Source organism: Tahibacter harae, assembly GCF_024437735.1.
Taxonomy (GTDB): Bacteria; Pseudomonadota; Gammaproteobacteria; order Xanthomonadales; family Rhodanobacteraceae; genus Tahibacter; species Tahibacter harae.
This window is the reverse complement of sequence record NZ_JANFQO010000006.1, coordinates 57,672-167,383: the sequence shown is the minus strand read 5'-3', so window position 1 is coordinate 167,383 and position 109,712 is coordinate 57,672. Positions and strand designations below refer to the sequence as shown.

116 protein-coding genes, 1 tRNA gene and 2 pseudogenes (2 of these 119 cut by a window edge) are annotated in these 109,712 nt (G+C 67.3%); 33 read left to right on the top strand and 86 right to left on the bottom strand.

Annotated features, from left to right (window positions below):
* The 11 genes from NM961_RS08580 to NM961_RS08530 all read right to left on the bottom strand — a co-directional run.
* Nucleotides 1–234, bottom strand: the start of a protein-coding gene (locus NM961_RS08580; RefSeq protein ID WP_255913679.1) for a vWA domain-containing protein. It extends 765 nt beyond the left edge of the window; 234 of the gene's 999 nt are visible here — the first part of the coding sequence; it begins with the start codon at nt 232–234; its stop codon lies beyond the left edge, outside the window.
* The gene (locus NM961_RS08575; RefSeq protein ID WP_255913678.1) at nt 227–718 is read right to left on the bottom strand and encodes a DUF4381 domain-containing protein; all 492 of its coding nucleotides are present in this window, start codon (nt 716–718) and stop codon (nt 227–229) included. Before NM961_RS08575 ends, NM961_RS08580 begins: the two co-directional genes overlap by 8 nt.
* Entirely contained in the window at nt 718–1,692 is a 975-nt protein-coding gene (locus NM961_RS08570; RefSeq protein ID WP_255913676.1) for a DUF58 domain-containing protein, read from the bottom strand. Before NM961_RS08570 ends, NM961_RS08575 begins: the two co-directional genes overlap by 1 nt.
* A gap of 5 nt (nt 1,693–1,697) precedes the next feature.
* Entirely contained in the window at nt 1,698–2,693 is a 996-nt protein-coding gene (locus tag NM961_RS08565; protein ID WP_255913675.1) for an AAA family ATPase, read from the bottom strand.
* 245 nt (nt 2,694–2,938) lie between these two features.
* Nucleotides 2,939–4,123 (bottom strand): EAL domain-containing protein, encoded by a 1,185-nt coding sequence (locus NM961_RS08560; RefSeq protein ID WP_255913674.1) that lies wholly within the window; start codon nt 4,121–4,123, stop codon nt 2,939–2,941.
* A 401-nt stretch (nt 4,124–4,524) separates the two neighbouring features.
* Nucleotides 4,525–7,146, bottom strand: coding sequence for a hypothetical protein (locus tag NM961_RS08555; protein WP_255913673.1), 2,622 nt, complete (start codon nt 7,144–7,146; stop codon nt 4,525–4,527).
* A gap of 84 nt (nt 7,147–7,230) precedes the next feature.
* Nucleotides 7,231–9,477 carry a type IV pilus secretin PilQ gene (locus NM961_RS08550; protein ID WP_439334204.1) on the bottom strand — a complete coding sequence of 749 codons (2,247 nt, stop codon included), beginning with the start codon at nt 9,475–9,477 and terminating at the stop codon, nt 7,231–7,233.
* 23 nt (nt 9,478–9,500) lie between these two features.
* Entirely contained in the window at nt 9,501–10,040 is a 540-nt protein-coding gene (locus tag NM961_RS08545) for a pilus assembly protein PilP (RefSeq protein WP_255913670.1), read from the bottom strand.
* A 2-nt stretch (nt 10,041–10,042) separates the two neighbouring features.
* Nucleotides 10,043–10,741, bottom strand: coding sequence for a type IV pilus inner membrane component PilO (locus NM961_RS08540; protein ID WP_255913669.1), 699 nt, complete (start codon nt 10,739–10,741; stop codon nt 10,043–10,045).
* Nucleotides 10,738–11,421, bottom strand: a complete 684-nt coding sequence (locus tag NM961_RS08535) for a PilN domain-containing protein (RefSeq protein ID WP_255913668.1) — start codon at nt 11,419–11,421, stop codon at nt 10,738–10,740. Before NM961_RS08535 ends, NM961_RS08540 begins: the two co-directional genes overlap by 4 nt.
* Nucleotides 11,421–12,479: a pilus assembly protein PilM gene (locus NM961_RS08530; protein WP_243746088.1), complete on the bottom strand. Its 1,059-nt coding sequence runs from the start codon at nt 12,477–12,479 to the stop codon at nt 11,421–11,423. Before NM961_RS08530 ends, NM961_RS08535 begins: the two co-directional genes overlap by 1 nt.
* Nucleotides 12,480–12,716: 237 nt before the next feature.
* Between NM961_RS08530 and NM961_RS08525 the strand changes: the two genes are divergently transcribed.
* Nucleotides 12,717–15,260: a penicillin-binding protein 1A gene (locus NM961_RS08525; RefSeq protein WP_255913667.1), complete on the top strand. Its 2,544-nt coding sequence runs from the start codon at nt 12,717–12,719 to the stop codon at nt 15,258–15,260.
* A complete protein-coding gene (locus NM961_RS08520; protein WP_255913666.1) occupies nt 15,260–15,901 on the top strand; it encodes a hypothetical protein in 642 nt (213 codons plus the stop codon). Before NM961_RS08525 ends, NM961_RS08520 begins: the two co-directional genes overlap by 1 nt.
* Before the next feature lie 67 nt (nt 15,902–15,968).
* On the opposite strand, the gene NM961_RS08515 is transcribed toward NM961_RS08520, so the two are convergent.
* Together NM961_RS08515 and NM961_RS08510 are read right to left on the bottom strand one after the other, a co-directional pair.
* On the bottom strand, nt 15,969–17,261 hold the full coding sequence (locus tag NM961_RS08515) for a citrate synthase (RefSeq protein ID WP_255913665.1): 1,293 nt from the start codon (nt 17,259–17,261) through the stop codon (nt 15,969–15,971).
* A gap of 338 nt (nt 17,262–17,599) precedes the next feature.
* Nucleotides 17,600–17,848, bottom strand: a complete 249-nt coding sequence (locus NM961_RS08510; protein ID WP_255913664.1) for a type B 50S ribosomal protein L31 — start codon at nt 17,846–17,848, stop codon at nt 17,600–17,602.
* 222 nt (nt 17,849–18,070) lie between these two features.
* On the opposite strand from NM961_RS08510, the gene NM961_RS08505 reads away from it, so the two are divergent.
* Nucleotides 18,071–22,201 carry a mechanosensitive ion channel domain-containing protein gene (locus NM961_RS08505; RefSeq protein ID WP_255913663.1) on the top strand — a complete coding sequence of 1,377 codons (4,131 nt, stop codon included), beginning with the start codon at nt 18,071–18,073 and terminating at the stop codon, nt 22,199–22,201.
* A gap of 99 nt (nt 22,202–22,300) precedes the next feature.
* On the opposite strand, the gene NM961_RS08500 is transcribed toward NM961_RS08505, so the two are convergent.
* From NM961_RS08500 to rpoZ, 7 genes are all read right to left on the bottom strand, one after another.
* Nucleotides 22,301–23,224, bottom strand: coding sequence for a nucleoside hydrolase (locus NM961_RS08500; RefSeq protein WP_255913662.1), 924 nt, complete (start codon nt 23,222–23,224; stop codon nt 22,301–22,303).
* Between the two features lie 396 nt (nt 23,225–23,620).
* Entirely contained in the window at nt 23,621–24,223 is a 603-nt protein-coding gene (locus NM961_RS08495; RefSeq protein WP_255913661.1) for a hypothetical protein, read from the bottom strand.
* A 322-nt stretch (nt 24,224–24,545) separates the two neighbouring features.
* Nucleotides 24,546–26,627: an ATP-dependent DNA helicase RecG gene (gene recG, locus NM961_RS08490; protein WP_255913660.1), complete on the bottom strand. Its 2,082-nt coding sequence runs from the start codon at nt 26,625–26,627 to the stop codon at nt 24,546–24,548.
* A gap of 10 nt (nt 26,628–26,637) precedes the next feature.
* The gene (locus NM961_RS08485; RefSeq protein ID WP_255913659.1) at nt 26,638–27,021 is read right to left on the bottom strand and encodes a RidA family protein; all 384 of its coding nucleotides are present in this window, start codon (nt 27,019–27,021) and stop codon (nt 26,638–26,640) included.
* An 88-nt stretch (nt 27,022–27,109) separates the two neighbouring features.
* Entirely contained in the window at nt 27,110–27,835 is a 726-nt protein-coding gene (locus NM961_RS08480; RefSeq protein ID WP_255913658.1) for a hypothetical protein, read from the bottom strand.
* A gap of 250 nt (nt 27,836–28,085) precedes the next feature.
* The gene (locus NM961_RS08475) at nt 28,086–30,236 is read right to left on the bottom strand and encodes a RelA/SpoT family protein (RefSeq protein ID WP_255913863.1); all 2,151 of its coding nucleotides are present in this window, start codon (nt 30,234–30,236) and stop codon (nt 28,086–28,088) included.
* A 79-nt stretch (nt 30,237–30,315) separates the two neighbouring features.
* Nucleotides 30,316–30,609, bottom strand: a complete 294-nt coding sequence (gene rpoZ, locus NM961_RS08470) for a DNA-directed RNA polymerase subunit omega (RefSeq protein ID WP_255913656.1) — start codon at nt 30,607–30,609, stop codon at nt 30,316–30,318.
* A gap of 206 nt (nt 30,610–30,815) precedes the next feature.
* Here rpoZ and NM961_RS08465 point away from each other — a divergent pair, with 206 nt between their 5' ends.
* Nucleotides 30,816–31,646, top strand: a complete 831-nt coding sequence (locus tag NM961_RS08465; RefSeq protein ID WP_255913654.1) for an MlaA family lipoprotein — start codon at nt 30,816–30,818, stop codon at nt 31,644–31,646.
* 67 nt (nt 31,647–31,713) lie between these two features.
* On the opposite strand, the gene NM961_RS08460 is transcribed toward NM961_RS08465, so the two are convergent.
* Nucleotides 31,714–32,301, bottom strand: a complete 588-nt coding sequence (locus NM961_RS08460; RefSeq protein WP_255913652.1) for a hypothetical protein — start codon at nt 32,299–32,301, stop codon at nt 31,714–31,716.
* Nucleotides 32,302–32,380: 79 nt separating this feature from the next.
* On the opposite strand from NM961_RS08460, the gene NM961_RS08455 reads away from it, so the two are divergent.
* Entirely contained in the window at nt 32,381–32,851 is a 471-nt protein-coding gene (locus tag NM961_RS08455) for a hypothetical protein (RefSeq protein WP_255913651.1), read from the top strand.
* 5 nt (nt 32,852–32,856) lie between these two features.
* Here the strand turns inward: NM961_RS08455 and NM961_RS08450 are convergent, their stop codons facing one another.
* The 7 genes from NM961_RS08450 to gmk form a co-directional block, all read right to left on the bottom strand.
* Nucleotides 32,857–35,112, bottom strand: a complete 2,256-nt coding sequence (locus NM961_RS08450) for a tetratricopeptide repeat protein (RefSeq protein ID WP_255913647.1) — start codon at nt 35,110–35,112, stop codon at nt 32,857–32,859.
* Complete coding sequence (locus NM961_RS08445) at nt 35,112–35,417, bottom strand: STAS domain-containing protein (RefSeq protein ID WP_255913645.1); 306 nt, start codon at nt 35,415–35,417, stop codon at nt 35,112–35,114. The genes NM961_RS08450 and NM961_RS08445 overlap by 1 nt, the downstream gene beginning before the upstream one ends.
* Entirely contained in the window at nt 35,414–36,061 is a 648-nt protein-coding gene (locus tag NM961_RS08440) for an MlaC/ttg2D family ABC transporter substrate-binding protein (protein WP_439334203.1), read from the bottom strand. Before NM961_RS08440 ends, NM961_RS08445 begins: the two co-directional genes overlap by 4 nt.
* Nucleotides 36,058–36,573 carry an outer membrane lipid asymmetry maintenance protein MlaD gene (gene mlaD / locus NM961_RS08435; protein WP_255913644.1) on the bottom strand — a complete coding sequence of 172 codons (516 nt, stop codon included), beginning with the start codon at nt 36,571–36,573 and terminating at the stop codon, nt 36,058–36,060. The genes NM961_RS08440 and mlaD overlap by 4 nt, the downstream gene beginning before the upstream one ends.
* A 19-nt stretch (nt 36,574–36,592) precedes the next feature.
* A complete protein-coding gene (gene mlaE, locus NM961_RS08430; protein ID WP_255913643.1) occupies nt 36,593–37,360 on the bottom strand; it encodes a lipid asymmetry maintenance ABC transporter permease subunit MlaE in 768 nt (255 codons plus the stop codon).
* Nucleotides 37,357–38,187 (bottom strand): ABC transporter ATP-binding protein, encoded by an 831-nt coding sequence (locus NM961_RS08425; RefSeq protein WP_255913642.1) that lies wholly within the window; start codon nt 38,185–38,187, stop codon nt 37,357–37,359. The genes mlaE and NM961_RS08425 overlap by 4 nt, the downstream gene beginning before the upstream one ends.
* Before the next feature lie 80 nt (nt 38,188–38,267).
* Nucleotides 38,268–38,882, bottom strand: coding sequence for a guanylate kinase (gene gmk / locus NM961_RS08420; RefSeq protein WP_255913641.1), 615 nt, complete (start codon nt 38,880–38,882; stop codon nt 38,268–38,270).
* Between the two features lie 476 nt (nt 38,883–39,358).
* Between gmk and NM961_RS08415 the strand changes: the two genes are divergently transcribed.
* A complete protein-coding gene (locus tag NM961_RS08415; protein ID WP_255913639.1) occupies nt 39,359–39,949 on the top strand; it encodes a dihydrofolate reductase family protein in 591 nt (196 codons plus the stop codon).
* A 30-nt stretch (nt 39,950–39,979) separates the two neighbouring features.
* Here the strand turns inward: NM961_RS08415 and NM961_RS08410 are convergent, their stop codons facing one another.
* Nucleotides 39,980–40,843, bottom strand: a complete 864-nt coding sequence (locus tag NM961_RS08410; RefSeq protein WP_255913638.1) for a YicC/YloC family endoribonuclease — start codon at nt 40,841–40,843, stop codon at nt 39,980–39,982.
* 69 nt (nt 40,844–40,912) lie between these two features.
* On the opposite strand from NM961_RS08410, the gene rph reads away from it, so the two are divergent.
* The 7 genes from rph (at nt 40,913) to NM961_RS08375 (ending at nt 47,595) form a co-directional block, all read left to right on the top strand.
* Nucleotides 40,913–41,644, top strand: coding sequence for a ribonuclease PH (rph, locus tag NM961_RS08405; RefSeq protein ID WP_255913637.1), 732 nt, complete (start codon nt 40,913–40,915; stop codon nt 41,642–41,644).
* Entirely contained in the window at nt 41,641–42,258 is a 618-nt protein-coding gene (gene rdgB, locus NM961_RS08400; protein ID WP_255913636.1) for an RdgB/HAM1 family non-canonical purine NTP pyrophosphatase, read from the top strand. The genes rph and rdgB overlap by 4 nt, the downstream gene beginning before the upstream one ends.
* Nucleotides 42,255–43,403 (top strand): radical SAM family heme chaperone HemW, encoded by a 1,149-nt coding sequence (gene hemW / locus NM961_RS08395; RefSeq protein WP_255913635.1) that lies wholly within the window; start codon nt 42,255–42,257, stop codon nt 43,401–43,403. The genes rdgB and hemW overlap by 4 nt, the downstream gene beginning before the upstream one ends.
* A gap of 8 nt (nt 43,404–43,411) precedes the next feature.
* Nucleotides 43,412–43,600, top strand: coding sequence for a CPXCG motif-containing cysteine-rich protein (locus tag NM961_RS08390; RefSeq protein WP_255913633.1), 189 nt, complete (start codon nt 43,412–43,414; stop codon nt 43,598–43,600).
* A 185-nt stretch (nt 43,601–43,785) separates the two neighbouring features.
* Entirely contained in the window at nt 43,786–46,110 is a 2,325-nt protein-coding gene (locus NM961_RS08385) for a DUF1631 domain-containing protein (protein WP_255913632.1), read from the top strand.
* An 11-nt stretch (nt 46,111–46,121) separates the two neighbouring features.
* Nucleotides 46,122–46,469, top strand: coding sequence for a PilZ domain-containing protein (locus NM961_RS08380; RefSeq protein WP_255913630.1), 348 nt, complete (start codon nt 46,122–46,124; stop codon nt 46,467–46,469).
* A gap of 4 nt (nt 46,470–46,473) precedes the next feature.
* A complete protein-coding gene (locus NM961_RS08375; protein ID WP_255913629.1) occupies nt 46,474–47,595 on the top strand; it encodes an FAD:protein FMN transferase in 1,122 nt (373 codons plus the stop codon).
* A gap of 105 nt (nt 47,596–47,700) precedes the next feature.
* On the opposite strand, the gene NM961_RS08370 is transcribed toward NM961_RS08375, so the two are convergent.
* The 5 genes from NM961_RS08370 to NM961_RS08350 all read right to left on the bottom strand — a co-directional run bounded on the left by NM961_RS08370 (nt 47,701) and on the right by NM961_RS08350 (nt 52,400).
* The gene (locus NM961_RS08370; RefSeq protein WP_255913628.1) at nt 47,701–48,531 is read right to left on the bottom strand and encodes a putative outer membrane beta-barrel protein; all 831 of its coding nucleotides are present in this window, start codon (nt 48,529–48,531) and stop codon (nt 47,701–47,703) included.
* Nucleotides 48,532–48,628: 97 nt separating this feature from the next.
* The gene (locus NM961_RS08365; RefSeq protein WP_255913627.1) at nt 48,629–49,366 is read right to left on the bottom strand and encodes a helix-turn-helix domain-containing protein; all 738 of its coding nucleotides are present in this window, start codon (nt 49,364–49,366) and stop codon (nt 48,629–48,631) included.
* Between the two features lie 869 nt (nt 49,367–50,235).
* Nucleotides 50,236–51,039, bottom strand: coding sequence for a S1 family peptidase (locus NM961_RS08360; protein WP_255913621.1), 804 nt, complete (start codon nt 51,037–51,039; stop codon nt 50,236–50,238).
* A gap of 160 nt (nt 51,040–51,199) precedes the next feature.
* Nucleotides 51,200–51,664, bottom strand: a complete 465-nt coding sequence (locus tag NM961_RS08355; RefSeq protein ID WP_255913617.1) for an NUDIX domain-containing protein — start codon at nt 51,662–51,664, stop codon at nt 51,200–51,202.
* Nucleotides 51,665–51,725: 61 nt separating this feature from the next.
* Entirely contained in the window at nt 51,726–52,400 is a 675-nt protein-coding gene (locus NM961_RS08350) for a hypothetical protein (protein ID WP_255913616.1), read from the bottom strand.
* A 105-nt stretch (nt 52,401–52,505) separates the two neighbouring features.
* On the opposite strand from NM961_RS08350, the gene NM961_RS08345 reads away from it, so the two are divergent.
* On the top strand, nt 52,506–53,090 hold the full coding sequence (locus NM961_RS08345) for a TetR/AcrR family transcriptional regulator (RefSeq protein ID WP_255913614.1): 585 nt from the start codon (nt 52,506–52,508) through the stop codon (nt 53,088–53,090).
* Nucleotides 53,091–53,239: 149 nt separating this feature from the next.
* Here the strand turns inward: NM961_RS08345 and NM961_RS08340 are convergent, their stop codons facing one another.
* The 5 genes and pseudogenes from NM961_RS08340 to NM961_RS08320 form a co-directional block, all read right to left on the bottom strand.
* Nucleotides 53,240–53,773: a hemerythrin domain-containing protein gene (locus tag NM961_RS08340; protein WP_255913612.1), complete on the bottom strand. Its 534-nt coding sequence runs from the start codon at nt 53,771–53,773 to the stop codon at nt 53,240–53,242.
* Nucleotides 53,774–53,983: 210 nt separating this feature from the next.
* A complete protein-coding gene (locus NM961_RS08335) occupies nt 53,984–54,271 on the bottom strand; it encodes an EF-hand domain-containing protein (protein WP_255913611.1) in 288 nt (95 codons plus the stop codon).
* 118 nt (nt 54,272–54,389) lie between these two features.
* Nucleotides 54,390–54,659 (bottom strand): annotated as a pseudogene (locus tag NM961_RS08330) (KGG domain-containing protein); the annotation flags it as partial.
* Between the two features lie 381 nt (nt 54,660–55,040).
* A complete protein-coding gene (locus NM961_RS08325; protein WP_255913610.1) occupies nt 55,041–56,081 on the bottom strand; it encodes an ADP-ribosylglycohydrolase family protein in 1,041 nt (346 codons plus the stop codon).
* 127 nt (nt 56,082–56,208) lie between these two features.
* Nucleotides 56,209–56,502, bottom strand: coding sequence for a hypothetical protein (locus tag NM961_RS08320; RefSeq protein ID WP_255913609.1), 294 nt, complete (start codon nt 56,500–56,502; stop codon nt 56,209–56,211).
* A gap of 242 nt (nt 56,503–56,744) precedes the next feature.
* Here NM961_RS08320 and NM961_RS08315 point away from each other — a divergent pair, with 242 nt between their 5' ends.
* Nucleotides 56,745–57,107, top strand: coding sequence for a carboxypeptidase-like regulatory domain-containing protein (locus NM961_RS08315; RefSeq protein ID WP_255913608.1), 363 nt, complete (start codon nt 56,745–56,747; stop codon nt 57,105–57,107).
* A 151-nt stretch (nt 57,108–57,258) separates the two neighbouring features.
* Here the strand turns inward: NM961_RS08315 and NM961_RS08310 are convergent, their stop codons facing one another.
* The 4 genes from NM961_RS08310 to NM961_RS08295 form a co-directional block, all read right to left on the bottom strand.
* Nucleotides 57,259–57,618, bottom strand: a complete 360-nt coding sequence (locus tag NM961_RS08310; RefSeq protein WP_255913607.1) for a hypothetical protein — start codon at nt 57,616–57,618, stop codon at nt 57,259–57,261.
* A gap of 8 nt (nt 57,619–57,626) precedes the next feature.
* Nucleotides 57,627–58,022: a hypothetical protein gene (locus tag NM961_RS08305; RefSeq protein ID WP_255913606.1), complete on the bottom strand. Its 396-nt coding sequence runs from the start codon at nt 58,020–58,022 to the stop codon at nt 57,627–57,629.
* Between the two features lie 266 nt (nt 58,023–58,288).
* Entirely contained in the window at nt 58,289–58,597 is a 309-nt protein-coding gene (locus tag NM961_RS08300; RefSeq protein WP_255913605.1) for a hypothetical protein, read from the bottom strand.
* Nucleotides 58,598–58,731: 134 nt separating this feature from the next.
* The gene (locus NM961_RS08295) at nt 58,732–58,929 is read right to left on the bottom strand and encodes a hypothetical protein (protein WP_255913603.1); all 198 of its coding nucleotides are present in this window, start codon (nt 58,927–58,929) and stop codon (nt 58,732–58,734) included.
* 834 nt (nt 58,930–59,763) lie between these two features.
* On the opposite strand from NM961_RS08295, the gene NM961_RS08290 reads away from it, so the two are divergent.
* The gene (locus NM961_RS08290) at nt 59,764–60,324 is read left to right on the top strand and encodes a hypothetical protein (protein ID WP_255913602.1); all 561 of its coding nucleotides are present in this window, start codon (nt 59,764–59,766) and stop codon (nt 60,322–60,324) included.
* A gap of 668 nt (nt 60,325–60,992) precedes the next feature.
* Here the strand turns inward: NM961_RS08290 and NM961_RS08285 are convergent.
* The 25 genes from NM961_RS08285 to NM961_RS08165 form a co-directional block, all read right to left on the bottom strand.
* Nucleotides 60,993–61,259 (bottom strand): type II toxin-antitoxin system HicB family antitoxin, encoded by a 267-nt coding sequence (locus NM961_RS08285; protein ID WP_255913601.1) that lies wholly within the window; start codon nt 61,257–61,259, stop codon nt 60,993–60,995.
* Between the two features lie 135 nt (nt 61,260–61,394).
* On the bottom strand, nt 61,395–61,775 hold the full coding sequence (locus NM961_RS08280; protein ID WP_255913600.1) for a hypothetical protein: 381 nt from the start codon (nt 61,773–61,775) through the stop codon (nt 61,395–61,397).
* An 89-nt stretch (nt 61,776–61,864) separates the two neighbouring features.
* Nucleotides 61,865–65,368: a tape measure protein gene (locus tag NM961_RS08275; RefSeq protein WP_255913599.1), complete on the bottom strand. Its 3,504-nt coding sequence runs from the start codon at nt 65,366–65,368 to the stop codon at nt 61,865–61,867.
* Nucleotides 65,369–65,370: 2 nt separating this feature from the next.
* Nucleotides 65,371–65,937, bottom strand: coding sequence for a hypothetical protein (locus NM961_RS08270; RefSeq protein ID WP_255913598.1), 567 nt, complete (start codon nt 65,935–65,937; stop codon nt 65,371–65,373).
* Nucleotides 65,938–66,301: 364 nt separating this feature from the next.
* Nucleotides 66,302–66,685, bottom strand: a complete 384-nt coding sequence (locus NM961_RS08265) for a hypothetical protein (protein WP_255913597.1) — start codon at nt 66,683–66,685, stop codon at nt 66,302–66,304.
* 11 nt (nt 66,686–66,696) lie between these two features.
* The gene (locus tag NM961_RS08260) at nt 66,697–67,404 is read right to left on the bottom strand and encodes a hypothetical protein (protein ID WP_255913593.1); all 708 of its coding nucleotides are present in this window, start codon (nt 67,402–67,404) and stop codon (nt 66,697–66,699) included.
* The gene (locus NM961_RS08255; RefSeq protein ID WP_255913590.1) at nt 67,401–68,210 is read right to left on the bottom strand and encodes a hypothetical protein; all 810 of its coding nucleotides are present in this window, start codon (nt 68,208–68,210) and stop codon (nt 67,401–67,403) included. Before NM961_RS08255 ends, NM961_RS08260 begins: the two co-directional genes overlap by 4 nt.
* Entirely contained in the window at nt 68,210–68,410 is a 201-nt protein-coding gene (locus NM961_RS08250) for a ribbon-helix-helix protein, CopG family (RefSeq protein WP_255913589.1), read from the bottom strand. Before NM961_RS08250 ends, NM961_RS08255 begins: the two co-directional genes overlap by 1 nt.
* A gap of 110 nt (nt 68,411–68,520) precedes the next feature.
* On the bottom strand, nt 68,521–68,742 hold the full coding sequence (locus NM961_RS08245; RefSeq protein ID WP_255913588.1) for a helix-turn-helix transcriptional regulator: 222 nt from the start codon (nt 68,740–68,742) through the stop codon (nt 68,521–68,523).
* Between the two features lie 293 nt (nt 68,743–69,035).
* Nucleotides 69,036–69,323, bottom strand: coding sequence for a hypothetical protein (locus NM961_RS08240; RefSeq protein WP_255913587.1), 288 nt, complete (start codon nt 69,321–69,323; stop codon nt 69,036–69,038).
* 226 nt (nt 69,324–69,549) lie between these two features.
* Nucleotides 69,550–71,130 (bottom strand): DNA primase family protein, encoded by a 1,581-nt coding sequence (locus NM961_RS08235; protein ID WP_255913586.1) that lies wholly within the window; start codon nt 71,128–71,130, stop codon nt 69,550–69,552.
* Complete coding sequence (locus tag NM961_RS08230) at nt 71,120–71,674, bottom strand: CHC2 zinc finger domain-containing protein (protein ID WP_255913585.1); 555 nt, start codon at nt 71,672–71,674, stop codon at nt 71,120–71,122. Before NM961_RS08230 ends, NM961_RS08235 begins: the two co-directional genes overlap by 11 nt.
* 8 nt (nt 71,675–71,682) lie before the next feature.
* The gene (locus tag NM961_RS08225) at nt 71,683–71,901 is read right to left on the bottom strand and encodes a hypothetical protein (protein ID WP_255913584.1); all 219 of its coding nucleotides are present in this window, start codon (nt 71,899–71,901) and stop codon (nt 71,683–71,685) included.
* A gap of 115 nt (nt 71,902–72,016) precedes the next feature.
* On the bottom strand, nt 72,017–72,832 hold the full coding sequence (locus NM961_RS08220; protein WP_255913583.1) for a hypothetical protein: 816 nt from the start codon (nt 72,830–72,832) through the stop codon (nt 72,017–72,019).
* 34 nt (nt 72,833–72,866) lie between these two features.
* Complete coding sequence (locus NM961_RS08215; RefSeq protein ID WP_255913582.1) at nt 72,867–73,112, bottom strand: hypothetical protein; 246 nt, start codon at nt 73,110–73,112, stop codon at nt 72,867–72,869.
* Complete coding sequence (locus NM961_RS08210) at nt 73,102–73,398, bottom strand: hypothetical protein (RefSeq protein ID WP_255913581.1); 297 nt, start codon at nt 73,396–73,398, stop codon at nt 73,102–73,104. Before NM961_RS08210 ends, NM961_RS08215 begins: the two co-directional genes overlap by 11 nt.
* Entirely contained in the window at nt 73,395–73,808 is a 414-nt protein-coding gene (locus tag NM961_RS08205; protein ID WP_255913580.1) for a hypothetical protein, read from the bottom strand. Before NM961_RS08205 ends, NM961_RS08210 begins: the two co-directional genes overlap by 4 nt.
* Nucleotides 73,801–74,154 (bottom strand): hypothetical protein, encoded by a 354-nt coding sequence (locus NM961_RS08200; RefSeq protein ID WP_255913573.1) that lies wholly within the window; start codon nt 74,152–74,154, stop codon nt 73,801–73,803. Before NM961_RS08200 ends, NM961_RS08205 begins: the two co-directional genes overlap by 8 nt.
* Nucleotides 74,151–74,513, bottom strand: coding sequence for a hypothetical protein (locus tag NM961_RS08195; RefSeq protein WP_255913572.1), 363 nt, complete (start codon nt 74,511–74,513; stop codon nt 74,151–74,153). Before NM961_RS08195 ends, NM961_RS08200 begins: the two co-directional genes overlap by 4 nt.
* A 131-nt stretch (nt 74,514–74,644) precedes the next feature.
* The gene (locus tag NM961_RS08190) at nt 74,645–74,851 is read right to left on the bottom strand and encodes a hypothetical protein (RefSeq protein WP_255913571.1); all 207 of its coding nucleotides are present in this window, start codon (nt 74,849–74,851) and stop codon (nt 74,645–74,647) included.
* Complete coding sequence (locus NM961_RS08185) at nt 74,848–75,114, bottom strand: hypothetical protein (protein ID WP_255913570.1); 267 nt, start codon at nt 75,112–75,114, stop codon at nt 74,848–74,850. Before NM961_RS08185 ends, NM961_RS08190 begins: the two co-directional genes overlap by 4 nt.
* A complete protein-coding gene (locus tag NM961_RS08180; RefSeq protein ID WP_255913569.1) occupies nt 75,111–75,380 on the bottom strand; it encodes a hypothetical protein in 270 nt (89 codons plus the stop codon). Before NM961_RS08180 ends, NM961_RS08185 begins: the two co-directional genes overlap by 4 nt.
* Nucleotides 75,377–75,571 (bottom strand): hypothetical protein, encoded by a 195-nt coding sequence (locus NM961_RS08175; protein ID WP_255913568.1) that lies wholly within the window; start codon nt 75,569–75,571, stop codon nt 75,377–75,379. Before NM961_RS08175 ends, NM961_RS08180 begins: the two co-directional genes overlap by 4 nt.
* Nucleotides 75,568–76,332: a BRO-N domain-containing protein gene (locus NM961_RS08170; RefSeq protein WP_255913567.1), complete on the bottom strand. Its 765-nt coding sequence runs from the start codon at nt 76,330–76,332 to the stop codon at nt 75,568–75,570. Before NM961_RS08170 ends, NM961_RS08175 begins: the two co-directional genes overlap by 4 nt.
* The gene (locus tag NM961_RS08165) at nt 76,329–76,523 is read right to left on the bottom strand and encodes a helix-turn-helix domain-containing protein (RefSeq protein ID WP_255913566.1); all 195 of its coding nucleotides are present in this window, start codon (nt 76,521–76,523) and stop codon (nt 76,329–76,331) included. Before NM961_RS08165 ends, NM961_RS08170 begins: the two co-directional genes overlap by 4 nt.
* Before the next feature lie 92 nt (nt 76,524–76,615).
* Here NM961_RS08165 and NM961_RS08160 point away from each other — a divergent pair, with 92 nt between their 5' ends.
* Nucleotides 76,616–77,218 carry a hypothetical protein gene (locus NM961_RS08160; RefSeq protein WP_255913565.1) on the top strand — a complete coding sequence of 201 codons (603 nt, stop codon included), beginning with the start codon at nt 76,616–76,618 and terminating at the stop codon, nt 77,216–77,218.
* 61 nt (nt 77,219–77,279) lie between these two features.
* Nucleotides 77,280–77,459: a DUF4224 domain-containing protein gene (locus NM961_RS08155; protein ID WP_255913861.1), complete on the top strand. Its 180-nt coding sequence runs from the start codon at nt 77,280–77,282 to the stop codon at nt 77,457–77,459.
* Nucleotides 77,460–77,524: 65 nt separating this feature from the next.
* Here NM961_RS08155 and NM961_RS08150 read toward each other — a convergent pair whose 3' ends face one another.
* From NM961_RS08150 to xerD, 7 genes and pseudogenes are all read right to left on the bottom strand, one after another.
* Nucleotides 77,525–77,683 carry a hypothetical protein gene (locus tag NM961_RS08150; protein WP_255913564.1) on the bottom strand — a complete coding sequence of 53 codons (159 nt, stop codon included), beginning with the start codon at nt 77,681–77,683 and terminating at the stop codon, nt 77,525–77,527.
* A gap of 166 nt (nt 77,684–77,849) precedes the next feature.
* The gene (locus NM961_RS08145) at nt 77,850–78,482 is read right to left on the bottom strand and encodes an ImmA/IrrE family metallo-endopeptidase (protein WP_255913860.1); all 633 of its coding nucleotides are present in this window, start codon (nt 78,480–78,482) and stop codon (nt 77,850–77,852) included.
* Nucleotides 78,483–78,743: 261 nt separating this feature from the next.
* Nucleotides 78,744–78,917: pseudogene (locus NM961_RS08140) on the bottom strand (helix-turn-helix transcriptional regulator); the annotation flags it as partial.
* On the bottom strand, nt 78,914–79,579 hold the full coding sequence (locus NM961_RS08135) for a hypothetical protein (RefSeq protein ID WP_255913563.1): 666 nt from the start codon (nt 79,577–79,579) through the stop codon (nt 78,914–78,916). The gene NM961_RS08135 and the pseudogene NM961_RS08140, both read right to left, overlap by 4 nt.
* Nucleotides 79,580–79,662: 83 nt before the next feature.
* Complete coding sequence (locus NM961_RS08130) at nt 79,663–80,847, bottom strand: tyrosine-type recombinase/integrase (protein WP_255913562.1); 1,185 nt, start codon at nt 80,845–80,847, stop codon at nt 79,663–79,665.
* Between the two features lie 164 nt (nt 80,848–81,011).
* A tRNA-Thr gene (locus NM961_RS08125) sits at nt 81,012–81,087 on the bottom strand.
* A gap of 149 nt (nt 81,088–81,236) precedes the next feature.
* Nucleotides 81,237–82,160, bottom strand: coding sequence for a site-specific tyrosine recombinase XerD (gene xerD / locus NM961_RS08120; RefSeq protein WP_255913559.1), 924 nt, complete (start codon nt 82,158–82,160; stop codon nt 81,237–81,239).
* A 317-nt stretch (nt 82,161–82,477) separates the two neighbouring features.
* Here xerD and NM961_RS08115 point away from each other — a divergent pair, with 317 nt between their 5' ends.
* Both NM961_RS08115 and NM961_RS08110 read left to right on the top strand, forming a co-directional pair.
* Nucleotides 82,478–82,903, top strand: a complete 426-nt coding sequence (locus NM961_RS08115) for an RDD family protein (RefSeq protein WP_255913557.1) — start codon at nt 82,478–82,480, stop codon at nt 82,901–82,903.
* 36 nt (nt 82,904–82,939) lie between these two features.
* A complete protein-coding gene (locus tag NM961_RS08110) occupies nt 82,940–83,356 on the top strand; it encodes an LIC_13387 family protein (protein ID WP_255913555.1) in 417 nt (138 codons plus the stop codon).
* Nucleotides 83,357–83,369: 13 nt separating this feature from the next.
* Here NM961_RS08110 and lptG read toward each other — a convergent pair whose 3' ends face one another.
* Both lptG and lptF read right to left on the bottom strand, forming a co-directional pair.
* The gene (gene lptG, locus NM961_RS08105) at nt 83,370–84,470 is read right to left on the bottom strand and encodes an LPS export ABC transporter permease LptG (protein ID WP_255913554.1); all 1,101 of its coding nucleotides are present in this window, start codon (nt 84,468–84,470) and stop codon (nt 83,370–83,372) included.
* A complete protein-coding gene (gene lptF, locus NM961_RS08100) occupies nt 84,467–85,591 on the bottom strand; it encodes an LPS export ABC transporter permease LptF (RefSeq protein WP_255913553.1) in 1,125 nt (374 codons plus the stop codon). The genes lptG and lptF overlap by 4 nt, the downstream gene beginning before the upstream one ends.
* Before the next feature lie 132 nt (nt 85,592–85,723).
* On the opposite strand from lptF, the gene NM961_RS08095 reads away from it, so the two are divergent.
* From NM961_RS08095 to NM961_RS08065, 7 genes are all read left to right on the top strand, one after another.
* A complete protein-coding gene (locus NM961_RS08095; RefSeq protein WP_255913551.1) occupies nt 85,724–87,202 on the top strand; it encodes a leucyl aminopeptidase in 1,479 nt (492 codons plus the stop codon).
* Nucleotides 87,203–87,421: 219 nt separating this feature from the next.
* Entirely contained in the window at nt 87,422–87,844 is a 423-nt protein-coding gene (locus NM961_RS08090) for a DNA polymerase III subunit chi (protein ID WP_255913550.1), read from the top strand.
* Between the two features lie 314 nt (nt 87,845–88,158).
* The gene (locus NM961_RS08085; protein WP_255913549.1) at nt 88,159–89,103 is read left to right on the top strand and encodes an NIPSNAP family protein; all 945 of its coding nucleotides are present in this window, start codon (nt 88,159–88,161) and stop codon (nt 89,101–89,103) included.
* A gap of 125 nt (nt 89,104–89,228) precedes the next feature.
* Nucleotides 89,229–89,924: an alpha/beta fold hydrolase gene (locus tag NM961_RS08080; protein ID WP_255913547.1), complete on the top strand. Its 696-nt coding sequence runs from the start codon at nt 89,229–89,231 to the stop codon at nt 89,922–89,924.
* Nucleotides 89,925–90,169: 245 nt separating this feature from the next.
* Entirely contained in the window at nt 90,170–91,546 is a 1,377-nt protein-coding gene (locus NM961_RS08075) for an MATE family efflux transporter (RefSeq protein ID WP_255913546.1), read from the top strand.
* A 107-nt stretch (nt 91,547–91,653) separates the two neighbouring features.
* Nucleotides 91,654–92,145 carry a hypothetical protein gene (locus NM961_RS08070; protein WP_255913545.1) on the top strand — a complete coding sequence of 164 codons (492 nt, stop codon included), beginning with the start codon at nt 91,654–91,656 and terminating at the stop codon, nt 92,143–92,145.
* Between the two features lie 86 nt (nt 92,146–92,231).
* Entirely contained in the window at nt 92,232–93,365 is a 1,134-nt protein-coding gene (locus NM961_RS08065) for an L-dopachrome tautomerase-related protein (RefSeq protein WP_255913544.1), read from the top strand.
* Between the two features lie 184 nt (nt 93,366–93,549).
* On the opposite strand, the gene NM961_RS08060 is transcribed toward NM961_RS08065, so the two are convergent.
* Nucleotides 93,550–95,076, bottom strand: a complete 1,527-nt coding sequence (locus NM961_RS08060) for a hypothetical protein (RefSeq protein WP_255913543.1) — start codon at nt 95,074–95,076, stop codon at nt 93,550–93,552.
* 435 nt (nt 95,077–95,511) lie between these two features.
* Here NM961_RS08060 and NM961_RS08055 point away from each other — a divergent pair, with 435 nt between their 5' ends.
* Nucleotides 95,512–95,913 (top strand): VOC family protein, encoded by a 402-nt coding sequence (locus tag NM961_RS08055; protein WP_255913542.1) that lies wholly within the window; start codon nt 95,512–95,514, stop codon nt 95,911–95,913.
* A gap of 371 nt (nt 95,914–96,284) precedes the next feature.
* Nucleotides 96,285–96,704: a GNAT family N-acetyltransferase gene (locus NM961_RS08050; RefSeq protein ID WP_255913541.1), complete on the top strand. Its 420-nt coding sequence runs from the start codon at nt 96,285–96,287 to the stop codon at nt 96,702–96,704.
* Between the two features lie 98 nt (nt 96,705–96,802).
* Here the strand turns inward: NM961_RS08050 and NM961_RS08045 are convergent, their stop codons facing one another.
* The 6 genes from NM961_RS08045 to NM961_RS08020 all read right to left on the bottom strand — a co-directional run bounded on the left by NM961_RS08045 (nt 96,803) and on the right by NM961_RS08020 (nt 101,081).
* Nucleotides 96,803–97,162, bottom strand: coding sequence for a roadblock/LC7 domain-containing protein (locus NM961_RS08045; protein ID WP_255913540.1), 360 nt, complete (start codon nt 97,160–97,162; stop codon nt 96,803–96,805).
* A 59-nt stretch (nt 97,163–97,221) separates the two neighbouring features.
* Nucleotides 97,222–97,683, bottom strand: coding sequence for a roadblock/LC7 domain-containing protein (locus tag NM961_RS08040; RefSeq protein WP_255913539.1), 462 nt, complete (start codon nt 97,681–97,683; stop codon nt 97,222–97,224).
* Nucleotides 97,680–98,291, bottom strand: a complete 612-nt coding sequence (locus NM961_RS08035) for a GTP-binding protein (protein ID WP_255913538.1) — start codon at nt 98,289–98,291, stop codon at nt 97,680–97,682. Before NM961_RS08035 ends, NM961_RS08040 begins: the two co-directional genes overlap by 4 nt.
* Entirely contained in the window at nt 98,288–99,274 is a 987-nt protein-coding gene (locus NM961_RS08030) for a hypothetical protein (RefSeq protein WP_255913537.1), read from the bottom strand. The genes NM961_RS08035 and NM961_RS08030 overlap by 4 nt, the downstream gene beginning before the upstream one ends.
* A 316-nt stretch (nt 99,275–99,590) precedes the next feature.
* Nucleotides 99,591–99,818 carry a hypothetical protein gene (locus tag NM961_RS08025; RefSeq protein ID WP_255913536.1) on the bottom strand — a complete coding sequence of 76 codons (228 nt, stop codon included), beginning with the start codon at nt 99,816–99,818 and terminating at the stop codon, nt 99,591–99,593.
* Between the two features lie 219 nt (nt 99,819–100,037).
* Nucleotides 100,038–101,081 carry an NAD(P)-dependent alcohol dehydrogenase gene (locus NM961_RS08020; RefSeq protein WP_255913535.1) on the bottom strand — a complete coding sequence of 348 codons (1,044 nt, stop codon included), beginning with the start codon at nt 101,079–101,081 and terminating at the stop codon, nt 100,038–100,040.
* A 324-nt stretch (nt 101,082–101,405) separates the two neighbouring features.
* Here NM961_RS08020 and NM961_RS08015 point away from each other — a divergent pair, with 324 nt between their 5' ends.
* On the top strand, nt 101,406–102,857 hold the full coding sequence (locus NM961_RS08015) for a DUF4832 domain-containing protein (protein WP_255913534.1): 1,452 nt from the start codon (nt 101,406–101,408) through the stop codon (nt 102,855–102,857).
* 459 nt (nt 102,858–103,316) lie between these two features.
* On the opposite strand, the gene NM961_RS08010 is transcribed toward NM961_RS08015, so the two are convergent.
* Nucleotides 103,317–104,522, bottom strand: coding sequence for a class I SAM-dependent rRNA methyltransferase (locus NM961_RS08010; RefSeq protein ID WP_255913533.1), 1,206 nt, complete (start codon nt 104,520–104,522; stop codon nt 103,317–103,319).
* Nucleotides 104,523–104,686: 164 nt separating this feature from the next.
* Complete coding sequence (locus NM961_RS08005; protein WP_255913532.1) at nt 104,687–105,058, bottom strand: diacylglycerol kinase; 372 nt, start codon at nt 105,056–105,058, stop codon at nt 104,687–104,689.
* A gap of 322 nt (nt 105,059–105,380) precedes the next feature.
* On the opposite strand from NM961_RS08005, the gene NM961_RS08000 reads away from it, so the two are divergent.
* The 3 genes from NM961_RS08000 to rapA all read left to right on the top strand — a co-directional run.
* Nucleotides 105,381–107,432, top strand: a complete 2,052-nt coding sequence (locus tag NM961_RS08000) for a carbon starvation CstA family protein (protein ID WP_255913859.1) — start codon at nt 105,381–105,383, stop codon at nt 107,430–107,432.
* Nucleotides 107,429–107,632, top strand: coding sequence for a YbdD/YjiX family protein (locus tag NM961_RS07995; RefSeq protein WP_255913531.1), 204 nt, complete (start codon nt 107,429–107,431; stop codon nt 107,630–107,632). The genes NM961_RS08000 and NM961_RS07995 overlap by 4 nt, the downstream gene beginning before the upstream one ends.
* Nucleotides 107,633–107,740: 108 nt before the next feature.
* Nucleotides 107,741–109,712: the 5' portion of an RNA polymerase-associated protein RapA gene (rapA, locus tag NM961_RS07990; RefSeq protein ID WP_255913530.1), read on the top strand. 872 nt of this gene lie beyond the right edge of the window; only the first 1,972 of its 2,844 coding nucleotides appear in the window; it begins with the start codon at nt 107,741–107,743; the stop codon falls past the right edge of the window.

The window sequence follows — 109,712 nt, the reverse complement described above, 5'->3', positions numbered from 1 at the left end:
GCCCAGCCACTGCGGCCGCGCCACCGCCGTGAGCAGCAGCAGCCACAGCAGCCACGGCCGCCAGGACGTATGCGCGCCGCGCCGCGACAAGGAGCCGGCGGCGACCCCTTCGAGCACGCCGGCATAGGGCAGCTGCAGTGCCGCGCCCTGCTCGGCCGATTCGGGCCACAGCCGCAGCACCAGCCAGGGCAGCGGCAACAGGGCGAACAGCCAGGGCCAGGCCCATTCAAACATCGCGCAGCTCCCGCGCCAGCACGCGCTCGGCATGGGCCTGCACCAGGGCGTGCAGGCGTACCGCGTCGATGTCGCCGCGCGGCCGGTACGGCGCGTCCAGCAGCAGCGGCGCGTAGGCGGCGAAGCCGTCGCCGTGGCGGTCGAGGAAGCGGATCCAGTCTTCGCCGCGCAGCGTGGCCGCATCGGCGCGCACGGCGCGCGAGAGCCGGCGCAGGAAGGCCGACAGCGCCGCCAGCCAGGCCGGCACCGCGGCTTCGTCCAGCGCCTGCGGACGCAGCCGCGCCAGCTCGGCCAGCAGAAGGCGGTGACGGCGGCGCCGGTACAGCTGGCGCCGCAGGCGCAGGCCGGCCCAGACCAGCAGGGCCAGCGCGATCAGCGCCAGCAGCCACCAGCCCGGCGCCGGCGGCCACCAGCCCGGTTCGGCTGGCAGATGGATGTCGCGCAGCTGCGGCGCGGCAGCGGGAGCGGCGGCGGCAGCGGCCATCAGACGTAGCTCCGCCGTGTGGCCAGGGCCAGGCCCAGCGGCGCCAGGCAGCGGGAAAGATCGTCGCGCGTGTCCACGGCGATGTGGGCCACGCCCAGGCGCCGGGCCTGTTGCAGCAGCAGTTCGCGGCGGTGGCGGAAGGCATCGGTCCACTGCGTATCGGCAGCGGCCGCATCGAATTCCAGCCAGCGCCGCACGCCGCCCAGGGCGACGGCGTAGCGGCCGCGCGGCGGCGCGGCCAGTTCCAGCGCATCGGTCATCAGCAGCAGGCGCACATCGCCGTGCCCGGCCAGGCGCGCCAGCGGCGCTTCCGCCGCAGCATCGCTGCTGAAACCGTCGGTGAGCAGCACGACCAGGCTGCCCGGCCGCGCCAGGCGCCGGGCGCGCTCCAGCGCCTGCGACAGCGGCGCCGGGCCGGATTCGCGCTCGACCCGGGCCAGCGTGTCCCAGTCGGCCAGGGCGCGCAGGCAGTGCAGCACACCGCGCGGGCCACCGGCCGGGCGCACTTCGCCGGTCACGCCGCTGCCGAAGCCCAGCGCACCGACGCGGTCGCCGCCGCGGATCGCGCTCCAGGCGATCAGGGCGGCGGCGCGCGCCGCCTGCACCGATTTGAAGCAGACCCGCGTGCCGAAGCGCATGCTGGCGGCATGGTCGATCACGAGCAGCACGCTGCGTTCGCGTTCTTCCTGGAACACCTTGGTATGCGGCCGGCCGCTGCGCGCGGTGACGCGCCAGTCCATGCTGCGGATATCGTCGCCGGGCTGGTAGCCGCGCGATTCCACGTAATCGACGCCGCGGCCACGGAAGCGCGAGGCTTTCACGCCGGCCTGGGCCGCGGAAACCTTGCGCGAAGCCGCCAGCACCAGCGAGCGCGCGGCGATGCGCTGGGCAATGAGGTCGTCCAGGCGCACCTGTACGCACGCCGCGGCGTTGCGCGGACGCGCCGTGTTCGAACCGGGACCGGCAGCCTGCATGGCGGTCAGGGCAAGGCGACGCGGGCCAGCAGCTGGGCGATCACCTGATCGCCGCGCACGCCTTCGGCCTCGGCCTCGTAGCTCAGCAGCACGCGGTGGCGCAGCACGTCGGGGGCGACGGCATGCACGTCCTCGGGCAGCACGTAGTCGCGGCCGGCCAGCCAGGCATGGGCGCGGGCGCAGCGGTCCAGCGCGATGGTGCCGCGCGGGCTGGCGCCGAAGGCGATCCAGCGCGCGAGATCGGCGCCGTGGCGCTGCGCGTTGCGCGTGGCCACGACCAGCTCGACGATGTACTGCTCCAGTGCCGGCGCCAGGTGCAGATCCAGCACGGCTTCGCGCGCGGCGAATATCTGCGCCTGGCTCAGGCGCTGGCGCGGCGCCTCGGCCGCATGCAGCTCGGCGCGGGCGCGCGAACGCGCCAGGCGCAGGATGGCAGCCTCGGATTCGGCATCGGGGTAGCCGATGGAGACGTGCATCAGGAAGCGGTCGAGCTGGGCTTCGGGCAGCGGATAGGTGCCCTCCTGCTCGATCGGGTTCTGCGTGGCCATGACCAGGAACAGGTTCGGCAGCGGATAGGTCGTGCGGCCTATGGTGACCTGGCGCTCGCCCATGGCTTCGAGCAGGGCCGACTGCACCTTGGCCGGTGCGCGGTTGACCTCGTCGGCAAGGATCACGTTGTGGAAGATGGGGCCGCGCTGGAACTCGAAGCGCGCTTCCTGCGGGCGGTAGATCTCGGTGCCGGTGAGATCGGCCGGCAGCAGGTCGGGGGTGAACTGGACACGGTGGAAATCGGCCTCGATGCGGCTGGCCAGCTCCTTGATCGCCGTGGTCTTGGCCAGGCCCGGCGCGCCTTCGACCAGCAGATGGCCGTCGGCCAGCAGGGCGACGAGCAGGCGGTCCACCAGGTGCGCCTGGCCGATGATGCGGCCGGACAGATCTTCGCGCAGCGCGCGGAAGGTATCGATCAGCGTCGACACACGCTGCGGTTCGGGTTGATCCATGGATGTTTTCGCCAACTGGAACGTGGGGCGGCGGGCTTGGACCGCCGCGGAGCCGGAAAGTTTGCCGCAGCGGACCGGATGGGGCCAGCGGACCCGCAACGGATGGCTGCGCAGCGGCAGTATGGGTGAGTTCGTTTACCGGAATTGAAGGCCGCGGAAGATCCTGTGTCCTGTGCCGGATGTCTCAGGGTGGTGCGGTTCTGGCGCGATGGGCTGTCCGCGAATGCCGGATCTCCAGTCCCCGATCACGAATCCCGCCCCAGCAGCGCCACTGCCTCATCCAGCGCCAGCGGCTTGCCGATCAGCCAGCCCTGGGCGTAGGTGCAGCCGAGTTCGCCCAGCGCGCGCAGCTGTTCGGGCGTTTCCACGCCTTCGGCGACGATGTTGCAGCCCAGCGAATCGGCCATGGCGACCACGGCGCGGACGATGGCCAGGCAGCGCGGCTCGTGCATCTGGCGGATGAAGCCCTGGTCCATCTTCAGCGTATCGAATTCCAGTTTGTGCAAATGTCCCAGATTGGAATAGCCGGTGCCGAAATCGTCCAGCGCAACCTTGAGGCCGGCCGCATGGCAGCGCTGGATGATGCGCGAGACCTGGGCGTAGTCCAGCACCAGGCTTTCGGTAATCTCGATCTTGAGCTGGGCCGGGCGTATGCCGTGCGCGTGCAGCACGGCGAGGAAGCGGTCCAGCAGTTGCTCGTCGTCGAGCTGGCGGCCGGAAACGTTGAGCGCGACGAATATGTCCTCGCCCTGCTCCTGCCGGCCCAGCCGCTGCAGCGCGCCGCAGACTGCGTCCAGCACGTAGTCGCCCACGGGCACGATCAGCGAGGTTTCCTCGGCCAGGGCGATGAATTCGGCCGGCGAGATCGGGCCGCGCTCGGGATGGGTCCAGCGCGTCAGCGCCTCGAACCCGGCGATGCGCTTGCTGGCGATGTCGAGTATGGGCTGCAGGCGCACTTCGAGTTCGCCCTTGTCCAGCGCCTCGCGCAGATGGCTCTCCAGACGGATCTTGTCCAGCGCGAGGGCCGAGGCGTCGTCGCGCGGCGCGGCAGGCGCGGCGGCCTGCGGATCACCGTGGCCGTACAGCTGGGCCAGGGCCGAGCGGTAGCGCGAGATCTGGCTCAGCAGCAGCGCGCGCACCACCGGATCGGCGGAATCCAGGCGCTCGGCGAACTGCTTGCGGTCTATGGGCATCAGCACGCAGTCCGACAGCGCGCGCGCGGTCGCGGTGCGCGGCGAATCGTCCAGCACCGCCATTTCCCCGAGCAGGTCGCCGGCACCGAGCACACCGAGCCGGCGTATCGCATCGCCCTGCTCGGTGAAGACCTCGATGCTGCCGCTTTCCAGCAGGAAGGCCGAGGTCGGCGCATCACCCTGGTGGAACAGCACGCTGCCTGCCGGTACATCGACGCGGAACGAATTGGCTGCCATGGGACGCTCCCGCGGAGTTGACCGGATGCTAGCAGGCGGCCGTACCTGCCGGCAGGCGCCGGGTGAACGCCGCGCCGGCCCGGCGGGAAACAAATGCAAGCTGGCGGGCGCGGCGCCTGGGCTATTACGCAAAAGCGTGCTGCTGGCCGTCAGTGCCTGCGGCGGGCGCGAGCCGGCTTGCGCAGTCGGAGTGGATTCCTGCCGCGTTGAGCGCAATGGCGTGCGGCCGTGGGGTGGTCTTCGGCGAGCAGTTGCGCCGGCCACACCGGCTCATGGTCGAGGCTGCCGGCGCCACGCCGGCGCATGGCGACCGCGATACGTTACTGCCGTTTCGGCTGGCGGGCGCGCAAAAAAGAAGGCCGCCTTGCGGCGGCCTTCCTAACAGACAGCGTAATGCTGGCTTACTGGGTCACGGTCACGCTGCAGCTCTGCGCCGTGTTCAGCGTCACGCGGGCCTGATTGCCGCTACCGCCAGTCGGAGCGCAGCCGCCACTGAAGGTGATGGTGCGGGTTGCCGGGCAGGCCGGTGCAGCCGGCGAGGTCACTGCGGTGAGGGTCACCGTCTCGCCCTGATCGAAGTCCGAAGCGCAGTTCTGGCCGGTGGTGCTGAAGGGCGCGCTGCAACTCAGGCCGGCCGGATTGCTGACCACGGTCAGGGTGCAGTTGGCGCTGGGCGTGACCACGACGGTCAGCGTCACCGGATCGGTATTGTCGTCGCCGCAGAGCTGCGGATCCGGCGGCGGGCTGATGCCGTCAGGGTTCTCGCAGAAATCGATGCCGTCAAAGCCGACCTCGGTGGTTTCGCCGGTCGAAGCCGTGAAGGTGCAGGTGCCCTCGCCGGCCGTGTTGTAGCCGTTCAGGCCGGATGCGACGACAGTCGCCGTGGTCTGGCCCTGGGCATTGGTGGCTCCGGCCGGAACCGTCAGGCTGACATCGCCTTCGCAAGACGAATTGATCATCACGCCCGGAACCGGATTACCGGCGCTGTCGCGCAGAGTCAGCGTGATGACGCCGCCGGTGCCGCGGAAGTGGCTCGGTGCGGCCGTCAGCGAACCTTCGCCGCCCGCGGTGATCTCGACTTCGTCGGTGAGTTCATCGACGTAGAAATTGAGTTTGGGCTCGCTGTTGCCGCCGCCCGAGTCGTTCACGCCGACGGTGCGCGCCATGGCCACGGTGCAGCCGTTGGGGCCGGTACGGTCCTCGACGATACCGCTGCCGGGGATGTTGTCGACGAAGCCCTGTGCGCCGGAGGCCAGGCCGCTGAACGCGAAGCCGACAGCCACGCCCTGGATCGGTGCGCCCAGCTCGTCGAGCAGGCAGACCGTGACCGCCGCGGTGGTGTTGCCGGAAATCGACGTCGGATTCGCGAACAGCCTGCCTTCCTTCATACCGGCAAAGACGAAGGCACCGATGTCAGTGACTTTCTTGATCGCGCTGCCCGCATTGATGCCGTCGCCCTGGGCGTAGACATACACACGCTTGCCGAGCTGGTTGACCGGGTAGTTCAGGATGGCGGTAGCCACGCCTTGAGCGTTGGTGATGCCCAGGGCACCGATGCCGGCGAAGTTGCCCCGGTCGACAATGGTCGCCGACTGGGCGCGGCCGATCGCGTAAGGCAGGACCGGACCGTTGTTGACGCTGTTACCGGTGTCGTCGTTGCGGTTGAACGGTACGCTGACATTCAGGCTGGTCGCGGTGTTGACCGTGGTGATCTGGCGTGCGCTTTCGAGGTCGCGGTTGCCCGGCACCAGGTCGGCGAACACGAGCAGGGTGTCGCCCGGTCCCGGACGGTGGCCCGGCGCGGTGAAGCGGCCGGTCGGCGCGGTGAAGAGGGTGCCGCCTTCCTGCGGATCGCCGTCGGTGCCCGCAATGGCGAGGCGGCCCGGGCCTTCCGCCGGGAAGCCGATGAGCGGGGAGTCCACGGCGCCGAAGCGGATCGGCGTGCCCGGCGCGACCGGATTGCCCTGGCGGTCGGTCGCCAGTGCGCTGACGATCAGGCCGTAGGTGCCGTTGGGCTGGTTCGTGGTCGAGGCGGTGACGTTGCCGGTGAACAGCGCATCTTCAGTCGGCGTGGTCAGGGCGAGATCGAACAGCTTGCCGTCGGAAACGACGATCGAGGTCGTGACGGCGACGGGGTTGGCGATGCCGTTGTCCACATTGCCATCGGCGCGATCGGCCGTGGCGCGGATCTGCACCACGCCCTGCTGGGTGGCCGAGCTGAACGAGGCCGCGGCCACACCCTGGATGGTGCGTGCCTTGACGACGGCGGCGGTACTGCCCGTGACGCTCAGGGTGCCGTAGCTTTCGCCGCCGATCACTTCGAGCTGGACGTTGTTGAAGCCGGTATTGCCGGTGCCGGGGTTGGGCACGAGCTGGCCGGTGCCATCGCGCACCACGGCGTTGATGATGGAGCTGCTGGAGCCGCCGGCATCCGCCAGGTAGACGTTGCGCGGGCTGGCGTCGAGCGTGATCGAGGCCGGCAGCGAACTGGTGCCCGGAATGACCGTGACGTTGAACGTCTTGGAGATGGTGGTATTCGAGGACTGGCTGTCGCGCGCGGTGACCGTGATCGTCGCCACGCCGGAAATATTCGACGAATGGACGAAGATCTTGGCATGGCCGGCGGTGACGTCGACCGGGCCGCTGCCCAGGATGTCGAGGAACTCGTTGCCGCGCAGGTAGTTGCCGTTGCCGTCCAGCTGGATCTGGGTTTCCGGATCATCCAGGGTGGAGAAGCCGGCCACGCTGACCGGGCTGATCGCCACGGCCACTTCCTGGCCGCTGACCAGATCGCCGTTGGCACGGCGCCAGGTGATGTCCAGCTCCGCCATGAAAGGCGAACCGAAGAACGGACCAACGCCGTCGCGGTTCATCGGCAGTTCGCTGGTCGTCGCCGTGATGGTCAAGGTACCGCTGGGGGTCGGCTGGAAGGCGCCGTCCCCACCGCTGCCGCCCCCGCCACCGCAGCTGGCCAGCATCAGGCTGGCCGCCAGCAGACCGAGGCATCGCTTAATTGCTCTCATGTCGTCTCTCCAAGCTCGCAAATTCATTGCGTTTCTGGCCGCAACGCCCGGCCTGGCGGCCGGGCGTGTGCGAGCTAAAGCGTGTTATTTCAGGCTTTCGTTCAGGATGCGCGGCGTCACGAAGATCAGCAGCTCGGCCTTGTCGTTGTTGTTGCGCTTGTTGCGGAACAGCGCGCCAACGCCGGGGATGTCGCCGAGGAACGGAACTTTCTTGACGTCGGTGCGCGTCTCCACTTCGTAGACGCCGCCGAGCACCACGGTCTGGCCGTCATCGACCAGCACGGTGGTATTGATCTCGCGCTTGTCGATCTGCGGCACGAAGCCGCCGCCGGGGTTGGCTACCAGCGCGGCGATGTTGTCCTTCTTCACGTTCAGGGCCAGCACCACGCGCTCGTCGTTGGTGATGGTCGGCGTGACCTTGAGTTCCAGCACCGCGTCCTTGAACGAGACGGTGGCTTGGCCGGCGCCGCCGGCCGAACCCTGCTGGTAGGTCACGTAGCCGATTTCCTGACCCTGCTTGATCACGGCTTCCTGCTGGTTGGCGGTGATCACGCGCGGGCTGGAGATCACTTCGCCGCGCTGTTCGGTCTGCGCCGCGGAAAGCTCCAGATCGAGCAGATAGTCCGCGCCGAGGATGGCCAGGCCGAAGCTGCCCGCCGGCGAAGCGGCCGGCATGTTCACGCCCAGGCGGTTGCCCAGGGCTGGGACGGCGATGCCGCCCGGAATCTGGCCCGGCGCGCTGACCGGCGTACCGCGGTCGCCGGCGAAACGGTTGTTCAGCGCGACGTTGGCCATGGTGTCGGCGCCGACCTGGCTGCCGGACAGGGCGATCACGTTGCCGTTGCTGTCCTCGTAGCCGCCGCTGACGCCGAATCGCACGCCCAGCTCCTTGGCGAATTCGTCGGTCGCGATGACGATGCGCGATTCGATCAGCACCTGCTGCACCGGGCGATCCAGAGTCAGCACCAGCTCGCGGATCTCGCGCAGCTTTTCGGGAGTGTCGTTGACCAGCAGGGTGTTGGTGCGCTCGTCGAAGGTGACCGAGCCGCGGCTTGACAGGAAGCCCTTGGAAGCGCCGCCCTCGCCGCCGCCGCCGCCACCGCCGCTGCTCTTGCTGGCCAGCAATGCAGCGATGTCCTTGGCCTTGCCGTAGCTGACCTTGATGTAGGCCGAATCCAGCTCGACGCGCTGTTCCAGCGCGATGCGGGCGTCTTCCAGCGCCTGTTCGCGGTCGGCGATTTCCTTCTGCGGCGCGACCCAGATCACGTTCTCGCGGCGGCGTTTGTCCAGGCCCTTGGCCTGCAGCACCAGATCCAGCGCCTGGTCCCAGGGCACGTTGATCAGGCGCAGGGTCACGTTGCCGGTGACGCTGTCGGCCACGACGATGTTCAGGTCGGACACGTCGGCGATCAGCTGCAGCACCGAGCGGGTCGGGATGTCCTGGAAGTTGAAGGTGACGCGGGCGCCGGTGTATTCCGGCGGAGCGCCCTTCTCGCGCTTGGCCTCGGCCTCGGCCTTCTTGGGCGCGATTTCCAGCACGTATTCATTGCCCGACTGGTAGGCCATCTGCTCGAACGGGCCCTTGGCGGTGATTTCCAGGCGGGCGCCGTTGCTGCGCGAACGGGCTTCGATGAACTGCACCGGGGTGGCGAAGTCCAGCAGGTCCATGCGCTGGGCCAGGTTGGCCGGCAGCTGGGCGTTGTAGAGATCGAGGACGATCTTGTCGCCTTCGCGCTTGACGTCGGTGGTGGCGCCTTCGCCGCTGAAGTTGATCACCACGCGGCCTTCGCCGTTCTTGCCGCGGCGGAAGTCGAGGTTGCTCACTTCCACGCCGCGTGCGGCGACGGCCTTGGTCGGATCGTTGTTGACCATGGCCGTGGCGGTGGCCGAGCCGGTCACGCCGTTGGCCACGGTGAGGATAAGGTTGCGGCCGTCGATCTTGCTTTCGTAGCTGGACGGGCGCACCAGGTCGACCACGACGCGGGTGCGTCCCGCGGCTTCGACCGCGGAGACCGACGTGGTGGAACCGGTGTTGATGTCGACACTGCGCTGCGCCAGCGCGCTGCGCGTGTCGGCCAGATCCAGCGCGATGCGCGGCGGCGTATCGGTGGTGAAGACCTGAGGCTCGTTGGCCGGTCCCGAGAGTTGCAGCGTCACTTCCACCTTGCCGCCGGGCAGGGTGTTGTACGTGATCTTCTCGAGCACGTTCTCGGCGCTGGCCGTTCCGCTACCCAGCACCGTCAGCAACGCCAGTGCGGAAATGCATCGGCGCAAGCGGCGGACGAGGGGACCGGACGAACGTCCAGGGTTGTTGGCAGCTGTCGTAGTCATGAAAGTCACCCCCAATGGGCCTCTTATTGGTCATCGAGCGCGATGGAAGCCTGACGCTCCATCCAGCCGCCGGCACCGTTGGGCACCAGCTCGACGAGTTCGATTCGGTCTTCGGCGATCACCGTGATACGGCCGTAGTTCTGTCCGAGGTAATTGTTCTCGTGCACCCGGTGCACGACGCCGTCGGGATCTTTGACCAGGCCTTCCATTGCGCTGCCCATACCCAGCGTGCCGACCATGTCCAGGCCGTCCAGCGGATAGTTCTCGAGCAGTTCCTTGGGGCGATTGGCGTCCGGACGCGGACCGTTGCCGCCTTCGGCGGCCAGCTCGGCGCGCGCTTCCTCGGCGCTGGCGCCGAAGGGATCGCGCAGTTCCAGGCCGCCGGCGTCCTGAGACTTGTATTCGAAGGTTTCGAAGGTCTTCACCACCGGCAGCGGATCGATCGGGGCTCCCTTCTTCGCCTTTTCCGCCGCGACCCAGTCTTCCAGGTCACGCCGTCCCGAAGTGCAGCCCGCCAGCAGCAGCATGGCCAGGACGGGCACGGCAAATGTTCGCAGGCGCATGCTTACTTACCTCCCGCAGGCTTGGCGGCGGCAGCGGCGCCGGGTTTGGCGCCGGGCGCCGGGGCGGGCGCTTCGTCGTCCTCGACGTAGCGGTACGTCTTCACCGTGCCTTCCAGAGCGAGGATGCCGCCGTCGGTCAGGACCTTGGTCTTGGCGCCCGGCAGACTCGCGGCCGCGCCCTTGGGGCGCAGCGACACATCGTGCATGGTCAGGATCACCACGCGCGGCAGCGAGGCCACGCCGCTGATGAAGGCGCCGAACTGGTGGTAGGAGCCGACCATGCGCAGGGCGATGGGCTTCTCGGCGTAGAACTCCTTGACGGTTTCGGCGCCGGGCTGGAACAGGTCGTTCTCGATGCCCGAGGACAGCGCCGTCTGCGAGATGTCGACCAGCAGTTCCGGCATTTCCGTCTTGCTCGGCAGCTGGCGCAGCATCTGGCGCAGCATGTCCTTCATTTCTTCGAGCTGCTGGCGCAGCGCCTCGAGGTTGACCGCCTTGGCCTGCTTGACCGAGAAGTCCGCGCGCAGGGTGCGCTCGGTGGCTTCCTGGCCGTCCAGCTCTTCCTGCTGCGGCTTGATCCAGAAGTACCAGCCGATCAGGCACAGCACCAGGAACAGCAGCACGCAGAACGTCATCTTGACGCCCTGGGGCCAGTTGCCGGCGTTCTGCCAGTCGAGGTCGCGAAAATCGGAGGCTTTCATTGTTTTGCCCCCTGGGCAGCGTTGGCAGGCTGGGCGGCAGCCGGGGCCGGCGCGGCCGGAGCGGCCGCCGGCGCGGCTGGCGCACCGGGTGCAGCCGGAGCGGCGCCACCTTCCGTGGAACCTTCTTCCTCCGCGGCGGGCTTGCGCAGGCGCACGTCCATGGCGAAGTCATACGGCATGCGCTTCTCGGCGCTGCGCTTGATCTCGGTCTTCTTCAGATCCGGATGGCCCAGCCAGGGCGAGGCCTCGACATTGCGCATGTAGGTGGCGACGCTGGCGTTGGACTGGGCCACGCCTTCCAGCGTCAGCACGTCGCCGACCTGCTTGAGCGAGGTCAGGCGCACGCCGTCGGGAATGGTGCGCACCAGCTCGTCGAACATGTGAACCATCTGCGAACGGTTCGCCTGCAGCTGCTCGATCACCTGCTTGCGCTGCAGCAGCTTGCTGCGCGTCTTGTCCAGTTCCTTGATCTCGGCAAGTTTTTTCTCGACTTCCTTGATCTGTTCCTGCAGGAAAGTGTTGCGGTCGACCTGGTTCTCGATGCGCGCGCTCATCCAGTAATAGACGCCGCCGAACACCGCCACGGCAGCCACCGCGGCCATTCCCAGCATCATCAGGAATTCGCGCTTGCGTACGGCGCGCCGTTCCGCGCGCCAGGGCAATAGATTGATTCTGGCCATCAGTCGAAGCTCCTGAGCGCAAGGCCGCAGGCAATCATCAACGCGGGAGCGTCCTGGGCCAGCGTCTGCGCCTGCACGCGGGACGACAGCGACATGTTCGCCAGCGGATTGGCGACCACGCTGGGGACACCCAGCTGCTCTTCCACCATGTCCGCGACGCCGGCGATGGAGGCGCAGCCGCCGGCCAGCACGACCTGGTCGACCTTGCTGTACTCGCTGCCGGCGAAGAAGAACTGCAGCAGGCGGCTGATCTGCTGGACCATCGCCTCCTTGAAGGGCTCCAGCACCTCGATTTCGTAGGATTCGGGCAGGCCGCCCTGGCGCTTGGCCAGACCGGACTCCTCATAGGAAAGGCCGTAGCGGCGCATGACCTCGTCGGTCAGCTGCTTGCCGCCGAAGACCTGTTCGCGGGAATAGATGGTGCGCTGGTTCTTCAGCACGATCAGCGTGGTCATGGTCGCGCCGACGTCGACCACCGCGACCACCGCGTCCTTGGACACGGCCAGCTGGTCGGCGATGAGCTTGAAGGCGTTCTCCATGGCGAAGGCCTCGACATCGACCACCTTGGCCGAAAGCCCGGCCAGGTCCAGCGCGGCGACGCGCAGATCGACGTTCTCGGTACGGGAGGCGGCCAGCAGCACATTGACCATGTCCGGGTTGTCCTTCACCGGGCCCAGGGTCTCGAAATCGAGGCTGACTTCCTCGATCGGATACGGGATGTACTGGTTGGCCTCGACCTGGATCTGGCCTTCGAGGTCTTCCTCGCTGAGGTCGGCCGGCATCGGGATCACCTTGGTGATCACCGCCGAGCCCGCTACAGCGGCGGAGGCGAACTTGGTCTTGGCGCCGGAGCGCCCCAGGGCCCGCCGTATGGCTTCGCCGACGGCTTCGACCTCGACGATATTCTTCTCGACCACAGCATTGGGCGGCAGCGGCTCGACCGCGTAGTGCTCAACGCGGTAACGGCCACCCGACTGACTGAGCTGCAGGAGCTTAACCGCCGTCGAACTGATGTCCACCCCAATCAGCGGCGGCGCTTTCGGACTGAACAGGCCCACTTTTTTCCCCTTCCCACGCGCTCTTACGAGCGAAAGATGCGCAGTGACATTAAATACGAAACTTAACCAAATGGCAACGACCCGAAGAATATTCTCCAAGACCCTGAAAATCCATGGGTTTTGTCACACAAACTGGGCCGCAGCCTGGATATTTCGGCTACCGGCAAAGGCGGGGCAGGATCTATACTCCGGGCCGAGTCGCGCCGACTTTGACTACCATCACATTCCCGGTTCAACATGCGCGTTTTCCTTCGCTTGGCCCGCTACGCGCTCTATCTCGCGCTCAGCGGAATCCTGCTCGGGTGCCTTGCAATAGGCATCGCTTACTGGCTGATTTCCCCTCGCCTGCCGTCGGTCGAGACCTTGCGTGACGTCCGTCTGCAGGTGCCGCTTCGAGTCTACACCGCCGACGACAAGCTCATTGCCACCTTCGGCGAGACCCGGCGCATCCCGGTTTCCATAGACAAGGTGCCGGAAAAAGTGAAAAACGCCTTCCTTGCCGCCGAGGATGCGCGCTTCTACGAACACCCCGGTTTCGATGTGCAGGGCATTTTCCGCGCCGTGTGGCATCTGGTGCGCACGGCCGGCGACAAGGGGCCGGGCGGCTCGACCATCACCCAGCAGGTCGCGCGCAACTTCTTCCTGAGCCCGGAGCAGACTTACACGCGCAAGATCTCCGAGCTGTTCCTGGCCCTGCGCATCGAGGAGGCGCTGAGCAAGGACGAGATCCTCGCCCTGTACCTCAACAAGATCTTCCTCGGCCACCGCGCCTACGGCGTGGCCGCCGCTGCCGAGTTCTACTACGGCAAGACTCTGGATCAGCTCGAACTGGGCGAATGCGCCATGCTGGCTTCGCTGCCCAAGTTCCCGTCCACCGGCAATCCGCTGTTCAACCGCAAGCGCGCCGAGGAACGCCGCAACTACGTGCTGGCGCGCATGTACGAGAACAAGTTCATTTCAGAAGCGGACATGAAGGCGGCCATGGCCCAGCCCGACATGGCCTATGCGCACGAGCCGCCGATCGAGGCCGAGGCACCCTATCTCGCCGAGATGGTGCGCGTGGAAGCGCTGGAGCGCCTCGGCAACGATGCGCTGACCGACGGCTACAGCATCAAGACCACCATCGACAGCCGCATGCAGGAAGCGGCCAACCAGGCCGTGCGCAACGCCCTGCTGGAGTACGACAAGCGCCACGGCTACCGCGGCGCCGAGGCCCATGTCGAACTCAAGCCCGATGCCACGCCGGAAGACTACGCCCAGGTGCTGTCCGCCTTCCGCCCCGTGGCCGGGCTGATGCCGGCACTGGTGACGGAAGCCGGCAAGGAGCACGCCCAGTTGTACCTGTCCGACGGTCAGGCGGTGGTGCTGAACAAGACTGCGGTGGAATGGGCGCGCCCCTACCAGAGCGAGAACAGCCGCGGCGCCACGCCCAAGACGGTCGAGGCCGTGCTCAAGGCCGGCGACGTGGTGCGGGTAGCCCGCGGCGACGAGGAAAACTGGACGTTGTCGCAACTGCCGTCGGCCCAGGCCGCGCTGGTCTCGCTGGATCCGGAGGACGGTGCGATCCGCGCCCTGGTCGGCGGCTTCAGCTTCGGCCGCAGCAAGTTCAACCGCGCCACGCAGAGCGCGCGCCAGCCGGGCTCCAGCTTCAAGCCGTTCCTGTATGCCGCGGCCTTCGAGCACGGCTTCACGCCCAGCTCCATCCTCAACGACGCGCCGCTGGTATTCCCCGATCCGTCGCGCCCCGACGGCATCTGGGCGCCGTCCAACGACGACGACAAGTTTGAGGGCCCCATGCGCCTGCGCGAGGCGCTGGTCAAGTCGGTCAATCTGATCTCGGTGCGCCTGCTCGATGCGATCGGCGTGCGCTATGCGCGCGAGTTCATCACCCGCTTCGGCCTGCCGCTGGAGGCGATGCCGGAGAACCTGTCCATGTCGCTGGGCACGGCCTCGGTCGCGCCGCTGACCATGGCGCGCGGCTACGCCGTACTGGCCAACGGCGGCATGCTGGTGGATCCGTACCTCATCGCCAGCATCCGCGACCGCGACGGCAAGGAAGTCTTCGTCGCCCAGCCCGGCCGCGCCTGCCGCAATTGCCCCGAACGCCTGCTCGACGATGCGCGTCTTGCACGCGAGGCCGCGCCGGCCGTGAGCAATCCCGCCGTATCCACGACTGCGCCCGCGACGCCCGCCGGCGGCAGCCCGCGCTTCAGTCCCATCCGCAGCGCCAATGCCGCCAGCCTGCCCGAACCGGCCCAGCCCCTCAGCGAACCCGGCAAGCCGCGCCTGGCGCCGCGCACGCTGGACGTGCGCACGGCCCATCTGGTCACCTCGCTGATGCGCGACGTGATCCGCCGCGGCACCGGCCGCGCGGCGATGGATCTCAAGCGCAACGACCTGGCCGGCAAGACCGGCACCACCAACGAACACCGCGACGCCTGGTTCAGCGGCTTCAACGACCAGATGGTCACCAGCGTCTGGGTCGGCTTCGACGATTTCACCTCGCTGGGCCGCGGCGAATTCGGCGCCAAGGCGGCGCTGCCAATCTGGATCGACTACATGCGCGTCGCCCTGGACGGCAAGCCGGAAACGCCGTTCGTGCCGCCGCCGGGCATCAGCACGGCGCGCATAGACCCGCAGACCGGCTACCTGGCCTCCAGCGACGATCCCGGCTCCATCCTCGAGATCTTCAAGAGCGAGGACATAGAACGCCTGAGCGCGCCGCCGCCGGAAGACCAGGCCGACGAATCGCATCAGGGCGAGGCCTACGACATTTTCTGATGCCCGCCAGCCACCGCCATCCGCGCCGCCCCCAGGACGATCGCCGCGACGACCAGCGCCAGCGTATCGCCGCCGAGGCGGCGCGGCTGATCAGCGAGCTGGGCCTGCGCGACTATCACCAGGCCAAGCTGCGCGCGGCGCAGCGCCTGGGCATACAGGACGAGCGCCACCTGCCGCGCAACACCGAGATCGAAGCTGCCCTGCGCGAATACCAGCGTCTGTTCGGCGGCACGGAACGGCTGGAATACCTGCACACGCTGCGCCGCTGCGCGGTCGAGGCGCTGCGCTTCTTCCAGCGCTTCGAGCCGCGCCTGGTCGGCGCGGTGCTGGACGGCACGGCCGACCAGCATTCCGCCGTCTGCCTGCACCTGTTCAGCGACGACCCCGACGCCCTGCCCCTGTTCCTGCACGAGCAAGGCATTCCCTTCGAGCAGATCGAACGCCAGCTGCGCTGGGGCCATGACGAGGCGCAGCGCTTCGACGCCTACCGCTTCAGCGCCGACGACGTTCCCGTCGATCTCACCCTGCTGCCGCTGGACGCGCTGCGCCAGGCGCCGCTGGACCGCATCGACGGCAAACCCATGCGCCGGGCCAACCTGGCCGCGGCGCAGCAGCTGCTGGAACAGGACACGGCGGAATGAAAACGCCGCAATAAAAAAGCCCGGCTTGCGCCGGGCTTTTTCGTATCGCGGCGGAGGAAAGCGCGTCTCAGCGCTTGTCCGCCGGCACGTAGTCGCGGGTCGGCGCGCCGGTGTAGATCTGGCGCGGACGGCCGATCTTGGCATCCGGCGTCTCGTGCTGTTCCAGCCAGTGCGCAACCCAGCCGGCGGTGCGCGCGATGGCAAACATCACGGTGAACATCTCGGTGGGGATGCCCAGCGCCTTGTAGATGATGCCGGAGTAGAAATCCACGTTCGGATACAGCTTGCGCTCGACGAAGTACGGATCCTTCAGCGCGGCCTGCTCCAGCTCCATGGCCACATCCAGCAGCGGATCCTTCACGCCCAGCTCGCCCAGCACCTTGTGGCACATCTCGCGGATGATGGTCGCGCGCGGGTCGAAGTTCTTGTAGACGCGGTGGCCGAAGCCCATCAGGCGGAAACCGGAGTTCTTGTCCTTGGCGCGCTCCACGGCCTTGCCGACATTCTTCGCGTCGCCGATCTCGGCCAGCATCTTCAGCACCGCCTCGTTGGCGCCGCCGTGGGCCGGCCCCCACAGCGCGGCGATGCCGGCGGCGACGCAGGCATACGGGTTGGCGCCGGTGGAACCGACCAGGCGCACGGTCGAGGTGGAAGCGTTCTGTTCGTGGTCGGCGTGCAGAATGAACAGCAGGTCCAGCGCCTTGGCCGCGACCGGATTCATCTGCAGCGGCTCGCTAGGCACCTCGAACATCATGTGCAGGAAGCGCGAGCAGTATTCCAGGTTGTTGCGCGGATAGCGGATCGGCCAGCCGATCGAATAGCGATAGGCGGCGGCGGCGATCGTCGGCATCTTGGCGATCAGGCGGATCGCCGCGAGCTTGCGCTGGGCCGGGTCGTTGATGTCGAGGGAGTCGTGGTAGAACGCGGCCAGGGAGCCGACCGCGGCCATGCACATGGCCATCGGATGGGCGTCGTAGTGGAAGCCCTGGAAGAAGTTCTTCAGCGACTCGCGCATCATGGTGTGATGCGTCACATCGTGTTCGAACTTCTCGAACTCGCCGGCGCCGGGCAGTTCGCCGTTGATGAGCAAATAAGCTACTTCGAGAAAGTTGGAATGTTTCGCCAACTGCTCGATCGGGTAGCCGCGGTACAGCAGCACGCCCTGATCACCGTCGATGAACGTGACCGCGCTCTTGGTGGCCGCGGTGGACATGAAGCCCGGATCGTAGGTGAAGTAGCCGGTGTCCTTGTTCAGCTTGCCGATGTCGAAGGCGGGATCGCCCATCGTGCCGCTGACCACCGGCAGGGCGGTTGAACGGTTGGACGCAGCATCGGTGAGGACAACGGTCTTGTCGGACACGGCAGACTCCTGTTCGCTTGTTGCTTGTACGAGAGCCGGCGGGCCCGCTGGGCCGCCGCCGGCGGAGGCATGCGCCGGCGGGCCGGATCGCATGCGTAAAGGGCAATTATCGCACAGGCGTTTGAATCGGAAACCGTGCCATGGGACTGGCCGCTGCCCGCGGCGTTGCGACTTTGGTCCAGTCGCTGCGCGCGAACAGCGGCAATGCACACCAACCCGCGGGCGGCGGCCTGGAACCCGCCGGATGCGCAAACAAAAACGCCGACCCTTGCGGATCGGCGTTCTGCCGGACCTTGCGGCCCGCTACGGCGGTCAGCGGCGCCCGTTCGGGCGGCTGCTCACTTCTTGGCAGCGTAGCGACGGTTGAACTTGTCGACGCGGCCGCCGGTGTCGATGATCTTGTGCTTGCCGGTGTAGAACGGGTGCGAGGCGCTGGAAATATCGATCTTGATGAGCGGATATTCCTTGCCATCTTCCCACTTGACCGTTTCCTTGCTCGACATGGTGGAGCGGGTCAGGAAGGAGAAATCGGTGGTCACATCCTGGAACACCACCGGGTGGTACTTCGGATGAATGTCGGCTTTCATGGTGGCTCCAGAAAGGATTCTTAGGCGGAAAAGAGCGGTATGGTATCGTTCCCGCGGCGCTCAGCGCAAGCTGGTCCGGCCGCGGCGGCGCACGAACCCTGCCCACCCGGCCGTGCGGGCCGGCCGCAGCGCCGGGATACCCGTACCAACCCGCGATTGTGGCAGAAGCCGCGCCCGCTGCCACGCGGCGCTGCACCCGACTGCCGAAACTGGAGCCCGACGTTGCTGAAAAGTCTTTGGCCGCGCCTCATCGCCCCGCTGCTGGCCCTGTGCAGCCTGAGCGCCGCCGGCGCCGGGGCCGACGACCCGCTGCAGGAATGGCGCAAGGCCCATGCGGAAATCCGCGTCGCGCCGGACCCCGAATTCGCTCCCATCGACAGCCTGGACGGCGGCCAGCAGACCGGCCTGGCGGCCGACTACCTGCGCCTGGTCGCCGACCGCTCCGGCCTGCGCTTCCGCGTAGTGCCGGTGCGCAGCTGGGCCGATGCACTGCAGGCGCTGCGCGAGCGCCGCGTCGACATGCTTTCCAGCGCCTTCGCCTCGCCCGAGCGCGCCGATACCGCCCTGTTCAGCGCGCCCTATCTGCGCCTCCCCTGCGCCGCCTTCGTGCGCCGCGGCAGCGGCATACAGCGGCTGGACCAGATCGACGAACACCGCATCGGCGTGGCCGCCCAGCATGTCTGCCACGAGGCGCTGAACACGGTCGCGCCCAAGGCGCAGATCTCCGCCTTCCCCTCCACCACGCGTACCCTGGCCGCACTGAACCAGGGCGAGATCGAGGTGCTGGTCGGCGACCTGGTCACCGCCCAGCATGCCGCCGCCCGCGCCGGCATGCGCGAGCAGCTGGTCGTGCTCGGCCAGATCGGCAGCGACGAGGCCCTGGGCTTCGCCATCCGCAAGGACTGGCCGGAACTCAAGCTGATCCTCGACGCCGCGCTGGCCGACATCGACGTGAGCGAGGAAAGCCGCCTGCGCCAGCGCTGGCTCAAGAACCTGCTGCCCGAGGCGGACAACGACGGTGCCGACAGCATCGACGCCCTGCCGCCCAGCCTCGCCGCCGGCATCAAGACGGCGCGCCAGGCCCTGGCCGAGGCGAAAAACCTCGATACGCTGCAGACCGAGGCCATCAAGACCCTGCTCGACGCCGCCCAGGCCGACGACGACCGCGCCAACGGCCTGATCGATGAACTGCGCAAGCAGCGCGCCGCCGGCGCCAGCGCCGAGGCCGACGCCCAGGCACTGGAACAATCCCTGCTCAACGACAATACCGCCGCCCTGCTCGCCTGGCGCGCCGGCCTGTCCGAGCGCGCCAGCGTCAGCCAGCTGGAGGCCCAGCGCAGCCAGGAACGGGCCGCGCTGGCCGATGCCCAGGCCGCGGTGGCCCAGCTGCAGACCCGTGTCGCCGGCCAGCACGAGCGGCCGGCGCAGATCCGCGACGAACTCAAGCAGGCCCAGGCCGATGCGGAAAAGGTGCGCGAAGCCGCTCCCGCCGACAAGGACACGGCACCGGCCCTGGCCGAAGCCAGCCGCCTGCGCCGCCAGGCGGCACTGCGTCTGGCCCTGGTGCGCATTGCCCAGCTGGAAGAGGAACTGCGCAGCTACGAGCCGCGCATGCGGCTGGAATCGGCCCGTCTGCGCCAGCGCCAGCGCGAGGTCGGCGAGCGCCAGCACAAGGTCGACGCACTGCAAAGCCTGATCCTGGACCGCACCCGCGCCATGGCCCTGGGCCTCAGCTCGCGCCTGCAGGAAGAAGCCGCCGAGCTGGCCGAAGGCAATGAAGTACTGCGCGATGTGGCACGGCAAAACGCGCTCTACGGCGAAGACCTGGTGCGCGCGGTAGGCCACCTGGCCGAAGTGCGCGAGAACCGCGACAACTACGCCCAGCTGCGCCACGAGACCGCCCAGTCCCTGGCCAACACCACCGAGCGCGTCAAATACAGCGGCGTGAGCGAGGCGGTAGGTCTGATCCTGCTGGCCGAGCGGCAGAAACTGCCGTCGGTGCCGGTGCTCAAGCGCAAGCTCGCCGCGTTGCAGACCGAGCTGGCGCAGACCCGCATCGCCCTGATCCAGCTGCGCGAGACCGCCGACTTGCTGGCCGATCCCTCGGTGCCGGTGTCGGCCGAACTCAAGCGCCTGCCGCAGGACCAGGCCGGCGCCGGCAGCACCCTGCGCCAGACCTTGTACCGCCTGTTCGCCACCCGTGCCGAAGTCGTGCCCCAGCTCAGCTTGGTGCAGAGCCGCCTGGCCGACAGCCTGGCCGACGCCGAGCAGGAGCTGGCCGGCCTGATCAAGGACACCGCCACCCTGCGCGACCTGCTCGACGCGCGCCTGCTGTGGACGCCCAGCCATGCGCCGGTGGACCGCAATCTGCCGCTGGAAGTATTCAGCGGTGCCTCGGACATGGTCCAGCCCGGCCGCTGGTGGGAAGCGCTGCGCCAGACCGGCCGCCTGGCCTGGGCACGGCCGCTTCCCGTCCTGTCCGGCCTGGCCCTGGTAATCAGCCTGTGGCTGTTCCGCCGGCGCGTGCCGGCGCTGCTGGACACGCTGGCCCAGCCCACCCGACGCATCCGCACGGACCGCTACCGCCTCAGCGGCCAGGCCCTGCTGCTCAGCCTGGCCGCGGCCGCACCGCTGCCGCTGCTGTGCTGGGTCGCCGCCGGCCTGATCGGCCGCGCCGGCGAAACCGGCTATCCCTTCGCCGACGCGCTCAGCCTGGCTCTGAGCGGCCTGATCGCGCCGCTGTACGCGCTGGAATTCCTGCGCTGGCTGAATGTGGACAAGGGCCTGGCCGCGGCGCATTTCCGCTGGAGCCAGGGCCGCCGCCAGGCGCTGGACCTGCTCTGGCGCTGGCTTACGGCAGTCTATCTGCCAGCGCAATTCTTGCTTTCTCTATATTTTTACTTCGGCGAGCAGTGGGCGAACGCGAGCCTGGCCCGGCTGCTGTTCGTCAGCGCCAGCCTGCTGCTGGCCTGGCTGTGCTGGCGCGTGCTCGCACCCGGCGCGCTATGGGCTCAGCGCAGCGGTCAGACCGAACCGCTGCGTCTGCGCCAGCTGCTGCGCCTGCTGCTGACGGCGCATTCGCTGGGCCTGGCCGGGCTGGCCATCGCCGGCTATTTCCTCACCGCGATGGCGCTGGCGGCGCATTTCATCGAGTCGGCGATCGCCTTCCTCGCCATCGCCACACTCAACGGCATGGCCCTGCGCTGGCTGTCGCTGGGCGAGCGGCGCCTGGCCCTCAAGCGCATGGAGGACAAGCGCGACGACCAGGCCGCCGCGCGCGACGACAGCGAACTGGAGACCCGCCCCGAATTCGCCGCCGAGGCCGAGCAGATCACCCTGGCCAGCATCAACCAGCAGACCCGCCGCCTGCTGCGCGCGCTGGTCATCGTCGTACTGGCCGGCGTGCTGCTGTGGGTCTGGTCGGATGTGACCCCGGCGCTGGCCTATCTGGGCGATATCAACGCCTGGAAGACCAGCTATACCGCCGACGGCAAGGCCGTCACCGTGCACGTGACCCTGCGCTCGCTGCTGTTCGCCGCGGTCAGCCTGATGCTGACCTGGATTGCCACGCGCAATATCCCCGGCCTGCTGGAAATCGGCGTGCTGCGCCGCCTGGATGTGGACGCGCCCACGCGCTACGCCATCACCGCGGTCGCGCGCTACGCCCTGGCCATCGTAGGCACGGTGCTGGGGCTCTCCCTGCTCGGCCTGCGCTGGGGCCAGCTGCAATGGATGGCGGCGGCGCTGACCGTGGGCCTGGGTTTCGGCCTGCAGGAGATCTTCGCCAATTTCGTTTCCGGCCTGATCGTGCTGTTCGAGCGCCCGATCCGCGTCGGCGACGTCATCACCATCCGCGGCATCGAAGGCACGGTCACGCGCATACGCACGCGCGCGACGACGGTGGTCGACTGGGACAACAAGGAAGTCATCATCCCGAACAAGACCTTCATCACCGACCAGCTGACCAACTGGACGCTGTCGGACGCAGTCACCCGCGTGGTGATAAAGGTCGGCGTGGCCTACCAGAGCAATCCCGAAGAAGTGCGCGGCCTGCTGCTGGAACTGGGCCGCGCCCATCCCAAGGTGCTCAAGGAACCGGGACCGAACTGCTGGTGCGTGGCGCTGGGCGCGAGCACGCTGGATTTCGAGCTGCGCGTGTTCGTGGGCAACATCTTCGAGCGCAGCGCGGTGCGCAACGACCTGCACGGCGCCGTACTGCGCGAATTCCGCGCCCGCGGCATCGACATCTGCTTCCCGCAAATGGACGTGTGGGTGCGCGAGGCGGAAAAGATGCCGGAAAAGCCGCTTGCGAAAGCGGCCGCCGCCGAGGGTGAAATCACGCCGGCGCCCTGATTGCGCCGGCTGACTGTTGCGCAGCCCGGGTCCGGATGAATCAGGCAACTCGAGCCGGACTGTGCGACTGCGCCGGCACGACGCGCCGGCGCGCTGCATTCAATCCGCGCCCAGTGCCTGCCGGATCAGCGCCTCGAAGCGCGCCTGGTCCACTTCCAGCACGATGCGCGCATTCGCCGGGCGGCCGCTGCGGCCGTCCCAGTCGACCACGGTGGCACCGCGGGTCAGGCCGCCGCTGAGTTCCACCGCGACATGGCGGTGCTCGGCGCGCTGCACGCAGTCCGGGTCCAGCACCACGGCCATGGCCAGCGCATCGGCCACGACCATGCCGGGCCGGCCGCGCTCGCGGTGGAAGCCGCGGATCTTGCGCGAAATGGCTTCGTAGAAGCGCGCCCGCGCATCGTCGGCCGTCAGCCAGGCTTCAAAGCGCTGCAGGTCTATGCCGTGGCGCAACGTCGCTTCCCAGTCGACCAGCTCGAACTGCGGCCAGGCCGAGAACACCACGTGCGCGGCCTCGGGGTCGAAGCCGATATTGAATTCCGCCGGCACCGTGGTGTTGCCGCGGCCGGTGACCGCGCCGCCCATGATGACCAGGCGCGGCACGCGCTGCGGCAGGGTCGGATCCAGGCGCAGGGCCAGGGCCAGGTTGGTCAGCGGCCCCAGCGCGACCAGGGTCAGCTGCTGCGGACGCTCGCGCGTGAGGCGGATCAGGGCCAGCGCTGCATGCTCGCTGTCGGCGCGGCGCTGCGGCGGAGCCAGTCCGGCATCGCCGAAACCGTCGGCGCCGTGCACGAAGGCCGCATCCGCCGCCGGCAACACCAGCGGCTCGGCACAGCCGGCATACACCGGCGTATCCGCCCCGGCCAGCTCGACCAGGCGCAGCGCATTGGTCACCGTGTGCTGCAGGCCCACATTGCCCGCGGCGATGCTCAGCCCGGCCACGTTGGCCCGCTCGTAGGCCATCAACAGGGCGAGCGCGTCGTCCACGCCCGGATCGGTGTCGATCAGCAGCACTTGTTCCATGAGGTCTTGCACCTTGGTCACAGTCGGAGCGCGGCCGGGGCTGCGCGGGACTGGGCAGCATAGCGTGGTGGGCCGGGATTCGGGATTGGTATTCGGAACTACGGATCCGGGATCAGGGAATCCGGGATTCGGGGTGAAGGTGGCGAACTGAAATTCGGGTATCCACTGTCGTGCGGCCGGTGCGCAGGATGCATGGGGCGGTATTCGCGGATCGCGACTGCGCCGCCGCAAACAACGCGGGGGTAATCCCCAAGTCGCGGCGCCAGGCAAGAGGCCGGCGTGGAGGCAACGGGTCATGCGTCACGCAACGCTCCGGGAGCCAGAGGGTCACGTGTCACGCCATTCCGCCGTCAGGCTGCGCCCTGGCAAGCCTGCGCGCAGACGATCCGGCTGCGCCTATTCAAACCTGCCGGCAAAGATCACATTGCCCGACCATTCCACATGATCGAAATGGCAGTAGCTGTACCCCGGCGTCGCCGCCGAAGTCTGCCGGTGCGCGAGCAGCACCCAGGCCGAAGCGCTGCCCAGCGGCGCGACTGCGCTGATCTGCACGGTCTCGAAGCCGGCATTGTTGGTCGTCGCGACTGCGCTGCGGGTCAGCAGATTGGTGACGCCGGGCGGCGTGGTGCTGCAGTCGGCGCGGTCGTTGATCTCGATGCGCAGCTCGCAGGAGGCATTCGGCTTGAGCTGGGACGCCACGGCCGCGCGCAGCGTGAAAGGCCCGGGCGCGACCTTGAGGCACTGGCCCCAGAAATCCGCACGCTGGCCGCCGCGGTTGTTGCGCACCCGGCCGCTGCCCGGCGCGGGCGCACCGGCAATGCCGTCCCAGACCAGCTCGCCGCCGGCGCCGTCGTCCAGGAACCAGCGCCAGTTGGTCGGTGCCGGCGAAACGGCCGCGGCGGGGTCGGTGTCGAAATCGGGATTGCGCAGCACCGTGAGCGGCGGCGGCATGGGTTCCATCCAGGCGACGGCCAGCAAAAGACTGGTCAGGGCTTGCATGACGGCATCTCCCACGCTGAGGCGGCGCCACTATAGCGCGCCGGCCGCGGGGCGGAAGCGCACGGCGTCGCAGATGGCCGAGACGGGCCGCGCTTGCAGCGTAACGAATGGTCTCAGCCATCCCGGGCCGGGCAGCAAGGCGAGGGGCGACGCCTTGCAGCACTTGCCGGCGCACAGACTCGGCGCCTGACGCCCCCGGCACACATCGCGGCTGTGAAGCCGGCTGAACCATATCGCCGAGCGGCAGCCCCACCCGCGGCGCCAAGGCGCCGATGGCTGCGGCCTCGTCCTTATGAAGACGCGGCAGCCCCGCCCGTACCGCTCAGGCCCCGGCGTAGCGCGCCGCCGTGCCTATCCAGCGCGCGACAATGCGCTCGGCCAGGGGCGCATGCTGCTGCAGCAAGGTCTCGCCGACCTGCTGTACGGCCGGCAGCAGGGCCGCGTCGCGCTGGATATCGGCGATACGGAACTCCAGCCGGCCGGTCTGGCGCGTGCCCAGCATCTCGCCGGGGCCGCGCAGTTCCAGATCCTTCTCGGCGATGCGGAAGCCGTCGTTGGTCTCGCGCAGCACATTGAGCCGGGCCTTGGCCAGCTGCGACAGCGGCGGCTGGTACAGCAGCACGCAGCTGGAGGCGACGTTGCCGCGGCCGACCCGCCCGCGCAGCTGGTGCAGCTGGGCCAGCCCCAGGCGCTCGGCGTTCTCGATCACCATCAGGCTGGCATTGGGCACGTCCACGCCGACCTCGATCACCGTCGTGGCCACCAGCACGGCGATCTCGCCGGCCTTGAACGCATCCATGATGGCGCTTTTCTCCGCCGGCTTGAGGCGGCCGTGGACCAGGCCGACCTTCAGCTCCGGCAGCGCCGCGCTGAGTTCCACATGGGTCACCTCCGCCGCCTGCGCCTGCAGCAATTCGGTTTCCTCGATCAGGGTGCAGACCCAGTAAGCCTGACGCCCCTGCAGGCAGGCCGCGCGGATGCGCGCGATCATTTCCTCGCGCCGCGTATTGGACACCGCAACCGTCGTCACCGGCGTGCGCCCGGGCGGCAGCTCGTCGATGACGGAAACATCCAGGTCCGCATACGCCGTCATCGCCAGCGTGCGCGGGATCGGCGTGGCCGTCAGCACCAGCTGATGCGGAATGCGCTCGCCTTCGCGGCCCTTGTCGCGCAGAGCCAGGCGCTGGTGCACGCCGAAGCGGTGCTGCTCGTCGATGATGGCCAGGCCCAGCTCGCGGAACACCACGCCTTCCTGCATCAGCGCATGCGTGCCGACCACCACGCCGGCGCCGCCGGCGACCGCCTCCAGGGCGGCCTTGCGCGTCTTGCCCTGTACCTTTCCCGCCAGCCAGACCACCTCCACGCCCAGCGGCTGCAGCCAGCCGCGCAAGGTGCGCAGGTGCTGCTCGGCCAGCAGCTCGGTCGGCGCCATCAGCGCCGCCTGGCGCCCGCTTTCCACCGCCGTCAGCGCGGCCAGGGCCGCGACTACGGTCTTGCCCGAGCCCACGTCGCCCTGGACCAGGCGCAGCATGGGTTCGGCCGTGGCCAGGTCCTGCGCGATCTCCGCACCGACGCGGCGCTGCGCCGCGGTCAGTCCGAACGGCAGGCCGGCAATCAGGCGCCGGCGCAGCGAACCGTCACCGTCCAGCGCCGGCGCGACCTGGCGCCGCACCGCGTTGCGCATCTGCTTGAGGCTCAGGTGATGGCTGAGCAATTCCTCGAAGGCCAGCCGCTGCTGCGCCGGATGCCGCCCCTGCAGCAGCAGCGATACATCCGCGTCCGGCGGCGGCCGGTGCACGAACAGCAGCGCGCGGCGCAGCGAGGCGAGCTTGAGCCCCGCGCGCAGCGGCGCCGGGATCAGTTCCAGCTGCTCGTCCTCGGGCAGGCGCTGCAGGGCGTGCTGGATCAGCGTGCCCAGGCGCTTCTGGCCCAGGCCTTCGGTGGTGGGATAGACCGGGCTCAGCGTCTCCTCGACCGCCGCCGGCCCTTCGCCGCCGAGGTGCTGGTACTGCGGATGCACCATTTCCAGGCTTTGCTGGCCGCGCCGTACTTCGCCGTAGCAGCGCAGACGCGCGCCCAGGCGCAACTGATCGGCCTGGGCGCCGCGGAAGTGGAAAAAGCGCAGAACCAGCGTTTCCTGCGAGCCGTCGCTGATCGCCACACGCAGCTGCGGCCGGCCGCGGAAGCCTTTTTGCACCGCCTCGATCACGCCCTCGACCTGGGCCGTGTCGCCCGGGCGCAGATCGGCAATCGGCACCAGCCGGGTACGGTCCTCGTAGCGCAGCGGCAGGTGGAACCACAGATCCTGCAGCGTTTTCGCGCCCAGCCGCTCCAGACAGTCGCGCAGCGCCGGCCCCACGCCGGGCAGCGTCGTCAGCGGCTGCAGCCCCGCCTCCTGCGCCATCGCCGTCCGCTTAGCCGCGGACCAGTACCAGATCGACCTCGACCTGCGCGCCGCGCGGCAGCGAAGCCACGCCGATGGTGGAGCGCGCCGGATACGGTTCGCGGAAATATTCCGCCATCACGGCATTCACCGCGGCGAAATTGCCCAGATCGGTGAGATAGATGCCCACCCGCGCCACGTCGTCGAACGAGGCACCGGCCGCTTCGATCACCGCACGCAGATTCTCGAACACGCGGCGCGCCTGCGCCGTGATGTCGCCGCCGATCATCTCGCCGGTAGAGGGATCCAGCGGGATCTGGCCGGAGGTGTAAATCGTGTTGCCGACCTGCACAGCCTGCGAATACGGGCCGATGGCCTTGGGAGCGTTGTCGGTGGCGATGATGGTGCGGGACATGGCAATCCTCGAAGTGGCAAGCAAGCCCGGGATTCTAGCCAGCCAGCGGGTTGCCGCCTAATGCCGTCCGCAACCGGCGGCGCCCGCGTCAGGGCTTCCCGAGGTTGCTGTCCATGCGCGTCTCCAGCGCGTCGGCGATTCGCTGCATCCGCTGCAGCTGCCGGGTCTGCTGATCCTGCAATTCCGCCTGCCGCTCGGCCAGCGCCAGCATCCGCCTGTGCCGCAGACGCCGGCCGCGGGAACAGTAGGCGACGGCCAGCACGAACGGCATCGCCAGCAGGAACGGAAGCCATACCACCCGTTCGGACAGGAAGGTGCCGCGCGGCGCCCCGGGGCGGTACAGCGGCCGTGCGTCCACCACGGTCACCTCCTGCGTCACGTAGTCGGCGAGCGGACGCAGCGGCGGGCTGTCCAGCCGGTAGGTGACCGTCTTGCCGGGCGGCACGACGATACCGCGGAAAACGCCGGTGGCGCTGTCGATCAGTTTCCTGCCGGCGTCGAAGTAGCGCGCCTGCAGTACCACGTCATCGGCACAACTGGCAGCCGTGTTTCTCAGCGACACCAGCGTCGCCACGACGCTGCCGTCACCGCGCGCGACTTTCTCCAGCTGCGATTCGAGCACGACCAGACTTCCGCTATCGGCCGCAGGCGCCATGCCTTCCTGCACCTCGCAGGCGGCCGCAGCGCCGGCAAGCAGGTACAGCGCCACGGCAAGCCGGCGCCGGAGTTTTGCGCCACGCCGGAGCCGCACCACGGCGCCAGGCCGGAACTGCGCAACAGCGCCAGGCCGGCAAAACAGAAAATCGGCGGTCATGGCCGTGCACTACCCGGGAAGGCAACAGGGACTGCCACCGTGGCAGATCCGCATCGGGCACACATCGGCAAATCCGTGGATGCGGCGGCTCCGCCGGCACGGCGGCGGTGCGTTGCCAGGCGGAATTGCCCGCCCTTCGGAAAATGCCGGAGTCCGCGCGGTGCCCGGCGAAAGCCAGTGCTGCCTGCAGACCAGTGCCAGCCCGGAAGATCCGGCCCCGACGCGGCGGCCCCACCGCCGGTACGCCGCTTCAGACCGGGTGCCGGTAAACCCCGTGCACCACGCCCAGCCTGCGCACCCGGCGCATCACATCGGCGAGATGCTTGCGGTTCCTCACCTCGATGGTGAATACGATGATCGCCGACATCACGCCGCGATCCTGGTATTCCACATTCTCGATATTGGAATTGCTCTCGGCGATGGCCGCGGCGACCGAGGCCAGCACGCCGGGCTTGTTCTGGATGTCGACGCGCAGCTCGCACTTGTAATCGCCGCTGACATCGCGGTCCCATTCCATCGCGATGCAGCGCTCGGGCGACTTGCGGAACTCGGGCACGTTCGGGCATTCGAGCCGGTGCACCACCACGCCCTTGCCGGCCGACATGAAGCCCATGATCTCGTCGCCGGGCAGCGGATGGCAGCAGTTGGCGAAGGTGAGCACGCCGCGCTCGGCGCCGGTGATGCGGATGCTTTCGGCCGTGCGCGAGACGCGCAGGCGGGTCTTGCCGCCCTTGAGCCGCAGCAGCTGGCCGGCGACGTGTTCGGCAACGCGGTTGCCCAGCGCGATATCGGCCAGCAGCTCTTCCAGGCGGCGGAACTTGTTCTCGGCCAGATAGCGGTCGAGCATTTCCCCGGGCACGCCTTCCAGCGAGATGCCGACCTGGTCCAGCGCGCGGTCGAGCATGCGATGGCCCAGTTCGACGGCGTCCTCATGCTGCAATCGCTTGAGGTGGTGGCGGATCGCGGTGCGCGCCTTGGCCGATACCACCCACTCCAGCCATTGCGGGTGCGGCTGGGCGGAAGGCGCGGTGATGATTTCCACCGTCTGGCCGCTGACCAGGCGGGTGCGCAGCGGCGCCAGCTTCTTTTCCACGCGCGCGGCCACGGCGTGCTGGCCGACTTCGCTGTGCACGGCGTAGGCGAAATCCAGCGCGGTCGCATTGCGCGGCAGCGCGAGGATGCGGCCCTTGGGCGTGAACAGGTAGACCTCGTCCGGGAACAGGTCGACCTTGACGTTCTCGATGAACTCCAGCGACGAGGCCGTGCGCGCCTGGCTGTCGACCAGGCCTTCGACCCATTCGCGCGCGCGCGACTGCGCCGCGTTGCCTTGATCGCCGCCGGTCTTGTAGGCCCAGTGCGCGGCGACGCCGCGCTCGGCGACGGAATCCATTTCCTCGGTGCGGATCTGGATTTCGATAGGCGCGCCGAACGGCCCGAACACGACCGTATGCAGCGACTGATAGCCGTTGGCCTTGGGAATGGCGATGAAATCGCGGAAGCGCGTATCCAGCGGCTTGTACAGGCCGTGCACCGCGCCGAGCGCGTAGTAGCAGCGCATGACCGAATCGGTCACCACGCGGAAGCCATAGACATCCATCACCTGGGTGAAGGATTTGTGCTCGTTCTTCATCTTGTTGTAGATGCTGAACGGCGATTTGATGCGGCTGACCACGCGCGCCACGATGCCTTCGGCGCCCAGCCGCGCGGTCAGCGCGGCCTCGATCTTGGCCATGGCTTCGCGCCGGTTGCCCAGCGTGTTCTTGATGCGCGCCTCGATCACCCGGTGGCGGTCCGGATACATGGCACGGAAGCCGAGTTCCTGCAGCTCGCCCTTGAAGCGGTTCATGCCCAGGCGCTGGGCGATGGGCGCGTAGATTTCCAGCGTCTCGCGCGCGATGCGCCGGCGCGCGGAGGCTTCCATCGCGCCCAGGGTGCGCATGTTGTGCAGGCGGTCGGACAGCTTGATCAGGATGACGCGCAGGTCGCGCGCCATTGCCAGCAGCATCTTGCGGAAACTCTCTGCGGCGGCTTCCTGGCGGCTTTTGAACTGCAGCTTGTCCAGCTTGGTCACGCCGTCGACCAGTTCGGCCACGGATTCGCCGAACTCGGCGGCGAGTTCGGCGCGGGTCAGCTCGGTGTCTTCCAGCGTGTCGTGGAGGATGGCGGCGATGATGGTCTCGTGATCGAGACCGAGGTCGGCCAGGATGGAGGCGACCGCCACCGGATGGGTGATGTAGGGTTCGCCGCTCTTGCGCTTCTGCTCGCGGTGGGCGTGGGCGCCGACTTCGTAGGCGCGCCGCACCAGCACCACCTGCCCCGGCGGCAGATAGCCCAGCAACTTCTCTTCCAGCGCGCGAACGTAGGCGGGAGGATCGCTCAACGCCGGCGCCTGCTGCGACATCAGGGCCGTATCCACGGGTTACTCCGCCGGAGCCGGGCCCGCGCGGGAGGCGGGACCGGAATGATGACTGCGAAGGTGATTACAGGTCGTCGCCGCCGCCCTTGAGGTCGTCGTCGACTTCGGCCGCGGCCCATTCCAGGGCTTCGCGCTCGGCGCGCTCGCGTTCCAGCTTGTCGACCTGTTCGATCAGTGCGTTGTCGACCTTGCCTTCGGCGATTTCGCGCAGGGCCAGCACGGTGGGCTTGTCGTTCTCGGCGGCGACCAGGGAGTCTGCGCCCTTGGCCAGCTGGCGGGCGCGCTTGGTCGCCATCAGCACCAGTTCGAAACGGTTGTCGACCACTTGCAGGCAATCTTCTACGGTAACTCGTGCCATGTGAACCTCTGAAGCCCAAAATCAAAAAAATCAGACGCTTGTATGCCGGCATTGTAGCCGCCCGGCCAGACCCGGCGCAAACCGGCCTAACCCGGCGCCAGCGGCCCGGTGTACACTTCGCCGTTCGTGCCCGGGCCGGGGCTTGAATCCGCCAGGATCAGACCCAGCTGGGCGCGGTGCCCCCGCTGTCGCAGGAAGCCGTACGCATGCGTTCCCCTTTGCGCTGGAAGCCGCTGAAGAATCTCGGATTGATTGCCTTCAGCGTGGTGCTGGCCGGCTGCACCATCGCCAAGCCGCGCACCGACGATCCGTGGGAGCGCTGGAACCGCAAAGCCTACGCCTTCAACGATGCCGCCGACCGGGCCGTGATCCGCCCCGTCGCCGTGGGCTACCGCAAGGTCACCACGCCGAATATGCGCCGCGTGCTGAGCAATTTCTTCAGCAACCTGCGCATGCCCATCACGATGGTGAACAACCTGCTGCAGGGCCGGCCCAAGGATTTCACCCGCAGCACCGGCCGCTTCCTGGTCAATACCACGCTGGGCCTGGGCGGCTTTTTCGACCCGGCCAGCCAGATGGGCCTGAAGCTGCAGGAGCAGGATTTCGGCACCACCCTGGCCAAATGGGGCGTGCCCGACGGCCCTTACCTGGTGCTGCCGCTGCTGGGTTCCACCACGGCCCGCGACATCTTCCGCTTTCCGGTGGACCGCACCTTCGATCCGCTGGCCTGGTATGCCAGCCAGCGCGACCTCAAGTACGGCGCCCAGTACATGCCGACCTGGCTGTTCCTGGTCACCCTGCGATCGCGCGGCATCGACGCCGAGAGCCTGCTCGAAGGCGTCTACGATCCCTACGTGTTCTATCGCGATGCCTACCGCCAGCAGCGCGTCTACCAGATCTACGACGGCAATCCGCCGGTGGAAGTGATCGAGCTGCTGCAGGGCGTGGGCGAGGATTTCGACCCCGACGAGCTGCTGGAAGAGCAGCAGCGGTACGAGAAGGGCAAGACCGGGAAAGAACCGCAAGCCCAGCCCTGACCCGAACCCGGCACGCCCGGCGCCAAAGAGCGCCTGGACCGCCTTCCGGCCCAGGCGCCCGTTGCATTTAGTCGGCTTCCGGCCAGAAGGTGCGCTGCAGCTCCTGTTGTGCGCGTTCGTATTCGTCGATCCGGAACTCGGCACGCAGCGCCTCGCTGCGCTCTACGTACTCGTGCACGACTTCAGGCGACAGCTTGATCGCGGTCTCCGGTACGGTCTTGAACTTCTGCGCGCACATATGGCACGGCTTGATGATCTGGCTGCCCGTCGCCGTGGCCGCGTCCACCGACTGTTGACAGGCGGCCATCGAGACCTTCATTACGTTGCGGTCAGACAGCACCGCGCAGTATCCGTCCAGCGTCAGCCCGCCGCCGCTGGGTACATAAAACGCACTGCTTGAACCAGCCGCCGCCACCAGTCCCAGCGCCAGCAGCACCTTCTTCATCCGCATAAACATCGTGTTCTCCCGTGATTGATTGGCGCGTCCTTGCGAGTGGACGCGGCGACCAACGCTAGGCACGGGATGGCAACGGCGCGAGCGAAATGCGGTGACGACATCAGGATAGCTGCGGATGCGTTCGGGAACGGGAAGCCCGCGACGCGCGCCGGCACTCGCAGTAAAAATTTGCCGGAACAAAGGCTTGCGTGAATACATTCCCGTCGCGGTCCCAATCCGCGCTGGCTTGGGGCAGCGGCACCGCTAGGATCGCGCCACCACACCAGGAAGCCTCACGATGAACCTGACCCGCTTCGCCCTCGCCCTCGCCGCCGGCCTTGTCGTTGCCGGCACCGCCTCCGCCCATAGCGAGCTGTACAGCTCGGAATGGTGCACTGGCGGCATCGTCAGGTTCCGCGGCATGTTCGCTTTTTCACCCGCCGAACTGCAGGCCGAGTTCAATAGCCGCCAGACCCGGCGGATGCAATGCCTGCAGGAAACCGGCACCTTTGACGGCGACGACACCTGCGGCATATTCGATCCGCCCTACGAGATGGCCGTCTCCATGGCGCGCGCCGCCTGCGGCGACTCCACCTCGCGGGTTCCGACGCAGGAAAGCCCTGTCACTGCCTTCATCACCGTGCCCAGCAGCTTCAACGCCACGGACCACCACACAACCTTCGATTTCAGCTCCGGCCTCGAAGGCATGTGCGGATACTGCGAGATGTATGACAGCCCTCCGCCCGTGAATCCGCCGCCCCAAAACTGACTGCGTCAGGCCAGCGAGCGCCGCCTGACCGCGTCCTGCACCTGCTCCAGCCGGCGCTTGAGCGCTTCGCGCTCGGCCGGTTCCAGCGGGCATTCGGTCAGCACGTAATAGACCGTGCGCAATACCTCGCGCCAGCGCGGCCGGCGCGGCAGCTTGGCCAGGCTGAGATAGCGTTCCAGCGCGCGCACGCGCAGGCGGCCCTCGTCGATGGTTATGCGCCAGATGCGGCTGGCCTCGGCAAGATCGATGCGCGTCTTGCCGGTGCTGCGCTCCCAGGCCGCGACCGCGGCCAGCATCAGCTCGACCAGGGCGCGGCGGTAGGCGTCGCGTTCCTCAGCGCTGCTGGCTTCCAGAGTGACCGCGTCGTCGCCGGACACCGCGACATCGGGCGCCGCGGCATTGCGCGTCGCGGAATCGGGCGCTGCACCGTCAGGCGTTACGGCATTGGAAGCCGCAGCATCGTGCCCGACGGCATCGCGGCCCCCGGCACCGCCGGCGCTGTCAGCGGCGAAGCTCAGCACCGCAAGCCCGCCGCCCAGTGGTGCCAGCGCCGCAGCGGCGAGACCGCCCAGCTCCAGCGCCACGCGCGTATCGCGCTCGTCCATGTCGGCCAGGGCCGCGTCGAAGCGCGCGGCGTCCCCGGCCGCCAGCAGCGTGCGCATATCGGTGCCAACGGCGCGCCCGGGCGTCAGGTTCCAGCGCAGCGCCGCCGGCGCATTCAGCGCGACGATGCCGCCGCCGGCGTCCAGGGCGACGACGGCATTGGCCGCGTTGTCGAGCAGCGCCTGCAGCCGCCCGCGATCCGCCGCAAGCGCGGCAGCTTCGCGCCGGTAACGCTCGATCTCGTCGGCGAGCTGCGCCGCGCGCACCGCGCGCTGCACGCGCTCGCGCTGGCGCCAGCGCCAGATCGCCGCGGCGAGCAGCAGGAGGCCGACCAGCACCGCCAGCAGGGTAGCCCGCTGCTGCGCCGCGCGGCGGTCGATTTCCAGCGCGCGCAGGCGGTTTTCCGCATCGAGGGCGGCTATGCGGCGCTCCTTCTCGGCAACGTCGAAACGCACGCGCAACTGTTCCAGACGCCGGTCATGCTCGGCGCCGAGCCGCTCCACATCGGCATCGCGCCAGGCGCGCCAGTCCTTGAGCGCGGCCGCGTAGTCGCCGCCGGCTTCGCTGGCCGCGGCAAGTTCGTACAGCAGATCGATGCGTGCGCCGCGGTCGCCGTGCACGCGGTCCAGCGCTGCCTGGATCAATTGGCGCACCCCGTCGAGACGGCCCGACAGGCGCAGCAGACGCGCGCGCTGCGCGACCAGCGCCGCCGGCTCGGGCAGGCCGAGCTGGCGCGCGAGCGCGGCACCGCGCTCGGCATGCGCCGTTGCGCCGGCGATATCGCCGGCATCCAGCGCCGCACGCAACAGCAGCGCCGTCAGACGCAGCTGATCGCCGCCGGCGCCGGCGCGCTCGTAATCCGCCGCCGCCCGCGCGTAGAAGCGTGCCGCGCCCGCAGCGTCGCCGGTCTGCGCCGCGAGCAGGCCCAGGGCTTCGCGCGTATGCGCCGCGTCGAGCACCCGGCCGCCGGCCTCGAACGCCGCCAGCGCCTCGTCATAGCGCTGGCGCGCCGCGCCGGCATCGCCGAGTTCGCGCTGAATATCGCCGAGATTATTCAACAGTGCGCCCAACGCCGTGTCGCCGGCGGCGCGCTTGCGCTCCAGGCTGGCAAGGAAGGCTTCCAGCGCGCCGCGCAGTTCGCCGCTGCGGCGCAGGGCAATGCCGATATCGTTCCAGCTCTGCCCCTGCGCGCGCAGGTCGGCCTGTGCGGTCGCCAGCGCCAGTGCGGCGCGGAACGAGACCAGGGATTCGGCAATCTGCTCCTGCCGGTAGGCGAGCATGCCGCGCCGGCGCAGCAGCCGGAACTGCGGCTCCCAGGCCGCCGCGCCGGGCAATGCGGCCACGCGGTCCAGCGTGCGCGCCGCCGCCGCGTATTCGCCCAGCGCCAGTTCCGCATCGCTGCGCCGGGCCAGCGCATCTTCGGCCGCCCGCGCATCGCCGCGCACGGCCGCGGCAGCGTAGGCGTTCTCACACAACGCTATCGCCGGGCGCGGCTGCTGCTGGATCAGTTCGCGGCAGCGTTCGTCGTCGTCCGCGGCCTGTACGCTGGCCGCGGCCGCCGCCAGCGCGGCCGCAATCGCAAAACGGATGAAGGAAGGCAATACCGCCGGGGGCGGCACGGACGCCGGCGGCGCGGTTTCGCCGCCGCACGCCGCCATCAGGCGAAACCGAGCAGGCCGTCGACTTCGGCGAGGTGGGCCAGCGCGCGCAGGCTTTCGGGTGCGTTGACGATCTGCAGCGTCGCTCCGCTGCGGCGCGCATCGCCGGCCAGCGCCAGCAGCACGGCGAGGCCGGCGCTGTCGGCCTGGACGACACCGGCCAGATCCAGGCTCGCTGCGCCGCGCGGCATGCGCTGGCGCAGCGCCGCCAGCGCGGCCGCGGCTGTGGCAAAAGTGAATGCGCCGGTCGCCGCAAGGCGGTCCGGCGCCGGCGCTGTCACCGCGAACGCATTCGCAGCGCTCACGACTTGGGATTCTTCTCTAGGCTTTCCAGCGCCTTCTCGCCCTGGGTCTCCAGGCGCGAGATCAGTTCTTCCAGGCCCGACTTGGCCACTTCCGCCGACACCTGGTTGCGGTAATTGGTGACATAGGAAATGCCTTCGATGATGACGTCGTAGGCCTTCCATTCGCCGTCCTTGGTCTTGCGGAAGGCGTAGTCCACCGGTACGCGCTTGCCGTCGTCGAGGATGACTTCGGTGCGCACCAGCGAACGCTTGTCGTTGAGTTCGCCCTTGTACGGCGAAATGTTGATGCGGCCGCGGGTGTAGTTGAGCAGGCCCTCGGCGTAGCGATGGGCGATGGACTTGTAGAACGCCTTGGCAAAGCGCGTGCGCTGCTCCGGCGTGGCCGAACGGGCGTTCTGGCCCAGCACCAGGATGGAGGCGTAGTCGATGTCGAAATGCGGCAGCACGATGCCGTCGATGAGCTTGATCAGCTTGTCGCGGTCGTTGCGCAGTTCTTCCTTGCGGCCTTCCAGCGCCTTGCCGAGATCATCGGCAATGCCTTGGACCACGGCATTGGGATCGGCCGCGGCGGCCTGCGCGGCGGGCACCGCCGCCAGCAGCATCAGCACGGCCATTAGCGACAGCAGTTTGCGCACTATGCTCATGGGGTCTTGCCTTCCTGGGTAGCGGATTCGGATTCGGCGGGCTTCTTGGCCGGGCTGTCGCCGCTGCCGACGAGGTATTTGCCGATCAATTCTTCCAGTTGCATCGAACTCTGCGTGAGGATGATCTCGTCGCCGTTCTTGAACATGTCCGGTGAGCCGCCCGGTTTCAGCGCAACGTACTGATCGCCCAATAAACCACTGGTGAACACGGCGGCGGCGGAATCGTCCGGCAACTGGTTGTAACGGTTGTCGATGGCCAGGGTCACCAGCGCCTCCAGCCGGTCGGGTTCGAGCTGGATGTCGCTGACGCTGCCGATGCGCACGCCGGCGATCTTCACCGGCGCGCGCAGCTTGAGCTGGCCGACGTTGGTGAAGCGCGCCTTGAGGGCGTAGGTCGGCCCCTGCCGGTAGTTGGCCAGGCTGGTGGTCTGGGTGGCGAGGTAGCCCAGCGCGGCAAAGCCGAGCAGGATGAAAAGCCCGGTGCCTATCTGGTGGGAACGTCGTTGGGTCATGGAATGCACTCGCGCCGCATCACATCAGGAAAGCCGTCATCAGGAAATCGATGGCGAGGGTGAGAATCGAGGAATACACCACGGTGCGCGTGGTGGCGTAGGCGACGCCTTCGCTGGTCGGCGCGGTGGAATAGCCCTGGAAGGTGGCGACCAGGGTGACTACGGCGCCGAACACGGCGCTCTTCCACACGCCGTTCATCACATCGGTCCAGACATCGACCGCGCCGGTCATGTTCGACCAGAACGTGCCGTTGTCCAGGCCCAGCCAGGTCACCGCGACCAGGTGCGAGCCGAAGATCGCCAGCGCATTGAAGATGCTGGCCAGCAGCGGCATGGCGATCACGCCGGCGAGGAAGCGCGGCGCGACCACGTAGGCCATGGGATCCACCGCCATCATTTCCATCGCGGCGAGCTGGTCGGTCGCGCGCATCAGGCCGATCTCGGCCGTGATCGAGGTGCCGGCGCGGCCGGCGAACAGCAGCGCGGTGACCACCGGCCCCAGCTCGCGGTACAGCGCGATGGCGACCACGGTGCCGACCGAGGCCGTGCTGCCGAAGCGCGACAGCACTTCGTACAGCTGCAGCCCCAGCACCAGGCCGATGAACAGGCCGCAAGTCATGATGATGACCAGGCTCATCGCGCCGACGAAAAAGATCTGCCGCACGGTCTCGGCGAAATAGCGCAGGCTGCGCGGCACCGCCGCCAGCACGGACAGCAGGAACAGGCCCAGCGCGCCGATCTGGGCCAGGCCATCGCCGATGAAGCCGCCGCCGGGTTTCCTGCTCATGCGCGCTCCTTGGCGAAACCCAGGTCGCTGGCGTAGTCGCGCGCTGGATAATGGAACGGCACCGGGCCGTCGGCTTCGCCGCCGAAGAACTGGCGCGTCCAGTCGGTATCGCCGCGCACCAGTTCGTCCGGCCCGCCATGGGCCGCGACTTTGCCCGCGGCCAGCAGGTAGATGTGATCGGCCACCCGGCTCACCGCCGACAGTTCGTGCGCGACCACGATGCTGGTCAGGCCCAGCGTCTGGTTGAGCACGCGGATCAGCTTGAGCACCTGGTTCAGCGCGATCGGATCCAGGCCGACGAAGGGTTCGTCGTAGATCAGCAGCATGGGGTCGCGCACGATGGCCCGGGCCAGGGCCACGCGCCGCGCCATGCCGCCGGAAAGCTCGGCCGGCATCAGCTCGGCCGCGCCGCGCAGGCCTACCGCCTGCAGCTTGGGCAGCACGATGTTGCGGATCAGTTCTTCCGGCAGGCGCGCATGCTGGCGCAGCGGAAAGGCGACATTCTCGAATACGCTGAAATCGGTCAGCAGGGCCGAGTTCTGGAACAGGTAACCTATGCGCTCGCGCAGCTCGAACAGGCCGTTGCGGTCGAGCTGGGCGAGGTTGCGCCCGTCCACGACAATCTCGCCGGCGTCGGGCTGCAGCTGGCCGGTGATATGGCGCAGCAGCGTGGTCTTGCCGGTGCCGCTGGGCCCCATCACCGCGGTGATGCCGCCGCGCGGGATATCCAGGTCGACGCCGTCGAAGATCACCTTGCCGCCCAGGCGCGTACGCAGCCCGCGGATGCGGACAAGTGCATCTTTACTCGATGTGGAAACTGCGCTCATCAGTGGGACCAGGCGGGGATCGGAGCGGCCGGAGCCGCGCTACCTTAGGGCAAACCCGGCTGCGGCGGAAGCGCGTGCGTTCAGTCGGGTTTAAGCAGATCCGCGATCTGCGCCTCGTGCCGGGCCAGCTGGTTGTGGCAGCGCAGACGCTGGGCCGTCACTATGGCCTGCAGCTCGCCCAGCGCGGTGGCGAAATCGTCGTTCACGATGATGTAGTCGAATTCGCGGCAGTGGACCATCTCGGCGCGGGCCTCGGCCGTGCGCCGGGCGATCACCGCCTCGCTGTCGGAGCCGCGCGAACGCAGCCGGCGCAGCAGCTCCTCGCGCGACGGCGGCAGGATGAAGATGCTCACGCAGGGCAGCTTGGCGCGCACCTGCTGTGCGCCCTGCCAGTCGATCTCCAGCAGCACATCGTTGCCGGCGGCGAAGCGCTCGGCCACCGTGGCGCGCGAGGTGCCGTAGAGATTGCCGAACACTTCCGCATGTTCCAGGAAAGCGTCCTGGGTCACCAGCAGCTCGAATTCGGCGCGCTTGACGAAGTGGTAGTGCACGCCGTCCTTGTCGTTCGGACGCGGCGGGCGCGTGGTATGCGAGATCGACAGGACGATGCCCGGTTCGCGCTCGAGCAGGGCGTTGACCAGGCTGGATTTGCCTGCCCCCGAGGGCGCCGCGACGATGAACAAGGTGCCCGGCATCGACCTACCCGAGATCCTGCACCTGCCCCGGAGAGCAGAGCACAACCAGTTGATCCAGCATGATTTTCCCTAGCCTCTTCGAGCAAATCCCGCGCGCTTTCCGGCCCTTGGGGACCAGGTCTGCCGGCGCTGTCTCGGGCTACCGCCGGACCTCGGCCCGACGTGGCGGGCCGGGGAGTCTAGCAGAGCTGCCGGATCCGCAAGAAACCGGTGCGTGAGGCAGCCGGCCGGCTTTCCCGCAGGGCCTGTCGGCGCCCGCCCGCCAGTGCCGACTGCCGCGGCCGGCAGCCTCCCATGCTGGCGAAGCAAAAAAGCGGCCTGTCGAATCGCCGGCGCCGCCGTGAAAATCGTGGTCCAGCCGCGAGGTCAACTCCCGCTCCGCACGCGCCGGCGCACGCGCTTCAAAGCCAGGTCAGCGACCTGTCGATTTCACCGCTTTGGCTCGTCGCAATCGGCGGCTCTCAACGGAGACGGACATGGGCAAGCTCATCGTGGAACAGATCATCAGCGCCGACGGCTACGCCGCCGACCGCGACGGCGGCATCGGCTTCTTCGTCAACGCGCGCAGCGTCAACGAAGCCGACCAGGAACAATTGCGCCTGCTGCAATCCGTGGACGCCATCGTCCTCGGCCGCACGACCTACCGCCTGTTCGCCGACTACTGGCCGGAGGCCGACCCGGCCGAAGAACCCGTGGCGGCACCGCTCAACACCATCCCCAAGTACGTCGTGTCGAACACGCTGGACAGCGCGCCCTGGGGCAGCCGCAGCGCCGCGACCGTAGTGCGCGGCGACGCGGTGGCGTCGGTGCGCGCCCTGCGCGAGTGCGTGGCCGGCGACCTGATCGTCTGGGGCAGCCTGACCCTGGCCGATGCGCTGCTGCGCGCCGGCGAAGTCGATGTACTGCGTCTGCGCCTGCTGCCGGTGCTGATCGGCGCCGGACGTTCTTTTGCTCCGGCGGACCTGGGCCCGCGCGCGCTGGCGCTGTCTTCCGTGCGCAGCTATCCGCAGGGCCTGGTGGTGCTGGAGTATCGCTGTGCGCGTGCGGGTGACCGCACGCCCGGATGAGATCTCAGCGGAGCGCGCGCGCCGCCATCCTCACTCGATGTTCTGCACCTGCTCGCGCATCTGCTCGATCAGCACCTTCAGCTCCACCGCGGCCTGCGTAGTGCGCTGGTCCACTGATTTCGAGCCCAGCGTATTGGCTTCGCGGTTGAATTCCTGCATCAGGAAATCCAGGCGGCGGCCGTTGGCGTCGGCCAGCTTGAGGATGCGGCGGGCTTCGGCGAGATGGGCGCTGAGGCGGTCCAGTTCCTCGTCCACGTCGATGCGCGAGAGCTGCAGCACCAGTTCCTGTTCCAGCCGGGTCTGGTCGGTGCCCTGGCGGAAATCGGCCAGCTTGGTTTCCAGCTTCAGGCGCAGCGCGGCGCGGATTTCCGGCAGCCACTGGCGCACCTGGGCGACGACGGCGGCGATGCCGTCCAGGCGTTCGCCGATGAAGCCGGCCAGGCGCTCGCCTTCGCGGGCGCGGGTGGCGACCATGTCGTCCAGCGCCGTATCCAGCAGGGCCAGCGCGGCCGCGTGCAGTTCGCCCTGGTCGACCTCGGGCCGCAGCAGCACGCCGTCGATGCCGAGCAAGCCGACGAAATCGGTCTGCATGTTGGGGAAACGGCCGGACAGGCGCGCGGCGGCGTGTTCGAGCTGGGCCAGCAGGGTTTCGTTCAATTCCAGCGCGGCGGCGGCCGAGCCGTTGCTGCGCAGGCGCATGCCCAGGTCGACCTTGCCGCGGGTCAGCTTCGCGGCGACCTTCTCGCGCAGCTGCGATTCCAGCGCACGCAGTTCTTCCGGCAGGCGCGGGCTCAGCTCCAGGTAACGGTGGTTGACCGAGCGCAGCTCGCAGGACAACAGGCCCAGCGGCGTCTGGATTTCCGCGCTGGCGTAGGCGGTCATGCTGCGGATCATGGTGGTCGCGCTCGGGAAAAGGGCGGCAATGGTAAACTCGCCGCCCGCTTTCCCCAAGCACGTCCGCCCATGACCTCGATCCAGCGCCCCTCCGGCCGCGCGCCAGACCAGCTGCGCCCGCTTTCCCTGCAACGCCGCTACACCTGTCACGCCGAGGGTTCGGTGCTGATCAGCTGCGGCGATACCCGCGTACTGTGCACTGCCAGCGTCGAGGAAAAGGTGCCGCCGTTCCTGCGCGGCAAGGGCGAGGGCTGGATCACCGCCGAATACGGCATGCTGCCGCGCGCGACCAAGGAGCGCACCCAGCGCGAAGCCGCCCGCGGCGGCCAGGGCGGCCGCACCATGGAGATCCAGCGCCTGATCGGGCGCAGCCTGCGCGCCTGCGTGGACCGCAGCGCCCTGGGCGAACGCACCATCACCCTGGATTGCGACGTGCTGCAGGCCGACGGCGGCACGCGCTGCGCGGCGATTACCGGTGCCTATGTCGCCCTGGTCGATGCCATACGCCAGCTGCAGGCGCGCCGCGTCATCAAGAAGGATCCGATCTTCGGCGCCATCGCCGCGGTCTCCGTCGGCATCTGCAAGGGCCAGCCGGTGCTGGACCTGGACTATGCCGAGGACGCCGGCTGCGACACCGACATGAACGTCGTGATGAACGACGGCGGCGGCTTCATCGAGTTGCAGGGCACGGCCGAAGGCCATGCCTTCCGCCCCGACGAACTGCAGGCCATGCTGGCCCTGGCCGGCAAGGGCGTGGCCGAACTCATCGCCGCGCAGCGCGCGGCGCTGGCCGAAAGATGAGCCGTGTCGTCCTGGCCAGCGGCAACCGCGGCAAGCTCGCTGAACTGCGCGAGCTGCTGGGCGGCCTGGGCCTGGAACTGGTCGCCCAGGGCGAACTGGGCGTGGACGACGCCGAGGAAACCGGTCTCAGCTTCGTCGAGAACGCCCTGCTCAAGGCGCGCCATGCGGCGCGTGTCACCGGCCTGCCGGCGATCGCCGACGATTCGGGCATCTGCGTGGATGCCTTGGGCGGCGCGCCAGGGCTGTATTCCGCGCGCTACGCCGGCCGCCACGGCGACGACGCGGCCAACAACGCCCTGTTGTTGCAGAAGCTGCAGGGCCTGGCGCCGCAACAGCGCGGCGCGCATTTCCACAGCACCCTGGTGCTGCTGCGCCATGCCGGGGACCCCGCCCCGCTGATCGCCGACGGCCGCTGGCCCGGCCGCATCCTCGAAGCGCCGCGCGGCAGCGGCGGCTTCGGCTACGACCCGCTGTTCCTGCCGCACGATTTCGATTGCGCCGCGGCGGAACTGCCGGCCGCGGTCAAGAACCGCGCCAGCCACCGCGGCCTGGCCATGGCCCAGCTGCTCGCCCTGCTGCGCGCGGCGCCGCTGCAACCGTATACCGGGCCGTGACCGCGCCGCCGCTCGCGCTGTACATCCATATCCCGTGGTGCGTGAAGAAATGTCCGTACTGCGATTTCAACTCGCATACGGCGCCGGGCGGACTGCCGCAGCAGGACTACGTCGATGCGCTGCTCGCCGACCTGGACCAGGACCTGCGCGACTACGCCGTGGCCGCGCGCCCCATCGTCAGCGTGTTCTTCGGCGGCGGCACGCCCAGCCTGTTCGCACCGGAATTCATAGGCGCGATCCTGCGCGGCGCACGCGAACGCCTGCGCTTTGCCGATGCCGCGGAAATCACGCTGGAGACCAATCCCGGCACCGTCGAACACGGCCGCTTCGAGGATTACCTGCGCGCCGGCGTCAACCGCCTGAGCTTCGGCGTGCAGAGCCTGGACGACGAAAAGCTGAAACGCCTCGGCCGCATCCACAGCGCCGCCGAAGTGCGCGCCGCGGTGCGCCTGGCGCGCGCGGCGGGCTTCGACAATTTCAACCTGGACCTGATGTACGCCCTGCCGGAGCAGAGCCTGGCCCAGGCGCTGGACGACCTGGACCAGGCGCTGGAACTGCAGCCGGCGCACATATCCCACTATCAGCTCACGCTGGAGCCGAATACCGCCTTCGCCAACAATCCGCCGCCGCTGCCCGACGACGACCTCGCCTGGGACATGCAGGAAGCCTGCGCCGCACGCCTGGCCGGCGCCGGTTTCGACCATTACGAGACTTCCGCCTACGCCCGCCCCGGCCGGCAAAGTGTTCACAATGTCAATTATTGGCAATTTGGCGATTATCTCGGCATAGGTGCCGGCGCCCACGCCAAGCTCACCGACACGGCCGCCGGCGTGCACCGGCGCTGGAAAATACGCGCGCCCAAGGCGTATCTGGCCCACGCCGGCAGCCCGCGCGGCGTCGGCGGCGATGCACGGATCGGCGCCGAGCAGCTGCCGTTTGAATTCATGCTCAATGCGCTGCGCCTGGAAGACGGCTATCCGCAGTCACTGTTCGCCGCACGCACGGGCCTGGATGCGGCGCAGATCGCCGCGCCGCTGGCCGAGGCCGGACGACGCGGCTGGCTGGAATGCACCGGCGGCCTGGTCCGCCCCACGGCGCTGGGCAAGCGCTTCCTCAACGATGTGATCGCCCTGTTCCTGCCCTGAGGCCGGCCATGCTCGAATTCGTGACCTTGCACTGCCCGTACTGCGGCGAATCCTTCGAGTCCAGCGTGGATCTTTCCGGCGGCGATCAGGACTATGTCGAGGACTGCGCCGTCTGCTGCCGGCCGATCAACGTGAGCGTGCGCGTAGACGCGCAGGACGAACTGGTTTCCCTGCACACCCGGCGCGATCAGGACTGAGTCGGCAAACGCCGCTGCGCACGTAGCCGCGGCGCCGTACGCATCCGGAAAACATCGCTTGCGGCCTGCGCCGGCACAGGCCGGGCCAACTCGGTACATATCCTTGCAAACCTGAGGGTTCTGGCTATGGCTGGGCTCCGGAGGCGGGCATAGAATCGCGCCATCAGGGACAGCAGGGGCGGGCTATGCAACTCACGGAACCGGGGTCGGCGCCCCGGCCGGACGGCGAGGTCCGTCTGGTCGCGCTGAGCGCGCGTCCCACACTGCCGCCGCGCGTGCGCAGCCTGCTCGAAGGTGTGCTGGCCCTGGCCGGCGGCCTGCTCGAACGCTCCCTCGCACTGACCTTGAACGAACACGAGCAGCAGCTGTTCAAGCTGGCCGAAAAGGCGCACAGCAGCAACGAGCAGCATGCGGTGTTTGAATCCCTGCGCGAGGTCAAGCGCGGCCGCGCCGATGTGGCGCCGCGCTTCATGCTGTTCCTGGAGTCGGCCCTGGCCCAGCTCGACGGCAAGCCGGAGGCCGCGGCCAGCGCGCCGCCGCGGCGCTTCCAGGAGCTGGCCCTGGTCGAGACCCGCGATCTGGAAGAACACATCGCCCTGCAGGAGATCTCGGCCAAGGCCGAGATCCGCCACAGCCAGGCGCTGTACGCCCTGGGCCACCGCTTCGGCGTGATGGCCGGCGCGCCGGCGCTGGACGCCGAGCGCCTGCCCCTGGGCCCGCAGCAGATCTGCGCCGCACTGCGCTACGCCACCGCCTGCCTGGGCATAGCGCTGGAACACCGCCTGCTGCTGTACCGCCAGTTCGACCGCGTCGCCCTGGCCGAGGCCGGCGCCCTGTTCAGCGCGGTCAACGACTACCTGATCGAGAAACGCATACTGCCCCATCTGCAGCTGGCGCCCGGCCGCGGCAGCGTCGCCACGCCGCCGCAGAGCCCGGCCAATGCCGCGAACACGCCGCCGCCCGCCGGGGCGCGCCCCGCCCCGCCGCGCGGCGCGTCCGGATCGCGCACGGCCCAGCCCGAAGACACGCGCGACTCGGAACTGTTCCACACCCTGCGCGAACTGCTTGCCGGCCGGCGCCAGCATCTGGCCCCGGTGCCCGCGGCGGCGGGCACGCTGTCCAGCTACGTCGCCACCGGCGAGGACCTGCAGGCCGTCCTCGGCAGCCTGCAGGCGCGTCCGGCCGCGCCCATGATCCTGGGCGGCCGCGTGGTGCAGCGGAACATCGCCCACCTGCGCCAGGACCTGCTCAACCAGTTGCGCCAGTTCACCCCGGACGGCCGTCCGCCGCGCCTGACCGAAGTCGACGCCGACACGCTGGACCTGGTCGGCATGCTGTTCGACTTCATCGCCAAGGACGTACGCCCCACCGGCGCCACCCAGTCCCTGCTGACCAAGCTGCAGGTGCCGGTGCTGCGCGTCGCCCTGCGCGACAAGAGCTTCTTCACCCGGCGCGGCCATCCGGCGCGCCAGCTGCTCAATGCCATCGCCGAGACCGGCCAGTACTGGATAGACGAGACCGAGGGCGAGGCCGACCGGGTGCTGGTCGAGAAGATGCAGTTGGTGGTCGACCGCGTCAGCAACGAATTCGACGGCCGCGACGAACTGTTCGACGAGTTGCTGACCGATCTCAGCCGCCACATGGGCACCCTGGCGCGCAAGGCCGAAGTGTCCGAACGCCGCCACGTCGACGCCGCCAAGGGCCGCGAGCGCCTGGACATCGCGCGCGAGCGCGCCACCCAGGCGGTGGCCGCGCGGCTGCAGGACAAGAAGGTCAACCGCCTGGTTCGCAGCCTGCTGGAACAGGCCTGGACCGATGTGCTGGCCCTGACCATCCTGCGCCAGGGCGAGGAATCGGAGGTCTACCGCCGCCGGCTCGGCGTGGTCGAGCAACTCGTCGCCGGCCAGGAAACCGGATCGCCGGCGCTGCGCCATGACATCGAACAGGGCCTGGGCCAGGTCGGCTTCCATGCCGAGGAAGTGCAGGAGATGCTGCAGCAGATCCTCGGCGGCGGCCCGCCGCGGGACGACAGCAGCGCCACCCGCACCGAACTCGCGCTCAAGCTCAAGTCCAAGACCCGCCTGGGCGAGGAACCCGCGGCGGAGGCGCCGCCCGTCGCCAGCGCCATCGGCGGTCCGGCAGCCGGCGCGGCCGAAGCGGCCGCCGAAACGGCGCCGCTGAGTGCGGAGGAACGCCAGATGCTGGAACGTCTCAAGACCCTGCCCTATGGCACCTGGTTCGAATTCGTGCTCAACCAGCAGGGCGACACCGTGCGGCGCAAGCTGTCCTGGTTCTCCACGCTGACCGGCCGCTGCCTGTTCGTGAACCAGCGCGGCGCGCGCACCGAGGAACGCAGCATGCAGCAGCTGGCGCGCGACCTGGTACGCAAGCAGGTGCGCATCGTCAGCGAGGAACGCGAATCGCTGATCGACCGCGCCTGGCATGCGATAGTCGGCACACTCAGGAACTTCGCCGGCAAGCCGCCGGCGGCGCAGACGGACGCCGGATGAGGAACAAGCTCATGGTCGAACACCGCCGCGCGCCGCGCCGCCGCGCCGAGGAAATCATCCAGGTCATCAACACCATCACCGGCGAGAGCGTGGGCCGCATCGGCAATCTCTCCATCGACGGCATGATGTTGGTCAGCGACCGCCCGGCCCGGGACGATGCGCTGTACCAGTTCGCCTTCCAGCTGCCCGACGAAAACGGCCAGTTGCACCAGCTGGAAATCGGCCTGCACGAGCAATGGACCGAGCAGGCCAGCGTGCCCGGCCAGCACTGGGTAGGCCTGCGCTTCATCGACATCAGTGCGCAGGACCAGGCGCTGCTGCAGGCCTGGCTGGAACGCGGCCGGCACAGCTGGGAATAGGCGCTTGAAGCGGCTGGCCGGTTTCGTCCTCGCCGCCGCCGCGCTGCTGGCCGCGGCGGCATGGCTGTACGGGCGGCCGCGGGCGGATGTGCACAAGGCCAGCTTCGTCATCTTCGGCGGCCTCACCGACGTGGAACTGCGCGGCGTGCCGCCGGCGGCCGCGGCCGCCGCCTTCGGTGCCATCGGCGAACAGCTGCAGCGCGACCAGCGCGCCTGGCATCCCTGGGAGATGAGCGACCTGATGCGGCTCAACGCCGCCATCGCCCAGGACCTGCCCTACCAGGCCTCGCCCGAACTCGCCGGCCTGCTGCGCAGCGCCCAGCAGGGCTATGTGCGCAGCCAGGGCCTGTTCAACGCCGCCATAGGCAGCCTGGTCGGCCTGTGGGGCTTCCACACCAGCGACTATCCCATCACCACCCCGCCGCCGCCCCAGTCCACCATCGACACCCTGCTCGCCACACGGCCGCGCATGGATGACATCAGCGTGGCCGAGGACGGTACGGTCACCTCGCGCAACCGGCATATACAGCTGGATTTGAACGGCCTGGCCGAAGGCTATGCGGCCGAGCAGATCGCCGCCCTGCTCAAGCGCCAGGGCATCGCCAATGCGCTGATCAACGTCGGCGGCGATGTGCTCGCGCTGGGCCAGGCCGACGAACGGCCCTGGCGCGTCGGCATCAGCTCGCCGCAGCACCAGACCCTGGCCGGTGTGGAACTGCGCGGCCACGAGGCGCTGTTCTCCTCCGGCAACTACAACAAGTTCCGCGAGCGCGAAGGCGAACGCTGGGGCCACGTGCTGGACCCGCGCGATGGCAGGCCGGCACGCGGCGTGGCCGCGGTCAGTGTGATCCATACCGATGCCGTCGTGGCCGACGTGGCCTCGACCAGCCTGATGATAGGCGGCGCGGAAGGGCTGGAAGCCCTGGCGCGCTCGCTGGGCGTGAGCTGCGTGCTGCTGGTGGCCGACGACGGCACGGTCTGGGTTTCGCCGGCGATGCAGCAGCGCCTGACGTTCACCACGCCGCCGCAGAATCTGCGCCTCAGCGCCGATCTGGGCGGCAATTGCGCCGGCAGCCGACCGCAGCCGCCAGCGCCATCGGCCGCGCCCGCGGCGACGGCGCCTTAGCCGCGTTGCGGGGCGAAGTGGCAGGCCTGCGCAGGAATGCGCGCCTGCGGTAACGGTTACGCCCGTACGGCGGAACGGCCGCCATGCGGCCGTTCCGTCCGCGTCTCAGTAACGCGCCTTCAGGAATACCGAAGGACCGGACAGGTTGATGTTCAACTTGCCGTCGAAATCGCGTTTGTCCGCGTCGATACGGATGCGCTGGGCGCCGTATTCCACGCCGAAGCCGACATGGCGGAACGGGAAAAACTCGAAGCCCAGGGTGGCGTTGTAGATATGTCCCGAAATGGAACCGCCGTTCTTATACACGCCGGCGATATCGGCATAGAGACGGGCCGAATCGCTGAAGGCATGGCGCCAGCCCAGTTCTACCAGCGGCGCCCAGGCCGATTCGCTGTCGCGCAGATCGACCCGGGTGGTGCTGCCGTTGAGCGAGGCATCGCCGCTCACCTTGCCGGCCACGCGGTAGTAGCCGCCACCCAGGCCTATGCCCCAGACATCGCGTTCGCCGGCCGGTATCCACCAGCGCCAGGCCACGCTGGCGAAATCCATGTTCAGCTCGCCCTGCACATTGGCGCCGATGTCGAAGGTGCTGCCGTCGTAGTTGATCTGGCGGCGCAGGGTGGTGCTGGCATCGCGGTGGAAGCGGTAGCCGTCGACCTCGATGCCCTGGCTGTCGCCGATCAGGAAGCCGAAGCGGGCGCGGCCCACGACGCGGTCCTTGGTGAGGCCGAAATCGTCCTCGAAGTTCACATCGCTGCCGATCACATCGTTGGACCCGTTGATGCGGGCGTCGGCATCGCTGTCGGCCTGGTAGGCGCCGGCGGAGAAATAGATGCGGTCCAGCGCCATCGGCCGCTCGGCCTGGGCGGCGGGCGCCAGCGCGGCACCGGCAAGCAGCAGGGCCGGCAGGCAGCGCAGCGGAGTTTTCCTGTTCATGGTGATTCCTTGTCGCCTGTTGCGTATACGGCGGCCCGATGGCCGCGGCCTATTGTGACACGGTGACGACGCGGCCCCGTTCCTGAAGCCCCGCGCATCATGGATCGCGCCGGCGTCGAAGCCGTGTGAACTCGGAAAACTCCCACTGGCGCAGGCCCAGCATCAGGCTGAAGCCGTCACGCTGCCGCAGCGGCAGGCGCGCATCCTGCCGCGCCAGCTCGTCGAATTCCTGCGCCAGCCGCACCAGCGCCGCGCGCAGCTGCGTGCGCGAAGCCATCGACAGCATGCCGCTGACGAACTGGAAGGCGTCGCCCACGCCGTCGAACGGCCCGCGCAGGAATTCACCGGCCACCCGCGCCAGGAAAAATTCGTGCACCGGCCCGTCGCGGCGCCAGGAAAAAGTGCGCGAAGTCAATTTTTTGATACGGCGCGGCGGGCGGTAATCGACAATGCGCAGCTCGTCCAGGCGCAGCAGCAGGCTGACCAGCTGCGATTCGTCGAAGGCATAGGTGCTGGCGATCTCCTCCCACTTCCAGTCGTTGACTACGAGATAGGTCAGCAGCAACAGCTGCGGATCGCGCACGAGGGCGCGCTCCTGCGCGTCGCTGAACTCGTGCACGCTGAGCGGTGCACTGGCATCGACCAGCTCGGCCAGGCTGAGCTGCAGCACTTCGCAGATGCGGTCCAGCCGCGCCAGGGAGAAATCGCCGCGGCCCAGATCGCGTTTGATGGTGGGCTCGCTCACGCCCAGCAACTGCGCCAGCTGGCGATAGGTGATGCCGCGCTGGCGCAGCACGCTGCGGATGTTCTCGACGAGGATCTTGGCGGCGCTCATACGTACTGCCCGGTATCGGATTCCGATACCGGATCAGACCTCAGGTATCGCCGGGAAACAAGGTGGGCTGAGCTGGCCGCGGAGCCTGGCGGCCCGCATTCAAGCCACGGCAACAATTGCGATGACTGGCAGACGGCCACGGATCGGCGCTGTACCGGCGAGCCGCGAAGGGACGCGGCCAGGGGCGCAAGCGCCCCGGCCGCGGCTGGATCGGTCACGGGACTTGGTCCATCCCATCAGCGTTGCGAGAATCCTTGTGCCCGCCGCGTGCCCGCATCCTCACCAGCCGCCGAAGTCTGCCAACCCTGTCGCAGTTCGCGCATCCGGGAAATCCCTTGCACCGCAGCGTCAATGTCATGGCAAATACCGAATTTCATGACCCAGAATTCGCTGCGCCGCCGTAGGTGCATGCGCAATCACTGTTCTTCACGCTTTCTCACGCCGACGGGCGCGAGCGGAACAGCGGCCCGCGTCTGGCCGGAGGCGTTGCGGCGGGATTGAGCGATCGCATGGGTCTGCAGCGGCAGGAAATGGCCGTCCCGATCCGTGCGCCGATTCGCCACGGTTCCGGACTATGGGTGTCCTGAAATGGCGCCCTTCACGGCGGTTCCGGACTGTGGGTGTCCCCAGTTGCACTGCCCCATTTGCACAGGCGGGCATGAGCGAAAAAGCGAAACCGTGCCTTGCTTGCGACATCGCACTGGCATTGCGTCATCGCGCCGATCCGCCGCAAGCGGCTGGAACAGGAAATGGGCGTCCCGATCCGTTGCGCGGATTCGCCGCGGTAGAGATCTCCCTCGTGACGACGATCCCAAAACAGGAACCCGTGTTGCGCCATTCCCGCCTGCCCAACCTCAGGGCCGCGCCGTTCACCTGTCCCGCGCCGCCATCACTTCGGCGATCCACGCCGCATAGTGCGACAGGCGCACCTGATAGCTGACCTGGCCGTACAGGCCCGGGCGGAAATCCGCCAGTTCGCCCTGGGCCAGCTTCCACGAGGCCAGCCCGGCCAGCTTCCAGGAACCACCCTGGCGTATCAGCACCGGTCCGCCACTGTCGCCATTGCCGAGCATGCCTTCCAGCGGCAGCGCCGTGCTGCCGCTGTCGAAGCGATAGGTCAACCAGCGTCCCTGCGCCTGCGTGATCCGGTTGTAGGCGCGGCGCAGTACCGTGCGATGCGGCGACTGCATGTCCTGACCGCGGCGTCCGTCGCCGCTGGCGCCGGCACCGAACAGCCTGGCCAGCCTTCCTTCTTCGCCGTTGCCGCGGAACAGGGCCACCGGTTTCACGTCCTCGACCGGCTCGGCCAGGCGGATCAGCGCAATATCGTCGCTGGCCGCGAGCGCCGCAATCAGCGGCGCAGCATCGCCGCTTTCCAGTGATTTGTCCGGCCTGCGGTAGGCCGGGTGCAGGATGACTTCGGCCACTGCGCGTGCGCGGCCGGCCAGGCAGATCTCGTTCACGGCGGTTCCCTGCACCGCATGCGCAACGGTGACCACCCATTGCCTGGCGATCAGTACGCCATGCCCTTCATGCGGCAGATCCGCCAGCGCCGGGAATTCCTCCGGCGCGACGCGGTAGCGCCCCTCCGGCACGTCGTCGCGGATGACGATGGCGCTGGCGGCCGGTGCGAAAGCCAGCAACAACAGCGCAGCGAAGTGGAGAGATGACATGGGATCCTGGCGGACAGAACGACGCCACACGATAGCGCAGGCGCGTGTCCAGCGGGATGCCCGCCGCGCCGGAACCCGTGGCCGCGGCGCGTTGCGGCCGGAATACCTGGCCTGCAGGAATCCGCGCCGCCGTACTTCGCATGCGGCCTTTCCGCTGCGGCTACCAGAATTGCATCGCACGCAAAGGCAGCCGCACCGGCGCGGCAATTCCGGCGGCGCGGCGCTCCCAGTAATCGCCGGCCAGGAACGGTGGAAACACCGCCCTGCCGGCGAAGTCCGCCCGCGCCAGCCAGGCTGTCTCGACGATGTGTTCGATCCGGGCTTCGGCACGGTCCGCGCTCAGGGTTCCGCCCAGCACCTCGGCCAGAAACCAGAACTTCACATGGCGCGTGTGCGGCGAATGGAATTCCTCGATATACGCCAGCGGTCCGACGCGGACTTCCAGCCCGGTCTCCTCGCGCACCTCGCGCGCGGCGGCCTGCTCCAGCGACTCCTCGCCCTGCACGCCGCCGCCGGGCGCTACCCAGAAGTCGTATTTTCCGGGCACCGCGTGACGCACCAGCAACAGGCACCCATCCTGCTCGACCAGTGCTCCCGCGGAGATGCGATGCTGCATGATGGACATGTTCCCTCCTCGCAATGATTCGTTCCCGGCCCGGCCATGAACCGCGGCCGGCCCAGGCGGCTCAGCGCAACGCGGGCGCGCGCAACAGCAGCACGCCCAGCAGCACATACCACAGCGCCTGCGCCAGCAGGACTGCGCCCATGCCCGCCACATCCAGCCGCAGGCCGCCAAGATAGGCGATGGCGCAAGCGGTGGCCGCCGCCATGCCGTAGACCGAAACCAGCCGCGCCAACCCGTCCGGCGCACGCCACAAGTCCAGCGACCAGGCCGCGATGCCGCAGGACAGCAGCAGCGTGCCGAAACCTGCCAGTGCCTGGTTCAGCGCCGCGGCGAACAGCAGCACGGCCGGCGCCGCGGCCTGCACGGTCTCGCTCGCGCGCAGCGCCCGCGCCGCGAAATGGCCGGCGGCGAATCCGTTGACCAGCGCCGCGCCCGACATTGCAGCCACCCCCAGCCCGTACAGCCGCCCGGCGCAGCGCACCAGCGGCCGCTGCGCGCGCGGGCCGGAATACTGCGCCAGCGCCAGCCAGGCCGCGAGCACGAGCAGAATCAGCAACCCATGTACATGCGCACTGAGCGGCGCCTGTGCCGCGATCGAGGCGACCCGCTCGGCGGCGCTGTCGCCGTGGGCGACGGGATGGAACGCCATCGCCGCCAGTTGCAGCACGGCGGCCGCGATCAGCACGGCCGCGGCAACCGGGTGGCGCGCGGGCGAAACGGGGACAGGCGGGGACATGATCGGCTCCGGCAAGGTGGCGGCGGAAAACTAGCAGCCGCGCGCCGGCGGATTCCGGACAATCGCGGCGCAATGTCCGCCGCGTTTCGTGGGACCATCCCGGCCATGAGCAGCAGCCCGCAGAAAACGGATCCCCGCCGCCAGCGCACCCGCGACGAATTGCTGTCGGCCTTCTTCACCCTGGTGCTCAGCCGCCGCTACCACGAGATCCGCGTGGCCGACGTGCTGGCCGCGGCGGGCGTGGGCCGTTCCACGTTCTACGAACATTTCCGCAACAAGGATGAGTTGCTCTCCGCCGCCCTGTACGGCCCCTTCTCCATCCTCGCCGGCATCGTCAGCGCCGAAGCGGGCACGGCGCGGGTCGCCGGCATCCTGCAGCACTTCTGGGAAAACCGCGCGCTGGCGCGCAGCATTTTCCACGGCGCGGCGCTGCGCGTGGTGCGCAGGGCGCTGATCGCGCAGATCGAATCCAGCCTGGCTCGCCAATACCGCAGCCGCCTGCGCATTCCGCCGCGCCTGGCCGCCCATGCCCTGGCCGACGGCATGTTCTCGCCCATCGTCGCCTGGCTGTCCGGCGAGGCGGCCTGCAGCGCCGGCGATCTGGCGGCCGCACTGCAGCTGTCTGCCACGGCGACGCTGCGCGCGCTGCAGGTCAGCGCAGGTGCGGATGAATCCGTGCGGGCCGGATAGCGGGCAGGCGGCCGGCGACCGGTCTGTTCCGCCGCGGCGACCTGCCGCGGAGGCCAGCTGGCGCCGCAGCAGGGCCGGCGCAATCGCGCACGAAAAAACCCGGCCCCTCGCGGGCCGGGATCAAGCGGAAGGCCGGCCGTAGCGGCGATCTAGTGCCAGGCCGCCACGTCGCGGACCGAAACGTCCGCGATCAGGATGGTCCGGCTGTTCGTGTCCGGCTCTGCTGCCGCGGCAGCGAGGCCTTCCTTGAGTTGGAGCATCTCCGCGCCCATTGCTTCGAGATCCAGGTCCAGCTGCTGCACGCGCGGGAACAGCTCCTTTTCCTCTTCGCGCACGTGGTGCTGCACATACTCCTTGAGCACGGTCACATGCGCCTTGATCGCGGGCTGGGCCGGATCGCCGCCGTTCATGCCGGCGATGAGCCCGCGCAGCGTGCCGTGTTCGACGGCCGCCTCCCAGGTGAGGTCGGCGCCTTCCTCGTCCAGCAGCGGCAGCACCGCCGGATAGAACAGGTTTTCCTCGATCTCCGCGTGGATGGTGAGGGCCTGGCCTATGCGGCTGGCGAGCAGCATCTGTTTTTTCGCGTTGCCTTCGGCCTGTTCAAATTCCTCGAACAATTTATCCACTTCGCGGTGGTCGGCCTTGAGCAGTTCGATGATGGTCGGGTGGTTGCGTGATGCCATGACGTACTTCCTTGCTGGCTGTAGGGCTGGCGGAAAGGCAATCGTCGCTGCTGCCGCAGCTGGCTGCGGGCCTGGACACAGTAGCCGGACGTCAATGGGCCGCTTCCACAGACAGCCGGCTACTGTGTCCGCCTTCGGCGCACCGCCTCCCTAGGCGGCGCGCATGACCGCTGCCGCAGCGCCGCAGCCGGTCGCGGTACTGCTGTGCCGCTAGCGGCGCTCGGGTTTATCGGAATGCTTGTTCCACTCGTCGCGGGAGACCATTCCGTCGCTGTTCTGGTCGACCTGGGCCAACGTCATGTTGCGCACCTTGGCCGCGTCGAATTCGGCCTGGGACACGCTGCCGTCGCGGTTGGTGTCGACCGAGTCGAACGACGGCATGTTCATGCCGCTGCGATCAGTGGGATTGTTGGGGTTGTTCGCCGTCGGATTGTTGGAGTTCTGCGCGCAGGCGGAACCGGCGAGCAGCAATAAAACGGCAAGGATTGGCATTTTCATGGAATACCTCGGCTGGCGATGGGTTTGGATAATTGCGGAATCTTTCAATCGGAGCCGCTGCGGATCCGCGACAGGAAGCGGATCCGCAGGGACAGCCGGCGGCGCCGCGTCCGCTGTGTCAGCGGTCGCGGCGGTTGCCGCTGTCTGTGTCGTTGTCCTGATCGGTGCGGCTGGCGCCGCCGCGCGCTTCGCCGCCCTTGCGGCCGATTTCCGCCATGTGCTCCCTATCCTGGCTCACCGCTTCGCCGCCCTTGCGGCCGGCTTCGCGCGCCTCCTCGGAGGTGAACTCGTGCGCGCGGCCGCTTTCGTGGGCGGCGCGGCCGCCCTGGCTGGCGATCTCGCGCTGGCGTGCCTCGTCCATTCCGGCAAAGCCGCGGCCACCGCCCTGCTGGCCGCCGCTGGCCGAACGGCTCTGGCTGCTGCTCTCGCCCTGGCTGCGGCCGCCCTGGTTGTTGCCGCTCTGGCTGCGATCGTTCGTGGTGTCTTGTCCGCGTGGTGTGTTCGGCATGATTTCTCTCTCAGGCTGGGTTGCTGTTACGCCGGCCTGCTGTCGCAGTTCTCATGCCAACCAGCCCTGCCGCGAAAAAGGCCTGGAAATACGCGGTTTTCCGCGCACAGTTCAGCTTCGGCACTGGAGCAATGCACGGAAATTTGTACAGTAGAATTCAATGTGCACTGGCGGGCACAGCGCTGGCGTCGCGACTTGCGCAACGGCGCGATGAAACCCCCACATCACGACGACCCGGAGCGGCCTAATCCGCAGCGGCGCTCAGTAAGGCGGCAGCAGACGCCGCAGCCCGTGGCACAGGACGGCTGCAAGAAAAAGCGGACTGCGCAGAAACAGTCCCGCGGAAAAATTCGTTGCGCAGGATTCCTGCGGATCTGCCAGAGCCGCCGCGAGCCGTTGCAGATAGCCGGTGCCATGCGGCCAGTCCAGCAGTCTTTCGCGCCATTGCGGCGGAATGCCGTCCACACCGCAGACCAGCGCCGCCAGCGCGCCCGCCATTGCCGCATTCGTATCCACGTCGCCGCCTGCGTCCACGCACAACTGCAGCGTCTGCGCGTAGTCGCCATGCCCCTCGTACCAGGCGAGCAGAGCAAACGGCACCGAGTGCAACGCGAACCCGGGCACGCCGCGCTGCAGGCCTAGGGCCTCGCGCAACCGCTGCGTCGGCTGCGCGCTGGCGCAGGCTTCGGCCAGCACGGGCTGCAGCGCGCGCCATTGCGCATTCTCGCTGACCCCGGTCAGCACCTGCGCGAATTCCGCCGGATCCGGCCGCTGCCGCCACTGGCCGCAGCTGATGCGCGCGGCCGCCTCGGCGATGGCCAGCGCACCGGCCAGGGCGCGTGGATCGGTATGCGTCAGCAGGGCCGATGCGGCCACGTGGGTTCGCCGCGCCGCGCTGTCGTAGGCAAAGCGGCAGCCGATCAGTGCCGCACGCATGGCCGGGCCGTTACCCGCCGAACGCACGCCGCTGGGCCGCAGCCCCAGCCAGAGTTTCAGGATTCCGCGCAAGGTGCCCAGGCCGATGCCGGCCGGCAGCGACAGCAGCCACCAGCGCAGCCGCCAGGCCAGCACGCGCCGGAAGACATCGACATCGCCGGCGCTGCGCAGCAGCGCCTGGGCCACGAATACCGTGTGATCGGTGTCGTCGCTGACCATGCCTCGGCCAAGAAGGAAACGCTGCCGCAACGCCCCGTGCGCCCAGCGCCGGGCGCGGCGCGCCGGCAGTCCCTCGAACGGCAGTCCCAGCGAATCACCGACCGCACCGCCAAGCAGGCAGGCGTGCAGTTGCGCAAGAAGGTTCATGCGGCGTCCCAGGCCGATGCGAATGCGCTTCGGACCTGGGTGGAGGTGTTTTGTTCCGCGGCGGCGCGGATGATGCTCTGCTGCTTCGTCCACGCCGCCGCCTGTACGGACCGGACGCCGGCCACCTTTATTCAAAAAGCGAGCAGCAGGGATTGCGGAACATGCTCTCGTGACTGTAGATGAATCCGCCGCCGTGAAGCACGAGCCAGCCGGCCGCCGCACACAGGCACAGGCCGGCGATAAGCCAGCGCAGCCACCGCAGACTTCCGCCGGAAGACGAAACCAGCCAGGTCGCTGCGATACTGCAGAGCCAGGCCACGATATAGCCCATCACCACCACGTCGCCGCCGATATTGCGGGCCTTGCCAGCCAGCACGCGGCCGACCAGGACCGCGTCATACCACGCCAGCACCAGCGCCACGGCCGCCGCCGCCGCGCACAGAAACAGCAGCCGGCGCGAAGGCCGCCCCGCTGCCGTAGCTTCATCTGTTCTGCTCACACAGCCCCCTGCGCATCTAGGTCGAAGATCGCCGACACGCCCATGTTCCTGGCTTGACGCGCCGCCGGCAAGCAGCGGGCAAGCCGGCCCGGCATGGGAAGTGCGCTTGTCCCGCGCTAGCATAGGAACAACCTGCCCGAGTCAACCGACAAAAGGAGATTCGTATGCTTCGCCGCATTCTGCCGCTGCTCTCGTTCGTGTTGTTGTCGGTCGCCGGCACCGGCGTCCAGGCCCAGCCCAGCGACATCATCGGCACGGTGATCGACGCTACGAGCAAACAGCCGATTGCCGGCGTGAACGTGACGGCAATGAGCTCCAACCTCCCGGATCCGAAAAAAACCGCCACGGGCGCAGAGGGCGATTATCGCCTCGCCGAGCTGTCGCCCGGCGTCTACACCTTGACCTACGAGCACAGCGCCTACAGACCGTATGCGCGCTACGACTACCAACTGCGGTTCAACCGGACGATACGCCTCAACGTCGAGCTGTCGCCGAAATCGCTGGCGCCGCCGGCGGGCCAGCCATGACGGCCGCGCGGGCCGAAGAACGACGGACGCGGAATACCGCGCGGGACACATGCCCTACCATCCCGATCACCTGGCGCGGAATGCCGGCCGGACACAGCGATGCGTGAGGGCTGGGGCCAGAGGCTGCGGCAGCGCCGTCGGATCACCGCCCCTATTGCTTGATCGGCCAGTTGTGCGCCCGCTGCTTCTGCACCGGAGCCGGCCGGGGGCCCGGCTCCAGGTTTTCGGCCAGCAGGCGTATATCGGCGGGAAGGAAGTCGCCGCTGCCGTCGCAGTCCAGATAGGCGCCGCCGCCGACCTTGATCTTGTCGAAATCGACGAACAGCTCGCGGCCGCTGGCCGGCCTCCTGGTCGAGCTGCACAGATCCAGCGGAACCTGCAGCCGCGCCTGCATCGGAAACGTGGCGACGCTGCCAGGCTTGAGCTTCTGCAGAACCGAGTAGTCAATGGAGACAAAGGCATCCTTGGTATCGATGCCCACGCATTTGCCCAACGCGATATCAAAGCTCATGCCGGCCTCTACACATGCATGCGCGTCAGCGTCGGCAGAGCGCCTGCGACATGACGGTCCAGCAGCGCCCGCAGGCGGATTTCCACGGCCGCGAGGTTCTGCAGGTCCATCGGCGCGTACAGGGAATAGATGAAGCCGCCGGCGTTTCGCCGCGGCTGGCGGCCAACCTTGACGCGGCGGCTGTCGGCCGCCGTGCTCCAGAGCAACTGCAGCAGCGCCGGGCCGATGCTGGTCTCCGGAGACAGCCGGAACTGGAAATGCACGACCAGCTGAGAGCGGCCCTTGGTCGCGATAGCCGCCGAAACAGCGGGATTGTTCACGGCACCCCCTGACTTGGGGAAAATCGGCCGGACGCCGTGACGGACGAATAGCGCGAGAATTCGCGACGAAACCGGATAAGCCACCGACTATGCGCGCGCGGTTGTTAGTTCGCTGTTACGTGGACTCCCGCTGACGGCAGCCCTGGCCGGCAGGGGCCGTTTCCGGCGGCAATCCGGCCCGGCCCGTTCTCGTGATGCGTGAACGCCGGCGGCGGGCGCTTCGCAGATTTCACCGGCTTTCGGCCGCGACCTCGCGCTGCGCAATGCGGCATACGCCGTCGGCATCATGCGAATCCGGGTCGCCAAAGCAATCCACCGGGCGGAAACGCCGCGGCATCCCCGGCGCAGTGCTAGCCGGCAACCCTCGTCAGCAGGGTCACTTCACCAAGCACCTGTGCCACCAGCCGCTGCCTCAGCTCGGCTTCCACCCGGGCCAGATCGTCCAGGCCCGACGCAGCGGCGAGGGAATAGATGAAGCCGTCCGAATTCGACCGCAGCGCCCGGCTCACCTTAACGTTTCTGCTGCGCGCCACGGTTTCCCACAGCTTGCGCAGAGGCACCGGTCCGATTCCGCCACGCTGCGAAATACAGAACTGGAAATAGATCACCAATCTGTTCTGCAACGGTACGCGCTCAGCCGTGCTGGCCGTGTTCAACATGCATACCCTTGTCGCCGTATCGCGCGTCACCGCTCAGCGATCCGATAGTTTGCGCTGACCTGTCCATCGCCTTGTTCGGCCATGGCGCGGCACCAGCCTGGAGACCGCCCGGAAAAGTCCGGGCGGTCGCGCAGTCAACGCGCAGAAACGTCCTGCTCCGCAGCACCGGGCTGCTGTTCGTCCGTCGCGCGCGTGCGCTTCTCTTCAGCCAGTTCGGAATTGGCCTGGTCCACCTCGTTCACTCGATCGGCGGCGTTTTGCGGCGCACCTTCCGCACCGGACTTGTTGCTGTTGCTGGCATCGGGCTTGGTGTATGTCGTGGCTTCTTTCATGGGGTGACTCCAAATAAGCCATCCGTGGCGATGCGCTCCAGGATCGGTGCAACAGGAAAGCCCTGCCGCAGAAGTCGTGCCGGTGCCCGGCACAAATTTTTCGGGAATGGCACATGCCGCACCGGGTGCGTCATGGCATTGATCGGGGAACTGCCTCAGCGGGACGTGTGAGGCGGAAGGAACTTCACTATGCGCTTCACCGTGTGAAGCACTTGTTACGCAACACGCGCAGCGCCGGCCGCCGCGATGAGGACAATGGCTGCGAACCGGCACGGGATTTCAACGACGGCCAATGCGTACGACCAACAACGAATCGAGTCCCCTGCGCGATCAGAGCACGACGCGGCGCCGACGGCGGCGCGGACACCCGCGTCCCTGGGCGCAGATGACATAAAGGAAGATGTAGAGATACCAGCGACGGTGGCGCAGACGGGATTGGTGGGCTGCCGGAATCCCATTATTGCCGGGAGATGGCGGCATAACGTTGCCGTTTGCCCAGCGGATCCGAGCAATTTTGCACGGATGACGGCGGCCGGGGAAATGGCCCAGGCTGACCGATTACGCAACGTTGCGGGACCGGACTGCTCAGAACCGGGCCCGCTGATTTGCCAGGAAACACCCTGGATTTGGCGTGCCGGCCGGCGCGCCCACACGTTGGGGGGTTATTTTGGATCGATGGCTTGCATCCAGTTCCGGAATTCCGGAATCGGCGGGCAAGCACTTCTTTCTCACCCCGCCCGTAATCTCCGTGGCGTCATTGATCATGATGCCGTCGAAATCTCGGTATTGTTTTAGCAGATCCGCCCCCGCTGCCGGCCGACACAAGGTAGTCCAATGATGCGCTTCCTGATCACAGCTCTTCTTGCTCTTGTATGCTTTCCGGCAGCTGGCCAGCTGCACCCCTGCGATGATCCATCTCTGCCCAAAGAACTGGCGTGGAATCCGCCCAAAGCCGACACGACGGAAAGGCTTGCCCAGTTCTATCGGATGAATGACACGCTGAGCAAAGCCGTTGGTAGCAAAGATTTCGAACTGGCGGCGAGCACGGCGCGAAAATTCCTGGAGGAGTCGCGCTACTACCGTTGCAACTGGAACTTTGGCAATGCGATCCACGATGCCCATGCCGCCCTGGGTATGGAGGCGCTGCATCGCGGCGATGTCTCAGCGGCGGCCAGCTTTCTGGTTCAGGCTGGACGCAGTCCGGGCTCGCCCCAGCTCGACACGTTTGGACCGGACCTGGACCTGGCCAAAGCGGTGTTGAATGCGGGCAGAAAAGACGCGGTCGCGGCCTACCTGTGGGGAATCGGGCGCTTCTGGAAAGAAGACGATGGCTTGGTAGAGCGCTGGAAGCTCGACTTGTCAGCAGGCCGGACTCCAGATTTCGATTCGGATTGACTCCAGGCTGAAGGCACTGTGTCGAACGAGTTACAGGAGTGGTCACACTTGCGGCCGCCACCACGCATCAGCGCCGGTTGAGGTTGAACCCGCCTGTGCCGGGCCAGATTCTCCAGGCACCGCGCGAGTTGGCGGGTCGTGCCTAACCGCCTGCGCACAAGCGAGGCATCGGTGCGCGGTCTCGTGGCCCCCTCGATTCGATCAGCGCAGCGCGGTCAGGATCGTGGGCGGGGTGATGGCGCCAATGGGCGGACGGCGACACGGTATTTCAGCCGCCGCCAGCGCGTGCCGTTCGGGTTGATCAACAGATATAAACCGCCCCGTCGAACAGCGGGCGGTTGGACGGCGGCGTTTTGCGGGCTTCGGTGTCGGCCAGGCGCGTGGAGTAACTGTCGGGAACGGCCCCGGCTTACCCCCATTGTTACCCCCACGCGAATCCGGTTACCCCCGGACATTGGCGAACGCCGCCGGCCGCGGAATTGCGCGGAAAGGCCTGGATTTACGGGATTTTCGGATGCCAGCGAACGCTAGCGGAGATAGGATTGGTGGGCTGTCGGAATCACACTATTGCCGGGAAATGGCGGTATATAGCGGGATTTGGCGGGACGCCTCGGCGGAGTTACCCCCAAAGTTACCCCCAGAATTCCGCGCTTGTTCTGCCGAACAACTCAGGCTGGCGATTCATGATTGACGTAGGTCCAGATCCAGCCAGCGTAATCCGGGTGGGAGGCGTAGTCGTCGGTGGTAGATGGTGGCGGGATAGGAAGCCCCTGGGCGGCCCTATCGGCGCACCAGAGCCCCACAGCCACAGCAGCATTCGCAATCGCTTCCTCCCGCGAATCGCCCGCGCTGAAGCAGCCTGGCAGATCCGGAACCACGATGCCCCACGCGGCGGTGTCGGTGCCGGGTTCGATTGCGATGGGATAGTTCGTCACGTTGCAAATGGTGCGCATGAAACGCGCTGACTGCAAGCTTGCGCGCCAGTTCCGGCGCCTTCTTGGCCACCGTGTCGGCCATCTTCTGCGTCCGCAAACTCGCGCCAGATTGAGCTGCGCGGTCGCTGGCAGTGATTAAAGGTGCAACGTTGCACCTTTTCTCGGGTCTTGCGTGACCTTGGGCAGCGCTCCAATCCTGAGCGCTGGCCACGATCGCTGCTTGCTGGCCCGCCGACATATGGCGGCGATGCCATTTGAATCGGCCAGATAGCAGACCGGCAACGTTGCCGGTCTGCTCAAGCTCCGGTTTGAAACCGGACCTTCCCAAGGGATCACCGGCAGCGTTGCCGGTGATGGCCGGGGTAAATGGTCAACGTTGACCAATCCCGCCACGTGGCGGAATTGGCCGGCACTCGCGCCGAACATGCGGGCAATTTTGCCGTCATGTTCCAGCGCCGGGCCTGGCTCAGAATTGAGCCCGTTGATTGGCAAGGGAAATAACCAGAATTTGGTCATTTCCCCGGTGGGCACGCCTCAAGTTTGAGGTTTGCTGGCGAATCAGCGGGTTAGGGTGGGTCCGGCAACGTTGCCGGAGCCTGCCCGCATCACCGCCGGTTGAGGTTGAACCCGCCCATGCCTGCAAGGTTCTCCAGGCGCCGCGCCATTTCGCGGGTCAGCACGTCCATGGCCTGGCTGTCCTTCACCAGCGTGTTTACATCAACCGCCTTGCCGACGACTTCGACCTGTATGCGGCCGGAGACTCCGCCACCGCTGGCCCCGGATCCGCTGCCGCTGCCCTGTTGCTGCTGCTGGCGCTGCTGTTGATCCTGCTCGCGCCGTCGCTGCTGGTTCTGCTCCAGTAGCTGTTGCTCGCGGGCGATCTGCTCAAGCTGCGCATCGCCCAGATAGTTGAACTGCCGGCGCAACTGCTCCAGGCGCTGGGCCTGTTCGTCGTACTGGGCGTTCTGCTGGCGCAGCGATTCCAGCAGCTGGTTTGCCTGTTCCTGCTGCTCGGCGCCCACAGTGAAGGTAATCCGGTCCAGGCCCTGCGCGTTGGTCGCTGCATCCGCGAACGCCTTGGACATGTCCAGCGCAACGGATGCGGCTTGCGAGGCGGAGGAAGCCACCTTGTCCAGCCCTTCCGCGGCCTTGCTGGACTCCTGGCCCATCTTGGTCGCGCTGTCCGCGGCTTCCTCGGCGGCTGCACCGAGCTTGCCCAGCGAGTCCGCTGCATCGTCGGCCGCGGCGGCAGTGCGCGAGCCGGCTTCCTCGCCTTGCTCGCCCATCGCTGCCAGTGCGGCCGTAACGCCCCTGGCTGCGGCCTCGGCGCGTAGGTGGGCTTCGACCTGGTCGCGGGCGCCCTGAGTGGACTGAGCGACCGCAGCGCGTGCTGCAGCGGCGTACACCTCGAAAGCCCGGATCACGTCCTCCTGACTCGCCTTACCGCGGCGGGCGCCGTCCGCAATCGCGTTGAAGGCATCGCGGGCGCTATCCCTCGCCGCGTTGAGTGCCTGTTGCGACTTGATGCCCAGCCGGCCGAACGCATCGGCCAGGGGATCGGTTGCCGTGGCGATCTCGCGGATACGGTTCTGCAGGGCCAGGCCGGCACGCTCCGCACCTTCCAGGCTGATGCGGCCCTGGTCTGCGGCTGCTTTCAGTGCCGCGCCCAGGGCGGCTACATCTTCCTTCGACGAGGCGGCGCGTACCGCTGCGGTAAAGGCTGCCTCGATCTGTTCGGACGTGGCCCGGGCGTTCTCGGTGATGGCCTGGAACACGGCCACCGCCTGCTTGCCGGCGGCCGTCATGCCTAGCCCAAACTTCTCCGGCGCAACGCCCAGCTTCTCCATTGCGACCAGCAGCGTTGTATCCAGCACCGCGGCTGAATCGGTCGCCCCGCCCTTGAACGTGGCGAAGGCAGCGACCGATGCGGCCTGGAACTTCAACAGCTCCTCGCCGGTGAGCTGCCGCAGGGCCGTTGCGAGTCCGCCCTGAATCGCTTTCGCTGCGCTGTCGGACTCCTTGGCCACCACGGACACGGCCAGGCCAATATCGCCAATCTTGGCAATCGAATCGGTCTCGATGGTTGACAGGGCCTTGCTCAGCGTGTCGCCGAGTGCCTTCGTACTGCCGCCGGCTTTGTCGAGGTCATTCGCCAGCATGCGGGCGCCCTCGCTCAGCTTGGAGCGAAGCGTCCCGTCTGCAACAGACGCGGCGGTCTGCAAGGTCTTTATGCCGGCCTCCACCTCGGCCAATCGAGCCTTGAGGTTGGCCAGGTGCTGCAGGCCCTCGTCGTTGAGGCTGCCTATCGACCGCAGCGCGTCGTAATACTTGATCTGCGCCTGAAGGTACTTCTCAAGCCCGATCAGGCCCTGGGCGTATTGGACCTGTTCTTTCGCGGTGAGAGCTTCGACGGCCGCCGCGGACTTCACTTGCCCATCCCGGTACCGATCGAGGGACGCGGTTGCTGCCTTGAACCGTTCGGCCGCGGCGGCCGTCTCGGCGTTGAGTTCGCGCGTGCGTTCCTCCCAAGCCTTCGTTGCCGGAAGGTTGCGGCCGATGGCGTCGCCCAGCTCGCGAGCGCCCTTCATGGCCAGGTCCAGGCCGATCAGCGCAATGGCGATCTGCACATTGCCCGGCAGCGCGCGGAAGGCGCCGGACAGTGACGTGATGCCCTTGCCGGCGCTCGCTGCGCTGGCGGCTATGCTGGCCAGGTCTGTGATGAATGTGCCGATCTTCACAGCCGCGTAAGCCTTCGCCAGCAGGATCAGCGCACCGGCGTACTCCGCGACAAACTTGCCTGCGCCCACGACGGCATTCGATACGGAAACGATGGCGGAGCCGACCTTGCGCGCCCACGTTTCCAGCGCGTTCGACTTGGCCAGCCCGTCAACTGTCGCGATGGCATCGCGCAGCTGCTGCTTGAAGAACTCCAGCGGCCCCTTGTTGCTGACATCGGTAAAGAACGTCCGTACGCGGCTGCTGAGCTGCGTGAACAGGCCCGAGAGGGTTTCCGCGTTCTTGGCCGCGGCACCTGAATTCATCTTGCCGATTTCGCGCAGCAGCCCGGAGATTTCGGCGCGGCCGAGCTTCCCCGCTTCGCTGAGCTTCTGCAGTTCGCCGACGTTCTTTCCCGTCACCTTGGCCAGCAGGTCCCAGACCGGAACGCCGCGCTCGACCAGCTGCAGGATTTCTTCGCCTTGCAGCTTCTGCTTAGCCCACGCCTGGCCAACCGCCATGATGGTGCCTTCCAGGCGCTCCTGGCTGCCGCCCATGGCAGCGTTCTCGTCGACCAGCGACTGCAGCGAGCCATTCAATGGGTCGATGCCGAACGCCTTCAGCTTGATTGCCGCATCGCGTGTCTGATCGAGCCCTTGGGCGTTGTCGTTGGCGAATTTGGTCAACCCGGCCAACGCCTTCTCGCCGGCCGCGGTGGAGCCGAAAAGCTGCGTGAACTGGTTGCGCGTTTTTTCGGCCTGGTCGCCCAGCAGTGCAACGTCTTTGATGCCCTCGGCCGCGGCGCGAATGGATAGGCCGGCGAAGATGCCGGCGACCGCGCTGCGCAGGCTCTGGAGTACGCCCCCGGTTTGTTTCGCCTGCGTGCCGGTCTTCTGCAGCGTGGCCGCGTACTCGCTAGCCTCGTTGATGGCCTGCTGCGTGCGGTGCGTGACGTCGGCCTGCGCCTTGGCCAGCTGGTTGAGGTCGTAGCCGGCGCCCTTGATGACGTTCTCGGCGCGCTGTAGCGCCGCGGTCTGCTTGTTCTGCTCGACCGCCAGGCGCGCAACCTCGGCGCGGGCCTTCGCCAAGTCCTTTTCCAGCTTCTTCGTCGGCTCCAGCGTGTTGCTGAATTCCGTCTCCAGCTCCTTCGTCCGCTGCCGCGCCAGGAACAGCTTGTCTCCGGTCTCCTGCAGCTGCGCCTTGAGCGCGGCGAAGCCCTTCACTGCCGCCTCGGTCTTGGTCAGCCGGTCCAGTTCGTCTATCAGGGCTCGGGCTTTCGGGTCGGCTTCGTCGGCTGATTTGGCGAGCGAGTCGAAACTGTCGCCCATCTTTTTCACGCCTTCCTGCCCCTCGACCTGGGCAACAAAGCGGAGGATTTCATCGCGGGTTGCCATGGCTAAAGTCTCCCGAGCTGCCGGCGGATCTCCGCGGACAGGCGTTGCAGTGCGAATCGAACCATTCCCGCGTTCACGTCTGGATCGCGGAGTATCTGCGCGGTGCTGCTGCCGTACATGGCCTTGATCGGCTGCCGTTTCTTGCCAACGTAGCGGCCGTATTTCATCTTGCGCTTGGCCTTCGTCAGGTCGCGCTCGAATATTTGCGCGTTGCCGCTCAGGCCCGTCGCTTTGAATGCGTGCTTGAAGCGCTGCGGGCCATCAGCCCGTGCGATGGTTACCGTAACGCCGCTCGTCTTGCTCGCGACTGCGCGGTAGTTCAGTAGGCCCGTTCCGCGGTGGTAGCCGGTCAGGGTGATGGTGTTGCCGCTGCGCTGAACTCCGGAGGTGTCGCGGATGCGCGCGGCGGTCAGGTTGTAGCGGCTCGTCGCCTGGCGGGCGAACTCCGGCACCAGTCGGCGCTGCAGGTCGGAGGCCGCAAGGGCCTCCGCCTTCTCCAACTTCGACGCCAGCGACTTGAAGCGCTTTCCGGCGGCATACGCGCCGCGGGTGTCGACTTTCAGGCCCATGCCGTTGCATCGCTCCAATTGCTGTTTGCCGCGTCACCAACCCGAGAACCAGGGAGCCGGCCGCGGCTGCCGGCGTTGTTATGGACACTGACCGGCTTGTCCGGCCATCAGGAGTGCGTAGTCCGGTGGTTTGTGTCGCTGGGCTTGGCGCGGCGCGCGTAGACCTTTGCGACGGGATCTGTTGCGTAGCTCTTGCCGGTGCGCCGGTCTTCGTAGATTTGCAGCGCGCCGCGTTGCGGCTTCGTGCGTGCCGTGCTGCGAATGCATGTGGTCACGGGCGGGATTGCGCGTGTCCGCTTTGGCGCCGCACGGAAATACTGTTTGGTCACTGCCATTTCTGCCCCCGAATATGGCCGCTTGGTTGTCAGTGGATGTGTGAGCTGTTGGGCGCGGGGAGCGGCTTGCCGCCGGCGATGGCATCCATGGTGAGCTTGTAGGCGAACTCCTCCACGCTGATGCCAGCGGCAATGGCGAGCTTCGCAGCGGGATCACGCCAGCCGCCCGGTGCGACGGCGCTGATGTCGCGGATCCGCTTCCGCTCTGCGAGCGCAGCGTCATGCGCCGCCTGCCGTTCGCCTTCCTTGACGCCTTCGGCGTGGGACTGTTGCAACATCGCCGCCTGCACGGCCGCGGGTGCGGCGCGGAAGTCCGAAACGATTTCGATGCCTTCGCCGTCGGGGCTGGCCTTCAGCGCCGACTGCAGGCCAGCGTTGTTCCAGACGTAGGTAGTGTCTTTCAAGGTCAACATGTGCGATTTCCTCAGTTGCGTTGCGGGTTCTGCACGGAAGCGATTGCCTTATCCCAGAGGGCGGCAGCATCGGTGCGTGGCTGGTTGTGCTGCGCATAGATCGCGGCCGGATCAAGCGTGGCTCGCCGGCCTTGCGCGGTGCGGGGTTGTGGCCGACTGGCCTCGATCTTGGCGAATGCGTGGTCCCAGGCGTCTTGCGCCGTGGGCTGGCGCTGCTGCGGGTCGTTGTGCGCGGCGTAGATCGCCGCCGGGTCCAGCGTGCTGCGGGTTGAAGTGGGCGGGCTTGTGCTCGGCTTCGCGCCCGATCCCAGGAGCTTCAGAGATGCCGCCAGGTCGCTCTCGGTCATGAGGCCGGAACGCATCGCCGTAGCGATCACGCCTTCCCAGCTATTCGGCCCAGCAGCCTGGGCGACGCTGGCGAGCGTACTGGCGGCCGATGCTGGAACCGTTGCCGCGGCCTGGGCTGGCGGCTGTACGGCGGGCGGATCTTCCGTGACAGCGACGCGCGGCGCTCGATCGAAGGCGTCGATCTGGGCGGGCGTGGCCTGCTGCAGTGTCCAGTAATAGCCGTTCTGGCCGCGTGCCCACACAGCGACTTGTCCCTGCACTACGTGCGCGACGCTCGGCCTTTCGGGGTGGGCGGCGATGGTGCCGGGCGCAAGCGCTTCCGTGCCGGCGTATGCGTCTTTCTGGTTGATGACGAACAGCTGATTGCTCACAGGTCGAGGTCCTTTTGCAGCTTCGCAAGCTTTTCGCCGAGCCCTCTTGCATCGGCGTTGTACAGCGGGATTTGGTCGTTCGAGGCGCTGGGCAGGATCTGGATTTCCTTGTGCAGCGCAGCGGCCCAAGTCGGCGGGTGGTAGTAGTCCTCTTTGACTTCCACCTCCATGAAACGCGGAACGCTCTGCCCGTTGTGCAGAGTCACGTTTGCTGGCGGATTGCCCATGTATGGGCCGCCCCGGTATTCGGTCTTGCGCCATTCCGCGTTGTGCGGATGTTCGGCCTCGTTGATGCCGACCATCTTTCGAATCGTGCGCGTCCCGGTGCGCCCCAGGATGTGACGGATCTGGTTGGGGCTCGGCACGGAGCCTTCGCGGCCTGCATTGGCCAGCGTGTAATTTTGCTCCTCGATGAATTTGTCGATGGCGCGCAGCTTCATCAGCGTTTCAGCCAGCGCCGCGGCCTGCTTGGCGTAGTCCTTGCGGATCAGTTCCTCGCCGAGCTTGCGTGCCTTCTCTGCGCGGGCAACGATGGCGTCAATCTCCTGTGCCTTCTCGCGCTCCTGCGCCTGTGCGAGCTTGCCTTCCAGCAGCTTCACGCGCTCAGCACGGCGGCCAGCGTCGCGAGAGCTGGCGACCAATTGAGCGTCGATGCGATCGAGTTCCTTCGTGTCGTCGGCAAGCAGAGCATCGCCGCGCGCCTCTCGCAGGCGGGCGTCCGCCGCTGCGGCTTCCTCCGCGCGCTTTGATTCGGCGTCGATCTCGGCCTGGATCTTGGCGCTACCGGATTTCAGAAAGTCGAACATCAGGGTTTGTCCTCGTGGGGTCGCGCTCCCGAGGCGTTGACGCCAGGCGCCAGCGACACGCCGGCATGGATTTCGGGGTGGGCGCGGTCGATGGCCTGGCGTACAAGTTCTGCGGTCGACGTGCCGCGCACCAGGGCGAGCTTGCGCAGCTCAAGGTGAGCATCGGACGGCAGGCGGATTTGCAGCAGCTTGAGATTCATGGAACCCAAGTCTGCATGCGCGAATTCGCTACTGCGCAGGCATGTGGGACAATGTGGCCCGATGTGGCTCGATGTGGAAATTTCAGGCGCTGTTGCGGCGCCGAACGCGGTCAGGCTGCGCGGATTTGCGCAAGTTTCTTCTGCTGGGCTATCCAGGCATCAAGATCGGCCAAGCGGTAACGAATCCCGCGGCCGGCGCGGATGAACTCGGGCCCCGCTCCCTTCCTGCGCCATTCCTCCAGCGCGCGAACGCTGACGGCCAAATAGACCGCCGCTTTCTTCGGCGGCAATAGGCCGCTCGGCGGCATCTCCCACACTTCGGACTTGGTCATGGTGCAACGGCTCCTCTCAGTGAAGCGCAACTACGGCAGCCTTCAAGGGCAACACGTAACTCAAAAAAGTACATCTGCTGCTGCGGCCCATAGAACCCGAAAAACTCTCGCAGCCCGGGAGTCGTATGCCCCCGTGGTGACGCCACCCTCCAGAGGGACCCCGGCCCGTTGGCGCCCAGGTCGGCTCGTGGCGCTGCGGTGCGAGGTAGGAAGTCGGGGCGGCGCTGGGACTAGCGAGCCCGCGCGTGTAGTAGGCCCCACTGCGATGGCCATGCCTGGAAAGGATCCGTGCGCTACGGTGCATGGGCAGCCTCCAGCCAAGTCAGCCGGTAGCGCGCCTTGGTGCCGGGGCGGTAGGGCTGCACCTTGGCTAGCAGCCCGAGCTGCACCAGTTCCTTGCGTGCGCGGTCCAGGCGTGCCGGATCCCACCACTTGTACCGCTGCATGACCCTCGGCGAGATACAGACCGTACCGTCCCCGCTCTCGGCGTGCTGGTGCACCAGGCGCAGGGCCAGCTGCTGAGCCAGCGACGAGGCGCGCCACAGGTCGAGAGGTATGGGCATGGTGCGGACGGCGGTCACGCGCGGCCGGGTCCTTCCCCGCAACAGACGGCACCACAAGTGCAGTCCTGGCCAATGCTGGCGCGGTCTGCAGGCTGGCGGAACTGGCGGTCGCTGGGCAGATGGGCCGAACTATTTCGGTCGTGTATCCAAAGTTTCGGGGCGTCCGAGTGCCCGCTACCAGCCGACCCCATTGGGGCCCCGGCACGGCAGGTCGGGCAAATGCAGCAGATCTGCGGTGTTTCCATCACGCCGCCTCCTCGCCGTCCTTGGCTGCCCTGTAGGCAGTGGCGTTAGTGGCGGAAGTGGCGGTACTTCTCGTATGAGCAGCTTGAGAAATGTTTCTCGCGTGGACTAACCCCAAACCTCCGCCACTTCCGCCACTCGTGCCACTGTCCGCCAGACCGATTCCGCGCCAACGGCGCTTGCCTCCTGTGCCTTTCTCGGCGTCGAATCCACGCTCCGAAAGCCGCATACCGAAATCCCGCTGCGGTCGCGGACGTTCACCAGAGTTCTCGCACCACTCCACGTAGGCTTTGTAGAGATCGCTGGCTGGTACGGTGAAGAACGGATTCTCTCGGCAGCACTCGCTGATGAACGCGCCGATGGCGTCGCTGCTGGATCTGTAGTCGGCGGTAGCGGCCTTCACACTGGCTGGGGTGTTGAAGCCGTTGGCGCGATACTTCTTGAGCCCTTCGAGTGCCCAGGACAACACGCCCGGAAGCTCGGCGCGCAACTTGTCGACCAGTCTCGCGTCGCGCATTTCCGGTGGGATGGTCACGACGAACGGAAGCAATCGCAGACGGCGCCAAATGCCCTCGTCCGTGCCAGCGACACGTGGCCGATGGTTGGTCTGCAACATCAGCAGGTGCGTTGGTTTGAACTGGTAGAAGTCCTGGCGCATGCGGCGGGCGGTGATCGTGTCGCCGCCGGTAAGCATCTTGGCGACCTCCTCGTTCAGGCGGCCGGCCTCGCCTGTTTCCGACACCACGACCAGGCGCTTTCCCTGCAGGTCCGCCAGTGCGGTCGGGTGTTCGTTGCCGCCCTTCGCGATCAGCAGGCTGGGGGCGGCGGTGCCGGCGTAGTCGCCCAGCAGCGCTTGCATGGTCGATAGGAAGGTCGATTTGCCGTTGGCGCCGCAGCCGAAAAGGATGGGGAGGAGGTGCTCGCCACGGTGCCCCGTCAGCGAGTAGCCGGCCAGGCGCTGGATGTAGTCCAGCAGTTCGGCGTCATCAGCCATGATGTCCGCGAGGAACTTGCGCCACGTCGGCGCGTCGGCGGCAAAGTCGATTTCAGCGCCGGCGGTTTTGGTGATGTAGTCATTCTGCTGGTGCTCGCGGCGCTTCCAGTTGCGCAGGTCGAGCACACCGTTGGGCAGGCCGAGCAGATCGGGGTCGGCATCGAGTTCGTCGGCACGGCAGCAAAGCATCGGCTGCGCCATGTGCAGCGTCGCGCGCACTGCACTCGCCTGTTCGGACGCGGTAGCGAAGCGGAAACGTGCCTCCATGGCCTGCTCCCGGATCTTGCGCTCTGCACCGTCTTTCGATGCAGCAACCCACGGTGCCATCGCAGCAGCTTCTTCGGCGATCAGGCGGCCGAGTCCGTGCGCGATGCGGCGGGCGCCGAGTTCATCGAGTTTCCACGGTGGGCCCCAGGTATGCCAGCCGATGCCGTCGACGTAGAGCAAATGGTCGCCGAAGTGATGCTTCAGCCGGTTGGCATTGGCCAGGTCGGAGCATGGCGAGTGCGCATTGCCCCAGGGCCTACATTCGAGAACGCCCTCTGCAATAGCGTCGGCCATCGCACGGGTTTCCAGGTCAGCGTGCATTGAGCACCGCCTTCGCGTTCTCAACGCGGTCGACCGCTTCGCCGAGTCGGTGGAGGTCTGTGCTGTCGAGCGGCTGCCCCTGCAGCAATTGGCGGCCGGCGATCACTATCACGCCCATCTCCAGTTGGATGGCGTTGAGGGCGGCGCGCCAGCGGGCCTGCGATGCATGCTCGCGCTGGACAGCGCGCTCTACAGGCGTGAGGTTGCGCAGATCGCGACGCACGAAAAGATCGCCGATTTCGAGCCCACACGCATGCACTACATCGGCGGCGCTGCAGCCTGCGAAGCAGTGCAGGAGGACGCGGCCGTCTTCACCCGACGACAGACTCAGAGATGCGGTGCGATCTTCGTGGGCGGGGCAGCGTGCGGTGTAGCCTTTGCCTTGGCGGCGAACGCGGTCGAGTCGGGAAACGAGGCGTTCGAGCGGATCAGTGATTGCGTCGCCGGAGCGCGGGCGGGTATGCTTGTCACACGAATGCACTGCCAATCTGCTTGAACTCGACGCCCCGGTAGCCGCCGGGGCGTTCTTGTTTGTGGCGGTCATGGCGCTCCTTATGCAGCACGCGCATCAGTAGAAGCGGTCACGATGCGCGGCATCGAGTCGAGCCACGCCTTTTCGTTTTCGAGCGTGACGAACGTGCGGCGTCCCAGCTTCTGAGCGACGAGGCGACCGGCGCGGATCTGACGCCACACGGTCGCTTCGCCGAAGTTGTTGCGGGCCGCGATCTCAGCCGGCGAAAAGGCGCGGCGTTCGACGGTTGCGGGTTTCATTGCAGCCTCCTGATTGGTCCGTATCGGTTCGGACCGTTCCCGCAATCGTCACTCAGGTGGGGCCAAACCTCGCAGAAGCTTTCGTGTGCGCTTTTGAGCGAGAAACTTCGGTCACTCATGCTGAGCGAAACGCCCTCCAGCGCGCACCAACGCCCTCCGTGTCAACGTCGTCAACCTCGAGCGTTGCCGATACCAGCAATGCGACCAGATCGGAACATGGGCCGTCACTGACCATCTCGAATTCGTGGCAGAGCCTGCGTTCAAGCAGGCGCGCCCTTCGCTCGGGCTCGCTGTGGTTTCCGATCGGCGGCTGCAAGGGATCATGCTCGGCTGTATCGGCGACGATCTTCGCGAGATCAGCAATGAGCGAGTCCAGCGCGAGAACGATGTCGTAGTTGGACTGATCGCCCGTTCGCCGCTTGTCATAAATCGTCGCTGACATTCTGTCCCAGCCGAGGCGTTTGTCCGCCTTGATCTCAGCGCGCAGCTTCGTCGCCAGCTTTGAAAGCTTGGCCCGTCGCTCCCGCACTTTTCGGGGCACCTCAGTTCTGAGCCGCCCACCGCGCCAAGCGCACCATTTCAGGATGGACCGCCGACCATGCGCCAGCGCTTGGGCAGCGCCTCCCCACCTTTCCGCGCGCTTTCCGCTGGTGATGCGCCTTTCGATCTCCAGCCAGGCATTGGTTGGCTGTGCGCCGGTTTTCCCCATCAGCAGTGAACTGGATAGCACCATTTTCAACTGCGGCTCATACTCACGGTTGCCGCTGTCGAGAAAGTCGCGCCCTTCGTCAATCCACGCCTGCGGGACTGCGTCGTCGATGCCGTGAAGCAGCAGCAACCTTGAAATCCGGCGGTGCTCCTTGTAGTCGTCGTCGCCCAGCCGATCACATTCGGCTCGGATTTCTTCGATCGTTCGCTCGCCTGTTCTCATTCCTTGCCTCCAAAGTGATGCCGTGTAGGTGAACTTATATCTCGGACAGAATGATCCGCTGCGCCTCGGCCAGCAGGCGCGACGCGGCGATGGCATGGCGCTGGGCCTTGCCGGTGACGCGCGGCAGAACCCGGCCCGCGCGGAAGTTGCAGTGCAACACTTCGTTTTTCGGCTCGGTGTTCATGGCCCACTCCACGGGCGTCATCTTCCTGCCAGGGATCGCACGCAACGCTTCTTGCAACGCGCCGGTGATGGCTTGCTCCAGCTGTTCATGCGCCACGGTTCTGTCTCCCGATGTTGCGGCGGATGTCGGCCAGGAACCATCCGCAGCGCTGTGCGATGTGGCGAAGCTCCTTCGCGGTTTCCGGGTCGGTACATGTCCTGGCTGCGGAGAGAAGCTTGCTGCGCGCCTTCCTCACCAGCACCGGCACACGGTCTATTGCGTGCTCACTGGCGAGTGCTGCTGCTTCCTGTTTGGCCTGGTCGCAAATCAAGATCGTCGCGAACTCGGCGCGAAGGTTGTCGCGAATGACCTTCGTGTCGCGTATGGCAGCGGCGCGGGTCATGCGTCCACCTTTGGTTTGATCGTCGGTCGATCCGGCTCGGTGAAGCCGAGCGCAGCCCATGCTGTCGGGACGAAGTCTTCGACCTCCGGCGCCGGCCCACGCTTGCCGTGCCACTCCCACTGATTGATAGCTTCGAGCGCCAGGAAGAAGGCCTTGTTGCGTGCGCGCCTGTAGATCGCGGGATCGTCCGGCGGCAGCGGGAGTTTCTTCTCAGGCTTCGCGAACGCCACCACGTTGCCGCCCAGCACCACGTTCGGCTTCCTGCCGCGGCGCTTGGGCACGGGCTGGAACTGCGCGGCGTTCTCCGGCGTCACTACGATTGGGCGTTGGCGCACGGCCGGCGGTGTGTACTTCACGCCGTAGTAGGCGCAGATATTGCGGCTGAATTCGTCAAAAGCGTCATCAGACATGGCGACGTCCTCCACGGCGGTTCATCCTGTTCAGCGTCAACGTCAGCGCGAAACCGACGTTCACGCACAGGGCGGCGAGATAAACGAGGAACCACAGGATGGTTTCGGGCATCAGGCCTTCGTGCAGCCAGAGTCCCAGCAGCGCGCGATGCGCAGCCAAGGCCAGCACCAGAACGGCCAGTGTCAACGCAGCGCTGTTCAGCGCCCAGCGCGCCAGGAAGCGCACCGCGGCGCGGGTGGCGCTCGGTCGCTGAACGGCAACGGTGGGCTGCGTGAACGTGGCGATGGCGATGTTCGACTGCAGTGCGGCGAGGTTGATCGCCGGCAGTGAGCGGGGGATGCTCATTGTTCGTCGCCTCCCTGCAGCTGGCGACGCACGGCCGCAGTGAAGCCGCGGGCGTACTCGATCAGGAACATCACACCGCAGATGCACTGCGCTGCCTGCGGCGTGTTGGCGGAGAGCTGGCAATCCGGGTCGGCCAGCTGCTCAGCCACCAGATCCGCGATATTCTTTGCCGCTTCCAGCAGCATTTCGGACTCGTCGACGCACTGGATCGGTGAAGTATCGGCGCAGACCTGCACCGGGGCCTGCACCGCCGCGAAAGGTTCGCCGACGACGGGATAGGGGTGCGCGGAATTGGCGCGTTTTGTACTTTTTCCGCGACCGTGTTGCACCGCCGCCGATGATTCGTTAGAATCGTTCACGTTGATTACCTCGCAAGTTTCAACAGCTTTTCCAGAAACCCCGACCGCTCGTAACGGCCGGGGTTTCGCTTTTTCGGGGCAAAGAAAACCCCTCGCGCTATACGCGATTGGTACACATTGGCTGGTTGTGGTCAGTGCTGGGCGGTTGCCTCCAGTCGGCTGCGCAGCTCTGCGACGGATCGCTGCAGGCCGGCCAAGGTATCCGCAACCTCATCCAGGCTCGCGGGCTGCGGCAGGAACGCCGGCCATGATCGGGTGGCGATGCTCACGCGCTGGGCGCCTGTGGTGATCTCGGCTAGAACGTCATTCAGACCGCGCGGTTTCGATCCTCTGCTCATGCAGGCACCTGGTTGGCGGCTTCTTCTTTCATGCGCTCCTCCACACCGGCGCGCACTTGAACGAGGAGGTTGTCCAGCTGCGTGCGGCTGTTGCTGTCCAGCTCATCACGCAACAACAGCAGGCTTTCGAGGCTGAACTTGGCGCCCAGTTGCGCCATGCGCAGCTCAGGCGGGCACGCATCCTTGTATTTGTCGAAGGTTTGGGCGGCGAATTCCGCCCAGATGATCGCGGCGGCCAAGCGGTGAATGTGCGATTCGGTCATGCTGCTTTACTCCATTTCAAGGGCAGCGGCTGCTGCTGGAAGGGGCCACCCCAAATCGTCTCGGCCTGGAACAGTGAAGCCTGCTCGGGCGTCTGCCGGCCGCAGTGGCTGCACTCGATCCGATGGCGGACGCCGTGCCCGGCGGTGTCGCCGATGCGGCCCAGCGTGTTGCCGCGGCCGAGAATCGCGACATGGCGGGGAATGCAGCCGCAGCGGCAGCGGGCCAAGCCAGCACGGGGCGGCGGGATGACCAGTTGCAGGCTCACGGGCGCACCTCGGCGGTGACAGGCAGCAGCCGCGCCCAGCCGTGGGCCGCCTCTGCGCGGCGCTGGGCGCTCTCCAGGGCGCGTGCGCGCGTCTCCGGCCGCTCGGCGTCGCTGGCGCGCGTCAGCAGCACCTCCACCGCTACGGCGTGGCTGACGATGGCCGCCCGGATCGTTTTCGGCGTGGCTCTCATGCGGCCTCCTGCGTCGACAGCAGCGCCAGCACCGACCTTTTCCAGAGGATCGAGTAGCCGGCATGGCTGCCACGTTTGAACGGCAGCAATTCGCCGTGGGCCTTGCCGGCTTCGGTCAGCACGTAGGGCACCTTGGCGCCCGTGGGCTGCTTGTCCTGCAAGCCCAGCGCGCACAGCCGCGCGTTGACCTTCTGAGCCGTCAGGCCGCACTGCTCGCCGATCAGGGTTGGCGTCAGCTCCGGCGCTTCCTCGGCCGGCGGCAGCGCCTTCCGGAACGGGGCCACGTTGACGCCGGTAGTCAGTTGGATCGCCTCCAGCGTGCTCGCCATGGCGATGCCAGGCTTCACGCCGGGCAGCTCGGCGATGGTCTTGCCGACCAGCAGCAAGGCCGCCGTCTGTTCCTCGGCATGGCTGATCTGGCGCACCGGCTCGGCTGCGGCGGCACGGAACCCACCGGTGCGGCGGTACTCGGGCAGCAGCTCCTCGAACAGAAAGCGCTCGAACCGCTGGGCCTCGGACAGGCTGCTGCTGACCACCAGGCGCATTACGTCGGCCTCGCCCAGGACGCGTACCAGCTGGACACCGCCGGCGGTAGAAAGGGGGTAACGTTTCGTTACCCCCTTGCAGTGGTCGCCCATGGCCTTGTTCGGGTTCGTGTAGCCCAGGGCCTCGGCCACGTCCTTGCCGACCAGATGCGGCACGCCGCCGACGTCGACCGCTCGGACGTCGCGGCCTTCGAAATTGAAAGGAATCAGGTTCATGCGGCCTTCTCCAGACTCGCGATGAACTCGTTCGCCGCTTCCGCCGTGATCAGTCGGCTACGGCCGAGCTTCACGGTCTTGAGCTTGCCGGCGGCGATCAGCTCGTAGATGCGGGTGCGGCAGATGCCACTAGCGTGCCGGAACTCCTTGACCGTAAAGGCGAGCTTCGGGACTTCGGTTGCCTTACTCACTGCGGCGTTCTCCTGTGAGCCCTGGCGGGCGTGCATGGACTTTACTGGATTTATGGTCAGTAAATCTAGTCAATCCAGACAAGTCCGTCAACATGCAACAATCGCCGCCCGACTGTGCTGGGTGGAAGTTCGTGGCGGACCGGAAAACCAAGAAGGCAGGGCGCCCCCCAAGGGTCCCGGGGGAACGGCTGGAGCGAGTCGCAATCAACCTGCGCCGGTCTGCGATGCTCGCGCTTGAGCTGATCGCGCGAGACCGCGATACCTCACTGAGTCAGGCGGCAGAGTTCGTGTTGACCACTACGATGCGGAGCTACTTGATTGACGGCGAACCGCTTGAGAAGACCGTGAACAAGATGCTCGTGATGGAGGAGAGCAAATTCGGAGAGGTCGCCGCGTTCAATGCGCACGACGGAGTCCAGCGGTCGCCAGAGGAGATTCGGGCTGTGCTGGCGAAATTCGCCGATGAGTCGCGCGTTTTTCGTGTGCTATTCATGCCTAGCCGCCTGCGCACAAGCGAGGAACGGTATCTGCTTGAAGTATTCGAAGCGGCCGACGCTGGCTACTGGACCCAAGGGGCTCTATTGGCGCGATTGGCGGCGGAGGGTTTCAGGGATGGTGTACCCGCAAGTGAGGTCGCAGCAGAGTGGGTGCGACAGGCCAAACTGGAAAATCAGACCGCACACCCTAGCACCTGAGAGCTTAGGCGCACCTCAGCCAGGATTACCCATGTTCCTTACCCGCGACTAAGTCGCCGAGCTGACCGGAGCCAAGACCCGCGCGCGACAGATTGCCAACCTGAGGCAGAACGGTATCCGGCATACGATCAATGCGGCCGGGTGGCCTGTGGTGGCCCGGGCGGTTGTCGAGGGCACCGCGGCAGCTGCCCGCGAGCCCGAGAGAAAGCCATGGCGGTCAGCGGCGCTCGACAAGCCCTAGCCCGCCCCTGAGAGTTCCGATGCGGTGGGGGCAGTAGGGCCGGCGCATGGCCGGCCCCGTGTAGATCAACTGCAGTTGCCCGCCTTCTGCTTGGCCTGGCATTCATTGCAGAACTCGCCCGTCGTGGGCTTGGTGTTCTGCTCCTTATAGCCGCTTGTGGGCCAGTTCGAGCAGTTCTTGCAGAAATGCCAGGTATCGTTCCCCTCGCGTTTGCGGTAGGTCATGGCTTGCTCCTAGTGCGGCCGGCGCGGCCGAAGCGGCGCCTGCGCATCGGCCCTCAGAAGTCGACCGTAGCAAGCGCACTGAGCTGCTGTTGCCACATGGATGAACCTCTCACCACAAACGAAAACTCCGCCAATTGGCGGAGTTTTGGCTTGGGCAGATGGCGCTTCACACGGCGCGCAATCTAGGGGGTTGTGAAGGTTGGGCAGCGCTCTCGCCATACAGCCCGCCCACAAGCGCCTCTATTTCATCAAGAGGTATGTTCAGCTCCCGTGCGACATGCTCCTTTGACAGTCGATCCTTCCAAAGAGATTCGAATACCTTCTTCCATACTACAGACTCTTCGCGAGGGCGAGATTCTGGCTCATTCTTGCGATAGCCGGCCACGCTAAGTTGACGGCAAATTTCGCGATAGCTCCAATCACTCAATAGGCTGCACTCAAATGCATTTCGAGCTAGCGCCGCGACTGAAACTCCCCACCGCTGCTTGTCTCGGATCAGCTGCTTTACCGACGGCGACTTGGGCAAATTGCTGATTAGGTCATCCCTTGGCATCAGGAAAGCTGCCGCGAATTGGTCGGCTTCCTTCTCTGCATCACGGAATCCGTTCACGTTGTGTCTGTGGAGCACCAAGTGTCCAAGTTCATGCGCCGCATCAAAACGGCTTCGCTCCGTTGATTTAAAATTGTTGAGAAAGACGTAGGCTGAGTTTTCGCGCCAGCAAGAGAAAGCATCCACGTTCTGATTTCTCTCGCAAAGAGAGAACACGCGTACGCCTTTCGCCTCCAGCAACTTAGTCATGTGAGGTATCGGTCGAGACCCGATTGCCCAATGAGTGCGAAGTGCAGCCGCCGCGGCCGCCGGATTCTCGTCCCTCATGTCAGGCAAGTCTGGAGCGGGCAAGTTGAATCGCTCTCCGACCCAATCATCAAGTAAGAAAGCAATAGAGCCGGCAGCCAGCGCTGCATCCCGTTGACGCGCGGTTAGCGACGAGAGACTACGGAAGCTAACGGCGCTCTCTCGCAAGTCCTCGCAATCATCGAGGTAGAAAAACTGTGCGGGGTAGCGAAGGGCATTCGCCAGTAGACCTACGGTTTCGGCGCTAGGGTCCGACGTCTCTCCGCTCTCTAGCCTAGTCACGGTCAGCTGCGAGACACCAGCAGAATCTGCTAGCGCCTTTTTCGTAAGCTGCCGTCGCTTCCTTGCGACGCTAAGGCGGATAGGGTTGAAGGTCATGCAGACTTCTTCGTCACAGCAATCTCGAAATCCAGCTCTTGGGAGTCGCTCTTGCGGCGCGGATCCGGACTTGGCTCACGAGGCTCATTAAGCACAAAAATACGCTTGCTGAACCCTTGAAACTGGGTACCCTCGAATGGTTCCGGACACGACACTTCCGCGCAAACTGAGGAATCATCCGAGCTTACGCACAGTAGCCAAACGACTGGGCTGTTGTCGTGATCATCGTCCGGTTTGGTGATGTCGAGCAAACCTTCGAAGAGGTCGGACTGGCCCGAGTTAACAAGGTCACGGGCGGCGGCCCCCTTCCCCGATACCGCCATCGGGTCAGCGGGACCACATGCGCGATCGACATTCTGGAAGAAAAGCTGAACATTGATCTCGTCGTTGACGGTTGCCTCGACATTTCCGGCGCGGCGGATCTCCCAACCGAGCGGGAGCAGCTTCAACCTCATCGACCGGACACCGTATATGAACGAGAGCATGCCTCCCGTAAAGCTCGGGTCCACCGCCAAGCTTTCGGCTCGCGCTGCCGCTGCTGCATGCGCAACCTGGCGCACGATCTCAGTAGTGAGGCCGAGTTCGGCCAACTGCTGATTGACCTCCCACGGCGTGGTTACGATTACGGTTCGTGCTGAACTGGACGACATGGACTGCCCCATGTTGATTTTTGGCTCCTACATTGTAGGATAAAAAAATCAACAAGCAACTCCGGCGGCCCGCCCTGACCCACATGTCGCCGTCGTCACGGTCGACGCAACCCATCCAGGTAATCCGCCCACGCTTGCATCATCTTCCGCCGCTCCGGCAGGTACTGGGCCCGGTTGTAGACCGCCCGGACCCTGTTCGCCTCGGCGTGCGCCAGCTGCCGCTCGATCACGTCCGGCGCCCACCCCATTTCGTTCAGCCTGGTCGAGGCCAGGGCCCGGAAGCCGTGGCCGGTCATCTCGTCCTTGGGGTAGCCCAGCCGGCGCAGGGCGGCGTTGATCGTGTTGTTGGACAGGGGTTCCGCCCGGTTGCGCACGCCGGGAAACACGAAGCGGCTGTTGCTGCTGACCTTGTGAGCCGCACGCAGGATCTCCACGGCCTGGGTGGACAGCGGCACGATGTGCTCCTGGCGCATCTTCATCCGCCGGCCGGGGATAACCCACTCTGCCCCGTCCAGGTCGATCTCGGCCCACTCCGCGCAACGTAGCTCCCCGGGCCGGGTGAAGACCAGCGGTGCCAGCCTGAGCGCGTACAGCGTGGGGTAATGGCCCTCGTAGCCGTCGATCGCCCGCAGCAGGTCGCCGATGCGCTCGGGATCGGTGATGGCCGCCCGCGGCGTGTGGACGACAGGCGCCAGGGCTCCGCGCAGATCCGCCGAGGGATCCCGCTCGGCCCGGCTGGTAGCGATGGCGTAGCGGAAGATCCGGCCGCAGAAGGCCCGGCAGCGGTGCGCGGTCTCGTGGGCTCCCTTCGATTCGATCAGGCGCAGCGCGGCCAGGATCATGGGCGGCGTAACGTCGCCCATGGGCAGGCGGCCGAATGCGGGGATCAGATAGCCGTCGAGCATCCAGCGGCACTTGCTGTGCGTCGCCGGCGCAAGGCGCTTCTTCTGCAGCTCAAGCCATTCGTTCGCGATGGCCTCGAACGTGTCGGCCACTGCGCCGGCCTGGGACAGCTTTTCCGCGCGGCGCTGCTGGCCGGGATCTATGCCCGCCTTCAGTTGCCTGCGCAACTCCTCGCGGCGCTCGCGTGCGGCCTTGAGCGACACCTCGGGATAGACGCCCAGGCTCAGGAGCTTTTCGGAGCCGGCCACACGGTATTTCAGCCGCCACCAGCGCGTGCCGTTTGGGTTGATCAGCAGATACAAACCGCCCCCATCGAACAGCTTTTGCGGGCGATCAGACGGCGGGGTTTTCCGGGCTTCGGTGTCGGTCAGAGGCATTGGGGGTAACTCGTCGAGAGCTGCCCCAGCTTACCCCCATTGTTACCCCCACGCGAATCCGGTTACCCCCGGACATTGGCGAACGCCGCCGGCCGCGGAATTGCGCGGAAAGGCCTGGATTTACGGGATTTTCGGATGCCAGCGAACGCTGGCGGAGATAGGATTGGTGCCGGCTGTCAGAATCGAACTGACGACCTACTGATTACAAATCAGTTGCTCTACCAACTGAGCTAAGCCGGCGCGGTGGGCGATTGTAGGCGGCGGCGGCGGGGCGGGCAAATCGAGGCAGCAACGACTGCCGTTCCGCGTCTGCCGCCGCCGTCTGCCGCGCGTCTTCCGCCAACCGCCGCTGCCGCGTCCTCTACACCGCCGCAGCCCACCAGGCGCGCCTAACCCCGCGGATGATGCTGCGCATGCAGCCGCTTCAGGCCTTCCCGCGCGACATGGGTGTAGATCTGGGTGGTGGACAGCGAGCTATGCCCCAGCAGCAGTTGCAGGGCACGCAGGTCGGCGCCGTGGTTGAGCAGGTGGGTGGCGAAGGAGTGGCGCAGCACGTGGGGCGAGATGCGCTGGCTGGCGATGCCGGCGCTCAAGCCGTGTTTCTTGACCATGACCCAGAACATCTGCCGGGTCATGCCGGCGGCGCGGTTGCTGAGGAAGATGGCCTCGGCGACGCGGCCGCGGGCGAGCTGCGGGCGCGCCTCGGCCACGTATTTTTCCAGCCAGTGCTGGGCTTCCTCGCCGATGGGCACCAAGCGGTCCTTGCCGCCCTTGCCGCTGACGCGCAGCACACCCTGGCGCAGGTTGACCTGATCGGCGCGCAGGCCGACCAGTTCGCTCACGCGCAGGCCGGTGGCGTAGAGCAATTCCAGCATGGCGCGGTCGCGCAGGCCCAGCGCGGTGGCGATGTCTGGGGCGCGGATCAGGCCTTCGACCTCGCTTTCGCTCAGCGCCTTGGGCAGGGCGCGCGGCAGCTTGGGCGAATCCAGCAACTGGGTGGGATCCACGTCGAGCTGGCCTATGCGCCGCATCAATTTGTAATAACGCCGCAATGTGGACATGAGCCGGGCATTGGACCGCGCCGTGTATTTCGCCGCGGTGCGCGCGGCGAGGTAGCGGTAGAGCAGCTCGCGGCTGGCACTGGCCAGCGTCGCGCGCTCGCCGCCCAGCCAGCGCGCGAAGCCGACCAGGTCGCTGCGGTAGCTGGCCAGGGTGTTGCCGGCCAGGCCGAACTCGGACCAGGCGTGTTCGACGAACAGCTCGATGGCGCGCCGGTCGGCGTCGCTGAGGGCGGGGGATTCGATCTCGGCCATGGTGTTGCGCAGCGGAAACAGCGGCCAGCGTAGCGGAAAGCGCCGGCGGGAGGACAGCGGAAGCCGGCAGCAGTGCCGTTGGCAACGCAACCGTCCGGCAGCACCGCCGCTACATGCCCTATGCGGCAAACGGCCGCGGCGAGTCAGGCGGCAGTGCCCGGCCGTGACTGCGTGCGCGGCGCAGCCATCCTCAACCTGCCGCTCGCCGGCACTTCCATCTGCCGTCCGCCGCAACCGCGGCAAAAAGTCCCGCTCTGATGACAGCACCCGGGCCAGGCCTCATGCTTGCGCGCCGAACCCGGCCCGAGCTTCGCCCCATGACCGACGCAACGCCCAAACCCGCGCACCTCGGCTGGCGCCTCGCCGCCGCGATTTACGATCTGTTTCCGCTGATCGCGCTGTGGATGGCGACGGGCGCGGCCTCCATCGCGATCACCCGCGGCCAGCTCGACTACCACGTCTGGTGGTACCGCCTGCTGCTGCTCAGTGTGACCGCCGGCTATTACGTGCTGTCCTGGCGCTACGGCGGCCAGACCATAGGCATGCGCGCCTGGCGCCTGCGCGTGGTCGGCCGCGACGGCGCATCGCCGGGCTGGGGCGCGGCGCTGCTGCGCTTCGCCGTCGCCCAGGTGTCGCTGGCGGTGTTCTGCCTGGGCTTTGTCTGGTGCCTGTTCGAGCGCGAGCGGCGCGGCTGGCACGACCTGGCCAGCGGCACGCGCCTGCTGCGCGAACCCAGGCGCTGAGTCGACACACAAGTCCCCACGGAACGGAGCAAGACCATGCTGGAGCAGATCCTGCTGATCGCCGGCGCCGCCATCTTCGGCGTGCTGGGAACCATCCACCTCGTCTGCACCTTTTTCAGCACCAAGTTCGATCCCTACGACCCGGCCGTGCGCGCCGGCATGCAGGCGACGACCATGCGCATCACGCGCAACACCTCGCTGTGGAACGCCTGGACCGGCTTCAACGCCAGCCACAGCCTGGGTGCCATGGTGTTCGCGCTGTTCGTGCTGCTGCTGGCCGGGCTGCACATGGATTTCCTGCGCAGCGCGCCGCTGTTTGCCTGGCTGGCCGCGGCCAACGCGCTGGCCTGGCTGGCGGTGGGCCTGCGCTACTGGTTCCGCGTCCCGACCACGGGGCTGGCCTTGTCCAGCGCCTGTTTCCTGATTGCGGCGATACGCCTGAGCTGGGCCTGATCGCGCGCTGCGCTCAGGATGCGCGGCGGAAATAGCCGATGGCCACCAGCGCCAGCAGGGCCGCCGGCAGCAGGGTGGCCACGGCGAGGTTGATGCCGTAGACCGCGCCCACGTTCACCAGCGAGCGCTGCAGGAAGCTCCAGCCTATCGCCACGATCATGCCGATGAAAATGCGCTTGCCCATGCCGCCGCTGCGCAGGGCGCCGAAGGCGAACGGCAGCGCGCAGACCACCAGCAGCAAGGTATTGAACGGCCAGAACAGGCGGCCCCAGTAGGCCATCTCGAATTTCTGCGCGTCCTGCTGGTTGCGCTTGAGGTAGCGGATATTGCGCCGCAGGTCGCTGATCGACAGGTATTCGGGCTGGATGATGGACAGGGCCAGCATGCGCGGATCCAGGCCCGACTTCCAGCGCGTGGAGGCTTCGGTGGTGCTCTTCGCCTCGGCTTCGCCGAACTCCGTGCGGCGCACTTTTTCCATGGTCCATTCGCCGGCCCGGTGCAGCGCGGATTCGGCTATGGCGATGGACAGCAGCTGGCCGCGGGGCGTGAACTCGAACACGCGCACATCGGCCAGGCGCACTTCGCGCAAGCCATCGACCTGGCGCGTAGTGCCCTGCTTGGCATTGATGAAGGTATCCCCGTCGCGCGCCCAGATGCCGCCGGCGCGGCGGCCGATGGCGATGTCGTTGGACTTGGCCTGCAGCACCAGCGACTGCGCCTGCTGCTCGCCGCCGGGGGCCAGGGTCTCGCCCATGGCCGCGACCAGCGCGGTGAGCAGGCCCAGCGACCACGCCGCCGACAGGCAGATGCGCAGCTTGGACATGCCCGCCGCACGCAGCGCGGTCAGCTCGCCGGTGCCGGCCAGGGTGCCCAGGCCCAGCAGCGAGCCGATCAGCGCCGCATAGGAGAACCATTCGTAGGCACGCCGCGGCAGCGTCAGCAGCACGTGCAAGGTGACCGCGGCGAAGCCGTAATTGCCCTGGCCGATGTCGGAGGCCTCGCTGATGAAGGCGCGTACCGCGTCCAGGCCGACCAGCAGCAGCCAGGTCATCAGCACGGCCGACAAGGTGCTGTAGGCGACGAGTTTGTCGACCTGCTTGATGCGCCAGTTCATGCGCGCACCTTCTTCTGCCGCAGCGGCGCGGGCGCCGGCCGCTTGAGACGGTCGCTGCGCCGCAGCAGCCAGAGCGCGACCGCGGCGGCCGGCAGGTGCACCCACCACAGGCCCAGCGCTGGCGGCACCTTGCCCTGCTCGATGAAGGAACGGGCCAGCCCCAGCCAGCCCAGATAGACCAGATAGCCCAGCAGCGCGACGAGCAGGCTGGCATAGCGCGCCTCGCGCGGCCGCGTGCGCGCCAGCGGCACCGCCAGCAGCGCCAGTATCACCACCGACAGCGGCGCCGCCAGGCGCCAGTGCAGCTCGGCCTGCTGCAGCGGCTCGCTGCTGGTCAGCAGCTCCGGCAGCGGCGCGGCGCGCTTGAGCGAATCGGGCGTGGCATCGTCGTCGCTGTCGGCCAGGGCAATATCGTTGCCCTTGAAGCGCAGCAGGCGGAAATCGTCGTGACCTATACGGCCTTCGACGCGGAAACCGTCGCGCAGAGCCAGGTAGCGACCCACGCCGTCGCTTTCATGGCCCAGTTCGCCGCGCTCGGCGGTGATCACGTCGATACGGGTGTCCTCGCCGTCGGTGCGTTCGGTCTGCACGAACATGCGCTCAAAGCGCGTACCCGCATCGCTCATGCCGCCGACATAGATCACGCCCCCGCGGCCGGGCAGCTGCACGAAGCGGCCGGCTTCCAGGCCGGCCACGACCAGGGAACGGTTGGCCTCCTGCACCAGGCTGTGGGACAACCGGATCGCCGCCGGCGCCAGCCAGAACGAGATCAGCCCGACCACGGCCACCGTCGGCAGCGCCAGCCAGGCGAGCGGCCGCAGCAGGCCGGTGACGGGCTGGCCGGCGCCCTGCAGCACGGCCATCTCGTTGTCGCGCCAGAGCCGGCCATAGGCCAGCAGCACGCCGATGAAGACCGCCAGCGGCACCAGCACGGTCAGCGCGTCCAGCGTGCGCAAGCCCAGGATTTCAAACACGAGATTGGGCGGGAGCTTGCCCCGGGCGACCTTGGTCAGCACGTCCGTGACGGTGCCGCCCAGGGTCACCACCAGCAGGACGGCGGCGCTGGCGAAAAAGCCGAAGGCCAGTTCGCGCAACAGATAGCGATCAATGATTCTGAGCATTGCCAAGGGCTTGTGCGATAATCCAGGCGCTTGTGCCGGTCGCGCACAAGATACTCCCCGAGTTTAACCGGCCTTGCGGGGCGGCGCGGCATCGCGCCTCCCGGCTACCGCCACTTTGTCTGGTGCCCGTTCATGACGATTCAGTTCTCCCTTGCCAGCGCCACTCCCGAAACCGACGCCACGCCCTGCGCCGTGGTCGGCGTATACGAAGACAAGATGCTGACCAGCGCCGCAGCGCGCATCGACGAAGCCTCCGGCGGCGCGATCAAGCGCCTAATCGATTCCGGCGACATCAGCGGCAAGCTGGCCAGCAGCCACGTGCTGTTCGGCCTGGGCGGCATCGCCGCGGCCCGCGTGCTGGTGATCGGCCTGGGCGAACAGAAGAAGTTCGACAGCGCGCGCTTCCAGCGCTGCTGCGCCGAGGCCGCCCGCGTGCTCAAGGGCCTGCCGCTGTCCACCGCCACCTCGTTCCTGCCGCAGGTGGAAGTGCCCGGCCGCGACCTGTCCTGGAAGCTGCGCATCGCCGCACTGACCACCGACCACGCCACCTACAAGTACACCGCCACCTTCAAGTCCAAGGAAAAGCCGCGCGGCGAGAGCTTCTCCGCCATCGCCTTCGCCGGCGACGCCGGCGCCCAGTCCGCGCTGGACCAGGCCGGCGCCATCGCCGCCGGCATACGCCAGGCGCGCGAGCTGGGCAACCTGCCGCCGAATATCTGCAACCCGGCCTACATCGCCGCCCAGGCGCAGCAGTTCGCCGAGCAGCACGACGGCGTCAGCTGCGAAGTGCTGGAACGCGAGCAAATGCAGGAACTGGGCATGGGCTCGCTGCTCGGCGTGGCGCAGGGCTCGGCCAATCCGCCCAAGCTGATCGTGCTGCGCTGGAACGGCGGCGGCGACGCGCGTCCCTACGTGCTGGTGGGCAAGGGCATCACCTTCGACACCGGCGGCATCTCGCTCAAGCCCGGCCCGGGCATGGAGGAAATGAAGTTCGACATGTGCGGCGCCGCCGGCATGTTCGGCACCTTCGTCGCCGCCAGCCTGCTCAAGCTGCCGCTGAACCTGGTCTGCATCCTGGCCGCGGTGGAAAACATGCCCGACGGCAACGCCTACCGCCCCAGCGACGTGCTGACCAGCATGTCGGGCCTGACCATCGAAGTGCTCAACACCGACGCCGAAGGCCGCCTGATCCTGTGCGACGCGCTGACCTATGCGCAGCGCTTCAACCCGCAGGTGCTGATCGACGCCGCCACGCTCACCGGCGCCTGCGTCATCGCCCTGGGCAAGCACGCCTCCGGCCTGATGAGCAAGGACGATGAACTGGCCGAGCAGCTGCTCGCTGCCGGCAACGCCAGCCTGGACCGCGCCTGGCGCCTGCCGATCTGGGACGATTACCAGAGCCAGCTCGATTCCGGCTTTGCCGACGTGGCCAATATCGGCGGCAAGAACGCCGGCGCCATCACCGCCGCCTGCTTCCTCGCGCGCTTCACCGAAGGCCAGCGCTGGGCCCACCTGGACGTGGCCGGCACCGCTTGGGATGAAGGCCGCAAAGGCCTGGCCACGGGCCGGCCGGTGCCGCTGCTGGTGCAGTACCTGCTCGACCGCTGCTGAGTCGCGGATCGGACCGCGCGGCAGGGACGCGGGAACGGAACGGCGGCGCAATCACCGGCCTTTCGGTTCCCGCTTCCTGCCCGCAAACGGACAACAGGCGCACGGATGCGCCGCGTACCGCCCTCCACTTTGGTGGAACCGGACAGGACGCACGCGACACCGCAGCACCTGCAGGTCTGCTCCATCCCCGTCCCCCACTGGCTGCCCTCCCCACTCCCGATGCCCCGCGCCGACTTCTACCTGATCGACAAGCCGCGCTTCCGCGCCGATCCGCTGCTGCTGGTCTGCGAGCTGGCCAAGCGCGCCTATGCCAGCGGCCAGCCCACCCTGGTGCTGGCGCGTTCGCTGGAACAGGCCGAGGAGATCGACGGCAAGCTGTGGGAGTTCGACGAGGACGCCTTCATCCCGCACCAGATCGCCGGCGACGAGGACGACGCCATCACGCCGGTGCTGATCGTGCCGCCCGGCGTGGCCACGCCGGACCGGCCGCTGATCATCAATCTGCGCGACGACTGCGCGCCGGGCCTGTTCGAGCGCGTGCTGGAAGTGGTACCCGCGGAAGAATCCCAGCGCCTGGGTTCGCGCGAGCGCTGGAAGACCTACAAGCACGCTGGCTTCGAGCTGAAGAAATTCGATATGTGAGGCCTGGTGGTGTGGACGGCGCGCCGATGCGCAGTCCGCACGCGCCACGCTGTCGCGGCGGATGAATCCCTCCGGCCTGGCATCCGCGCACTTCGCTGTTGACTGCTGATCCGGCGCACCCGGCAACTCAGTGCCCGCTGCATGGCTGGCACAGACGTCGCCGCTGTCTGCAGGCGCGTCCGGGCCGTTCACGACCTCGCCCGCGGCCCACTTTCCGCACCCACACCCCCACCCGCAAAACGGACACGAACCGACCTGATTCACGCGCAGGCTTGCCGCGTCGCATTCCGCCGACTCAACGCAAGGAACAGCGCATGACCAGCGACACCGCCTACGGCACACCGCACGGCGCCCCCATCGACTACGACTGGCTGCGGCTGTACCAGCGCAGCCCCGCGGCACCGGCCGGCCCGCGGCTGCGCCTGCGTCCCGGCGTGGCCCGCGTGCTGCGCGCGCTGGGACTGATCACGGCCGTGGCCGCGCCCGCCGTCCACGCCGCGGAACCGGCCAGTGCCCGCGGCGACGGCAGCCAGGCCGTGGTCGAGCTGCGCCAGTACACCTTGCATCCAGGCCGGCGCGACACGCTCATTGAAATCTTCGAGCAGAATTTCATCGAAAGCCAGGAACAGGCCGGCATGCGCGTGCTGGGCCAGTTCCACGACCTGGACAATCCCGACCGCTTCGTCTGGCTGCGCGGCTTTGCCGGCATGCCGCAGCGCAAGACGGCGCTGGAAACCTTCTACGGCGGGCCGGTCTGGAAGGCCGGCCGCGAGGCCGCCAACGCGACCATGATCGATTCGGACAACGTCCTGCTGCTGCGCCCGGCCTGGCCGCATACCGGCTTTGATCTGCACGGGCTGCAGCGCCCCGCTGCCGCTGCCGCTGCCGACGCCGCGCCGGCAGGGCTGGTCGCCGCGACGATCTACTATCTGAAGGAACCGGCCACGCCGGCCCTGTTGAAATTCCTGCGCACGTGGCTGGAACCGCAGCTCGCCGCCGACGGCGTGCGCGTGCTGGCCAGTTTCGTCAGCGAAGCGGCGGAAAACACCTTCCCCGCCCTGCCCGTACGCCTGGGCGAGCCGGTGCTGGTGATCTTCACTGCCCATGCCGGCGCGGACGCTCTGGCCGCCGTACTGAACCAGCGCGAGGCTTCGGCGGACTGGCGCGAAATCGCACAGCGCCTGCAGCCGTATCTGCGGCGCGAAGCGGAACTGCTGCGCCTGGCGCCGACACGCCGCTCGCTGCTGCGCGGCGGCTGAAGCCCCGTCTGCCGCGGCGCAGCACGGAACGCTGCGCCGCGGCGGGACGCCCGACTGTACTTTGGTACAACTGCGCGGCGCTGCGGCGCGGATCTACTCTCGCTGCACCTTGGGAGGGTCCGCTCATGAACACTTTGCTGCGCTTTGCGGCGAGCCTCGCGCTCGCCTTCGCCGCCCAGGCCGCCAGTGCGGCCTGCGTCGACAACGTCGTGCTGGTCCACGGCAACAGCGGCTCGCCGCCGGATTTCGACAACACCTATGTGGAACTGCGCGCCCGCGGCTACACCGATGCGCAGATCTTCCTGCCCGACTGGGGCAGCAAGACCTGCCCGGCCTGCAACGACCACAGCGGCAGCGAGGAAACGCCGGTCGCCAATGCGCTGAACGCGGCGGTCGCTGCGTCCTGCACCGGCCGGATCGATGTGATCGGCCATTCCATGGGCGTGACCCTGGCGGCGCGGGAAATCCTCAAGCTCAACCTCGCCGCGAAAGTGGACAGCTTCGTCGGCATCGCCGGCGCTTACCGCGGGCTGTGGAGCTGCGGCATGTATCCGTTCAATGTGCCGACCTCGACCTGTGCCGCCAACGGCCTGTCGGTATCCAGCCCGCTGCTCAACGGCATATACGGCAAGAAGCTCGCTGCACGCAGCTATTCGATCAAGTCCTATATCGACGAGATCGTCTGCTCCACCGGCACCTGCCTGGTCTACGGCGCACATTCCTCGTCCATCGCCGGCGAGAACGCCAGCTACACCTTTGCCTATTACCACTACCAGCTGCTCTGGTTCACGGCGATCCTGCAGGCGGATCTGATTGACTGAGGGCAACGGCCCCGCCGGCGGAACACGGCAGCGCTGGACACGGAAACGCGGCAGGCGGGCTCGGCGGGAATCGGGCTGGCGGCGGGCCATGCCTGCAACTGCGGGCGTAGCGGAACACCCGCCGGCGGGCTTGCCGCGCCTTTGAAATTTTCCAGCGACTTTTCAGCCCGCCGGAAAATTCTAGCACAGTGGCAGCCGCCGCCTTTCGCGCGCTAAGTTGGAGGAATCCACTGCGCGAGGCCGCCATGCAAGACCTGACCAAAGGCTCCATTCCGCAACACCTGCTGCGCATGGCGGCGCCCATCGCCATCGGCATGCTGTTCCAGATGCTGTACGTGCTGATCGACCTGTACTTCGTCGCCCGCCTGGGCGACACCGCCGTGGCCGGCGTCGGCGCCGCGGGCAATGTGCAGTTCATCGTGATGGCGCTGACCCAGGTCCTCGGCGTGGGCACCATGGCGCTGATCGCGCACGCCGTAGGGCGCAAGGACCAGGCCGACGCCAACCTGGTGTTCAACCAGAGCCTGCTGATCGCCGCGGCCTGCGCGCTGTTGACCCTGGCCGGCGGTTATTTCGCCGCAGACCACTACATCGGCCTGCTCGCCGCCGACGCGCAGACCACCGCCGCCGGCCTGGACTACCTGCATGCCTTCCTGCCCGGCATGGCGCTGCAGTTCGCCATGGTCTCCATGGGCTCGGCCCTGCGCGGCACCGGCATCGCCAAGCCGACCATGGTGATCCAGGTGCTCACCGTGGTGATCAACGCGCTGCTGGCGCCGGTGCTGATCGCCGGCTGGGGCACGGGCGTGGCCTTCGGCGTCGCCGGCGCGGGCTGGGCCAGTTCCATCGCGGTCGCCGCCGGCGTGGCCATGTCGGCCTGGTATTTCCTGCGCCTGGAACACTATGTCGGCTTCGACCTGCGCCTGCTGCGCCCGCGCCTGGCGGTATGGAAGCGCATCTTCGCCATAGGCCTGCCGCCGGGCGGCGAGTTCGCGCTGATGTTCGTTTACATGGGCGTGATGTACTGGCTGATCCGCCATTTCGGCGCCGCCGCCCAGGCCGGCTTCGGCATAGGTTCGCGCGTGATGCAGGCGATTTTCCTGCCGGCCATGGCCATCGCCTTCGCCACCGCGCCGGTGGCCGGGCAGAACGTCGGCGCCGGACTGGGCGAACGGGTGCGCAGCACCTTCCACGCCGCGGTCGGCATCAGCGCGGTAATCATGTTCGGGCTGACCCTGTTCTGCCAGTGGCAGCCGCAGCTGCTGATCCGCCTGTTCACGCAGGAACCGGCGGTGATCGACGTGGCCGCCGGCTTCCTGCTGGTGATCTCGTGGAATTTCGTCGCCTCGGGGCTGATCTTCAGCGCCTCGGGCATGTTCCAGGCCCTGGGCAACACCTTGCCCGGCCTGTTCAGCACGGCCACGCGCCTGGTGACCTTCGTGCTGCCGGCGTTGTGGCTGTCGCGCCAGCCCGGCTTCGAGCTGCGCCAGCTGTGGTGGCTGTCGGTGACGACGATGACGCTGCAGGCGGCGCTGTGCTGGTTCCTGGTGCAGCGCGAATTCCGCCGGCGCCTGTCGCGGCTGGTGCCGCGCGCCGCCGCGGGCGATTCCGCACCGGCCTGACGTGCGCCGCGGCGCCGGCGTTGCGCGGCTTGCGCATTGCCCGGCGCCGCGCCGCGGACCGGCGCGTGCTGCCGTATCGTGCCGCGACCAGCGCCCGGGACCACCGCATGAACGCCATTGCTTCCTCGCCTTCCGTCCGCCATCGCAGCGCGCTGCGCGCCTGCCTCCAGGCCGGTGTGCTTGCCGGCAGCCTGGATCTGCTCTACGTCTTCCTGTTCCACGGCGTACGCGGCATCAGCCCGGAACGCATACTGCAATACATCGCCAGCGGCCTGCAGGGGCGGGCCGCGTTCGAGGGCGGCCATGCCAGCGCGGCGCTGGGTGCGGCGGCGCATTACTTCATCCTGATCGTGGCCGCGGCGCTGTACCTGGCCGCCAGCCGCCACCTGCCCTGGCTGCGCCGCCAGGCCGCCGCGGCCGGCGTACTGTACGGCGCCGCAATTTATACAACGATGAATTTCGTCATCGTGCCGCTGTCAGCCGCCAGTCCCGGCCAGGGCAGCGACCTGGCGCGCATCACCAACCTGCTCATGCACCTGTTCGTGATCGGCCCGGCCATCGCCCTGGGCCTGCGCCGCTGGAGCAGCCCGGCCGGCTGAACCCGCGCGGCGCACGCAACGGATGCGCCGCCGCCCGCGATGACGGAAAATGCCCGGTCCGCTTTCGTCCGACCAGGGATGTCCGTATGAAAATCCGTTGCAAATCCGCCGTCCTCGCGCTGGCTGTCTGGGCCGCCGGCCCGCTCGCCGCGGCCGGCCTCGCGCCCGATTCGCTGCCGGCCGAGCGCCGCGCCGGCGAGATCGAGCAGGTGTTCGCCTTCACCGACGCCATGCCCACCGGCGTCAGCGTCGCCCGCGACGGCCGCATCTTCGTCAATTTCCCGCGCTGGGGCGATGAAGTGCCGTATACCGTGGCGGAGATTCGCGACGGCAAGCTGCTGCCCTATCCCAGCGCCGCCGCCAACCAGCCCAATGCCAGCGATCCGGCCGACGGCTTCATCAGCGTGCAGAGCGTGGTCGCCGATACGCGCAACCGCCTGTGGGTGCTGGATACCGCCGCGCCGAACTTCGCCTCGCCGCGCCCCGGCGGCGCCAAGCTGGTCGCGATCGACCTCAAGCGCAACAAGATCCAGAAGACCTACGTGCTGCCGGCCGAGGTCGTGCTGGAGCACACCTATCTCAACGACGTGCGCTTCGATTTCAGCATCGGCAAGCAGGGCGTGGCCTATATCACCGACAGCGGCGAAAACGCGCTGATCGTGCTCGACCTCAACACCGGCAAGGCGCTGCGCCGCCTGGCCAACCACCGCTCCACCTCGCCCGATGCCGAATTCCTGCCCGTGGTCGAAGGCCGCCCGCTGCAGCGCCGCGACGCCGCCGGCAAGACCCAGCCGTTCGCCGTCGGTGCCGACGGCATCGCCCTGTCGCCGGACGGCGCCACGCTGTATTACTGCCCGCTGTCCAGCCGCCGCCTGTATGCCGTGCCCACGGCCAAGCTGCGCGACGCCGGCGTCAGCGACAGCGAAGTCAACGCGGCGGTGCGCGATCTCGGCATCAAGGGCGCCTCCGACGGCCTGGACGCCGACGCAAGCGCGATCTACGCCGGCGACTACGAGCACAACGCCATCCGCAAGCTCAACCCGGACGGCTCCTGGCAGACCATCGCCCACGATCCGCGCATCCTGTGGCCGGACAGCCTTTCCGTCGGCAAGGACGGCTATCTGTATTTCACCGCCAACCAGCTGCACCGCCAGGCCAGTTTCCAGGGCGGCCGCGACGAGCGCGAGAAGCCTTACAGTCTGTTCCGCGTCAAGCTCTGAGGGGTAGGACCGGATTTGAACCGGAATCGGCATCGGGGATCGGAAGTCGGAATTCCACGAGCGCGAAGCCGATACGCCCTCTCCCCCAAGCTCGCTTGGGGGAGAAGGTTTTCCAGGCTCCGTAGCGCCTGTTCCTTGTCCGGGTGCTCCGCTCCAAAAGCAAGCGATCCCCCAGTCGCGACTCTCACGGCCTGACGAACACCTGCAGCCCGTCGCAGAAGATGCCTTCGTCGCCCCACTGTGCGGCGCAGGGGAAGAAGGTCGTGATCGGGTATACCTTGCAGAAGGCCTGGGTCGGGTTTGCCGCGCAGCTGGTCAGCACGCCGCTCGCGGCCGGCTGCGCCGCATCCACGCCGATCAGCACATTGAGCGGGCCGGGCGATGCGGCGGCCGCGCCGGCGAATACGCGCAGATTGACATAGCCGCTCAAGCCGGCCGGCATGCCCACGCCGGTGCAGGTCACCACTTCGCCGCTGGCCGGCAGGCCCTGGGCGCTGCAGCTCATGGGCGGACTGGCGGATTGGACGCCGAGATAACGGATATGCGGCGGCAGCTGCACCTGTACATTGCTGGCCGCACCGGCAGCTTCGCCGACATTGCGGTAGCCGATGGTCAGCGGGCCGGGTTCCTGGCCCAGCGTATACACCGCGGGACTGTGGCTGACCGAGTCGACCACCATGGTCGCCACCCGCGGCGTGCGCGTAGGCACCTGCAAACGCGCACAGCCCAGTTGCAGCGGGTTGCCGACACAGTCGGCCGGCACCGCCTGTACGTTGTTGCTGATCGCCGCGTGCACGAACAGCGGACCGGGCACGGGCACGTCGTTGTCCATGCGCACACGCAGCGACATGAAGCTGTTCAACGTGTCGTACATGTACGGCGTGGTGCAGCGCATGACGTCGCCGCCGGGCGAGAGCTGCGGCGCCTGGCAGGTCCAGGTCGGGATGCCGGTGAGAATGCCGTCGAAATGCATCTTGGGCGGCAGCCAGATATCCACCGCCACCGGCGTATTGACCTGGCCATAGCCGATATTGTGCATCTCCAGCATGAGCATGCCGGTGGCACCGGCCTCGAACGGCGCCCCGGTCCAGGTGGCGACCTGGCCCGTGGTCACATTGCCGTTGCTGACGCCCCAGCCGGTGAAATAGACCTTGGACGCGACCGCGGTGGTGGCCACGGTGACGCAGCCGTTCAGCGCCGGCGACGCCGTACAAACCGGATTCGGCGGCAGCGGCACCTCGGCGCTTTCCAGCGTGCCGCCTATGCTCATCGGCCCCAGCGTGATGCCCGGCGCCACCATGGCGTTGATGCCCAGCGAACTGGAACCCGGATTCCAGAAATTCAGATCCACGCTGTAGACACAGGTCACCACCTGGCCGGCATTGCTGCACGACCAGCTGCCGCCGTTAAAGCCGGTATAGGTTATGCCCGCCGGCAAGGTGGTGCGGAAGGTGAACGGGGCGTGGTGGACAAGGCCGTCGTTGCGGTCCTGCTTGGCGAAGATCACCCCGAAGTTGTAGCTGGTGCCGGAATACACCGGCGGCACCGGCCACATTTCCAGCTGCAGCCCGGCGCCCTCGGCGCTGCCGGCCAGCAGGGTCAGCGGCAGCAGCGCGCGCAGCAGAAAGGCGCGAAGTACGGCGGCGGCGCTGATTGCGGCACCCAACCACAGCCGTGCGCGCGCAAGCAAAGAACCGATGGCTGGCTTCATGACGTCCCCGTGTCCGAGCGGCGGCCGGTCGCGGCGGCCTGCGGGCGGCGATAAAAGACGGCGGGCGGCCAGTCGGCCGCCGCCGGCAGGACGCAGCCCCTTTGGCGTCCGCGTGCCGATTCTCGGCCGGAGCGCGGCGGCGGCCTACCCCGCGTTTGCGGGGGTGCAGGCGGCACCGCAGGCCGACGCATCCGGGCTTGCCGGGCTCTGTGGAACGGGCCGGGGATCCGGGTCTCCGCAGCTCCGTGCGCGACGCCGGCGCTTCATCGCCGCCTGGCTCCAGCCAGGAATTCCCCATGCCAGGCGCGGCCGGAAAAATTTTTCGGCGGCGGCGTCGCACCGCTGTCGATCTGCGTGTTCCCCGATCGTCGTCTCAGCGCATCAGTCATCCAGGCCCGCGCGGGCCGGCAACCCACCATCGATCCGGAGCGTCCCATGAGCAAGCAGATCTATCTCAACCTCGCCGTCAAGGACCTGAAGAAGTCCATGGATTTCTTCAAGGCGCTGGGCTACCGCTTCAACGCCGAATACACCAACGACGACGGCGCCTGCATGGTGGTGGAGAGCAACATCTACGTGATGCTGCTGCGGGAAGACTTCTTCCGCACCTTCACCGACCGCCAGCCCTGCGACCTGCGCACTCACGTCGAAGCCCTGACCGCGCTGACCGAAGACAGCCGCGAAGCCGTCGACCGCCAGGTCGCCAGGGCTGTCGCCGCCGGCGGCCGCGCCCTGGGCGAACCCAAGGACTATGGCTTCATGTACAGCCACAGCTTCGAGGACCTGGACGGGCATATCTGGGAGCTGCTGCATATGTCGGCGGCGCAGGCGGAGTGATGCCGGGGCCGGCCGGTTTCAGGCGGTGAGGGTATACGCTGTGTTTCCTTTCCCCGGATGCGGCTACGTGCCTGCGGGAGCGCAGCCGGGGCGAGCCGGCGCAACTCGTACCAACAACCGTTGCGGGCTTCCGGCGGCTGTCCCGCCTGAATTTTTCGGCGAAAATCCAACATTCGCCGCGGGATTCATCGCCCCCTCACTCCGGCGCTCTCCCCAGGCGAGCCCGGGAAGAGGGATCGGCAGAGCCTTGCGATTTCGGGCAAACCCGCCAACCGTTACTGGCACCCCATCATCCGCACCAGCTGGAACCAGCATCCAACGGAGTCCCGCGGCACAATACGCCACCGTCGTCGCCGCGCAGGAAAAATACCATGAAGTGGATAATGCAGACCGGCAGCATGGACTGGGACGAACTCAGCACGCTGTACCGCATCGCTCCACTGGGCGAGAAGAAGCCCGAGGACCTGCGCGTTTCCTTCGGCAACAGCCGCTATGTCTGCTTTGCCTATGACGGCGAACGCCTGGTCGGCGCCGGACGCGCCCTGGCCGACGGCGTGGACTGCTCCTATATCTGCGACGTGGCGGTGCATCCGCAGTACCAGGGGCAGGGCCTGGGCAAGGAAATCATCCTGCGCCTGCGCGAGCTTTCGGCGGGACACCGCAAGATCATTCTCTACGCCAACCCCGGCAAGGAAGGCTTCTACGCCGCGCTGGGCTTCCGCCGCATGCGCACGGCCATGGCGATCTTCCGCAATCAGGAAAGCGCCGCTGCGGGCGGGCTGATCGACTAGCGCGGCAGGCCACGGCCTTCACGCCACCGTGCAAAAAGGAAACGCCGGCGCGAGGGCCCTGCACCAGGCCCGTCGCGCCGGCGCCGCCGTTGCTTCGCTCAGGCGAATTCGAGGCTGCGCTCGAAGTTCTTCAGCTCGTGGCGCGACAGCGCCAGGTTGGACTTGGAGCGGTCGAGCACGACATACAGGAACAGCTTGTCATTGCGCTCCAGCGGACGGATCAGGTGGTACTGGCGTTCCAGGCTGATCAGGATGTCTTCGATGGTGTCGTTGAGCTTGAGCGAAGCGGCGACGCGGCGCTTGGATTTGACGACTTCCGCGTTGCCGCTGGCGGCCAGGTCCAGGTCCACGCCGCCGCCGCCGAGCTTGGCCAGGGCCATGCCGGAGTCGGAATCGACCAGAGCCGCGCCGACGAAACCGTCGATGGCCGAGAGCGGAGTGAGATCAAGCTTTGCCATGATGCTTCCTTGGAAGAGAGGGGGAGAAGAAATCCCGCAACTGGCGGGAACGGCATGTTTCAGGCTTCGGCCGTACTCGCGGCAGCGGCCAGGCGGGTCTGCTGCTGTTCCAGCCAGCCGTCCACCGCCTGGCCGATTTCCTCGGCCGCGCTGCGCGTCTCGTGCAGCACCAGGCCGAGGTTGGTCGTCGGCCTGGCCAGGGTGGAGACGACGAACAGTTCGCGCCGACTGGGCACGCGCTGGGCATAGAGCAGGCCGTTGCTCGCGTTCACCACCACGTACTGGGAGCGGTCTATGCGCGTCTCGCGGCCTATCGATTCGCCCAGCGCGACCATGGAGCCGATCATCGCGGCGATACGCTGCGGATCGGCTTCGTTGTCGATGATGTGCGCGACCAGGCGGCCGTCGACCGTGGCGACCACGCAACCCATGATCGCCGGTATGCGCTGATGCAGCTCGCGCAGCGCCGTGTCCAGCGCGCCGCGCAGGGCCTCGGGCAGATTGAGGGAAGCCTGGGTCATTGCGCCCTCGCCCGCTGCACGAACTGCAGCCATTCGTCGTCGCCGGCGGCTCCGGCTGCAACCGCCGCGGCGGCCGTGCTGGCGGTGGATTCGATCTGCTCGAACAGCAGCTCCAGCATGCCGACCACATCGTCGCGCCGGCGCACGTCGGCGCCGATCACCGGCAGGAACTGGCCACGGCGGGAGACGCTCGCCAGATAATCGTCGAGGCCGGGCTGCGGATGGGTTTCCAGCCGGCCTACGGCAACCACGACGCGGCCGGCCTCGATCAGGCCGGAGAACGCGGACAGGAAATCCTCCAGATCGGCCAGCGGCTCCGGCCGCGAATTGTCCAGCAGCACGACCACGCCCAGTGCGCCCTGGGCCAGCAGCGGCCACATGAATTCAAAGCGCTTCTGTCCAGGCGAGCCGTACAGGCGCAGCTTGTCGCCGCTGTCCAGGGTCAGCTCGCCATAGTCCATGGCGACCGTGGTCTCGGCCTTGTCCGATTCGGAGAAATCCGTGTTCTCCACTTCGGTGCTGATCGGTTCTATCTCGCTGATGGCGCGTATCGCGGTGGTCTTGCCGGCGCCCATGGGGCCGGCGAACAGCAGCTTGATCTCGCTCATGGTGTGCCCGCATGCAGGCTGCGGCGGATCGAGGCAATCACCGCCTGCTCGTTGCCCGGGCGCATCTGCGCGCCGGCGAACACACCGGCCGGCACCGGCACCGGCGCCGGCGCCGACGCGGCCGGCTCGGCCGTCTCGCCGTGGAAGAAATCGCAGACCAGGCAGGCATTGAGGAAACCGTCGACCAGGCCGGCCGCGGCGAGACCCGAGTCGCGCAGGCTGGCCGCGGTGTTGAAACCGCCGCGCAATTTCTGGATCAGTTCCGCATACGCCTTGGGGCCGCCGGCCGCCAGATAGGGCCAGCCCTTCAGACGCAGCCCGCCGCGCTGGCGCAGCGCCGGCAGTGCGCCGTAGTGGCCCGAACGCACGCCCAGCTGCCACAGCAGCGGCTTGATCGACACCGGCCGCAGCAGCGGCGGCGGCGTGGCCTGGCCCAGCTCGATCGAATAGCTGTCGCGCGCCAGCGCCGTGACGAACTGGGCCGCATCCGGCAGCACCTGATTGGCCGCATACCAATAGCCCAGGCGCGCATCCATCAGCGCAACCACCTGGCCGCCCATACGCAGTTCCAGCAGGCGCCCGCGCGCTTCCAGCGCCAGCTCGCTCCAGCGCCTGAGCCATTGCCAGGCCAGCGCATCGCGCGCGTCGGCACTGCCGGCGGCGCCGCTGCGCAGCAGGCGCGCGATGCGCTGCAGCGCCGCCAGCAGCGCGCCCGGCCGCCATGGCCATTCGATGGTGAGGGTTTCGCGGCCGCCGTCGGGGCGGCGCAGTTCGGCCAGCAAGCTGGCGGAAGGATCCGCGCCTTCGTCGGGAGGAAGACGCAGCGTGACGTCCGCCTCCGCCGCATGGCTCACGTACCAGTCGGCGCTCATCTCGCCGTTTTCCTGCAGCAGGCGCTGCAGCATGCGTTCGACCAGCGCGCGACGATAAGCCGGCAAGGCGACCGCGATGGAGAGCGGTGCAAATTCCTGCGTGTTCGTCATTACCTTTGCCATCTGACTTCAAGACCCCTGATGTCCGAATCCAGGCAACAGCAAGCGTGGGCGCCGTCACCTGGGATGCGCCTGGCCTGGAACTGCGGAATGAAAACTACGAACAGAAACGAGACAGCGCTGGCTGGCGGCAGAGTGCCGGCATTGCGTTGCCATTACTGTACTCGTCGGTTGCGATTGTGGACGATGAAGTGCGAACCGGCTCATGCACAGCTGTAAACAACTGCCAAGACTTCGGCCGAAAATACCTGATTTTTGTAATATTTTCGTAGCGGCCGACGGATTGGCCAAGTCATTCGCTGACGCCTCACACCGTCTTCACAATAGTGCAGAAGCCTTCACGCGGCGCCCACTGTTGCTGCGGCGCACAGGCGTCGCCGGTTGTGGCGAGCTGGACAGCGATCCGGGCAGTCCTGCCGCCTCCGGCCGCCATCGCCTTCGGCGGGGCGCCTGCGGCAGGCGGCGAACTGGCGCCGAACGGCGCGATACGGCAGCGGGCGATGCGATGCAGGCGGTAGGCAAGGTAATGCGGCATCGGCCGTCGCGGCGCACGACGCAGGCGAGGCGTTGCGGTACCGGACCGCACGAGTGATGCGCGGGATGGCACGGCAGCTGCGCGCGCTGCTGCGATGGAAAAGCCGCCGCACTCACGGCGGAGGACGCCAGGCACAGAATGCATGCGCGATGCGCACGAATAACGCGGAAATTGCAGCGCGCCCGCGTCCCGTGCGGAACGCAGGCGCTGCCGAATGGTTCAGCCCAGAGTCGCCATGTCGATCACGAAGCGGTAGCGCACGTCGCTGGCCAGCACGCGCTTGTAGGCGTCGTTGATCTGCGCCACGCCAATGGTCTCGATATCGGCGACGATGCCGTGCCGGCCGCAGAAATCCAGCATTTCCTGGGTTTCCTTGATCGAACCGATCATCGAACCGGCCAGGCTGCGCCGGTGCGGAATCACTGCGAACGCATTCACCGGCACCGGCTGCTCCGGTGCGCCGACCACGACGAAGGTGCCGTCGACCTTGAGCAGGCTGAGGTAAGCGTTCCAGTCTATCGGCGAAGACACGGTGCAGATAATCAGGTCCAGGCTGCCGGCGAGCCGGGTGAAGGTTTCCGCGTCACTGGTCGCGTAGTAATGGCTGGCGCCCAGACGCAGGCCGTCTTCTTTCTTGGACAGGGTCTGGCTCAGCACCGTCACCTCCGCGCCCATGGCCTTGGCCAGCTTCACGCCCATGTGCCCCAGCCCGCCCATGCCGAGAATGCCGACCTTCATGCCCGGCCCCGCCTTCCAGTGCCGCAGCGGCGAATACAGCGTGATGCCCGCGCACAGCAGCGGCGCGGCCGCATCCAGCGGCAGATTGTCGGGAATGGAAAGCACGTAGCCTTCCTTGACCACGATGGAATCCGAATAGCCGCCGTAGGTCGGCGTGCTGCTGCCCGGCTCGAAGCCGCTGTAAGTCAGCACCAGGCCGGGCATGTATTGCTCGCGGTCCACATCGCGCTGGGCGCAGGTTGTACAGGAATCCACAAAACAGCCTACGCCGACGTGATCGCCGACCTTGAACCTGGTCACCTTGGCACCGACCGCCGTCACCACGCCGGCAATCTCATGCCCCGGCACCAGCGGATACACGCTGGCGCCCCAGCCGTTGTCCACCATGTGGATGTCGGAATGACAGATACCGCAGTAACGGATCGCGATGACGACATCGTCTTCCCTGGGTTCGCGCCGCTGGAACGTGAACGGCGCCAGTGGCGCCGACGCGGCGTGCGCCGCGTAGCCCTTTGCAATGGCCATGGGGGAATCCTTGCAGGTTGAGTGGGGTGCGTAGCATGGCTGCCGGATGGCCGGAGCCGGTAGCGTGTTCGTGCGGGGTTCTTGCCTGATTCTGCAAATGCACCCGTGCCGGCAACATCGCGCAAGCAGCCGATTCGTGCCCGCGCACGCTGACGCAGCCGGGTTCTGTGCTGCGGGGCTTGGCGGCGGGTAGCCGCGGCAACGCTGCCGCATGCATCCCGTTCGCCGCATTCCGCGACATGGACATAGGTCGAATCGCGCGACGGCCGCGCAACGGCGTCTGCGCCCGTTGCTACCATGGCCTGTGCGATTCCGGAGCTTCCGATGCGCCTTTTCCCACTGCTCGCCTGTTGCTTGCTGCTGACGCTGGACGCCGGCGCAGTCGACTTCACTCCGGCCGCCGCCAGCGACGATATCGACAACCCGCACAAGGGCTACATGCTCTGGGGCACGACCTGGGCCCAGGGCAGCGCGGACAATTACTACGGCGCCAGCATCTATCACGTCTATGTGCCCTGGCGCGAGGTGGAGACGGCCGATCAGGTGTTCGACTGGGCCGGCTTCGAGCAGCGCCATCTGCAGCCGATACTGGCCGACGATCCGGACGCGACCTTCGTGCTGCGGCTGGTGGCGGATTATCCGGACGGCGTGGGTTCGGGGCTGAGCTATTTCTACACGGGCGGGCAACTGGAGCGGGACTATCCGCTGTTCCTGGAACAGGCGCCGCTGAACATTCCGGGCACGGACTACGCCAGCTGCGATGGCGACGGTCCGGGACGCACGCCGGCGTGGAATCATCCGGCATTCGTCAGCCAGGCCGTGCAGCTGGTGCAGGCGCTGGGACAGCGCTATGACGGCGATGCGCGCATCACCGCGGTACAGGTGGGTCTGCTGGGCCTCTGGGGCGAATGGCACCAGAGCGGCTGCGACGCGAATGCGCCGGGCAATGCCGTCAAGCTCGCCGTGCGCGAGGCCTATGCGGGCGCGTTTACGCGCACGCGGCTGCAGACGCGCTATGCGCGCGATCCGGATGTGGTGAATGCGGATTTCGGCTTCCACGAAGACTATTTCCCGTCGTTCACCGCCAACTGCATCTACGGCTTTCCGCTCTGCGATGCGAGCGGCGACTGGAACCTGGAATACGGTTTCGCCAACGTGGTGCCCGCGGCGCGCGGCAACTGGCGCTTCAATCCGGTTTCCGGCGAAAGCCCGCTGACCAGCCAGCAGAACAGCTGGACCAGCGACACCGACGACGTGATCGCAGTGCTGCGCAACTATCACTTCAGCTTCCTGGGCCCGGCCGGCAAGCACGAGCAGGCCGGCTTCGGCGTGCCGCTGGCGCGGATCAAGCGCGCGCTGGGCTACGACCTGAGCGTGGTGCGTTTCAGCCTGAGTGATCCGGTCAGCCAGGGCAGCTCCCTCGCCTGGCGGCTGGAGCTGGCCAACCGCGGCAGCGCGCCGGTGTATCACGCGGTGCAGGGCAAGCTGGAACTGCTCGATGCGGGCAATACCGTGCGGGCGATGGCGCCGCTGGCGCTGGATCTGCGCGGGGCCGAGCCGGGAGCGACGACGGTCTATCGCGGCCGGTTGCTGTGGAGCGGACTCACGCCGGGGAACTACACCGTGCGGCTGAGCATTGCGGATGCGGTGGCAGGGCGGCCGGGAATCGTTCTGCAGAATACCGCCAGGGACAGCGCTGCGGCTGGGGTGAGGCTGGGAATGGTTGTCGTCGGCCCTGTCGGTGATCGCCTGTTTGCGGATGCGTTTTCGGAATGAGGGGCGCAATGCGCTGGCTTCCGGGCAGGGCTTTACGCTGAGCTTTCCAGGTGCAGCCTTTGTTCGGACCAGATGTGTTGTGGCGCGCGCTACAGGCGCTTCGTCCGGGCACTCCTCTGCGCGCTCCAGAACCCGTGCTGCCCGGCAGGGGCTGGTGCGATGAATCCGCCTGGCGCGCGCGCTGGCGCTGGACGCGCCTGGGAAAGGCGGCGGGATGAAGAGCGGCGTCAGTTCGAGAGTTTGCGGTTTTCGCCGGGCTTCCGGTTGGGATTTCCCGAAATGCGAATGGCGAGGCGCGTTGATCGTCGCCCCTCACCCAGCCCGCTCCCCCGACAAAGTCGGGGAGCGGAAGCGCGTCGACTTCAACTGAAAATAGTCAGAAATATTCAATGACAGGCCCGCGCCGCTCCCGGCACCGGATCCAACGATTTCATCTCGAATCCGAATTTGAATCCCGAGCTACGCCGGCAACACCCGACAAACAAATCCCTTCAAATAGTCCGTCTCCGCAATCGCCGGATGTACCGGATGGTCGGGTCCTTGCTGTAGCTGTTCCAGCACCTGGGCCTGGCGGTCCAGATGACGCGCAGCCTGTTGCACGCTGTCCAGCAGGGCGGCGCGCGGCATGTGGTAGGAGCAGGAGCAGGTGACCAGGATGCCGTCGCGCTGCAGTACCTGCATGCCCATTTCGTTGAGGCGGCGGTAGGCGATGCGGCCTTCGGCGAAATCCTTCTTGCGCTTGACGAAGGCGGGCGGGTCCAGGATCACCACGTCGAAGCGTTCGCGCAGTTCGCGCAGGCGCTTGAGTTCGTCGAAGGCGTCGGCCTTGACCGCGCTGACGCGCCCGCCCATGCCGTTGCGTTCGATATTGCGCCGGATGGCGTCGACCGCGTGCTGCGAGACGTCGACGCAGACCACTTCGCTCGCGCCCATGGCCGCGGCGCGCAGGCCCCAGCCGCCGAGGTAGCTGCAGATGTCCAGCACGCGCTTGCCGGCGACATAGCGCGCCAGGCGGTCGCGGTTGGCCTGCTGGTCGTAGAACCAGCCGGTCTTCTGTCCACCGATCACATCGCATTCAAATTCGACGCCGCCTTCGCGCACGACGACCGGCGCATCCAGTGCGCCGTAGCCGATATCGGCGTATTCGGGCAGCTGTTCCATGCTGCGGATGCCGGCGTCGTTCTTCCACACCACGGCCCTGGGCTTGAGCACCTTGACCACGGCTTCGCTGATCTCGTCCTTGAGCCGTTCCATGCCGGCCGTGGTGGTCTGGCCGACGATGACGTCGCCGAAGCGGTCCAGGGTCAGGCCGGGCAATCCGTCGGATTCGCCGTAGACCAGGCGGTAATAGGGTTCGTCGAACAGGCGCTCGCGCAGGCTCAGCGCGACGTTGAGGCGATGCACGAACAGGGAACGGTCCAGCGCGTGGTCCAGGCCGCGCGCGACCAGGCGCGCGCAGATCAGCGAGTTCGGATTCACATAGCCCACGCCCAGGGGTTTGCCGGCGTGGTCGACGACGATGCAGATTTCCCCCGGAGTGAAGCCACTCAGCGGCGTGCGGCGCACGTCGACCTCGTTGGAGAACACCCACAGATGGCCGGCGCGCAGGCGGGCGTCTTCGCCTTTCTTCAGATACAGCGCGGGGTATTCGACGGCGTCGGACATGGCTCGATCCTGGTTCGGAGGCGCGCGGCAGGCATGAATCGCACGCAAAATGGAAAAATAAAGTTCGCTGCAGGACCGCGTACGCCTGCAGCTCCCGCTGCGGCGCTGCGGCGCTGCGGCGGCCCGCCGCCGCGCTGGCAAGCCGGGTGAATCTCCGGGCGGCGCTAGAACCAGCGCGAACCCAGGATCAGCCCCCAGCACAGCACCACGTTGACCATCAGCATGAATACTGCCGCCGAACCCATGTCCTTGGCCCGGCCGGCCAGCACGTGGAATTCGGGGCTGGCCTTGTCGACGATGGCCTCGACCGCAGAGTTGAGCAGTTCGGCCGACAGCACCAGGATCAGGCTGCCCACCAGCAGCGCTTTTTCCATCGGCCCCCGGCCCAGCCACAGCCCCAGCGGCGCGAAGATCGCGAACAGGTAGACCTCAAGCCGGAACGATGCCTCGAAGGTATAGCCCGCCTTGATGCCCTGCCAGGACCAGCGCAAGGCTTTGAGTATCTGTTTGGGGCCGCGCGGCTCGTTGCTGGGCATGGCGTGAAAGTGGGCTGGCGCAAAGGCCGCGTATGATGCCACAAGCGGGCCGGGCCGCCGTCCCGAAGGGGCGGCGGCGGCGCGTTTGATGCCGCCGGCCATCCTCCGCCAGCGGCGCGCCGGCGCTGCGGCCGCAGGGCCGCCGCAGACACCCTCCCGCGCCTTGCGCACCGCAGCAAAAATTCAGCTGAAAACAGCGTTCTAGCCCGCTTCGCCGGCAAGACTAAAGAATAACTTGACCTGCCGCGGCCAACCCGCGGACGCTCGCGCCGTCATGTACGTGGGGACGGGAACGATGACGACGGGAACGACGGCAAACTGGATGGGCAAGCTGGGCTGGCTCGTGTTCGCGCTGTTCGGCGCCGCCTGCCTGGGCGTGGTCGCACTGCAGCGCGGCGAGCCGGTCAACGCGATCTGGCTGGTCTGCGCGGCGGTTGCGGTGCTGGTGATCGGCTACCGCTTCTACAGCCGCTTCATCGCCGATACGGCGCTGCAACTGGATCCGGGCCGCGCCACGCCGGCGCTGCGTCGCAACGACGGCCTGGATTTCGTCCCCACCGACAAATGGGTTCTCTACGGCCACCACTTCGCCGCGATCGCCGGTGCCGGCCCGCTGGTGGGGCCGGTGCTCGCCGCGCAGATGGGCTATCTGCCGGGCACCTTGTGGATACTCGCCGGCGTGGTCTTCGCCGGCGCGGTGCAGGACATGGTCATCCTGTTCTGCTCCACCCGCCGCGACGGGCGCTCGCTGGGCGACATGATCCGGGCGGAAATGGGCAACACTGCCGGCACCATCGCCATGCTGGGCATTCTCGCCATCATGATCATCCTGCTCGCGGTGCTGGGGCTGGTGGTGGTCAAGGCGCTGGCGGAAAGCCCCTGGGGCACCTTCACCGTGGCGGCGACCATTCCCATCGCCATGTTCATGGGCATCTACATGCGCTGGCTGCGGCCGGGGAAGATCCTCGAAGCCTCGCTGATCGGCCTGGTGCTGCTGTTCGTGTCGATCTGGCTGGGCGGCGTGGTCGCGGCCGATCCGGACTGGGCCGCACGCTTCCATTTCGACGGGCGCCAGCTGGCCTGGATGATGATTGTCTACGGCTTCGTCGCCTCGGTGCTGCCGGTGTGGTTCCTGCTCGCGCCGCGTGATTATTTATCCACTTTTCTCAAGATCGGCACCATCGTGATCCTGGCCCTGGCCATCGTCGCGGTGCGGCCAGACCTGCAGATGCCGGCGGTCACCCGCTTCATCGACGGCAGCGGCCCGGTCTGGTCGGGCAGCCTGTTCCCGTTCCTGTTCATCACCATCGCCTGCGGCGCCGTGTCGGGCTTCCACGCGCTGATCTCCTCGGGCACCACGCCCAAGATGCTCGACAACGAGAAGAACATCCGCCTGATCGGCTACGGCGGCATGCTGACGGAGGCCTTTGTCGCCATCATGGCCCTGGTCGCCGCCGCGGCGCTGCAGCCGGGCGTCTACTTCGCCATGAACTCGCCGGCGGCGGCGCTGGGCGGCACGGTGGAATCGGCCGCCGCGGCGATCAGCCAGTGGGGTTTTGTCATCACGCCGGAAATGCTCACCCAGACGGCGAAGGAAATCGGCGAAAGCACCATCCTCTCGCGCACCGGCGGCGCGCCTACGCTGGCCGTGGGCATGGCGCAGATCCTGCACAGCGTGATCTCCGGCGAGGGCATGATGGCGTTCTGGTACCACTACGCCATCCTGTTCGAGGCCCTGTTCATCCTCACCACCATCGACGCCGGCACCCGCGTCGGCCGCTTCATGATCCAGGACCTGCTCGGCACCGTACATGCGCCGCTGCGGCATACCGAATCGTGGACCGGCAACCTGGTCGCGACCGGCCTGTGCGTCGCGGGCTGGGGCTGGTTCCTGTACCAGGGCGTGGTCGATCCGCTGGGCGGCATCAATACCTTGTGGCCGCTGTTCGGCATCGCCAACCAGATGCTGGCGGCGCTGGCGCTGATCTTCGCCTGCGTCGTGCTGATCAAGATGAAGCGCGACCGCTATGTCTGGGTGGTGGCCATGCCCACGGCCTGGCTGGTGCTGTGCACCCTGGTGGCGAGCTGGCAGAAGCTGTTCCACGAGAACCCCAAGATCGGCTTTCTTTCCAACGCAAAACGCTTCGCCGACGCGGCGGCCTCGGGCCAGATCCTGGCGCCGGCCAAGTCCATCGGCGACATGCAACGGGTTGCATTCAACAATTACCTGGACGCGGCCCTGTGCGCCCTGTTCGCCCTGGTGGTGCTGACCACGCTGTATTTCGGCCTGCGCGCGGCGCTGGCGGCACGCCGCAACAGCCAGCCCACGGCGCTGGAAACGCCTTACGTGGCCGCGGCCTCGGTGGGCACGTGAGGCGCCCGGTAACGCTGCTGCGCGAGGCTTGGCGCCAGCTGTGCGAGACGGCGCGCCTGGCCGTGGGCGTGCCGGACTACGGCAGCTACCTGCGCCACCATGCCCAGGCCCACCCCGGCCAGGCGCCGCTGAGTTACGAGCAATTCTTCGCCGACCGCCTGGCCGCACGCTATGCGCGCGGCCGCTCGCGCTGCTGCTGAACCGGCGCGGCGGCGGCCCGGCCGGGCTGCCGCCGCGGCACGCGGAGGTTTGCAGCGTGGCGGATGCACGGGATAATCCGCGCCCCGCACGCCTGGAACCCGCTGCTGATGCATTTCACCCCCGGACAACGCTGGATCTCCAATGCCGAGCCCGAACTGGGCCTGGGCACCATCTTGCGCATCGAGGGGCGCAGCATTCAGGTGCTGTTCGCCAAATCCGGCGTGCTGCGGCATTACGCCGCACATGCCGCGCCGCTGGTGCGGGCGGAATTCCGCGTCGGCCAGAAAATCAGCGGCAAGGGCGGCAACTACACCGTGGAGCGGGTCGAGACCCACCAGGGCCTGCTGCACTACTACAGCGGCAGCACCGTCATCGTCGAGGGCGAGCTGGACGACGTGCAGAGCCTGTCCCAGGCCGACGAGCGCCTGCTGTCGGGACGGCTGGACCGGCCCGACCGCTTCGATTTCCGCCTGGAAGCCCTGAACCGCCGCGCCGGCGCCCGCCGCGGCCTGGATTTCGGCCTGGCCGCCGCACGCATCGCGCTGGTGCCGCACCAGCTGCGCGTGGCCCAGATCGGCGCCAGCCGGCGTCCGCCGCGGCTGCTGCTGGCCGACGAGGTCGGCCTGGGCAAGACCATCGAGGCCGGCATGATCCTGGCTCGCCTGATCGCCGCCGGCCGGGTCGAGCGCGCGCTGGTGCTGCTGCCCGAGCCGCTGGTCTACCAGTGGTTCGTGGAACTGCTGCGGCGCTTCAATCTGCAATTTTCCATTTTTGACGAAGAGCGCTGCGAGGCCATCGAGATCGGCGGCGACGGGCGCAATCCGTTCGAGGACGAGCAACTGGTCATCACCGACTTGGCCTTCCTCGCCGGCAATCCGCGCCGCGCCGAGCAGGTGGTCGCGGCGGGCTGGGATCTGATCGTCGTCGACGAAGCCCATCACCTGGCCTGGACGCCGCAGGCGGCCAGCCGCGAATACAGCGTGGTCGAGACCCTGGCCGCGGCCACGCCCGGCGTGATCCTGCTTACCGCCACGCCGGAACAGCTGGGGCGCACCGGCCATTTCGCCCGCCTGCGCCTGCTCGATCCGGCGCGCTACCACGATCTGGAACGCTATACCGCCGAAGCCGACGGCTATCTCGCCCTGTCGCGCATCGCCGCCAAGCTGGTCGACGCGCAGCCGCTGGACGCGGCCGAGCGCGAGGAACTGGCGCAGAAACTGGGCGGGGACGAACGCAGCCGCGGCCTGCTCGAACGCCTGGACACGGACGAAGCCGCCGCCGGCGAGCTGCTGGACGCGCTGATCGACCGCCACGGCACCGGCCGCGTGATGTTCCGCAACCGCCGCGCCGTGGTCGGCGGCTTTCCGCGCCGCGTGGCGAATATCGAGCTGCTCGACGGCACCGAGCTGAGCGAGGACCAGCGCCAGCGCCTGCTGACCGAATTCCTGTCCGACATACAGCAACCGCCCACCCTGCACGAATACGACTACACCCAGGACCCGCGCCTGGGCTGGCTGATCGGCGTGCTGGAGAAGTTCCCGCGCGACAAGTTCCTGCTGATCTGCCGCAGCCAGGCCAAGGTGCTGGCGCTGGAAGAAGCCGTGCGCACGCGCAGCGGCATCAATCTGGCGCGCTTCCACGAAGGCCTGTCCATCGTCCACCGCGACCGCAACGCGGCGTACTTCGCCGATCCGGAAGGCGCGCGCCTGCTGATCTGTTCGGAAATCGGCTCGGAAGGACGCAACTTCCAGTTCGCCCATCACCTGATCCTGTGGGATGTGCCGCTGGATCCGGACCTGCTGGAACAGCGCATCGGCCGCCTGGACCGCATCGGCCAGCAGCACGATATCCAGCTCCACGCCGCGGCCTTCGCCGGCAGCGCCCAGCACGTGCTGCTGCGCTGGTACATGGAAGGCCTGGACGCCCTGCGCAGCAGCCCGGCCGACGGGCGCGAGCTGTACAAGCGCTTCGGCCCGGACCTGGCCGAGCGCGCCGCCACGCACGCGCTAGAAGGTACCGATCCGGACCAGGAACTGGATTCGCTGATCGCCGAGACCCGCGCTGCGCACGAGGAACTCT

What these genes read in the sequence shown, in the direction of transcription:
- NM961_RS08575 (WP_255913678.1), bottom strand. Translation starts at nt 718, where the DNA reads ATGGCCGCTGCCGCCGCCGCTCCCGCTGCCGCGCCGCAGCTGCGCGAC.
- NM961_RS08570 (WP_255913676.1), bottom strand. Translation starts at nt 1,692, where the DNA reads ATGCAGGCTGCCGGTCCCGGTTCGAACACGGCGCGTCCGCGCAACGCC.
- NM961_RS08565 (WP_255913675.1), bottom strand. Translation starts at nt 2,693, where the DNA reads ATGGATCAACCCGAACCGCAGCGTGTGTCGACGCTGATCGATACCTTC.
- NM961_RS08560 (WP_255913674.1), bottom strand. Translation starts at nt 4,123, where the DNA reads ATGGCAGCCAATTCGTTCCGCGTCGATGTACCGGCAGGCAGCGTGCTG.
- NM961_RS08555 (WP_255913673.1), bottom strand. Translation starts at nt 7,146, where the DNA reads ATGAGAGCAATTAAGCGATGCCTCGGTCTGCTGGCGGCCAGCCTGATG.
- NM961_RS08550 (WP_439334204.1), bottom strand. Translation starts at nt 9,477, where the DNA reads ATGACTACGACAGCTGCCAACAACCCTGGACGTTCGTCCGGTCCCCTC.
- NM961_RS08545 (WP_255913670.1), bottom strand. Translation starts at nt 10,040, where the DNA reads ATGCGCCTGCGAACATTTGCCGTGCCCGTCCTGGCCATGCTGCTGCTG.
- NM961_RS08540 (WP_255913669.1), bottom strand. Translation starts at nt 10,741, where the DNA reads ATGAAAGCCTCCGATTTTCGCGACCTCGACTGGCAGAACGCCGGCAAC.
- NM961_RS08535 (WP_255913668.1), bottom strand. Translation starts at nt 11,421, where the DNA reads ATGGCCAGAATCAATCTATTGCCCTGGCGCGCGGAACGGCGCGCCGTA.
- NM961_RS08525 (WP_255913667.1), top strand. Translation starts at nt 12,717, where the DNA reads ATGCGCGTTTTCCTTCGCTTGGCCCGCTACGCGCTCTATCTCGCGCTC.
- NM961_RS08520 (WP_255913666.1), top strand. Translation starts at nt 15,260, where the DNA reads ATGCCCGCCAGCCACCGCCATCCGCGCCGCCCCCAGGACGATCGCCGC.
- NM961_RS08510 (WP_255913664.1), bottom strand. Translation starts at nt 17,848, where the DNA reads ATGAAAGCCGACATTCATCCGAAGTACCACCCGGTGGTGTTCCAGGAT.
- NM961_RS08500 (WP_255913662.1), bottom strand. Translation starts at nt 23,224, where the DNA reads ATGGAACAAGTGCTGCTGATCGACACCGATCCGGGCGTGGACGACGCG.
- NM961_RS08495 (WP_255913661.1), bottom strand. Translation starts at nt 24,223, where the DNA reads ATGCAAGCCCTGACCAGTCTTTTGCTGGCCGTCGCCTGGATGGAACCC.
- recG (WP_255913660.1), bottom strand. Translation starts at nt 26,627, where the DNA reads ATGGCGCAGGAGGCGGGGCTGCAGCCGCTGACGACGCTGCCCGGCGTG.
- NM961_RS08485 (WP_255913659.1), bottom strand. Translation starts at nt 27,021, where the DNA reads ATGTCCCGCACCATCATCGCCACCGACAACGCTCCCAAGGCCATCGGC.
- NM961_RS08480 (WP_255913658.1), bottom strand. Translation starts at nt 27,835, where the DNA reads ATGACCGCCGATTTTCTGTTTTGCCGGCCTGGCGCTGTTGCGCAGTTC.
- NM961_RS08475 (WP_255913863.1), bottom strand. Translation starts at nt 30,236, where the DNA reads ATGTCGCAGCAGGCGCCGGCGTTGAGCGATCCTCCCGCCTACGTTCGC.
- rpoZ (WP_255913656.1), bottom strand. Translation starts at nt 30,609, where the DNA reads ATGGCACGAGTTACCGTAGAAGATTGCCTGCAAGTGGTCGACAACCGT.
- NM961_RS08465 (WP_255913654.1), top strand. Translation starts at nt 30,816, where the DNA reads ATGCGTTCCCCTTTGCGCTGGAAGCCGCTGAAGAATCTCGGATTGATT.
- NM961_RS08460 (WP_255913652.1), bottom strand. Translation starts at nt 32,301, where the DNA reads ATGTATTCACGCAAGCCTTTGTTCCGGCAAATTTTTACTGCGAGTGCC.
- NM961_RS08455 (WP_255913651.1), top strand. Translation starts at nt 32,381, where the DNA reads ATGAACCTGACCCGCTTCGCCCTCGCCCTCGCCGCCGGCCTTGTCGTT.
- NM961_RS08450 (WP_255913647.1), bottom strand. Translation starts at nt 35,112, where the DNA reads ATGGCGGCGTGCGGCGGCGAAACCGCGCCGCCGGCGTCCGTGCCGCCC.
- NM961_RS08440 (WP_439334203.1), bottom strand. Translation starts at nt 36,061, where the DNA reads ATGAGCATAGTGCGCAAACTGCTGTCGCTAATGGCCGTGCTGATGCTG.
- mlaD (WP_255913644.1), bottom strand. Translation starts at nt 36,573, where the DNA reads ATGACCCAACGACGTTCCCACCAGATAGGCACCGGGCTTTTCATCCTG.
- mlaE (WP_255913643.1), bottom strand. Translation starts at nt 37,360, where the DNA reads ATGAGCAGGAAACCCGGCGGCGGCTTCATCGGCGATGGCCTGGCCCAG.
- NM961_RS08425 (WP_255913642.1), bottom strand. Translation starts at nt 38,187, where the DNA reads ATGAGCGCAGTTTCCACATCGAGTAAAGATGCACTTGTCCGCATCCGC.
- gmk (WP_255913641.1), bottom strand. Translation starts at nt 38,882, where the DNA reads ATGCCGGGCACCTTGTTCATCGTCGCGGCGCCCTCGGGGGCAGGCAAA.
- NM961_RS08415 (WP_255913639.1), top strand. Translation starts at nt 39,359, where the DNA reads ATGGGCAAGCTCATCGTGGAACAGATCATCAGCGCCGACGGCTACGCC.
- NM961_RS08410 (WP_255913638.1), bottom strand. Translation starts at nt 40,843, where the DNA reads ATGATCCGCAGCATGACCGCCTACGCCAGCGCGGAAATCCAGACGCCG.
- rph (WP_255913637.1), top strand. Translation starts at nt 40,913, where the DNA reads ATGACCTCGATCCAGCGCCCCTCCGGCCGCGCGCCAGACCAGCTGCGC.
- rdgB (WP_255913636.1), top strand. Translation starts at nt 41,641, where the DNA reads ATGAGCCGTGTCGTCCTGGCCAGCGGCAACCGCGGCAAGCTCGCTGAA.
- NM961_RS08390 (WP_255913633.1), top strand. Translation starts at nt 43,412, where the DNA reads ATGCTCGAATTCGTGACCTTGCACTGCCCGTACTGCGGCGAATCCTTC.
- NM961_RS08385 (WP_255913632.1), top strand. Translation starts at nt 43,786, where the DNA reads ATGCAACTCACGGAACCGGGGTCGGCGCCCCGGCCGGACGGCGAGGTC.
- NM961_RS08380 (WP_255913630.1), top strand. Translation starts at nt 46,122, where the DNA reads ATGGTCGAACACCGCCGCGCGCCGCGCCGCCGCGCCGAGGAAATCATC.
- NM961_RS08370 (WP_255913628.1), bottom strand. Translation starts at nt 48,531, where the DNA reads ATGAACAGGAAAACTCCGCTGCGCTGCCTGCCGGCCCTGCTGCTTGCC.
- NM961_RS08365 (WP_255913627.1), bottom strand. Translation starts at nt 49,366, where the DNA reads ATGAGCGCCGCCAAGATCCTCGTCGAGAACATCCGCAGCGTGCTGCGC.
- NM961_RS08360 (WP_255913621.1), bottom strand. Translation starts at nt 51,039, where the DNA reads ATGTCATCTCTCCACTTCGCTGCGCTGTTGTTGCTGGCTTTCGCACCG.
- NM961_RS08355 (WP_255913617.1), bottom strand. Translation starts at nt 51,664, where the DNA reads ATGTCCATCATGCAGCATCGCATCTCCGCGGGAGCACTGGTCGAGCAG.
- NM961_RS08350 (WP_255913616.1), bottom strand. Translation starts at nt 52,400, where the DNA reads ATGTCCCCGCCTGTCCCCGTTTCGCCCGCGCGCCACCCGGTTGCCGCG.
- NM961_RS08345 (WP_255913614.1), top strand. Translation starts at nt 52,506, where the DNA reads ATGAGCAGCAGCCCGCAGAAAACGGATCCCCGCCGCCAGCGCACCCGC.
- NM961_RS08340 (WP_255913612.1), bottom strand. Translation starts at nt 53,773, where the DNA reads ATGGCATCACGCAACCACCCGACCATCATCGAACTGCTCAAGGCCGAC.
- NM961_RS08335 (WP_255913611.1), bottom strand. Translation starts at nt 54,271, where the DNA reads ATGAAAATGCCAATCCTTGCCGTTTTATTGCTGCTCGCCGGTTCCGCC.
- NM961_RS08325 (WP_255913610.1), bottom strand. Translation starts at nt 56,081, where the DNA reads ATGAACCTTCTTGCGCAACTGCACGCCTGCCTGCTTGGCGGTGCGGTC.
- NM961_RS08315 (WP_255913608.1), top strand. Translation starts at nt 56,745, where the DNA reads ATGCTTCGCCGCATTCTGCCGCTGCTCTCGTTCGTGTTGTTGTCGGTC.
- NM961_RS08310 (WP_255913607.1), bottom strand. Translation starts at nt 57,618, where the DNA reads ATGAGCTTTGATATCGCGTTGGGCAAATGCGTGGGCATCGATACCAAG.
- NM961_RS08300 (WP_255913605.1), bottom strand. Translation starts at nt 58,597, where the DNA reads ATGTTGAACACGGCCAGCACGGCTGAGCGCGTACCGTTGCAGAACAGA.
- NM961_RS08295 (WP_255913603.1), bottom strand. Translation starts at nt 58,929, where the DNA reads ATGAAAGAAGCCACGACATACACCAAGCCCGATGCCAGCAACAGCAAC.
- NM961_RS08290 (WP_255913602.1), top strand. Translation starts at nt 59,764, where the DNA reads ATGATGCGCTTCCTGATCACAGCTCTTCTTGCTCTTGTATGCTTTCCG.
- NM961_RS08280 (WP_255913600.1), bottom strand. Translation starts at nt 61,775, where the DNA reads ATGACCAAATTCTGGTTATTTCCCTTGCCAATCAACGGGCTCAATTCT.
- NM961_RS08275 (WP_255913599.1), bottom strand. Translation starts at nt 65,368, where the DNA reads ATGGCAACCCGCGATGAAATCCTCCGCTTTGTTGCCCAGGTCGAGGGG.
- NM961_RS08270 (WP_255913598.1), bottom strand. Translation starts at nt 65,937, where the DNA reads ATGGGCCTGAAAGTCGACACCCGCGGCGCGTATGCCGCCGGAAAGCGC.
- NM961_RS08265 (WP_255913597.1), bottom strand. Translation starts at nt 66,685, where the DNA reads ATGTTGACCTTGAAAGACACTACCTACGTCTGGAACAACGCTGGCCTG.
- NM961_RS08255 (WP_255913590.1), bottom strand. Translation starts at nt 68,210, where the DNA reads ATGTTCGACTTTCTGAAATCCGGTAGCGCCAAGATCCAGGCCGAGATC.
- NM961_RS08250 (WP_255913589.1), bottom strand. Translation starts at nt 68,410, where the DNA reads ATGAATCTCAAGCTGCTGCAAATCCGCCTGCCGTCCGATGCTCACCTT.
- NM961_RS08245 (WP_255913588.1), bottom strand. Translation starts at nt 68,742, where the DNA reads ATGACCAAGTCCGAAGTGTGGGAGATGCCGCCGAGCGGCCTATTGCCG.
- NM961_RS08235 (WP_255913586.1), bottom strand. Translation starts at nt 71,130, where the DNA reads ATGCACGCTGACCTGGAAACCCGTGCGATGGCCGACGCTATTGCAGAG.
- NM961_RS08230 (WP_255913585.1), bottom strand. Translation starts at nt 71,674, where the DNA reads ATGACCGCCACAAACAAGAACGCCCCGGCGGCTACCGGGGCGTCGAGT.
- NM961_RS08225 (WP_255913584.1), bottom strand. Translation starts at nt 71,901, where the DNA reads ATGAAACCCGCAACCGTCGAACGCCGCGCCTTTTCGCCGGCTGAGATC.
- NM961_RS08220 (WP_255913583.1), bottom strand. Translation starts at nt 72,832, where the DNA reads ATGAGAACAGGCGAGCGAACGATCGAAGAAATCCGAGCCGAATGTGAT.
- NM961_RS08210 (WP_255913581.1), bottom strand. Translation starts at nt 73,398, where the DNA reads ATGACCCGCGCCGCTGCCATACGCGACACGAAGGTCATTCGCGACAAC.
- NM961_RS08205 (WP_255913580.1), bottom strand. Translation starts at nt 73,808, where the DNA reads ATGTCTGATGACGCTTTTGACGAATTCAGCCGCAATATCTGCGCCTAC.
- NM961_RS08200 (WP_255913573.1), bottom strand. Translation starts at nt 74,154, where the DNA reads ATGAGCATCCCCCGCTCACTGCCGGCGATCAACCTCGCCGCACTGCAG.
- NM961_RS08190 (WP_255913571.1), bottom strand. Translation starts at nt 74,851, where the DNA reads ATGAGCAGAGGATCGAAACCGCGCGGTCTGAATGACGTTCTAGCCGAG.
- NM961_RS08185 (WP_255913570.1), bottom strand. Translation starts at nt 75,114, where the DNA reads ATGACCGAATCGCACATTCACCGCTTGGCCGCCGCGATCATCTGGGCG.
- NM961_RS08175 (WP_255913568.1), bottom strand. Translation starts at nt 75,571, where the DNA reads ATGAGAGCCACGCCGAAAACGATCCGGGCGGCCATCGTCAGCCACGCC.
- NM961_RS08170 (WP_255913567.1), bottom strand. Translation starts at nt 76,332, where the DNA reads ATGAACCTGATTCCTTTCAATTTCGAAGGCCGCGACGTCCGAGCGGTC.
- NM961_RS08160 (WP_255913565.1), top strand. Translation starts at nt 76,616, where the DNA reads ATGCAACAATCGCCGCCCGACTGTGCTGGGTGGAAGTTCGTGGCGGAC.
- NM961_RS08150 (WP_255913564.1), bottom strand. Translation starts at nt 77,683, where the DNA reads ATGACCTACCGCAAACGCGAGGGGAACGATACCTGGCATTTCTGCAAG.
- NM961_RS08145 (WP_255913860.1), bottom strand. Translation starts at nt 78,482, where the DNA reads ATGACTAAGTTGCTGGAGGCGAAAGGCGTACGCGTGTTCTCTCTTTGC.
- NM961_RS08135 (WP_255913563.1), bottom strand. Translation starts at nt 79,579, where the DNA reads ATGGGGCAGTCCATGTCGTCCAGTTCAGCACGAACCGTAATCGTAACC.
- NM961_RS08130 (WP_255913562.1), bottom strand. Translation starts at nt 80,847, where the DNA reads ATGCCTCTGACCGACACCGAAGCCCGGAAAACCCCGCCGTCTGATCGC.
- xerD (WP_255913559.1), bottom strand. Translation starts at nt 82,160, where the DNA reads ATGGCCGAGATCGAATCCCCCGCCCTCAGCGACGCCGACCGGCGCGCC.
- NM961_RS08115 (WP_255913557.1), top strand. Translation starts at nt 82,478, where the DNA reads ATGACCGACGCAACGCCCAAACCCGCGCACCTCGGCTGGCGCCTCGCC.
- NM961_RS08110 (WP_255913555.1), top strand. Translation starts at nt 82,940, where the DNA reads ATGCTGGAGCAGATCCTGCTGATCGCCGGCGCCGCCATCTTCGGCGTG.
- lptG (WP_255913554.1), bottom strand. Translation starts at nt 84,470, where the DNA reads ATGAACTGGCGCATCAAGCAGGTCGACAAACTCGTCGCCTACAGCACC.
- lptF (WP_255913553.1), bottom strand. Translation starts at nt 85,591, where the DNA reads ATGCTCAGAATCATTGATCGCTATCTGTTGCGCGAACTGGCCTTCGGC.
- NM961_RS08095 (WP_255913551.1), top strand. Translation starts at nt 85,724, where the DNA reads ATGACGATTCAGTTCTCCCTTGCCAGCGCCACTCCCGAAACCGACGCC.
- NM961_RS08090 (WP_255913550.1), top strand. Translation starts at nt 87,422, where the DNA reads ATGCCCCGCGCCGACTTCTACCTGATCGACAAGCCGCGCTTCCGCGCC.
- NM961_RS08085 (WP_255913549.1), top strand. Translation starts at nt 88,159, where the DNA reads ATGACCAGCGACACCGCCTACGGCACACCGCACGGCGCCCCCATCGAC.
- NM961_RS08080 (WP_255913547.1), top strand. Translation starts at nt 89,229, where the DNA reads ATGAACACTTTGCTGCGCTTTGCGGCGAGCCTCGCGCTCGCCTTCGCC.
- NM961_RS08075 (WP_255913546.1), top strand. Translation starts at nt 90,170, where the DNA reads ATGCAAGACCTGACCAAAGGCTCCATTCCGCAACACCTGCTGCGCATG.
- NM961_RS08070 (WP_255913545.1), top strand. Translation starts at nt 91,654, where the DNA reads ATGAACGCCATTGCTTCCTCGCCTTCCGTCCGCCATCGCAGCGCGCTG.
- NM961_RS08065 (WP_255913544.1), top strand. Translation starts at nt 92,232, where the DNA reads ATGAAAATCCGTTGCAAATCCGCCGTCCTCGCGCTGGCTGTCTGGGCC.
- NM961_RS08060 (WP_255913543.1), bottom strand. Translation starts at nt 95,076, where the DNA reads ATGAAGCCAGCCATCGGTTCTTTGCTTGCGCGCGCACGGCTGTGGTTG.
- NM961_RS08055 (WP_255913542.1), top strand. Translation starts at nt 95,512, where the DNA reads ATGAGCAAGCAGATCTATCTCAACCTCGCCGTCAAGGACCTGAAGAAG.
- NM961_RS08050 (WP_255913541.1), top strand. Translation starts at nt 96,285, where the DNA reads ATGAAGTGGATAATGCAGACCGGCAGCATGGACTGGGACGAACTCAGC.
- NM961_RS08045 (WP_255913540.1), bottom strand. Translation starts at nt 97,162, where the DNA reads ATGGCAAAGCTTGATCTCACTCCGCTCTCGGCCATCGACGGTTTCGTC.
- NM961_RS08040 (WP_255913539.1), bottom strand. Translation starts at nt 97,683, where the DNA reads ATGACCCAGGCTTCCCTCAATCTGCCCGAGGCCCTGCGCGGCGCGCTG.
- NM961_RS08035 (WP_255913538.1), bottom strand. Translation starts at nt 98,291, where the DNA reads ATGAGCGAGATCAAGCTGCTGTTCGCCGGCCCCATGGGCGCCGGCAAG.
- NM961_RS08030 (WP_255913537.1), bottom strand. Translation starts at nt 99,274, where the DNA reads ATGACGAACACGCAGGAATTTGCACCGCTCTCCATCGCGGTCGCCTTG.
- NM961_RS08025 (WP_255913536.1), bottom strand. Translation starts at nt 99,818, where the DNA reads ATGCCGCATTACCTTGCCTACCGCCTGCATCGCATCGCCCGCTGCCGT.
- NM961_RS08020 (WP_255913535.1), bottom strand. Translation starts at nt 101,081, where the DNA reads ATGGCCATTGCAAAGGGCTACGCGGCGCACGCCGCGTCGGCGCCACTG.
- NM961_RS08015 (WP_255913534.1), top strand. Translation starts at nt 101,406, where the DNA reads ATGCGCCTTTTCCCACTGCTCGCCTGTTGCTTGCTGCTGACGCTGGAC.
- NM961_RS08010 (WP_255913533.1), bottom strand. Translation starts at nt 104,522, where the DNA reads ATGTCCGACGCCGTCGAATACCCCGCGCTGTATCTGAAGAAAGGCGAA.
- NM961_RS08005 (WP_255913532.1), bottom strand. Translation starts at nt 105,058, where the DNA reads ATGCCCAGCAACGAGCCGCGCGGCCCCAAACAGATACTCAAAGCCTTG.
- NM961_RS08000 (WP_255913859.1), top strand. Translation starts at nt 105,381, where the DNA reads ATGGGCAAGCTGGGCTGGCTCGTGTTCGCGCTGTTCGGCGCCGCCTGC.